This is a genomic window from Acetobacter sp. DmW_136 (assembly GCF_008690365.1).
GTDB lineage: Bacteria > Pseudomonadota > Alphaproteobacteria > Acetobacterales > Acetobacteraceae > Acetobacter > Acetobacter oryzifermentans.
This window is the reverse complement of the sequence record NZ_VHON01000006.1, coordinates 111,693-205,968: the sequence shown is the minus strand read 5'-3', so window position 1 is coordinate 205,968 and position 94,276 is coordinate 111,693. Positions and strand designations below refer to the sequence as shown.

74 protein-coding genes, 2 tRNA genes and 2 pseudogenes (1 of these 78 running past the window's edge) are annotated in these 94,276 nt (G+C 51.1%); 39 read left to right on the top strand and 39 right to left on the bottom strand.

Going from position 1 to position 94,276, the window contains the following annotated elements; all coding sequences use genetic code 11:
* Positions 1-94 (top strand): annotated as a pseudogene (locus FKW31_RS02885) (biopolymer transporter ExbD); the annotation flags it as partial.
* A gap of 12 nt (positions 95-106) precedes the next feature.
* Complete coding sequence (locus FKW31_RS02880; RefSeq protein WP_150177560.1) at positions 107-1,336, top strand: M48 family metallopeptidase; 1,230 nt, start codon at positions 107-109, stop codon at positions 1,334-1,336.
* Positions 1,337-1,430: 94 nt separating this feature from the next.
* Here FKW31_RS02880 and rodA read toward each other — a convergent pair whose 3' ends face one another.
* The 7 genes from rodA to FKW31_RS02845 form a co-directional block, all read right to left on the bottom strand.
* Complete coding sequence (rodA, locus tag FKW31_RS02875; protein WP_006116661.1) at positions 1,431-2,597, bottom strand: rod shape-determining protein RodA; 1,167 nt, start codon at positions 2,595-2,597, stop codon at positions 1,431-1,433.
* A complete protein-coding gene (gene mrdA, locus FKW31_RS02870; RefSeq protein ID WP_063353275.1) occupies positions 2,594-4,522 on the bottom strand; it encodes a penicillin-binding protein 2 in 1,929 nt (642 codons plus the stop codon). The genes rodA and mrdA overlap by 4 nt, the downstream gene beginning before the upstream one ends.
* Positions 4,523-4,541: 19 nt before the next feature.
* On the bottom strand, positions 4,542-5,105 hold the full coding sequence (locus FKW31_RS02865) for a hypothetical protein (protein WP_006116663.1): 564 nt from the start codon (positions 5,103-5,105) through the stop codon (positions 4,542-4,544).
* A gap of 4 nt (positions 5,106-5,109) precedes the next feature.
* Positions 5,110-6,024: a rod shape-determining protein MreC gene (gene mreC, locus FKW31_RS02860; RefSeq protein WP_006116664.1), complete on the bottom strand. Its 915-nt coding sequence runs from the start codon at positions 6,022-6,024 to the stop codon at positions 5,110-5,112.
* 95 nt (positions 6,025-6,119) lie between these two features.
* Positions 6,120-7,166, bottom strand: a complete 1,047-nt coding sequence (locus FKW31_RS02855) for a rod shape-determining protein (RefSeq protein WP_003629847.1) — start codon at positions 7,164-7,166, stop codon at positions 6,120-6,122.
* A 204-nt stretch (positions 7,167-7,370) separates the two neighbouring features.
* Positions 7,371-8,960, bottom strand: a complete 1,590-nt coding sequence (locus tag FKW31_RS02850) for a 2-isopropylmalate synthase (RefSeq protein WP_035353929.1) — start codon at positions 8,958-8,960, stop codon at positions 7,371-7,373.
* 294 nt (positions 8,961-9,254) lie between these two features.
* The gene (locus tag FKW31_RS02845; RefSeq protein WP_193562032.1) at positions 9,255-10,304 is read right to left on the bottom strand and encodes a COX15/CtaA family protein; all 1,050 of its coding nucleotides are present in this window, start codon (positions 10,302-10,304) and stop codon (positions 9,255-9,257) included.
* 14 nt (positions 10,305-10,318) lie between these two features.
* Here FKW31_RS02845 and FKW31_RS02840 point away from each other — a divergent pair, with 14 nt between their 5' ends.
* From FKW31_RS02840 to FKW31_RS02815, 6 genes are all read left to right on the top strand, one after another.
* Positions 10,319-11,098, top strand: coding sequence for a TVP38/TMEM64 family protein (locus FKW31_RS02840; protein WP_063353278.1), 780 nt, complete (start codon positions 10,319-10,321; stop codon positions 11,096-11,098).
* Positions 11,099-11,249: 151 nt separating this feature from the next.
* Entirely contained in the window at positions 11,250-12,512 is a 1,263-nt protein-coding gene (locus FKW31_RS02835; RefSeq protein ID WP_063354811.1) for a multidrug effflux MFS transporter, read from the top strand.
* A 103-nt stretch (positions 12,513-12,615) separates the two neighbouring features.
* Positions 12,616-14,859 (top strand): ATP-binding protein, encoded by a 2,244-nt coding sequence (locus FKW31_RS02830; protein WP_150177554.1) that lies wholly within the window; start codon positions 12,616-12,618, stop codon positions 14,857-14,859.
* Between the two features lie 161 nt (positions 14,860-15,020).
* Positions 15,021-15,554, top strand: coding sequence for an adenine phosphoribosyltransferase (locus FKW31_RS02825; protein ID WP_006116671.1), 534 nt, complete (start codon positions 15,021-15,023; stop codon positions 15,552-15,554).
* A 143-nt stretch (positions 15,555-15,697) separates the two neighbouring features.
* Positions 15,698-17,932, top strand: a complete 2,235-nt coding sequence (locus FKW31_RS02820) for an FUSC family protein (protein WP_150177552.1) — start codon at positions 15,698-15,700, stop codon at positions 17,930-17,932.
* 120 nt (positions 17,933-18,052) lie between these two features.
* Complete coding sequence (locus FKW31_RS02815; protein WP_150177580.1) at positions 18,053-19,291, top strand: glycerate kinase; 1,239 nt, start codon at positions 18,053-18,055, stop codon at positions 19,289-19,291.
* 6 nt (positions 19,292-19,297) lie between these two features.
* Here FKW31_RS02815 and FKW31_RS02810 read toward each other — a convergent pair whose 3' ends face one another.
* From FKW31_RS02810 to FKW31_RS02795, 4 genes are all read right to left on the bottom strand, one after another.
* Positions 19,298-19,939 carry a uracil-DNA glycosylase family protein gene (locus FKW31_RS02810; RefSeq protein ID WP_193562027.1) on the bottom strand — a complete coding sequence of 214 codons (642 nt, stop codon included), beginning with the start codon at positions 19,937-19,939 and terminating at the stop codon, positions 19,298-19,300.
* A 129-nt stretch (positions 19,940-20,068) separates the two neighbouring features.
* Positions 20,069-21,487 carry a cytochrome c gene (locus tag FKW31_RS02805; protein WP_035353914.1) on the bottom strand — a complete coding sequence of 473 codons (1,419 nt, stop codon included), beginning with the start codon at positions 21,485-21,487 and terminating at the stop codon, positions 20,069-20,071.
* 52 nt (positions 21,488-21,539) lie between these two features.
* On the bottom strand, positions 21,540-23,768 hold the full coding sequence (locus tag FKW31_RS02800) for a PQQ-dependent dehydrogenase, methanol/ethanol family (RefSeq protein ID WP_150177550.1): 2,229 nt from the start codon (positions 23,766-23,768) through the stop codon (positions 21,540-21,542).
* A gap of 208 nt (positions 23,769-23,976) precedes the next feature.
* Positions 23,977-24,540 (bottom strand): hypothetical protein, encoded by a 564-nt coding sequence (locus FKW31_RS02795; RefSeq protein ID WP_089178357.1) that lies wholly within the window; start codon positions 24,538-24,540, stop codon positions 23,977-23,979.
* A gap of 189 nt (positions 24,541-24,729) precedes the next feature.
* Here FKW31_RS02795 and FKW31_RS02790 point away from each other — a divergent pair, with 189 nt between their 5' ends.
* The 5 genes from FKW31_RS02790 to cyoD all read left to right on the top strand — a co-directional run bounded on the left by FKW31_RS02790 (position 24,730) and on the right by cyoD (position 29,981).
* The gene (locus tag FKW31_RS02790; protein ID WP_150177548.1) at positions 24,730-25,506 is read left to right on the top strand and encodes a Bax inhibitor-1/YccA family protein; all 777 of its coding nucleotides are present in this window, start codon (positions 24,730-24,732) and stop codon (positions 25,504-25,506) included.
* Between the two features lie 612 nt (positions 25,507-26,118).
* Positions 26,119-27,045 (top strand): ubiquinol oxidase subunit II, encoded by a 927-nt coding sequence (gene cyoA / locus FKW31_RS02785; protein ID WP_006116679.1) that lies wholly within the window; start codon positions 26,119-26,121, stop codon positions 27,043-27,045.
* A 5-nt stretch (positions 27,046-27,050) separates the two neighbouring features.
* Positions 27,051-29,042 carry a cytochrome o ubiquinol oxidase subunit I gene (cyoB, locus tag FKW31_RS02780; protein WP_006116680.1) on the top strand — a complete coding sequence of 664 codons (1,992 nt, stop codon included), beginning with the start codon at positions 27,051-27,053 and terminating at the stop codon, positions 29,040-29,042.
* 1 nt (position 29,043) lies between these two features.
* On the top strand, positions 29,044-29,649 hold the full coding sequence (cyoC, locus tag FKW31_RS02775) for a cytochrome o ubiquinol oxidase subunit III (protein WP_006116681.1): 606 nt from the start codon (positions 29,044-29,046) through the stop codon (positions 29,647-29,649).
* Positions 29,649-29,981, top strand: a complete 333-nt coding sequence (cyoD, locus tag FKW31_RS02770; RefSeq protein WP_003629825.1) for a cytochrome o ubiquinol oxidase subunit IV — start codon at positions 29,649-29,651, stop codon at positions 29,979-29,981. Before cyoC ends, cyoD begins: the two co-directional genes overlap by 1 nt.
* 257 nt (positions 29,982-30,238) lie before the next feature.
* Here the strand turns inward: cyoD and fdxA are convergent, their stop codons facing one another.
* Positions 30,239-30,571, bottom strand: coding sequence for a ferredoxin FdxA (fdxA, locus tag FKW31_RS02765; protein ID WP_035353955.1), 333 nt, complete (start codon positions 30,569-30,571; stop codon positions 30,239-30,241).
* Between the two features lie 170 nt (positions 30,572-30,741).
* Complete coding sequence (locus tag FKW31_RS02760) at positions 30,742-33,282, bottom strand: helicase-related protein (protein ID WP_193562031.1); 2,541 nt, start codon at positions 33,280-33,282, stop codon at positions 30,742-30,744.
* 9 nt (positions 33,283-33,291) lie between these two features.
* Between FKW31_RS02760 and FKW31_RS02755 the strand changes: the two genes are divergently transcribed.
* Positions 33,292-34,878 (top strand): M17 family metallopeptidase, encoded by a 1,587-nt coding sequence (locus FKW31_RS02755; RefSeq protein ID WP_150177544.1) that lies wholly within the window; start codon positions 33,292-33,294, stop codon positions 34,876-34,878.
* A 156-nt stretch (positions 34,879-35,034) separates the two neighbouring features.
* The gene (locus tag FKW31_RS02750) at positions 35,035-35,451 is read left to right on the top strand and encodes a MarR family transcriptional regulator (protein ID WP_035353907.1); all 417 of its coding nucleotides are present in this window, start codon (positions 35,035-35,037) and stop codon (positions 35,449-35,451) included.
* Here FKW31_RS02750 and FKW31_RS15965 read toward each other — a convergent pair.
* Positions 35,448-35,609, bottom strand: a complete 162-nt coding sequence (locus FKW31_RS15965) for a hypothetical protein (RefSeq protein WP_162870728.1) — start codon at positions 35,607-35,609, stop codon at positions 35,448-35,450. The two genes, FKW31_RS02750 and FKW31_RS15965, sit on opposite strands and share 4 nt — an antisense overlap.
* Between FKW31_RS15965 and FKW31_RS02745 the strand changes: the two genes are divergently transcribed.
* Positions 35,594-36,040 (top strand): hypothetical protein, encoded by a 447-nt coding sequence (locus tag FKW31_RS02745; RefSeq protein ID WP_150177542.1) that lies wholly within the window; start codon positions 35,594-35,596, stop codon positions 36,038-36,040. The two genes, FKW31_RS15965 and FKW31_RS02745, sit on opposite strands and share 16 nt — an antisense overlap.
* A gap of 10 nt (positions 36,041-36,050) precedes the next feature.
* Here FKW31_RS02745 and FKW31_RS02740 read toward each other — a convergent pair whose 3' ends face one another.
* Positions 36,051-37,148 carry a UDP-phosphate alpha-N-acetylglucosaminephosphotransferase gene (locus FKW31_RS02740; RefSeq protein ID WP_150177540.1) on the bottom strand — a complete coding sequence of 366 codons (1,098 nt, stop codon included), beginning with the start codon at positions 37,146-37,148 and terminating at the stop codon, positions 36,051-36,053.
* Between FKW31_RS02740 and FKW31_RS02735 the strand changes: the two genes are divergently transcribed.
* Genes FKW31_RS02735 through FKW31_RS02725 form a run of 3 tightly spaced genes read left to right on the top strand, consistent with a single transcriptional unit; the run spans position 37,142 to position 40,786 of the window.
* Positions 37,142-39,172 carry a nucleoside-diphosphate sugar epimerase/dehydratase gene (locus FKW31_RS02735; protein WP_035353902.1) on the top strand — a complete coding sequence of 677 codons (2,031 nt, stop codon included), beginning with the start codon at positions 37,142-37,144 and terminating at the stop codon, positions 39,170-39,172. The two genes, FKW31_RS02740 and FKW31_RS02735, sit on opposite strands and share 7 nt — an antisense overlap.
* Positions 39,169-40,305 carry a DegT/DnrJ/EryC1/StrS aminotransferase family protein gene (locus FKW31_RS02730; RefSeq protein WP_150177538.1) on the top strand — a complete coding sequence of 379 codons (1,137 nt, stop codon included), beginning with the start codon at positions 39,169-39,171 and terminating at the stop codon, positions 40,303-40,305. The genes FKW31_RS02735 and FKW31_RS02730 overlap by 4 nt, the downstream gene beginning before the upstream one ends.
* A 16-nt stretch (positions 40,306-40,321) precedes the next feature.
* Positions 40,322-40,786, top strand: coding sequence for a hypothetical protein (locus FKW31_RS02725; protein ID WP_003629813.1), 465 nt, complete (start codon positions 40,322-40,324; stop codon positions 40,784-40,786).
* Positions 40,787-40,879: 93 nt separating this feature from the next.
* Here FKW31_RS02725 and FKW31_RS02720 read toward each other — a convergent pair whose 3' ends face one another.
* The 3 genes from FKW31_RS02720 to FKW31_RS02710 are packed head-to-tail and all read right to left on the bottom strand — an operon-like array spanning position 40,880 to position 44,605.
* Entirely contained in the window at positions 40,880-42,244 is a 1,365-nt protein-coding gene (locus FKW31_RS02720) for a dihydroorotase (protein WP_150177536.1), read from the bottom strand.
* Between the two features lie 6 nt (positions 42,245-42,250).
* On the bottom strand, positions 42,251-43,648 hold the full coding sequence (gene gorA, locus FKW31_RS02715; protein ID WP_150177534.1) for a glutathione-disulfide reductase: 1,398 nt from the start codon (positions 43,646-43,648) through the stop codon (positions 42,251-42,253).
* 60 nt (positions 43,649-43,708) lie between these two features.
* Positions 43,709-44,605 (bottom strand): ferredoxin--NADP reductase, encoded by an 897-nt coding sequence (locus tag FKW31_RS02710; RefSeq protein WP_006116692.1) that lies wholly within the window; start codon positions 44,603-44,605, stop codon positions 43,709-43,711.
* A 317-nt stretch (positions 44,606-44,922) separates the two neighbouring features.
* On the opposite strand from FKW31_RS02710, the gene FKW31_RS02700 reads away from it, so the two are divergent.
* Positions 44,923-47,271, top strand: coding sequence for a helicase-related protein (locus FKW31_RS02700; protein WP_150177532.1), 2,349 nt, complete (start codon positions 44,923-44,925; stop codon positions 47,269-47,271).
* Positions 47,272-47,324: 53 nt separating this feature from the next.
* Here the strand turns inward: FKW31_RS02700 and FKW31_RS02695 are convergent, their stop codons facing one another.
* Together FKW31_RS02695 and FKW31_RS02690 are read right to left on the bottom strand one after the other, a co-directional pair.
* Positions 47,325-48,275 (bottom strand): SDR family oxidoreductase, encoded by a 951-nt coding sequence (locus tag FKW31_RS02695; RefSeq protein WP_089178365.1) that lies wholly within the window; start codon positions 48,273-48,275, stop codon positions 47,325-47,327.
* Complete coding sequence (locus FKW31_RS02690) at positions 48,272-48,934, bottom strand: DedA family protein (protein ID WP_006116695.1); 663 nt, start codon at positions 48,932-48,934, stop codon at positions 48,272-48,274. The genes FKW31_RS02695 and FKW31_RS02690 overlap by 4 nt, the downstream gene beginning before the upstream one ends.
* A gap of 110 nt (positions 48,935-49,044) precedes the next feature.
* On the opposite strand from FKW31_RS02690, the pseudogene FKW31_RS02685 reads away from it, so the two are divergent.
* A pseudogene (locus FKW31_RS02685) lies at positions 49,045-51,071 on the top strand (prolyl oligopeptidase family serine peptidase).
* A gap of 56 nt (positions 51,072-51,127) precedes the next feature.
* On the opposite strand, the gene FKW31_RS02680 reads toward FKW31_RS02685, so the two are convergent.
* The 4 genes from FKW31_RS02680 to FKW31_RS02665 all read right to left on the bottom strand — a co-directional run bounded on the left by FKW31_RS02680 (position 51,128) and on the right by FKW31_RS02665 (position 53,861).
* Positions 51,128-52,762 carry an NAD-dependent malic enzyme gene (locus FKW31_RS02680; protein ID WP_150177528.1) on the bottom strand — a complete coding sequence of 545 codons (1,635 nt, stop codon included), beginning with the start codon at positions 52,760-52,762 and terminating at the stop codon, positions 51,128-51,130.
* Between the two features lie 148 nt (positions 52,763-52,910).
* Positions 52,911-53,441, bottom strand: coding sequence for a transcription termination/antitermination protein NusG (gene nusG, locus FKW31_RS02675; protein ID WP_003629802.1), 531 nt, complete (start codon positions 53,439-53,441; stop codon positions 52,911-52,913).
* Between the two features lie 4 nt (positions 53,442-53,445).
* Positions 53,446-53,640 carry a preprotein translocase subunit SecE gene (gene secE / locus FKW31_RS02670; RefSeq protein WP_003629800.1) on the bottom strand — a complete coding sequence of 65 codons (195 nt, stop codon included), beginning with the start codon at positions 53,638-53,640 and terminating at the stop codon, positions 53,446-53,448.
* A 144-nt stretch (positions 53,641-53,784) separates the two neighbouring features.
* Positions 53,785-53,861 (bottom strand) — tRNA-Trp (locus FKW31_RS02665).
* Positions 53,862-54,085: 224 nt separating this feature from the next.
* Here FKW31_RS02665 and FKW31_RS02660 point away from each other — a divergent pair.
* The 6 genes from FKW31_RS02660 (at position 54,086) to atpC (ending at position 59,455) form a co-directional block, all read left to right on the top strand.
* Positions 54,086-54,159 (top strand) — tRNA-Gly (locus tag FKW31_RS02660).
* Positions 54,160-54,446: 287 nt separating this feature from the next.
* Positions 54,447-55,070 (top strand): ATP synthase F1 subunit delta, encoded by a 624-nt coding sequence (gene atpH, locus FKW31_RS02650; protein WP_006116700.1) that lies wholly within the window; start codon positions 54,447-54,449, stop codon positions 55,068-55,070.
* On the top strand, positions 55,070-56,605 hold the full coding sequence (gene atpA, locus FKW31_RS02645; RefSeq protein ID WP_089178368.1) for a F0F1 ATP synthase subunit alpha: 1,536 nt from the start codon (positions 55,070-55,072) through the stop codon (positions 56,603-56,605). The genes atpH and atpA overlap by 1 nt, the downstream gene beginning before the upstream one ends.
* A gap of 17 nt (positions 56,606-56,622) precedes the next feature.
* Positions 56,623-57,513 (top strand): F0F1 ATP synthase subunit gamma, encoded by an 891-nt coding sequence (locus FKW31_RS02640; protein ID WP_006116702.1) that lies wholly within the window; start codon positions 56,623-56,625, stop codon positions 57,511-57,513.
* 31 nt (positions 57,514-57,544) lie between these two features.
* Complete coding sequence (gene atpD, locus FKW31_RS02635) at positions 57,545-59,017, top strand: F0F1 ATP synthase subunit beta (protein WP_006116703.1); 1,473 nt, start codon at positions 57,545-57,547, stop codon at positions 59,015-59,017.
* Between the two features lie 27 nt (positions 59,018-59,044).
* Positions 59,045-59,455, top strand: coding sequence for an ATP synthase F1 subunit epsilon (gene atpC / locus FKW31_RS02630; protein ID WP_006116704.1), 411 nt, complete (start codon positions 59,045-59,047; stop codon positions 59,453-59,455).
* 57 nt (positions 59,456-59,512) lie between these two features.
* Here the strand turns inward: atpC and queF are convergent, their stop codons facing one another.
* Entirely contained in the window at positions 59,513-59,983 is a 471-nt protein-coding gene (queF, locus tag FKW31_RS02625; protein ID WP_035353890.1) for a preQ(1) synthase, read from the bottom strand.
* A gap of 119 nt (positions 59,984-60,102) precedes the next feature.
* Between queF and rnd the strand changes: the two genes are divergently transcribed.
* Positions 60,103-61,311 (top strand): ribonuclease D, encoded by a 1,209-nt coding sequence (gene rnd / locus FKW31_RS02620; RefSeq protein WP_035353888.1) that lies wholly within the window; start codon positions 60,103-60,105, stop codon positions 61,309-61,311.
* A gap of 30 nt (positions 61,312-61,341) precedes the next feature.
* Here rnd and FKW31_RS02615 read toward each other — a convergent pair whose 3' ends face one another.
* A complete protein-coding gene (locus FKW31_RS02615; protein WP_006116707.1) occupies positions 61,342-62,340 on the bottom strand; it encodes an adenosine kinase in 999 nt (332 codons plus the stop codon).
* A 157-nt stretch (positions 62,341-62,497) separates the two neighbouring features.
* On the opposite strand from FKW31_RS02615, the gene FKW31_RS02610 reads away from it, so the two are divergent.
* Positions 62,498-63,241 carry a polymer-forming cytoskeletal protein gene (locus tag FKW31_RS02610; protein ID WP_006116708.1) on the top strand — a complete coding sequence of 248 codons (744 nt, stop codon included), beginning with the start codon at positions 62,498-62,500 and terminating at the stop codon, positions 63,239-63,241.
* 85 nt (positions 63,242-63,326) lie between these two features.
* Here FKW31_RS02610 and FKW31_RS02605 read toward each other — a convergent pair whose 3' ends face one another.
* The 5 genes from FKW31_RS02605 to cysT all read right to left on the bottom strand — a co-directional run bounded on the left by FKW31_RS02605 (position 63,327) and on the right by cysT (position 68,420).
* Complete coding sequence (locus FKW31_RS02605) at positions 63,327-63,932, bottom strand: GcrA family cell cycle regulator (RefSeq protein WP_006116709.1); 606 nt, start codon at positions 63,930-63,932, stop codon at positions 63,327-63,329.
* A gap of 147 nt (positions 63,933-64,079) precedes the next feature.
* Positions 64,080-65,561: an amino acid permease gene (locus FKW31_RS02600; RefSeq protein WP_150177526.1), complete on the bottom strand. Its 1,482-nt coding sequence runs from the start codon at positions 65,559-65,561 to the stop codon at positions 64,080-64,082.
* Between the two features lie 170 nt (positions 65,562-65,731).
* The gene (locus FKW31_RS02595; RefSeq protein WP_150177524.1) at positions 65,732-66,769 is read right to left on the bottom strand and encodes a sulfate/molybdate ABC transporter ATP-binding protein; all 1,038 of its coding nucleotides are present in this window, start codon (positions 66,767-66,769) and stop codon (positions 65,732-65,734) included.
* The gene (gene cysW, locus FKW31_RS02590) at positions 66,766-67,584 is read right to left on the bottom strand and encodes a sulfate ABC transporter permease subunit CysW (protein ID WP_150177522.1); all 819 of its coding nucleotides are present in this window, start codon (positions 67,582-67,584) and stop codon (positions 66,766-66,768) included. Before cysW ends, FKW31_RS02595 begins: the two co-directional genes overlap by 4 nt.
* Positions 67,581-68,420, bottom strand: coding sequence for a sulfate ABC transporter permease subunit CysT (gene cysT / locus FKW31_RS02585; protein ID WP_150177576.1), 840 nt, complete (start codon positions 68,418-68,420; stop codon positions 67,581-67,583). Before cysT ends, cysW begins: the two co-directional genes overlap by 4 nt.
* Positions 68,421-68,970: 550 nt before the next feature.
* Between cysT and FKW31_RS02580 the strand changes: the two genes are divergently transcribed.
* The 3 genes from FKW31_RS02580 (at position 68,971) to FKW31_RS02570 (ending at position 72,127) form a co-directional block, all read left to right on the top strand.
* Complete coding sequence (locus FKW31_RS02580) at positions 68,971-69,180, top strand: hypothetical protein (protein ID WP_006116714.1); 210 nt, start codon at positions 68,971-68,973, stop codon at positions 69,178-69,180.
* Between the two features lie 218 nt (positions 69,181-69,398).
* On the top strand, positions 69,399-71,066 hold the full coding sequence (locus FKW31_RS02575; RefSeq protein WP_150177521.1) for an OprO/OprP family phosphate-selective porin: 1,668 nt from the start codon (positions 69,399-69,401) through the stop codon (positions 71,064-71,066).
* A gap of 26 nt (positions 71,067-71,092) precedes the next feature.
* Positions 71,093-72,127: a sulfate ABC transporter substrate-binding protein gene (locus tag FKW31_RS02570; RefSeq protein WP_063353300.1), complete on the top strand. Its 1,035-nt coding sequence runs from the start codon at positions 71,093-71,095 to the stop codon at positions 72,125-72,127.
* 29 nt (positions 72,128-72,156) lie between these two features.
* Here FKW31_RS02570 and FKW31_RS02565 read toward each other — a convergent pair whose 3' ends face one another.
* Entirely contained in the window at positions 72,157-73,302 is a 1,146-nt protein-coding gene (locus FKW31_RS02565; protein ID WP_193562030.1) for an AraC family transcriptional regulator, read from the bottom strand.
* Positions 73,303-73,394: 92 nt separating this feature from the next.
* On the opposite strand from FKW31_RS02565, the gene FKW31_RS02560 reads away from it, so the two are divergent.
* The 6 genes from FKW31_RS02560 to FKW31_RS02535 all read left to right on the top strand — a co-directional run bounded on the left by FKW31_RS02560 (position 73,395) and on the right by FKW31_RS02535 (position 83,290).
* The gene (locus tag FKW31_RS02560; protein ID WP_150177518.1) at positions 73,395-74,783 is read left to right on the top strand and encodes an ethanolamine ammonia-lyase subunit EutB; all 1,389 of its coding nucleotides are present in this window, start codon (positions 73,395-73,397) and stop codon (positions 74,781-74,783) included.
* Complete coding sequence (eutC, locus tag FKW31_RS02555; RefSeq protein ID WP_150177516.1) at positions 74,780-75,565, top strand: ethanolamine ammonia-lyase subunit EutC; 786 nt, start codon at positions 74,780-74,782, stop codon at positions 75,563-75,565. Before FKW31_RS02560 ends, eutC begins: the two co-directional genes overlap by 4 nt.
* Before the next feature lie 32 nt (positions 75,566-75,597).
* Positions 75,598-76,950 carry an ethanolamine permease gene (gene eat / locus FKW31_RS02550; protein ID WP_150177513.1) on the top strand — a complete coding sequence of 451 codons (1,353 nt, stop codon included), beginning with the start codon at positions 75,598-75,600 and terminating at the stop codon, positions 76,948-76,950.
* Between the two features lie 499 nt (positions 76,951-77,449).
* Positions 77,450-78,640: an efflux RND transporter periplasmic adaptor subunit gene (locus FKW31_RS02545; RefSeq protein ID WP_150177511.1), complete on the top strand. Its 1,191-nt coding sequence runs from the start codon at positions 77,450-77,452 to the stop codon at positions 78,638-78,640.
* Positions 78,641-78,645: 5 nt separating this feature from the next.
* Complete coding sequence (locus tag FKW31_RS02540; protein WP_006116722.1) at positions 78,646-81,801, top strand: efflux RND transporter permease subunit; 3,156 nt, start codon at positions 78,646-78,648, stop codon at positions 81,799-81,801.
* Between the two features lie 4 nt (positions 81,802-81,805).
* Positions 81,806-83,290, top strand: coding sequence for an efflux transporter outer membrane subunit (locus FKW31_RS02535; RefSeq protein WP_150177509.1), 1,485 nt, complete (start codon positions 81,806-81,808; stop codon positions 83,288-83,290).
* A gap of 79 nt (positions 83,291-83,369) precedes the next feature.
* On the opposite strand, the gene FKW31_RS02530 is transcribed toward FKW31_RS02535, so the two are convergent.
* The 7 genes from FKW31_RS02530 to FKW31_RS02500 form a co-directional block, all read right to left on the bottom strand.
* Entirely contained in the window at positions 83,370-83,576 is a 207-nt protein-coding gene (locus FKW31_RS02530) for a cold-shock protein (RefSeq protein ID WP_003623691.1), read from the bottom strand.
* Positions 83,577-83,871: 295 nt separating this feature from the next.
* Positions 83,872-85,395 carry a hypothetical protein gene (locus tag FKW31_RS02525; RefSeq protein WP_150177507.1) on the bottom strand — a complete coding sequence of 508 codons (1,524 nt, stop codon included), beginning with the start codon at positions 85,393-85,395 and terminating at the stop codon, positions 83,872-83,874.
* 43 nt (positions 85,396-85,438) lie between these two features.
* Complete coding sequence (locus tag FKW31_RS02520) at positions 85,439-87,793, bottom strand: TonB-dependent siderophore receptor (RefSeq protein ID WP_150177505.1); 2,355 nt, start codon at positions 87,791-87,793, stop codon at positions 85,439-85,441.
* 1,018 nt (positions 87,794-88,811) lie between these two features.
* On the bottom strand, positions 88,812-89,138 hold the full coding sequence (locus FKW31_RS16315; RefSeq protein ID WP_238332726.1) for a hypothetical protein: 327 nt from the start codon (positions 89,136-89,138) through the stop codon (positions 88,812-88,814).
* A 403-nt stretch (positions 89,139-89,541) separates the two neighbouring features.
* The gene (locus FKW31_RS02510) at positions 89,542-90,813 is read right to left on the bottom strand and encodes an autotransporter strand-loop-strand O-heptosyltransferase (RefSeq protein WP_150177502.1); all 1,272 of its coding nucleotides are present in this window, start codon (positions 90,811-90,813) and stop codon (positions 89,542-89,544) included.
* Between the two features lie 506 nt (positions 90,814-91,319).
* Complete coding sequence (locus FKW31_RS02505; RefSeq protein WP_006116728.1) at positions 91,320-91,796, bottom strand: hypothetical protein; 477 nt, start codon at positions 91,794-91,796, stop codon at positions 91,320-91,322.
* A gap of 34 nt (positions 91,797-91,830) precedes the next feature.
* The gene (locus FKW31_RS02500) at positions 91,831-93,033 is read right to left on the bottom strand and encodes a porin (RefSeq protein ID WP_238332725.1); all 1,203 of its coding nucleotides are present in this window, start codon (positions 93,031-93,033) and stop codon (positions 91,831-91,833) included.
* Between the two features lie 388 nt (positions 93,034-93,421).
* Between FKW31_RS02500 and FKW31_RS02495 the strand changes: the two genes are divergently transcribed.
* Positions 93,422-94,276, top strand: partial view of a formamidase gene (locus FKW31_RS02495; protein WP_150177500.1) — the 5' portion only. 153 nt of this gene lie beyond the right edge of the window; only the first 855 of its 1,008 coding nucleotides appear in the window; its start codon is at positions 93,422-93,424; its stop codon lies off the right edge, out of view.

The following is a 94,276-nucleotide window of genomic DNA, read 5'->3' as shown; positions in this document are numbered from 1 at the left end:
CAAAACCGTCATCCACGTCATGGCCGACGCACAGCGCCTCGGCGTTACAAAACTCGGAATCGTCGGACAGGAACAGTTCGTAGACGGTAAGTGAGGATTTTTGAGAATGGCTTCTCGTTTTTTACGTACCCTTTTGTGTGCAACAACAGCATGGATTGTCATGCAGCCCGTTGCACATGCGGCAGATGAACTCGGCCAACAGGTTGGGACAGAACTGGAAGCCGCGCAGTCTGCTCTGGCAGCACATAATTATGCCAAGGCGATGGATGCAGTAAATGCTGCAGATGCCGTAAAAGGCAAAACAGATTACGAAGATTACACCATTGCGCAGATGCGTGCCGCTGTGGCCACACAGGCAGGCAATCTTTCGGCGGCAACAGCGGCTTACGATAAGCTGATTGCCTCCCCCCGCACGCCGCAGGCCATGAAAAATCAGATGTTAAAGTCTGAAGCGACCATGGCTTATACTGCCAAGGATTACCCTAAGGCAGTTGCCAATATTCAGCGTTACCTGAAAACCTCTGGTTCTGATCCCCAGATGGAAACATTGCTGGCGCAATCTTACTATCTTCAGAAGGATTACCCCAATACCATCAAGGTGGTGAAGCAACAGGCGAGTGCCGCCATAAAGGCCGGCAAAACACCAACAGAATCTGAACTGCAAATGCTTGCAGCCAGTGCGACGGCACTAAAGGATTCTACTGCTACAACCCACGCATACGTTCTGCTGGCAACGTATTACCCTAAAAAGGAATACTGGGCGCTGTTGCTGCATGAACTGGTGGTAAATACCAAAATTCCGGCATCCTTACAGTTGGATGTTTATCGTATCCGTTTGGCCGTTGGGGATGTTTCCCAAGCGCGTGATTTTATGGATATGACGGAAATTGCTGTCCAGCAAAATACGCCGCAACTGGCGCTGGATCTGATGAATCAAGGTTACCAATCTGGTATTTTAGGGCAGGGGGCGGAGGCTCCCCGTCAAGCCCGTTTGAAAGCTATGGTTGAAAAAGCTGTAGCTTCCAAAAAGGCTTCCATTGCAGCAGATGAGCAGGCGGCTGCTTCTGCCAGAAATGGGGATGATTTGCTGACAGTCGGGTACAATTACGTTACTTTTGGGCAGGCTGATAAAGGCTTGCAACTTATGCAGCAGGCCATCAGCAAAGGTGTAAGTGACGTGAATATTGCGCGCCTGCACTTAGGGCTTGCAGAGCTTTATGCTGGCCATAAGGATCAGGCTCTGGCTGCTTTACGTAGTGTTGAAGGAGATAATGGTGCGCATGATATCGCGCAGCTTTGGATCTTGCACGTGATGCAGCCCGTGAGCGCTAAATAGCTTAAACTGCGAAGTTATATAAAAAAGGGCCATCCTGATATTGAGGGTGGCCCTTTTTTTATTAAGGAACGCAGGAAGCATGAGACTGATTTTATCAGATAAGATCTTTGTTGGCGTCTTCTTCTTCCCCATCGTTAACAGAATCACGATGAACCCATGTTGAAAGGAGCAACCCAAACCCCAGCATAACATTCAGCATGGCGGAGCCACCGTAAGAGACCAATGGTAGAGGCACCCCCCCTACAGGGATAGCGCCCATCACCATGGAAAGATTAACCAAGCAGTAGAAAAAGAAGTTCATGCTGATACCAAGGGCAATAAGGCGCCCAAAGCGGTTACGGCAGCGGATAGCCATGATCATGCCGCCCAGAATGATTATGAGCAGCAACCCGATAACAGCAGCAGCGCCAACAAAGCCCCATTCTTCTGCAATCATTGTAAAAATGAAGTCTGTTTGCTTTTCAGGCAGAAAGTTTAATTGCCCTTGTGATCCATGCAGATAGCCCTGCCCCCACATACCGCCAGAACCCAAGGCAATTTTAGACTGTATGATATTGTAGCCTGCTCCTAGTGGATCATTTTCCGGATGCAAAAAGGTGGTTATGCGCGCGCGTTGGTAATCATGCAGATGGTTGTATGCAAATTTGATAAGCGAAGGTACGGGAAGCAAAAGCAGCACAATTTGCCAAAGCCGCATGCCTGCTGCAAAAAACAGAGATGCGCCAATGCCGCCAATAATGACGGCAGTGCCAAGGTTAGGTTCTTTTAATACAAGGCCAACAGGCACAAGTACGATAAGCGCAGGAGGAATCAACCACAAAGGGTTGCCCATACGGGCATAGCTTATGCGAGAAAACCATGCAGAAAGTGCCAGAACCAGCGCAATTTTGGCGAATTCTGAGGGTTGAACCTGCAACCCGCCTATAATCAACCAGCGTTCTGCGCCCTTGCCCACATGGCCCATGCGTAACACGGCGACAAGCAGGATAAGCGAAAGCACATACATGGGTGCTGCCGCGTGGATAAGCATGCGTGGGGGAAGCATGGCGATGGTAATCATCATTACCAAACCCACAGCAAAGCGTGCAGCTTGTGGGGCCGCAAAAGGGTAAGGCGTGCCACCACCGGCAGAATAGAGTGTAACGTACCCAACACCAGCCAATGTGCAGATCAGTAGAATGTACAACCAACTGATACGCCATAACTTGGACATCAGGCGGAAGCTTGGTTCTGCCCGGAGCAGCCGTTTATGAAACTTCATGGATCACTTACCAGGCTGCTTGCATCAGCTACACTTTCTGGCGGCGGCGTGGTGTGTGTTACCGGATCACGCAACAAAGTATCGCGCATGATAATACGGGCCAGAGGGGCTGCGGCATCTGCACCTGCGTTTCCGTGTTCGATCACAACAGAAACAGCATAACGTGGGGAATCATAAGGGGCGAAGCAGATAAACAACGCGTGCGGCCGATACTCCCATGGCAGATTGGCAGAGTTAAAATGCCCGCTTTCACGCAATGCGCGTGAAACACGCCGTACCTGTGCAGAACCCGTTTTGCCAGCCATAGTGATGCCGGGGAGATCCAGCCGCGCTTTGGGGGCCGTTCCATGCGGTTCGTTAATAACAGCAAACATGCCAGAGCGCAGGGCTGCTAGATATCTGTCTGGCATATCAAGGGTGGGCCAATGGTCTGGCTGTACTTGCTTGCCAATTTCTCCGTTTATGGCGCGCACAAGATGGGGCTGCACGGCCCGGCCAGAGGCAATGCGGGCTGTATAGGTCGCCAGTTGTAAAGGCGTAACCTGTACAAACCCCTGCCCAATGCCGCTTACAATTGTATCTCCACCATTCCAATGGTGGTGGTGAGCCTGCCGCCATGCGGGAGTGGGAATGAGGCCGGTGCGGGTATGGGGCAACTCGATATCCAACTGCGTGCCAAGGCCGAATTTATGGGCTGTGGCTGCAATACGTTCCATGCCTATACGACGTGCGACTTCGTAAAAATAAACGTCGCAGGAATATTTAAGCGCCAGATGCAGATCAACAGACCCATGCCCCCACCGAGACCAGCAGTGAAAGCGTGTACCACCGACATCTAGGTGACCGGGGCAGAAAAAACGATCTGTGGGGGAAACAAGGCCAGATTCTAAAGCCGCCATGGCAACAGCGGGTTTAAAGGTGGAACCGGGAGGGTATACCCCAGCCACAGCTTTATTGATAAGGGGTGTGCGCTGGTTGTTTGTCCATTCAATCCACTGCGCATGGCTTACGCCACTATCAAACAATGAGGGATCAAACGAGGGTGTACTGACCATGGCAAGCACCTCGCCATTCTGGCAGTCCATCACCACGGCAGAGGCTGTTTGATCTCCGATGGCGTTCAGTACTTTTTGCTGAAGCGCGCGATCTATGGTTAGGCTGATTTCTTCACCCGGCACGCCTTCTTCGCGGTTTAGCTCAGACATCACACGCCCAACGGCGTTGACCTCCATTTCCACAGATCCGGCCGTGCCACGAAGATTGTCATCCTGACTTTGTTCAATACCCGCACGGCCTACGCGCATCCCTGGCAGGGCCAACAAAGCAGAACGGGCCACATCTTTTTCATTGGGCGGGGCTACGTAGCCGATAATATGGGCGAGTAGTTCGCCTTCCGGGTAAACGCGGCGTGTGCCCACATCAATCAACACGCCGGGGAGAGAGGGGGCGTTGAGTTCAATACGTGCCATTTCATCCCACGAGAGGAAATCTCGCAGCATGACCGGCACAAAGCGCCGTTGATGCCGCATTTCACGCGCGATTCGTGTGCGGTCACGTTCATCTAGCGGAATAATGCTGGAAAAGCGTTCAATCGTGCCTGTTACATCCGTGGTTTCTTCAGGCATCAAAAGGGCGCGCCAGTTTTCCTTGTTATTGGCAAGGGCCACGCCGTAGCGGTCTACAATACGCCCGCGTGGTGGTGCCAAAAGGCGCTTGCTGATACGGTTTTTGGCGGCCATGCGGGCATAATGGTCACCATCTTCTATCTGGATTTTATACAGGCGGCGGCCAAGCTCCCCCAACGCCACCGTTTGGACAGCCATAAACAGCAGCGCTCGGCGTGTAAAAACGCCACGGGCAGGGTCTTTCTGTTCACGAACAGGTAGAAAACGCCGGTTTTCTTTCTTGCGCCGCTTCAGCCACATAAGAAGCTTTCATGCCTGTTCATGCGGATTCCTTTTCATCCAGAATATGCAGGAACCATGAGAAAGTGGCGGAAAGCAACGGATAAACCCCTATGCACAGTAGTGCTTCAAAAAAGGCAGGAGCCGGATCAAGGCCATGCAGCCGGAACAAACATGCCAATGCCCACTGTAGGAAAGAGGCGGCTCCACCTATCAGACCGTAAAGGCACCATACTACTAAAAAATTCATACGCATGAGCCCAAATCGGGCATAGGTGCTGATTCCGTAAACCAGAAGCAGAATAAATGAGCTTACGCCCAAAGGTGTAAAGCCAACCAGATCCATAAACAGGCCCAGCAAGAAAGGCGCCAGCGCAGGCATACCGGTAGGCCGCCAAACAGACCAGAAAAATACAGAGCCGATAACAATGGCAGAAAGCAGTTCGGCAGAACCGGGAATGGCTAGGGGTGCCGAAAAAAAGATAATAACCAGAACAATAAAAGCAGATGGCAACAGATGGCGCGCTGTGCGGTCAAGCTTCTGGCCGAGCGTTAGGCGCGGTTCAAGATCTGGGTCCCATGATGGGGGTGAGGGATCGGACATCAGGTTACCCTTCCTGTCCTTGTCCCAGAAGTGTTTTGAAAGGCAGTGCTAATGGCCGATGCGGGCGGGTAAGTGGTACATGACCCGGAGCATCAGGCGGCTCAATTTCAGATTGTCCAAAATCGAACACACGCAGCATGGTCAGTTTATCCAATTGCACAAAGGGCTGTACAACTGGTTGCCCCGGGTGCAGGTAATGTACCGTGCCAATAGGCAACCCCATGGGGAAGGCGCCAGCTTGATCACTGGTTACAACACGCTCCCCTTCAATGGGGCGTGAATCCTGCGGATAATACATCAGCCTTGGCATGGGGGAGTTGTCGCCTGCCATTATGGCCGTGGCATGGCTGGATTCCAGCTCAATGGGCAGGCGGCTGGCAATATCGGTTATTAACAAGATGCGGGCCGCATGTGGGCCAACTTCGGTAACGCGTCCTGCCAGACCATTTGTTGCTAAAGCAACATTGCCAACATGCACGCCACTGGTGGTGCCAGCCACAAGCAAAACAGCGCGGGCATACATGCCACCACTATCTGCCACTACTCGGCCCGTTACAAAGGCTGGGGTAGGTTCTGGCACCCAGTGCAGTTCTGTCTTTAAGCTATCATTTTCCCGCGCAAGAGAGACTGCAACATCATACCACCGGCGCAGTTTGGCATTTTCGGTTTGGAGTTTGGCGTTTTCTTCCGCCAGATGGCGGGCATCTTTTATGCCTTGCACAAGGTGGCTAACATCTGTTTGCGTATGGGCAATAAGCCCCCACAAAGGGGCTAAAGCATCTGCCACATACATACGCGCAGTATCAGCCAGCTTTCTATCGGCTTGGCCTGCAATAATAATCCCGACAGACAACAGCAGCAGCACTGGCAAAACCAGTTTGCCAAGAGCTTGTCTTACCTGGATGGAAACCGGGATCATAAAAGCCGGGAACCCCTATCAGAGGGAAGGAAAGCGAAAGGCATGCCCATTTGCATTCTGGCGCCGGGTTACAGCCAGATAGCTGGTGCCTTGGGTTAATACATGGTTGTCAGCACGTTGCGCAGACGTTTCATTTCTTCCAACGCGCGGCCTGTACCCAAAGCCACGCAGGAAAGTGCATCTTCAGCTACTGTAACAGGCAGGCCTGTTGCAAGGCGCAGTACGTCACTCAGCCGGTAAAGCAATGCGCCACCACCGGTCAGAACAATGCCTTTATCAACAATATCGGCAGCAAGTTCCGGGGGCGTGTTTTCCAGCGCGGTTGTTACGGCATCCACAATCTGGCTTACAGGCTCCATAAGGCTTTCTGCAATTTGCGCTTGTGAAACCTGAACTTCACGCGGGACACCGTTAATCAGATCACGTCCTTTAACATCCTGCCACGGGCCATTTTCATAAGGCTCATCTGGCATCATGGCGGAGCCCAGGCTGATCTTGATACGCTCTGCTGAGCTTTCACCAATCAACAAGCTGTGGGTGCGACGAATATAAGAGATAATGGCTTCATCCATTTTATCTCCGCCCACGCGTACGGAACGTGCATACACAATGCCGCCGAGGGAGATAACGGCCACTTCTGTTGTGCCGCCGCCAATATCTACAATCATGCTGCCAGAAGGTTCTGTAACCGGCAGGCCCGCACCTATGGCAGCTGCCATGGGTTCTTCAATCAGGAACACACGCCGGGCGCCAGCGCTTTCCGCACTTTCCTGAATGGCACGGCGTTCTACCGCAGTGGAGCCAGAAGGCACACACACAATAATCTGGGGACTGGCGAAAGCGCGACGATTATGAACCTTGCGGATGAAATGTTTGATCATTTCTTCCGCCACTTCAAAATCAGCAATCACGCCATCACGCATGGGACGAATGGCCGTAATATTGCCCGGGGTACGACCAACCATCTGCTTGGCTTCTTCCCCTACGGCAAGAAGCTGCTTTTTTCCTCGTATATCTGCAATAGCCACAACAGAGGGTTCGTTCAGTACGATACCCCGTCCTTTTACGTAAACAAGGGTGTTGGCAGTACCCAGGTCAATAGCCATGTCGGCAGACATGAGACCGAGCAGACGAGAAAACATCCAGGACTCCTGGTTGAAGCGGGCACCATACAACAGAGGGCGAGAAAGCCGGACACGCTAACCCGCCCCTGCTGCTTTGGAAATATGTGAGCAGGAATTACCGGTGCGTAACGAGGCAGACAAGACCTTCCGTCAAGAAACTGACATATAATGTCAAGGTAAGGTTTGTCTGCCCGGTTTTGCAGGAGGGCCTGAAAAGTTTTTTCAGGCTGTCAGGGCTTCTGGTTCTGTCCGAGCCCGTTTAACCAGCAGCTTGTTTAGTGCATGCACGTAAGCACGCACGGCAGAAACAACCGTATCTGCATCTGCGCCTTGGCCATCTACCATCTTACCGGCTTCTTCCAGACGCACGGTTGTGCGGGCCTGCGCATCAGTGCCTTCGGTTACGGCACCAACAGAGAACAGGGCCAGACGCGCTTCATGCGGGAAGGTCTTGCGTAGCGCGTTAAAGGCGGCATCCACTGGGCCGTTGCCTGTGGCTTTGGCTTCAATGGCTTTGCCATCCACGCTCAGTTCCAGGTCAACTTCGGAAGGCTGGCCAGAAATGGATTTCAGGCTTAGCGCACCAAAGCGGATGCGGTCATGATCACGGGCTTCATCGTCCACCAGTGCGATGATGTCATCGTCGTACACAACCTTTTTGCGGTCTGCCAGATCCTTAAAGCGGGTGAAGGCTTCGTTCAGGCGTGTGTCATCCATGCCATCATAACCCAGCACCTTCAGCTTATCGCGGAATGCGGCCCGGCCGGAGTGCTTGCCCATTACGAGGGAGGAGCGTGTCCAACCCACGCTTTCGGGGGTCATGATTTCATAGGTGGCGGCATTTTTCAGCACGCCATCCTGGTGGATGCCGCTTTCATGCGCAAAGGCGTTACGGCCCACAATGGCTTTGTTAGGCTGCACGTCAAAGCTGGTGATGGTGGCCAGCATCCGAGAAACCTTCAGCAGCCCTTCAGTGTGAATGCCGGTGGTGAAGGGGTATTGGTCATGCCGTGTGCGCAGCGCCATAACAATTTCTTCCAGCGCGGCATTCCCGGCACGTTCGCCAATGCCGTTGATGGTGCATTCCACCTGCCGTGCACCACCACGGATAGAGGCCAGTGTATTGGCAACAGCCAGCCCCAGATCATTATGGTTATGGGCAGAGAAGATCACCTGATCTGCTCCCGGTACGCGCTGGCGCAGCATGGAAAAAATCTTTTCCATGTCTTCTGGCGTGGCGTACCCAACCGTATCGGGAATGTTGATGGTGGTAGCGCCAGCCTTAATAGCGGCTTCTACACAGCGGCACAGAAAATCTGGTTCTGTGCGGGAGCCATCTTCAGCAGACCATTCCACATCATCTGTCAGATTACGGGCGGCTGCGTTGCCGGAGGTAATCAGTTCCAGAACAGTTTCTGGTTCCATCCGCAGCTTGTATTTCATGTGCAGCGGAGAAGTGGAAATAAAGTTGTGGATACGCTTACGTTCTGCCGGGGCCAGAGCCTCACCCGCAGCGGCAATATCCTTGGCGCCGCCGCTGCGTGCCAGTGCGCAGATAACGGAACCCTTGGTGTGTTTGGCAATCTCGTTAACGGATTCGAAATCACCTTTGGAGGCAACAGGAAAGCCCGCTTCAATCACGTCTACACCCAGATTGGCCAGTGCTTCCGCCATACGGAGCTTTTCTGCCAGGTTCATAGAAAAACCGGGAGATTGCTCGCCATCACGCAGGGTGGTGTCAAACACAATCACGCGGTCTGGCGTCATGCGGCCAAAGGACGGATGATTGAAGCTGGTGGTATCAGCAGACATGGAATTCTTCCTGAAAAAGTCTGGTCTGGAACAAGAATAGAGGGGCTGTGCCATATTCTGCCCGTTTATGCACGGGCGCTCTTTTCGTTCTCCCCTGGGCGTGGCAGCGCTTGGCCACCTGGCTCGCTCAGGGGCAGATTAGTCGAAGGAGAAGATCCAGACGGAGGGCCACGCCGCCCGCACCCGTCAATTTACGGGTATGCAGGGAATCGGACGTGAACCACTCGGAATTCATGCGCAGCACCATACCGTCCTGTTTTTCAAACGCAACAGTAAACGTTGTTAAATGCCCCTTTAGGCCACAGCTTTTGTGCCACGCAGGCAATGCAGCACATACAGCATAACACCCAGCAACACGGCAGCGAATGTTTGATGCACCGCACCTGCCCACACAGGCACGACCAGCAACAGAGTGGTAACGCCTAGCGCGTACTGGATAACAACGGCCCACCCTAAAAGGATGAAGGCGTTATGCGCTTTAGCCCCCAGATCTGTCGCTTTCAGGCCAACAAATAGCACAGCGCCAATGCTGAGGGCTGTAAGGGTGGCCAGAAGGCGGTGGTCAAACTGCACAGCCGCTTTGTTGATGAACCAGTTCATCCAGAAAGGTGAAAGTTGGGCGTAATCTGTCGGGATCAAATGCCCATCCATCAGCGGGAAGGTGTTGAACAGGAACCCCGCATGTGTGCCAGCCGTAAACCCACCGGCAATAATCGTGGTGCACAGTAGCACAATAGTAAAGCAGGCCAACCGCTTGGCCAGGCGTGCGGCGGAGGATGAGGTATGACTTTCTGGTACAGGCCAACGGATAGAAAATGCCGTCCACAAAATGGCGCCATAAAGCAACAGGGCTGCACTCAGGTGCAGCACAAGCCGTATAGGTTCTACTGCCGTGCTGTTGGGGCGGAAGCCAGAAGCCACCATAAACCACCCAATGGCACCCTGTAGCGCACCCAGAATGAAAAAGATGAACAAACGCAGGGCCAACCGGCGCGTGATCATGCCTCTCACAACAAACCAGATCAGAGGCAGCAGAAGAACCAGCCCCATCAGGCGGCCCCAGAAGCGGTGAATCCATTCTGCCCAGAAAATTCTCTGGAACCCTTCCAGCCCAAATCCTTCGTGCTGAAGGTGATATTGCGGAATGGTTTTATAAAGTGCGAACAACCTTTCCCACTCACCATGGGAAAGAGGCGGAATAAAACCGCTTACGGGCTGCCAATCCATAATGGAAAGGCCCGAACCTGTCAGGCGCGTTACGCCACCAATGGCGATCATGCCCAGCAGCATGAAGCAAAGCAGAAACAGCCAACCTGAAATGAGTTTGCGGTGGGCGGGTGTCATGTCTGTCTGGGGGGATGATGAGGTGGGCATGGCAGCCTTTGGCGCTGTGGGTTAAATTTCTGTATCGGGTTTACAGCCAGCTTGCGGGCTGCTGCAAGAAGATGGTACCGCTAGGCTGGATGGAACAGCATATTCGTCCACCCTCCCGGTCTTCTGTATCGCTTCTGCGTCCACTGCTTATGCTGCTTGTATTGGTGGTGGGGGCGGTTGGGTTGCGGCATGTGCCAGCTCTCCACAGTATGTTGCATGGCACAGATGTGCTGCGCCAAGGCGTGTGGGGCCGCATGGTGTTTTTATCTGGCGCTGTTTTGTGGTGCGGGTTTGGGCTGCCACGTCAGGTGGCCGGATTTGCCGCCGGATTGGCTTATGGTTTGTGGGAAGGTCTTGCACTTATCACCATAGCCTCCACATTGGGGTGCTTGGCAGGGTTTTTCTGGGCCAGATGGGGCGGGCGCGCATGGGCGCGGCAGAAATTGGGGCAACGTTTTGCCCAAATGGACGCATTTCTGACACGTCAGCCGTTTTCAAGTATTCTTACCTTGCGGCTGCTGCCCGTGGGGTCTGCGTTACTGCTGAACCTTTTGGGGGGCATTTCAGGTATGGATGTGCTGCCGTTTTTTACAGCAACCCTTTTGGGGAGCATACCGCAGAACCTTGTTGCCGTTTTGTTGGGCGCGGGGGTTCAGGTAGGTACTTTTTGGCAGTATGCAGCAGGTGGCGCGTTGTTTGTGCTTTCTGGCGCTATTGGCGTGTGGCTATGGCGGCATGCACGTATAGCCCGGCAGGTTTCCTGATCCATATATGGTCTGGCTGCTGCTGAGATGTCAGGAATTAAAGGCTGATCTTACGCCCGTTGTAAAATAAAAGGCGCTGGCCTGTTGCCTGTCTTTTTGCCAGACATTTTTCTTTTTCCTTCTGTTTTTGTTTGTTTTTGGAGTGCTGCTTATGGCTTCTCCCTCTGCTGTGCGGGATGCCGGAACGTCTTTTATTGGTGGGCGCATCCCCATGTGGATGCCGGTGCTTTTAGGGTTCCTGACAGCCGTTGGACCTATTTCGACAGATATCTATCTGCCAGCTTTTCCGGCCATGGAGCAGACCTTCCATACAAGTGCGGGCAATGTGCAGTTCACATTGTCTATCTGGTTTGTTGGGTTAGCTATTGGGCAAATTACTGTAGGCCCCTTGTCCGATAGGTTTGGACGGCGCAAGCCTATGCTTATAGGCAATGCCCTGTATGCCGTGGCTTCTGCCGTATGTGCGTTTGCACCAGATATCACCACATTTTCCATTGCGCGGTTTGTGGCCTCCGTTGGGGCATCTGCCAGTCTGGTTATTCCAACAGCTTGTGTGCGCGATATGGTGCCAGACCGTAATGCCGGAGCACGCATGATGTCTCAGCTGGTTATGGTGATGGGTGTTGTGCCCATTCTGGCCCCTATGCTGGGCGGGTTGGTTGTTGAGTTTGTTTCCTGGCGGATTATTTTTTGGGCTTCTGCGGCCTATGGCGCGATATGTGTGGCGTTGATTCTGTTTATTCTACCAGAAACACTGCCATATGACCGGCGCGTGGCTCTTTCTCCTTTCACGCTGGTATCACGTTACGTCACCCTGATTCGGGATCGGGCCTTTGCCAGCCATGCGCTGATAACGGCTTTTTCTACCTTCATGTCCTTTAGCTACCTTACCGCAGCGCCTTTTGTGTTTGTGCAGTTGTTTCATTTCTCACCGCTGCATTTTTCCATGCTGTTTGGGTTCTTTGCGGTGTTCATGATCGGGGCTTCGCAGGTGAACGGGCTTTTGGTCGGGCGCATCGATTCTGGCAAACTGCTTCAGGGGGCTATCTGTCTTTCCGTTGTCGGGGGAATTTTGCTGGTAGCAGTAAGTTTGTGGAGCGCTTGGTACGCACCTCCGGCATGGCAGCCATATGAAGTGTGGTTGGTTATTGCGGCTATGCTGCTGGCACTTGCACCTACTGGCATTATTTTTCCTAATGCCATGATGGGGGCTTTGGCGGATCATCCGTCTCTTGCCGGGGCGGCATCTGCTTTGGCTGGCACCCTACAATATGTGTTTGGGGCTGTGGCTGGTGTTGTGGTTGGACAATTTCCGGCTGTTTCTGCAATTCCTATGGCAGGATGCATGTGTTGTGGTGCTATTCTGATGTTCTTGGCGGGTCTATCGCGCCCTCATCGACAGAATGTGAACTAAAAATTGCACAAAAAGCGGTTATGCCCGCTCTGCTCTTGACGGTGACAGGACTGCGGCCCAGTCCAGATGAAAAGATGGCGTTAAGGAAGGGAGCGTGCATAACATGCCACGGCATCCAGCAAGACGGGCCCACATTCTGGCGCTTATTGGCGCCGGGCTGCTGATTGTAACTTTTGGCACAATGGGGATTGAGCTGGGTAATGAAATGGCCCGGCATGGTAATCTGGATCGTCAGAGCACCGCAGCAGGCAATTACTTGCGCGGGTTGCACCATGCCACCAGTGATGCCCGCATATGCCATTACGCCTGGATGGCCGAGCATAGGCCGCAGGATGGCAGTTGTTACATTCAGGCTATTCAACAACTTTCTGATGCGCGGCGTGGGTTTGAATCCTTTCGCGTCGTTCAACTGCGAGAGGGTGGGGGCCGTGTAGAACCGCTGCAAAGCGTGTGGCAGCAGCTTGAAACCATAAGCGCCTGGCCCCATTCCCCAGAGGGGACTCCCGCCGGAGGGGCGCAGCTTCTGGCGGATCTGGATCAGAATCTTTCTATTCTAAGCCGTGCCAGTACGCTGGATCAGGCAGACCGTGTCGCCAACATGCTGCGCAACACAAGTTGGCAGCGGCGCTTGGCGTTGCTGGGTATTCTTACGGGTGTTTTCAGCCTTGTTTCTGCAGGCTGGGTGTTGGATCGTTCTTCCTTGGCGGCAGCGCGGGCAGAGGCTTCATCGCGTGATCTGGCATTGCGTTTGCGGGCAACGTTGGACAGCTTGAGCCTTGGCGTGGCTGTGTTTGGTGCTGATGGCCATTTGTGGCACTGGAACGAACAACTGGCTATGGCCTTGGGCTTGGAAAAGAGCTTTTTCAAACCCGGCCTATCTTACAATGATTTAAGTGCAGTGCTGGTGGTAGATGGTGTGCCGCTGCTTGAACCATTGGAACATGTTGAAACCAGCTTGGCCAAAGGGCAGCCCGCACCACCTGTCGTCGTGGAGTGCAAAGGCATTAACGGCGCAGATCTGGAATTGTGCCGCACCTTGTTTTTTGCCCCGGATGGTGCAGCAGAGCGGCGTGGGTTTGTGCTGACAGCCGCAGATATCACCATGCGTTTGCGCAGTGAACGTGCATTGGGTGAGGCGCAAAAGCTGCGAGCACTGGGGCAGTTTACCGCAGGTATTGCTCACGATTTCAAAAATCTTCTCACCGTCATTTTGGGAAATCTGGAGCTTGCGGCAGAGCACGATCTGCCAGATCAGGTAGAGCAACGGCAGGAATATCTGTCTGCCGCCACACATGCCGGGCATAGGTCTGAAGCCCTTACAAGCCAGCTTCTTTCCTTTATGCGCAGGCAACAAACTGGCGTGCCAGACTGTTTTGATCTGGCCGATCTGTTTTCTTTGCTGGATGGATTGTTGGCGCGTGTTATCGGCCCCAGAATTGTGGTGGAATGTGCTGATGTCTCAGGTGTATGGCCTGTGCGTGCAGATCCAGCGCAGCTTGAAAGTGCTGTGCTCAATCTGGCTATCAATGCGCGAGATGCCATGCCATCCGGTGGCCGACTGCGTATTGCCGCCCGTAATGTCACATTCTCTGTCAACGCAGATCTGATGAGCTTGCCCGTTGAGGAAGGCCGCAACATGCGCGTGGTTTCAGACCCGACTCCGCTGCCTGCCGGGGATTGGGTGCGGTTGGATGTGATTGACAGCGGCAGTGGTATGACGCGAGAGGTGTTGGACCACCTGTTTGAACCGTTTTTTACCACCAAACGGGAGGGCGCAGGCACAGGGCTTGGTATGGCCATGGTTCTGGCTTTTTCCCAACAGGTGAAGGGGCGGGTTGTGGTGGCAACAGGGAGTGGCAGCGGAACAGAGGTTTCCTTGTGGTTGCCCAAGGCTGCGGCTCTTTCTGCCGCACAGGTTTTGCAGCCAGCGGTGTTGCCTAAAATCAGCAAATCAGCGCCATCACAGGCTTTGCAAGTGCTGGTGGTGGAAGATGATGCCGCTATCCGCGATATTGTTGTGACCATTCTGAGCATGGCTGGCCATCGTGTGTTAGAAGCTGGAGATGGTGAGCAGGCTTTTGATGTGGCAGCGGCTGCGGAAGGGCCTCTTGATCTGTTGGTAACGGATATTCAACTGCCCGGCCCACTGGATGGGCTAACCCTCTCACGCGTGCTGGTGGAACGGTATCCTGAACTGGCTGTCGTTTATATGTCGGGGGATCTTACAGCGGATTCCAAACTCCCCGAAGGTGGCGTGGCCAGTGCGCGGCTTTTGGCCAAACCTTTCCGCAGAGATGGCCTGATGGAAGTGGTAACAGCAGCACTGAGTGCGCGCACTGGAGCATAAGCAGACCATAAGGGAAAAGCCGCCATACCTTGCAGAACCGGCGTATGCAGGATAGAGCGGGCGCCGGATTGCCCGAACGTGTTCTTCTTTTTTGGCAGGATACAAGGCAGAAGTAACAGAGGGCCAGCCAAGGCTGGCACGCAGGAAGGATTATTAAGGCCATGACGGCACATGAGGAAATCGACCTCAAGCGCTTTATCCGGCACGTTCCCGATTTTCCTAAACCGGGCATTCTATTTTACGATATTTCCACCCTTATGCGGAATCCGGATGCCTGGCAGTTGGCCATGGGGCGTTTGGCACGGCAGGTGGCGCCGCTTAAGCCAGATCTGCTGGCTGCCGTTGAATCCCGCGGGTTTTTAACAGCCGCACCGTTGGCGGATCGCTTGGGTTGTGGGCTGCTGATGCTGCGTAAATGTGGCAAGCTGCCGGGTGACACCATTTCTCACACCTATGATCTGGAATACGGCAGCGATACGCTGGAAATTCAGGCAGATGCCGTCCAGCCCGGTCAGCGCGTGGTGGTTATGGATGATCTGCTGGCAACCGGCGGTACTTTGGCTGCTTCTGTAGCGCTGCTGCGTAAGGCGGGAGCGAACGTGGTAGGCGCTTCTGTTATGGTGGAATTAACAAGTTTGGGTGGCCGTAATAAAGTAGATGCCCCTGTTTCCACTTTATTGACGTACAAAGAATAAGCTCTTTCAACATTCATATGTTCTGTTTGCGCATCTGGGTGCTGAACAGAACATATGAGGTGTGAATACGCTTTTCTGCCATGTTGGGGTAAGAGAAGATGTATGGCACGTTGTTTCCCCATTAGCACCTCAGGTTTGGCCGCGTGAAAAGCATGACGCTTTCCTTGGGGCAGCTTTGGCGGTCGGTCTCTATTATTGTCCGGCAGGCGCTTGTTGGTGGCGGCCCACCACGCAAGCTTGACCATTTACGTTGGTTGTTTGCGCCCAATCTACTTTCTTTTGGGTATGCGCTTCGCACCACCATTTCATCCTTAATTGCTCTTGGCATTGCCTTGTGGTGGGAACTGGGGAGCCCGCAATGGGCGGCCCTTACTGTGTGGATGGTGGCGCAAGGCACGCGCGGCAAATCCATTGCCAAGGCGCGTTGGCATATGTTTGGCATGGTGGTAGGCACAATATGTGCCATCGTGCTGGTGGCCAGCATGCCGCAATCTCCGCTGCTGTATATCTTTTTTGTGGCGGTAGGAATTGGCACTTTCTGCTTTATAGGCACGTTGCTGCCCGGCCCAGCCGCCATGACCAATTATCGTATTCACGGTATGCGGGCATCGGGTTTTACGTACGTTATTATTGCGTTGGATGGCATAGTTGCGCCCGATCATATTTTTCAGATCGCAATGGCGCGTGCCACATACATTACGCTTGGTATTGTGGTGGAAACCACAATTTCATCCCTTTTCCAGTATCAGTTAGGGTTGCGGGCCAGAACACGATTGGCAACCAACTTTGTGCAAGCCCTTAAAGGTGCCGTGCCCGCCATTTTGCGCTTGTTGCAGGGTGATAGACGGGCTGTGGCAAATTCCCCCGGTGTGTTTTCCACTCTTATTGCGCTGAGCGATCAGGTTGAGTTTGCCGAAATTGAAATGGGCAAACATCAGCATGAAGGTGATCATGCCAGAGCCGCCTTGGCAGCTATTACGGTACTATTGTCACGCGGGTTGGATTTGGGTGCGCTGCTAGAGGTACCGCACAGTCAGGGTGTGGAATATCAGGATACAGCCCAGCAAGTGAGCACTTTTTTGCAAGCTTTGCCAGACAGGCTGGATAACGATCAGCCTATTGAGCCAGTTTTGCGGGATCTCACATCTTTACGGGCAACATGTCGGCAACTTGCCGCTGGGTGTCTGGAAAAGGAAATGGAAGCGGCCACGCATCCCCCGCTTGATGAGCAGCAGGATGAAGTGCTGACTCGGCAAGGGCAATTGCTGCATAAGCTGGATACCATGCTGGAAGAGCTGTATCTGGCCATTGAGCAGTTTGAAATGAGCCGCAACCCGCAGCCGCATGACCATTTCCGCTACCCCATGAAGTCTTACAGAGACTGGCGGATGGCGTTTACCAATAGCTTGCGGGCTTCTGTCACCATCTTTCTGGCTGGTGTTCTATGGATTACCACCGCTTGGCCTGATGGGCTGACATTTATTATGTTTGTAGGCATTGTGTGTGCGCTGTTTTCCACTTTGGAGCAGCCAGCCCTTGCCACGCAGGCATTCTTGCACGGCACTGTGTGCGTGATTGGCATGAGCGCACTGCTTGATCTGTGGGTGATGGCACAGCCTACAATTTACGAAATGATGGCCATGTGTCTGGCTGTGCCCATGCTGATTGGTGGATTGGCTTTTGCATGGCCACCGCTGGTGCTTGCGGCAGTCGCTTATAATCTGTTTCTGCCTATTCTGGTGGGGCCGATCAATCAGGGGCGGATGGATGAAATCATGTATTTCAACACTGCCATGCCTCTGTTGTTGGCTATGATGTTCTGCATGTGGATGTACCGCGTGTTTCTGCCATATGATCCAGATGGTTTGCGGTGGGATATGCGTGTGAATATTCTGCGCGGTCTGCGTCGTTTGGCAGGCCAGCGCAGACCGCCCGCTGTAACGGAAATTATTGGGCGAAGTGTAGATGGGTTTGTACGCCTTTCCACCATGGCGACAGATGATGGCAATACCTATGTGCTGGAGCGGTATTTAAGCGGCGTGTTGTCTAGTATGACCATTGCGCTCAATGTGTTGCGGTTACGTACCGTTTTAGCGAAGAATATTCTGCCACCAGAGGCACAGAAAGCCGTAGAAGTGATGATGGAACGCATGCAGCGTTTTACTGGCCGATATGGTGGGCAATACGGTCGAACTGCGCGGGCAACACATATAGCTGTAGAGTATTTGTTGAACTGTGAAGAAACCGAAGCAAACCTTTCTGTGCGTGAAGAGATGCTGCGGGCATTAGCCAGTTTGCGGGTGATAGAAACAGAACTTGCAGAGAACCGAGCGTTCTTTGATGCGTCTTCTCCGTATCTGGATAAAGCATTTACCTAAACCAGATGGGTCATAAACAGGCTCTGATATTAAGGTGGAGCATTGTAGGAGAGTGTTGCATTGGCGCAGTCAGACATCACAAAAGAACAAAACAAACAGGCGCGCAACCTGTTGCGCAGTATGTTTGATGCTGCGGTTAGCGCGGCTGATCCTTTCAAGGTATTGGCAGAATATCTGCCCCAAAAACCCAAAGGCCGCTGCATTGTTGTGGGGGCAGGCAAGGCGTCTGCCGCTATGGCTGCTGCGCTGGAGGCGGCATGGTCAGATGTGCCTTTGCAAGGCGTTGTGGTCACGCGGGATGGGCATGCTGTTCCAACGCGCCACATTACAATTCTGGAAGCATCCCATCCTGTGCCAGATGCGCGGAGTGAACAGGCAGCACATGATATCTTGCAGGCCGTAAAAGGGTTGGGGCCAGATGATCTTGTTCTTGCTTTGATATCCGGTGGAGGGTCTGCGCTTCTGGCTTTGCCGGTAGCAGGCATCACGCTGGTAGAAAAACAGAACATTGGCCGCCAGCTTTTGCATTCTGGCGCAACAATTTCTGAAATGAACACAGTGCGTAAGCACTTATCTGCCATTAAAGGCGGCAAGCTGGCTGTGGCAGCGGCTCCTGCGCAAGTGGTTACGCTTGTTATTAGTGATGTGCCGGGAGATGACCCGGCAATTATTGCCAGCGGCCCCACTGTGCCAGATGCAACAACACCTCAAGATGCTTTGCGTATTCTCAATAAATACAATTTAGACGTGCCCGATACTGTTCGTCATGTTTTGGAGAACACCACCACGGCAGTTTCGTCCCAGCACTCTGCCAATGCAGATAATCGGGTTGAAATGATAGCAACTCCTTTTATGGCGTTACAGGCCGCAGCCGAAGTGGCGCGTGCAGCAGGAGTGACCCCTTTAATTTTAGGGGATGCGCTGGAAGGCGAAAGCTGTGTCATGGGTGTGGTGATGAGTGGCATTGCCCGTTCTGTTCAGGCACACGCTGTGCCTGTTCGTGCTCCGGCTGTTTTGCTAAGTGGCGGGGAAACAACGGTAAGTATTCGCGCAGGCACAAAGCCGGGAAAAGGCGGACGCAATACAGAGTTTTTGCTCTCTTGCGCGCTGGCTTTAAATGGTCAGGCAGGCATATGGGGCTTGGCGGGGGATACAGATGGTATTGATGGCACGGAAGATGCTGCTGGTGCTATATTTGCCCCGGATACATTAGCCCGTGGTCTGCAAAATGATGTAGCTGCCGAGGATTTTTTGAAACAGCATGACAGCTACAGTTTTTTTGAAAAACTCGATGACCTTATTAAAACAGGCCCAACGTTAACAAATGTGAATGACGTGCGCCTGCTTTTGGTGCTTTAGTTCTGTTTAATCATCAAGTGCACGCGCTACTTCGCGCCGAAGGGCAGGAATGATTTTTTCCTGAAACATGGGGGTTTTGCGCTCCCATGCTCCGGTGCGCCATGATGGGTGGGGCAAAGGAAAATATTGCGGCAGAAAATCCTGAAAATGCTCTGTGCGTTCGTATACTTTGCCTTTTCCCAAAACGTAATTCTGGGCATAAGACCCAACCAGAAGTGTTAGCCGAAGGTTGGGCAGCAAAGCTAGAATACGTTCTCGCCATAGGTTGGCGCATTCCGGTGGTGGTGGACGATCACCACCTTTAGGCAGTACGCCGGGGTAACAAAGCGCCATAGGTAAAATGGCTACACGGTTGGAATCATAAAAAGCATCTCGGCTCATTCCGAGCCATCCCCGTAGCCGATCTCCCGAGGCATCATTAAAGGAAATACCGGTTTCATGCACACGTGTGCCCGGGGCTTGCCCGGCAATAAGTAAACGTGCGTGAGGGGAAACATGCAAAACAGGCCGAGGGCCTAGCGGTAACTTACGCGCACAGGCTGTGCATTGCCGGATTTCTTGCACCAAACAGTCCAGTTGTGTTTCAACATCACTGCTTTCCGCAGAACTTGGCGCGTGCCATTCCAATTTTGTTTGAGTGTGGATCATTCTGTTGAAATATGTGGGGATGATCCGTTCGCTTACAATGCAAACAATATAAAAAAGCGCCGTAGTGTTGCCACTACGGCGCTTTGTAACCAGCCCATAAAAGTAGGGCCGGTTATTTAAGCAGAAGCTTTACTGTGCTTCATCCACACCAGCATGTGTCTGCGGTGCGAAGGTCCAGCCAGCGCCGTAAGGCTGCGGCATGAAGAGGCCCCATGTAGCGGATTCTTCAGTTGCATTAGCCCAACCCGGTGTTGGCAGCGGCGTATGATCCAGACGGAGTTTCTGGATATCTGCTGCTGTCGTGTTAGCCGGTGCGCGGTTACCCCATGCAGAACGGATGAAGTTTACAACATCTGCAATCTGCTGGTCAGACAGGATGTTTTTGTAATCCGGCATGGCCACAGCAGAAGGTGCCCAGTTGGTGGGGGGCAGAACGCCACCATCAACAACAATATGAGCAACAGATGTCGGGTTGTCGGAAACAACAACCGGGTTACCAGCCAGTGGCGGGAACATACGGGCTACACCACCACCATCATTACGATGGCAGATAGCGCACTGTTCCACATATGTTTTGGCGCCAGCATTGCCGGAGAAGTTGTTGGAATCCAGCATCTGAGCCGTAGAGGCATCGTAGCTGTAATCACCACGTGCAGGCGGAACCGGCGGCAGGGATTTAATGTATTTCACCATGGCGTGCAGATCTGCATCGGTGAAGTACTGGGTGCTCCAGCCAACCACGTCTGCCATGCCACCAAAGGCTGCTGAGTGATCAGTACGACCGGATTTCAGGAACAGGAACAGATCTTCATCAGACCAGCGACCAAGGCCCAGAACCGGATCGTTGCGCAGGCTTGGGGCAATCCAGTTGTCGATTACGCCACCGCCGCCAAGGAAGTCTGGCCCACCAGATGCATCCAGCGCTTTTTCCTGCATACCAAAGCCGCGCGGTGTATGACATGCACCACAGTGGCCAGGGCCGGTTACAAGGTATTCACCACGTGCTGTTTCAGCATCTGTGCCGGGTGCCGGAGTGAAATCCTTCGGAGCCGGTGCAAATACAGAGCGCCAGATGGACAGCGGCCAACGCATGGACATTGGCCAAGAAATATCAGTTGCGTGATTTTTCTGCGCAATCGGCTGCACACCATGCATGAAATATGCATACAGAGCCTTCATGTCATCCTGCGTCATGCGGGCGAAGGATGGGTACGGCATTGCTGGATACAGCGTAGCGCCATCCTTACGCACGCCATGGCGCACGGCTTCATCAAACTCTTTAAATGTGTAGGTGCCAATCCCGTAAGTAGGGTCTGGCGTGATGTTGGTGGAGTAAATTGTGCCGATGGGGGTCTTGATGGAAAGACCACCAGCATATTTCTGACCATTTAGGGATGTGTGGCAAGCCACACAATCCCCCAGACGAGCAACGTACTCGCCCTTCTTGATCAGATCTTCATCAGCGTTCTGTGCATGCGCTAGGGACGTTCCCGCAAGAAGCCCGACAGCGACTGCCCCCAGGGCAGCTTTTAGCCTGTTAATCATCATTTTTACCACTTATCGCCTGTGTGCTGAATGACGTCGTAACTCTGCCGAGGCATTAGGGGTTAATGCCAAGTGTCGGGTTTTTGGGAATGTTCTTGTCATTCTTCCGAGCATCCACTTCACGCTGATACGTGTCGTTTGCTCGTTTGATCAGATACTGACGGATAGCTTCAATTTCATCCGGCGTCATGCTGGTGTCAAAGCGATCCATCCCGTAAGCCGTCAGCGCACCGCGACCAACTACGTTGTAGAAAGCATCCTGGTGGCGGATAGCACCGGCCCAACGCAGATCAGGCAGCATACCTGCGCCTTCACCGTTATCACCATGACAGGTCTGGCAGTAGGTCTGATACTGGAAGTAACCATTATCAACGACCTTCTGGTCATACTGTGCAGGTGGTTTTACGGGCAGGAAGCCACGGTTGTTCAGAGCCGGTAGTTTGGCTTTGCCATCCAGAGAGAACGCAGCAATGTAGGAGTGGTTAACTGTCCAGCCAGAAGTACGGCCTACGCCACCCATGGAAATCGGGTAGATGCCGCCCCAGCCCACTTCAACAGCAACATACTGCTTGCCGTTGACGCTATAGGTCATAGGCGGAGCGATAATGCCGCTCTGTGCGTCAAACTTGTAAAGATCGCTACCGTTTGTGGCGTCATAGGCGTGGAATTCACCATTGGCCAAGCCCTGGAACAGAAGATCACCGCCGGTGGCCAGAACGCCGCCGTTCCACGGACCTTTGTGGTCAATCTTCCAGACCGTTTCCATCTTGACTGGATCCCATGCCAGCAGCCAGCCGTGCAGATCCTTAATATAAGCGGTACGTGCTTCTGGGGTGTCAGGCAGACCATTCTTGGTCATGTCCAGACCAACGTTCCAGGAATCCGCATGCGGCTTAAAGCCACCAACCTGGTTTTTATAACCAAACGGAATCTGATGAGCTGGGATATAGACCAGATGCGTTTTGGGGCTGTAAGCCATGCCCATAAAGTTATGTGCACCCAGTGGGCCAGGAATACCGTACCAGAACTTGCCGTTCAGGGTGTACAGACCATCTGGGTTGTAGATCGGGCGACCTGTCAGCGGGTCCAGACCGTTGGCCCAATTCTGGTAAACGTAGTTTTTGCCAGACAGGAATTCACCAGTCTTGGCATCCAGAACGTAGAAGAAGCCATTTTTAGGAGCATGCACGATCACGTGGCGCATTTCGCCATTCACTGGCATGTCCAGTGTCATGATCTGCTGAACAGAGGTGTAATCCCACTGATCCATTGGGGTTGCCTGGAAGTGCCAGACATATTCACCCGTTTCAGGCTTCAGGGCGACAATGCTGCCCAGGAACAGGTTGGAACCAATGCCTTCAGAACGGTATTTATAGTTCCAGGGGGAGCCGTTACCAACAGCCAGGTAGATCAGGTCACTGACCGGATCATAAACCAGAGAATCCCATACGGTGCCGCCGCCGCCCTGACGTACCCAAGCGCCTTTGGGGCCCCAGGTTTTGTAGGCTTTGCTCATCAGAATATTGTCTGATGCAGCGTGATCAGGTTCGTTCTTGTTGTTCGGAACGGTGTAGAAGCGCCATTTCAGCTTGCCGGTTTCGGCATCAAAAGCGGAAACAAAGCCACGGGCACCAAATTCAGCACCACCGTTACCAATCAGCACCAGGCCTTTTGCTACGCGTACCGCGCCATCCACTGTGTAGGAGCGCTGCTTGCCCAAGGAGGCATCGGCTGGGATGGTGTTAACTTCCCAAACCTTTTTACCGGTTTTTGCATCGGCAGCGACCAGACGGCCGTCAAACGTGCCCCAGAAAACCTTGCCGTTCCAATAGCCTGCACCACGGTTAACCGTATCACAGCAGCCTTTATCAGCAATGTTGCCGGGCACTTTGGGGTCATACTGCCAAAGCAGCTTACCTGTGGCAGCGTCCAGCGCTTCCATTTTAGACCAGTTGGTTGTGGCATACATAATGCCATCTACCACCAGCGGGGTTGCTTCCTGCCCGCGGTTGGTATCCAGCGTGTAGTACCAAGCCAGCTTAAGATCACCCACGTTGGAGCGGTTGATCTGATCTAGGGGGCTATAGCGCTGTTCGCTGTAAGTGCGACCATAAGAAAGCCAGTTTTCGGGGTGATCATCTGCATGGATGATAGCTTCCCCCGTATTACCCTGACCGTCAGCGCGGGCAGGGACTGCCGCGTAAGGCAAAGCAGCGGCACAGATTGTTCCGGCCGCGAGAATTCCTAGCAGTGAACGTCTCTTGGCGGAGGCGGGGCGGGTCATGCGTTCATGTCCTCGACTATTATATACGGTGAGGAAAAAGATAGCCGGCAGGCCGGTTTCTCACACAACAGCCAAGGGGAACGCTGTCTGTCAATCACGGGGAAGGAATAGCAGCTTCCATTCTGCGGGATAATTTCCCGTGCTTACAGGCCTGTAGAGCCGGAAATTATGCTCACAATCAGGTTATGAAAGGCGCTTACAAATCTTGTTATAACAAGTGTGTGGGTTCTATGCAACCTGATGTAAACGCATAATCGGCCAGAAGTTCCATATCTGTCGTTTCACGATTTTTCCAAGAACTGAACAGGGTGAATTCATAAACCTCGTCCTCTGGTGCACGTAGACTGTGGTGGATGCGCAACCAGTTATGGACGTCTTCTGGTGGAACAGTTGAGATTGTGCCTAGTGGCACGCTGAGTGGGTGGCAGATACGCTTTACCTTCAGGCCTGCTTGCTGAGTCTGACGCCTGATTTTCACGGAAAGGTGATCGCATACGGCAGATAGAATCTTGGCCGTAAGAATGATTCGCTCGCCTTGCTGCACAACGTCCAACCCGGAGTGGACAAGTGTTGCTGGAGTTGATGTCTGGATAGAGAGCAGCCCCGCATCCAGATTCTCCATGATGTCTGGATCAGAGGTTTCTCCCATGATCACCAGTGGAAGAAACAGGAAGGGTTCGGGTTCCCATTCCCGATTGGGGAAGAAGGTCTGAATTTGCTGAAAGAATTCCAGCATGGGGGCGGGAAGGCGAATTCCGGCAATCAAAAACATAGCTGGTACTTTATTCCTTGGCTTGTGATGGCCGATTTGTGGGGGAGCGCGTTATATGAAGAGATAAAAACCAGGCAGGAATAAAGCGCCCTGTTTTTGACCTGATTCTTTGTAACCCTTGACGACAGGGCAGGGCAGCCACAAGTATTAAGCAAAGCCGGCCTGTCCGGACAAGGAGAGTTAAACACCATGTCGTTTAGTCACGACTACCGATCCCCCGCTACGCCCACAGACTGGAATGCTCAGGCAGCCAATCTGGATGCTGGGCTGCGGGCCTATATGCTACGCGTTTATAACTGGATGGCATCTGGCCTGCTGCTTACCGGTATAGTGGCATATGTTATTGCCAACACAAGTTTGAGCCATCTGTTTTTTCAGGTGGTACAGGTACCGGGTGGCTTGGTGCCGCGCCCAACATTGTTGGGTGATGTGGCTATGCTTTCGCCATTGGCATTTGTGCTTGTTATGTCCTTTGGTTTGAACAAGCTTTCCCTACAGGGGGCGCAAGCGCTGTTTTGGGCGTTTTGTGCCACCATGGGCGCTAGCATGGCCAATATATTCGTTATTTATACAGATACATCTATTGTCCGGGTGTTTCTGGTAACGGCCTGCATGTTCGCTGCAACGTCTTTGTGGGGATACGTTACCAAAGCCAATCTATTGCGCTTTAGTTCTTTCCTGATGATGGGGCTGTTTGGGCTGTTGATTGCTGGCTTGGTGAACCTGTTCCTGAAGAGCCCGGCTTTGTACTATGTGTACAGCATTGTGGGTGTTTTCATCTTTACAGCGTTCAGTGCATTTGATGCGCAGCGTATTCGGATTACTTATCCGCAGCTTGCTGCGTATGAAGGCCCGGAAATGACAGCTAAGCGCAGCGTATATGATGCGTTGAGCCTGTACCTGAACTTCATCAACCTTTTTCAGTTTCTTCTACAGTTTATGGGCGTAAGAAACTCCAACGATTAATTTATACAGGAGTCGGCATGGGGCGTAAGCTCCACCGGTATGCTCGAAAAGAAAACCCAGCCTCTCAGAGGGCTGGGTTTTTTTGTATGGGAAGGTATGCCCTGAATGAATGGCGGCATGTTTGCCCGGAATGCGTACCAAAATAGGCCGTTATCTTGATTCAAGATTTTGTAACGAAAATGTGAGATAAAATATTTTCGCATAACGGCATGAAATCGAAAGCGAAATTGTATTTTCCAGAAAAATAAAGAAATATTTTGAAATATTTCGTGAAGTTGTTTGCCTCTGTTTTTATCGCACCAGAGTACCCATGCCGCACCGCCATATCAGCTAACCTGATTATGACGAAAGGCTGATGGAACTTTTCCGACATTTGAGAATCTGCGCTTTAGGAATAAAGTGCGCGCAAGGTGTTTTCGCGCTCCGTTCATTCTGTCACCAGCACGATATGCCGTGTTCCTTGTGTTTATGAAGGAAACAACGGTCTGATATGTGTTTGTGGTAGATGGGGAATGTTGAAACGCGGTTTTTCTTGCTGTTGTCAGGCTTCTATGGCAGCAGAACAAAGAGTCTTAGTGAGGCTAATTTGATGTCAGAACCAAGAGGCGTGCGATGAAAAACAAGTTACTGGCGAGAGTGGCGCGATTGGGCGGCCTATCGTCAGCATTGCTGCTTGCCGGGTGTGAACTTGATGTTCTCGACCCGAAAGGCCCGGTTGGTGAAGGGGTTAAAACCCTAATTGCCACCTCCACAGTCGCAATGCTGATTGTTGTGATTCCGACCATCCTGCTGACGCTTCTGTTTGCCTGGCAGTATCGCCAGTCTAACACGAGCGCCGAGTATCTGCCGAAGTGGTGCCACTCCAACAAAATTGAAGTGATTATTTGGGGCGTGCCTTCCCTGATTATCCTCTTCCTGGCAGTGATTACCTATCAGACCTGTCATTCTCTGGATCCGTATAAGCCACTTGAAGCAGAAGCAAATACCAAGCCTCTGCACGTTGAAGTGGTGGCTCTGGACTGGAAATGGCTGTTCATCTACCCAGAACAGGGTATTGCAACGGTCAATCAGCTGGCCATTCCGGTCAATACCCCGATTGACTTCAACATCACCTCTGATTCCGTGATGAACTCCTTCTTCATCCCGCGTCTTGGTTCCATGATCTACGCAATGGCAGGCATGCAGACCCAGCTTCATCTGCTGGCGAGCGAACCAGGCGACTATCTGGGTGAGTCTGCCAACTACAGTGGCCGTGGCTTTTCTGACATGAAATTCCACACGCTTGCTGTAAGCGGTGATGAATTCAATGCCTGGGTTGAAAAGGTGAAGTCTTCTTCCGAGCAGCTGGATAGCCAGACCTATCCGAAACTTGCTGCCCCAAGCGAAGCGAACCCCGTCGAGTATTTCGCGCATGTTGAACCCGGCATGTTCAACACGATCGTTGCCAAGTACAACAATGGCATGGTCATGGACAAAAGCACTGGCAAGATGATCCAGGTGCAGCAGTCTGCGATGTCCGACATGAATATGAAGGAATAGGATCTATGCTAGGGAGACTATCGCTCTCGGCCATCCCGTTGGATGTGCCGATCCTGGTAGGGACGTTCATCGGCGTTGTCATTGTCGGTGTCGCGGTACTGGGACTTATTACGTATTACGGTAAGTGGGGCTACCTCTGGAAAGAGTGGTTCACTTCTGTCGATCACAAGCGTCTAGCCGTGATGTACATCATCCTGGCACTGGTCGCTCTTTTCCGTGGTTTTGCTGACGCTATCATGATGCGTACTCAGCTCGCGCTGGCGTATGCAGGTAACCCAGGCTATCTACCACCACATCACTATGATCAGATCTTCTCCGCTCACGGAACGATCATGATCTTCTTCCTGGCCATGGCGTTCATGACCGGTCTGTTCAACTTCATCGTGCCTCTGCAAATTGGTGCGCGTGACGTTGCTTTCCCGTTCCTGAACAACCTGAGCTTCTGGATGACGGCTGTTGCGTTTATCCTGGTGAACGTTTCTCTGTTCATTGGTGAATTCTCGCAGTGCGGCTGGCTGGCATATCCGCCTTTGTCCGAAAATCAGTTCAGCCCTGGCGTTGGTGTTGATTACTACATCTGGGCCGTTCAGATTTCCGGTGTTGGCACGCTGCTGACCGGTGTGAACTTCTTTGTAACCATCGTGAAGATGCGCGCTCCGGGCATGACCTGGATGAAAATGCCTGTTTTCACATGGACAGCTTTTTGCGCTTCCATCCTGATCATGGTGGCCTTCCCTGTTCTGACGGTTGCTGTTGCTCTGCTGGGTCTGGATCGTTACTTCGGGATGCACTTCTTCACCAATGATGGTGGGGGCAACCAGATGCTGTACCTGAACCTGATCTGGGCTTGGGGCCATCCGGAAGTTTACATTCTTGTTATTCCTGCCTTCGGTGTGTTTTCGGAAGTTGTTCCTGCATTTTCCGGCAAGCCGCTGTTTGGTTACAGCACCATGGTTTATGCAACCTGCTCCATCATGGTTCTGTCCTTCCTGGTATGGGTTCATCACTTCTTCACAATGGGCGCTGGTCCGGACGTGAATGCCTTCTTTGGTATCGCGACCATGATCATCTCCATTCCTACTGGTGTTAAGCTGTTTAACTGGCTGTTCACCATGTATAAGGGCCGCATCCAGTTCCATGCCTGCATGTACTGGGCTGTTGGCTTCATGATCACCTTCACCATCGGTGGTATGACTGGCGTTATGCTGGCTATCCCGGGTGCTGACTTTGTTCTGCATAACTCCCTGTTCCTGATTGCTCACTTCCATAATACCATTATTGGTGGTGTGTATTTCGGTTACATCTGTGGCATGAACTTCTGGTTCCCGAAGGTGATGGGCTTCAAGCTGGATGAAACCTGGGGCAAGCGCGCTTTCTGGTTCTGGTTTGTTGGCTTCTATTGTGCATTCGTACCGCTCTACATTGTGGGTTTCGAAGGCATGACCCGTCGTTTGAACCACTACGACAATCCGGCATGGCATCCGTGGCTGCTGGTTGCTGAAGTTGGTGCAGTGCTGGTTATGCTTGGTATCGCTTGCCAGCTTACACAGCTGTATGTTTCCATCCGTGACCGTAACCTGCCGCAGAACCGCGACGTGACAGGTGACCCATGGAATGGCCGTACGCTGGAATGGTCCACGTCTTCCCCGCCGCCGGTATACAACTTTGCTATCGTTCCTCATGTGCACGAACTCGATGCGTTCATGCATGATAAGGAAAATGGTATTGATACCCGTCAGGCTGGTGCTCAGTACGAAGCAATCCACATGCCCAAGAACACCTCTTTGGGGCTGGCTTGTGGTATCTTCTCCCTGATCTTCGGTTTTGCTGCGGTTTGGTACATCTGGTGGCTGGCTGCTATTGGTCTTGTTGGTGTTATCGGTTCGGTAATTGCCCGCAGCGCTGATAAGGATATCGACTACTATATCCCTGCCGATGAGGTTGCCCGGATTGAAAACGAGCACACCCGTAAACTGATGGCACAGGCAGCTGAATAATATGGCACAGAACACAACTGTTCAGACCGCAGGCCACGACGAACATCACCACGAATCTCCGGTGGTGTTCGGGTTCTGGGTCTATCTGATGACGGACTGCATCATCTTCGGCACGCTTTTTGCCGTGTTTGCAGTTCTGCGTAACCAGTTTAACGGTGGCCCAACCGGCCACGAACTGTTCGAATTTGGTGGGCTTGGGCTGGAAACAGCCCTCCTGCTGGTTTCGTCCATCACTTATGGGTTCGGCATGATTGCCGCCCATAAAAGCCAGGTTTCCAAGGTTATCCTTTGGCTTGGCGTTACCTTCCTGCTGGGCCTTGGCTTTGTGGGGCTGGAACTGCGTGAATTTGCGCACATGATCGCAGAAGGCGCCGGTCCGGATCGCAGTGCATTCCTGTCTGCGTTCTTTACGCTGGTGTCTACTCACGGTCTGCATGTCACGTGTGGTCTGATCTGGATTGTTACCCTGATCGTTCAGCTGATGGGTACGACTGAAATTCCGGAACGTATGATGAATAAGCTCACCTGCTTGAGCCTGTTCTGGCACTTTCTGGATATCGTCTGGATCTGCGTTTTCACCTATGTCTATCTGGCGAGCATGATCTGATGAGCAATCCGCATACATCCTCCTCAGGCGAGAGCCACGGTAGCGTATCTTCTTACATTATCGGGTTTGTTCTTGCCGTCGTTCTAACGGTGCTGTCGTTTGGTGTGGTGATGAGCCATAGCCTCTCGCCAGCAGGCACTCTGGCTGCTGTTTCAGCTCTCGCTCTGGTTCAGGTTCTGGTGCATCTGCACTACTTCCTGCACATGGGCGGAGATTCCGAACAGCGCTGGAACAACATGTGCTTTGTTTTCACCGTTGCTTTTGTGGCCATCCTGATTGTTGGTTCGGTGTTCATCATGAACAACACCGCACTGCACATGATGTCCCGCTAATATGGTGATGTTTCTACCGCCGCGTTAAGTGGCGGTAGAGAGCAAGCTGAAAAAAGCCCCTGTAGCTATTATGGCTACAGGGGCTTTTTTATTGGGTATTTTCTTGGCAGGGCATGCGGGGCATCTCGCGCCAGCACATTATGCAGTCTCTGGGGAAAGCAGAGGCAACCCAAGGTGAGGTGTAGGGGCTGGGTACAAAAAAATGGTGCCAGCCTCAGGCTAACACCATTTCTCCAAACCTTAGTAAATAAAGGTTCTCAGTCTTTCTGCGGATCGGGGGAAAGCAGCTCTGTTTTGTTAGGCTTGTCTTTCCATTCTTCCGCATCAGCCGGGGGCGTGCCTTTGCGCGTAATGTTTGGCCACTGGGTAGCATATTTTGCGTTGATTTCTGCCCACGCTGCTGCACGGTCGTCGCTATCAGGGAAAATGGCTTCGGCGGGGCATTCAGGCTCACACACGCCGCAGTCAATGCATTCATCTGGGTTGATGACCAGAAAGTTTTCACCAGCGTAGAAGCAGTCAACGGGGCAGACTTCCACACAGTCCATGAATTTGCAGCGGATGCAGTTTTCAGTGACCACGTAGGTCATTGCCATCTCCGAAAATATCTGGCGGTGGAGGAGGGGCTCTCACCGCGTGGGGTCAGATGGCAGTACCTTTATATAGAAGCCTGCCACCAAGGATGGCGCAGATATGAGGTGCTTTTGCCCTAATGGCAACCCGCCTGTGTAAGGAGGGCAGCTTTCTTTTTACAACAAGGCTAAGGTTGATAGTGTTGCCGAAGCGTTGCCAGCACAGCAAAGGGGCTGTTGTGATTATATTTTTCTGGCTGAACTCTACCTGTACGCTTTTTTGAGTGTTTCCGATTTTTTACAGTTTTCTGGGGGATAATCAGAAAAGGAGCAGGTGGGCCAGCATGTGTATCCGGTAAAATCTGGGGTTTTTGTACATGCAGCCCAAGGCTACGCAAAATGCCCGGAAGAATAGCCTTTTTCACACCTAGCCGAGAGGCAAAGAAATTCGGAATCTGCCGTGATCCGTGTGAAATCAGAGCTATAGATTCAGCATATAGTGCAGCAGCAATATCGAGTCGGATCAAGGTGCCCCCAGAAATAATCCATCCAAGCTGCATCAGGAGAGATTTCTGCGGCGGTGTGAGCAAAGCGGGTAAAGGGGCCGAAACAGCACCTGTGCGGGGTAGTTCTGGTAAAACAATGCCAGAATGTAAGCTTAACAAAAGGGCCCGCAAAGCCATGGAGCTAGGGCGCATTATTTTACTACAAAAAACAGTGTTTTTTTGTTGGGCAATATGAAGGCGCTTTAGCATGTGTCTGGCACGTACTGGCAAAGCGGAAAGGTGCGACACCTCGGCCACACCTCCGTTTTCGACCAGCATATGCACCATACCGCGGAGCAATGGCTGATCAGCCACTACTTTTTCTGCATGAAATAAGGGTGCCAACTCTTTGCGGATATGTGCATCAACAAAGGCAGCCAGTCGTTGCCGGATTTTTTCTTTCTGTCCAGGTTCCAGAAATTCTGCCTCACGCACTTCAATAACTGGGTGCAGCACATCTGCTCCGGCTTGCAAGCGCGCAATGGCATCTTTCTGCCAGCTGAGTACGCCATTTTGCAGGCTCAGCGTTATTTCCGTGTCTGGTGCCTGCAAAAACTGGGAAACACGATAGGGTATCTGGTTACGTGCCGCCCGACGTGCCGCTTTGAGAATAAGTTTCTGGTCAGACTGTGCGGCTTCAGGGTCTGGGGTAAAGCTAAAGCCCCGCATATGGCCTACTGCATGCCCTTCTACACTTACTTCACCCGTGTGAGTAATGGCAGAAAGCAAAGGGGTGGTGTCTGCTTCTTCCAAGCGCCGTGCCAAACTAGCGGCACGTTTATCTACAAAGCGTGTGGTCAGGCGTTCATGTAATGCGTCGGAAAGAGCATCTTCCAGCCTTAGGGTATGGTTTCGCCAGTGCGCAGCGTTTTCGACCCAATCTGGTCTGGCCGAAACGTAGGACCACGTGCGAATACCCATAAGACGCTGCATCAGGACATCAATATCCCCCTCCAGCTGTTCCAGATTGGCAAGGCGAGATTTCATCCATGCGGAAGGCAGGTGTCCTTTTTGGGCAAGCAGGATGAAAATCTGCTCACACAGCCGGATATGGCTGTCTTCCCCCAGTTTGCGAAAATCCGGAATCTGGCACACCTCCCACAACAACTGGGTGCGGGCAGGCGTATGGGCTAATTTTTGCACTGTAGCATTCTGCATCAGTGCAGACAGCGCCAGTAAATCGGATGCCGGGGCGGCAGATTTCAGGCATCGGTCAGGAGGTTTTTGGCATAAGCTGGCGTAAAGCGTGCTGGGAGAGGTAAAATTGAGCTTGCTGTTACGCCACCACAAAAACGGCAGCGGCTCGAAATGGTGGGTTTCAATGGCCTCTACCATTCCTTCCGGAAAAGGTGGACATTCTCCGGTTGTGCCAAAAGTGCCATCCTGTGTGCCTCGGCCTGCGCGGCCCGCAATTTGGGCCGCTTCTGCTGGGGTTAGCAGTCGGTTTCTGTATCCATCAAACTTGCAGATATTGGCAAAGGCAATGTGCCGGATATCCATGTTTAGCCCCATGCCGATAGCATCGGTTGCAACCAGATAATCCACTTCCCGGTTCTGGTAGAGGGCAACCTGCGCATTGCGGGTGCGGGGTGAAAGCTGGCCCATTACCACAGCACATCCCCCGCGTTTACGGCGGATAAGTTCTGCAATGGCGTAAACTTCAGCTATGGAAAAAGCCACAATGGCCGTGCGCGCTGGCAGGCGGGACAGGCGCATGTGCCCCGTATATGTCAGGTTGGAAAGGCGGGGGCGTGTGTCTATTTCTATGTCACGAATCAAGGTTTTGAGCAGAGGTGCGATGGTTTCTGCACCCAAAAAAAGGGTCTCAGATCGCCCGCGCGCATTTAAAAGCCGATCTGTAAAAACATGGCCGCGTTCGGGGTCAGCACATAGCTGAATTTCATCTACGGCTACAAACTCTACCTTACGGTCAGATGGCATGGCCTCTACCGTGCAGGAAAACCAGCGTGCCTGAGGTGGGATAATTTTTTCTTCACCGGTAATCAGCCCAACGGAGCGCACGCCTTTAAGTTTAACCATGCGTTCGTAATTTTCACGCGCCAGCAAACGGAGCGGAAAACCGATCATGCCAGAGGAATGGGCTAGCATGCGTTCTAGCGCCAGATGTGTTTTTCCGGTGTTGGTGGGGCCCAAAATGGCCCGCACGGGCGCATCGTCCGGCATAGATGCGTGATGAGCGGCAGCAGCCATACGGCGGGAAGAAACCATCATACAAACATCGTCTGCTGCTGCGTGTGGAAAAGCAAGCCATCAGATGCCATTATCCTTGCAGAAGGAAATATGCTGACGGGTAATTCGCCTGAAAGCGAAGGGAGAAATGTCATGCCTGTTCGTGAAGCCGATTGTCTGGTTGTGTCTCGCCGAGGAAGTAAGGTGCGCACTGTTCATGCTGTTCGCCCATCGGAGCAGGCAGTTTTAGAGACATGGGTAGGGGAACAGGCAGCGGCTTTTGCAGAAAGTTGTGGCTTTAAAGCTCTTCCCGGCCAACTGGTTATGGTGCCGGATACAAACGGGGTGCCAACAGCGCTATTTGGCGTGCCAGAAAAGGGTGTGGTTGACCCATTTATTTTTGGGGCTTTGGCGCAAGAATTGCCGGACGGAGACTGGCGGGTGGAAGCGCCGGATGACATTGCGCGGCATGATGTGATTTTAGGCTTCTGCCTTGGAGCATATCAGTATGGTTTGAAATCTGCATCCGCCAAAAAACCAACAACACGATTGGTGGTCACGGCGCAGGAACGTGCAAGCGTGGCATCGGAAATGGCACGTTCCATCTGGCTTGCGCGTGATCTGATTAATACACCAGCCAATCTGTTGGGCCCGTCTGATCTGGCACGAGCAGCCAAAACAGTGCTTAAGGAATTTGGTGCTGATGTGGATGTTATAAAAGGAGCTGCGCTGGATAAAGCCTACCCTTTGCTGGCGCATGTGGGCAATGGGTCAGATCGCGGCCCACGTGTGGTGGTAGCGCAATGGCATGGCAGCACGGCAGATAAAAAAGCACCGCTGATTTCTTTGGTCGGTAAAGGTGTGTGTTTTGATAGCGGCGGGTACGATCTTAAACCCTCCAGCGGTATGCTGCGCATGAAAAAGGATATGGGTGGGGCCGCAACAGTTCTGGCGCTTGCCCGCCTGATTATGACGCAGGATTTGCCTGTAAGGCTGGAATTGCGGCTTGGCTGTGTGGAAAACAGCGTTTCCGGGCATGCCATGCGCCCGTTGGATGTGGTGCGTAGCCGTTCTGGCCTTACAGTAGAGATTGGCAATACAGATGCAGAAGGCCGTCTGGTTTTGTGTGATTTGCTGCATGAAGCAGGAGAGCAGAACCCCGATCTGCTGTTGGATGTTGCAACCTTAACAGGGGCTGCCCGTGTGGCTCTGGGGCCAGACCTGCCCGCCTTGTTCTGTAATGATGAGGCCATTTCTAAGGTATTTTTGGAAGCAGGGCAGCAGGAAGCAGACCCCATGTGGCGCTTGCCTTTGTGGCAAGGGTACCGGGAATGGTTGGGAAGTTCTGTTGCAGATATCAGTAATATTTCATCAAGACCTACGGCGGGCGCGATTACTGCCGGATTATTTCTTGAACGATTTGTAAATCCAGATCAGCGTTGGGTGCATATCGACAGTTATGCATGGAATGACAGTTCCCGCCCCGGACGGCCAAAAGGTGGCGATTCTCCTGGGGTTCGGGCCGTTTTTAAAGCTATTACGCAGCTTTTTTGTGAAGAGCAGGATACCGCTGCCATAAAGCTGTCATAAAAGAAGGGAGAATGTGTTCTTATTAATACTTTAAAAGAGTCGTTTCGCCTCCTATATGAAATCTCAAGGGGATTCGTTCCGTAACAGGAAGCGGGAATATGTCGCTTTATCTTGAGAGACCAAGATAAGGCGTGCAGCAAAAGGAAAGTGAAGCTTATGCCTCAGGCAGCAGAAAAAACAGAGGATCTGGCCAAAACCCTGCGGGATACGATTGTATCCTTGGTGCGTGGAGATGCTCCAGATCTGTCCGCTCGCCAACTGGCAGTGTTTTTGACATGTTATCTGGATGAAACCGGCCATACCGTACGTGGTCTAGCTGCCAGCCTGAATGTTTCCAAACCGGCTATTACCCGCGCTTTGGATCGGTTGAGTGAACTGGATCTGGCCCGCCGTAAGGTAGATCCGTTGGATCGTCGTTCCGTACTGGTGCAGCGTACGCCTAAAGGTGCTGCTTACCTAAAGGAAATTCGCACCATTATGGGCGAAACTGTAGAAAATGCAGCACGCAAGGCTCAACGTTCCGCAGAGCGTGAGCCAGCAGCTCGGCGTGTGCGCCGTGTGATGGCTGCCTAAGTTTTTGCTGGTTCAACCAGTTTGAAACTTTTGTAGGAAGTAAGCGTTTTTTCTTCACGGTTTTCTGAAAAGCCTGCTGTTTTGTATTCTAAAGCAGCAGGCTGATTTTTCGGCCAGACCAACAAGAAGAAAGGAACGTTCCATGCGGTTTTCTTCATTTTTTGCCGCAGCTGTGCTTGCGGCATCGGCCAGTTTTATTCCTGTCGCCCATGCTGAAGATGCCATGGGGTCACCCACTGCTACGGTTACTATTACAGCGCGGTCAGCCGATCTGGGAGTAGGCTATACATGGGGTGGCGGCAGACTGCGTTACGGCGGTAAAACGTACAAGTTTTCTATTACCGGCGGCACAATTGCGGCTGTTGGTTATTCTAAAATTGAAGGAAAAGGCACCGTTTATAATCTGCATCGTTTGTCAGATTTTAATGGTACTTATGGCGCTGCTCATGGTGAAGCAACGCTGGGGCAAGGCTTGGGTGGCGCTGTTCTGGAAAACAAGAATGGCGTGCGTATCAAGATTGAAACCATTTCTCAGGGCGCACGGCTTGCAGGTTCTGCACAGGGGCTGACCTTGACGCTGGAAAAATAAAAGATTGCAGTTACCACGCGCCAACAGGGTGTTGGCGCGTGCGTAAAATTGCAAAGCCTGTCCATATAAGTTGCGGCACGCATACAAGTATAAAAGCCGTTATGCTTCCTGCTGTTACAGGCATAGGGGCCACAAAACAGGCTACCATTATCCCCCAAAGTGTGAAGGCCCATTCCATGCAAGAAATGGCGGCGGCATATATGCCGCTTCGGTGGAGCACCTGATACAAATGCCCACGATGCGCCTGTACCAAGGAATGTCCGGCCAGTTTGCGGCGAATCAGCGTGAAAATAACATCATAAATCAACGGAAACAGCAGCGCAGGTCCCACAATCCACCCAGAGGGAAGTGCAGAATGTGCTGCGGCATACAGGGCGGCAGCACCAGCCAGTAGTCCACATCCTTGGCTTCCTACGTCTCCCAGAAAAATGCGGGCATTGGGGAAATTAAAAGGCAGAAAACCTGCCAAACAAAAAGCCATAAGCAATGCTGGCCAACGTAAAGTTGGTACGCCCAGATAAGTAGCTGCGCCGGCTATACATAGTGCTGCAAGACATAAACAGCCAGAAATCAGCCCGTTTAATCCATCCATGAAATTAACGGCGTTCGTTATAAATATCAGCCATAATACGGAAAGAATGGCCCCAAAAAGCGGTGTGGGCCAAGGCAGAGTAATGCCTCCGACCACAATGATGCAGGCAGCGGCGCATTGCGCTGCAAACTTAATGGTGGGGGGCCACTGATAAATGTCATCAAGCCATGAAACGGCACATAGCAAAAGGGTAGCCGTAGCCAGCGCGCAGGCGGGGAGGGAAAGAAACCGCTGGCCGGTAACATACATAAGCACCGGTAAAACAGCCGCAAAAGCAAGCATTACACCTATGCCGCCTCCTTTGGGGGTGGGGGTATCGTGGGCACTGCGATGCCCCGGCGTATCCATAACGGCAAGCCCGATCATGCCCCGCACAATGAAGGCGGAAAGAATGCAGGCACCTAAAAGGCAGAAAATTGCCACACAGGAAAAAGAAAAAGACATGAAAAGACAGTCGTCCGGTTGAGCCGCTTCTAGGATGGCAGGTGCTACGCTATAGGTGCAAGATAATGGCATCACAACACTCTCAGCCCCTACACCGTAATCCGCGTCTGCGCCCTGTAAACAGGATAGCCGTAAATATCGTGCTGGATGGCGTATTGGCGGCACTTGCTGCACCTCTGGCGCGGTGGCTGGCGGCCCCGCAAGATGGATTGCTGCATCCACTCTGGTTTCTGGCTGGGGGGGCTATCACGCTGCTTGTCAGCGGGTTGCCATTCCGTATGCCACAGCAATATTGGCGGTTTTCCGGTGTTTCAGACCTTCTAGGTATTGCTGGAGCCTCCATTGCCAGTTCCGTGCTGTTTTCATGCGGGCTTGTGGCAGTGGGCTTTCCGTTACCTAGCCTGACCTTTCCCATTATTTATGCGTTGGTTCTGCTGGTTATGCTGGGCGGGTTGCGTGTGGGGTATCGTCTGGCGCACAGAATAGCCCTTCGCCGGGCCAACCTACGGCGAGTGGTGTTGATAGGGGCAGATACGGTTGCAGATCTGTATCTGCGTGCGCTGGAGCGTAACCCAGAGGCAGGGATTCGTGTTGTAGGGCTTGTGGCCTTGGGCACGCATCAAGCAGGCCGACGCATCCACAACGTTCCCATTCTGGGGCATGTGGAAGATATTGGTGCCGTTTTAGATCGGTTGGCCAAAAACAATATGCTGCCCGAATCCTTGGTGGTGACAGATCCTTCCTTCCGAGGTCGTGCTCTTACCAATGTGCTGGATGCGGCAGCGGTGCATGGTATCTCAGTATTGCGCACGCCCGCTTTAACAGATCTTACCCCCGCAGAGCGTGTGCAACTACGGCCTGTACCATTGGAAGACTTGCTCAACCGCCCCCAGGTGCCACTGGATCGGGAAGGTATGGAACGGCTGGTGGGCAACCGCACCGTTCTGGTTACGGGGGCAGGGGGCACTATTGGTTCTGAACTGGTGCGGCAGATTGCTCTGCTTGGCCCTAAACGCCTGATTCTGCTTGACCATGGCGAGTTCGAGCTGTGGCAGATAGATGTGGAACTTGCAGATTGTGCCCCTCATGTGCCGCGAGAAGTGGTGGTGGCCGATGTGCGGGATGAAGCGCGGCTTGATGATGTGATGGCGCGTTTCCGTCCGGAATTGGTGTTTCATGCCGCAGCGCTGAAGCATGTGCCTATTGTAGAGGCAAACCCGGCTGAAGGATTGTTAACCAATGTGCATGGTACGCGTGTTGTAGCCGATACGGCATCTCGCCACGGGGCGCAGGCCATGGTGGTGATTTCAACAGACAAGGCGGTGAATCCCTCCAGCCTGATGGGCGCATCCAAGCGAGCGGCAGAAATGTACTGTCAGGCGTTGGACGTGCGTGCCCGTGCATCGGGCAAGGCAAATGCCATGCGGTGTGTTACCGTGCGCTTTGGGAATGTTTTAGGGTCTACTGGTTCTGTTGTACCATTGTTCCGCCGCCAGTTGGAACGTGGTGGCCCACTTACCGTCACACACCCTGAAATGCGCCGATATTTCATGACAGTGCCAGAAGCGGTGGGGCTTGTGCTGCAAGCCAGTGTGCGCGGCATGCGTCATACAGATGGCTCTGGCACCGATGACTTACTGCGGCATGGCGGTATTTTTGTGCTGGATATGGGAGAACCTGTCCGCATTGTAGATCTGGCCCGGCAGATGATCCGTATGGCCGGTTTGCGCCCTGATGAAGATGTAACCATCCGTTTTACGGGCTTAAGGCCCGGTGAAAAACTGTATGAGGAACTGTTTCATGGCCGGGAAGCCCCAGTGCCAACCGATGAACCCGGCCTGCTAATGGCAACGCCCCGGCTGGTTGATCTGGAGCAGATACGCCAAGAGGTGGATCAGATTACGGCCTATGCGCGAGAAGGTGATGTGCAGGCTGCTTTGCGTATTCTGGCATTGCTGGTGCCGGAATTCGATCATAACCCAGCAGGAGAGGTGCGTGCCCTGGCGCCAGAATCTGCGGCGTCTGGTGCTATGGCGGCGGGTGTTGTACACAGCGGACAGGCGCAGGCCGATGGCAATGAGCAGGTGGCATTATGAACGGTTCACAAAACAGGCCTATCGCTTTTCTTGATCTCGCAGCCCAGCAAAAACGGCTGGAACCCGCATTGCGGCAACGGTTGGAAGCCGTTCTGGCGCATTGTCGCTTTGTAATGGGGCCAGAGGTTCTGGAGCTGGAGCAGCGCTTGGCCCAGTGGTGTGGCGCGCAAGAGTGCGTGGGTGTTTCCTCTGGCACAGATGCTTTGCAGATTGTGATGATGGGGGAACAGATTGGCCGGGATGACGCTGTGTTCCTGCCCGCGTTTACCTATACCGCCACGGCGGAAGTGCCATTGGTGTTGGGTGCCACGCCTGTTTTTGTGGATGTTGACCCACAGACCTTCCAGATTGACCCAGAGCACCTGCGCAAGCGCATTCGTGCCGTGCGGGAAGCTGGCAAACTGAAACCACGCGCCATTGTTGGGGTGGATCTGTTTGGCCAGCCTGCGCCGTGGGCAGAGTTACGGGCCATTGCGCAGGAAGAAGACCTTTTCTTGCTGGCTGATTGTGCACAATCCTTTGGAGCAAAGCTGAATGGTGCGCCCTTGGGGCGGGAAGCCACAGCAACAACGCTATCCTTTTTTCCATCCAAGCCTTTGGGTGGTTATGGGGATGGCGGTGCTATTCTGACGGATGACCCGGAGCGCGCAGCCCTTTATCGTTCCTTGCGTACACATGGCGAAGGCACAACCCGGTATGAGGTGTTGCGCACCGGTATGAACGGACGGCTGGATACTCTGCAAGCCGCTGTACTGCTCGCCAAGTTGGATGACTTTGCGCGAGAACTGACGCGGCGTGAGGAAATTGCCTGCCAGTATGATGCAGGCCTGAAAGATGTGGTGCAGGTGCCTGCGCGCGTGCCAGATAGCCAGAGCGCATGGGCCATTTATTCCGTGTTGCTGAAAAACAGCGCCGAGCGTGAGCAGATGCAGGCCCGCCTGAAAGAACAGGGGGTGCCATCAGCAATTTACTACCCGCTGCCGCTGCATAAACAACCAGCCTACCGGGATCATCATGATGGTACGGCGTTGCCTGTTTCAGAAGATTTGGCACAACGCATTCTGGCGTTGCCAATCCATCCGGAACTGACAGATGAAGAAGTAGCCCGCGTTATTGCTGCGGTGCGCGGGTAAGAGAAAGATACAGATAATGCGGAAAGAGACGGCTTTTATTATTGGCTTTTTTATTTTTACGCTCAGTACGGCAGCCCTGATCTGGAAAGTGGCTCTGCCTAACCTCAAGCCGGTTTCCTTTCCGCAAGTGGCAAGTGGTACTTTGGATGTTGGCCCCATGCACCGCACACGTGCTTTAAGCCCGGATGAAGTAAAGGCGGTGAATGACTGGTTTAAGGATAACAAAGGTGGCTGGGGGCCGTTAACGCGTACGCCGCCATCATCAGGCGATGCCCGCATGGTGCTGAATGATGCTCAGGGTAAAGAAGCCTTGGTGCTTACGCTCTGGACAGGTATTAGTGCCGCAGATTGGAACTCCACCGTGTTTGTTGAAAACCCGGATGGCTCACAGGTGCATTATAGATCATTTTCCAACAAGGAATTTGCACCTCTGCGGATGATGGTTGATCGTTACCCCTATAAACGGTCCAGCTTTCCCTGATTTTTAGAAGCGTAGAGTGCTACAAAAACAAACCCCTTCCACCCATACGGTGGAAGGGGTTTTTGCTATGAGCTGAATAGCTGTGCCGGAGGGCTAGCCAGCAGGTCTGTCTGTTGCATCAAAACGGAAAGGCTCGCCAATGGCTTTGTCTGCCAGAGTGCCTTTCCACATAACCTGATGACCACGGATAATGGTGCCAACAGGGCGGCCTGTAATGGTGTTGCCGGTAAAAGGAGACCACCCGCAGCGTGAAGCCAGCCATTCTTCCTTGATCGTCCACTGGGCTTTCAGATCTACAATTGTAAAGTCTGCATCATATCCAACGGCAATGCGCCCTTTACGCACCAAACCGAACAAACGCTGTGGCCCTGCGGATGTAAGATCTACCAAGCGGCGCAGTGTCAGCCGGTGGTGCGCAACGTGGTTGAGCATTAAAGGCAGAAGTGTTTGCACGCCCGGCATGCCGGAGGGAGAAGCAGGATAGGTACGGGCCTTTGCTTCCTTGCTGTGGGGAGCGTGGTCAGACCCAATGACATCTGGCAAGCCCTGAGAAACCCAATACCACAGGCCGTCACGGTGTGCGCCGGAGCGGATAGGTGGGTTCATCTGCGCGAATGTGCCAAGGCGGGCGTAAGCGTCTTCCCCCGCAAGTGTGAGATGCTGAGGGGTGAGTTCACAGCTTGCTACATCGCGGTGCTGGGCAATCAGGGCCAGTTCTGCCGGGGTGGTAATATGCAGCACATGCACACGCCGCCCGGTTTTGCGCGCTAGATGCAGCACACGGGTGGTGGCCCGTAGGGCTGTTTCATCATCCCGCCAAACAGGGTGGGATGATGGGTCGCCTTCAACCCGTTCTCCCATACGTTCTTTTAGGCGGGTTTCATCTTCGGCATGAATTGCAACGCGGCGGCGTCCAGATTTCAGCACACGTTCCAACATACTGTCTTCTGAAACCAGCAGGCTGCCGGTGGAAGAGCCCATAAACACCTTAATACCAGCCGTGCCCGGCAATTTTTCAAGCTCACCACATTGGTCGGCATTATCAACCGTGGCCCCTACGTAAAAGGCATGTTCGCACCACATGCGGCCTTTTGCGCGGGCCAGCTTGTCTGCCACAGCTTCTGGCGTAGAGGTGGTGGGTTTTGTGTTGGGCATTTCAAACACGCCCGTTACCCCACCCAGCACGGCTGCACGGCTGCCGGATTCGAGGTTTTCATTTTCCTCGGCGCCGGGTTCACGGAAATGAACCTGCGTATCTATTACGCCGGGCAGAATGGTTAGGCCCGTGCAGTCTATGGTGCGGGCGGCATCAGCTTGTCCGCCAATGGCGGCAATGGTGCCACCTTTAACGTAAACCGTGGTTTCCACTGTGCCATCAGGCAGCACAACGGAGCCACCCTTCAGTGCCAGATCAAAAGGGCCGCGCTGGTCGCCAATAAAAGGGGCAGAAGGTGCCATAGGGAATTATCCTTCAGCTTTCGGGGTTTCCCGCGTGCGGGTACGCATGGTCACCAGCTCTTCAGCCGATGTGGGGTGAATACCAATTGTGCGGTCAAAATCTGTTTTTGTCAGTTCGGCCGTTACAGCAATGGCTACACCTTGCAGCATTTCTGGTGCGTCATCCCCTAGAATATGCACCCCCACAACCTTTTGGCTTTTTTGGTCCACAACCAGTTTCATCACTGTTTTACGTGTGCGGCCGGTCAGGGTGTGCCGCATGGGGGTAAAGCGAGTGAAATAAATGTCCACCGCGCCATTACGGGCGGCTTCCTGCTCTGTCAGCCCAACGGTTGCCAATGGGGGAGAAAAGAAAACAGCTTTGGGGGTTGTGGCGTAGCACCATTGGCGGGCAGGGCCTTTGCCAAACAGGTGGTCAGCCAGATGATGGCCTTCTGCAATGGCAACGGGGGTCAGGTTGATGCGGTCTGTTACATCGCCAATAGCGTAAACATCCGGCTGGGCTGTTTCACTATTGGTATCAACTTTGATGCGCCCATTATCTGCTGTGGTGATGGCTGTATTTTCCAGTCCCAGCGCATCAATTTTGGGCCGACGGCCTGTTGCCATAAAAACGCAATCTGCGCGCAGGTGCTGGCCATTATCCAGCGTAACCACAAGGTCTGTGCCATCTTTGGTAATAGCGGTGGGGCAGGTGTGGCGGTGCTGGGTAATGCCGCGTGCATCAATGGCTTCTGCCATGGCGCTGCGCATTTCTTCATCAAAACAGCGCAAGGGCAAATCACGCCGGTACACCAGATCTACCTGAGAACCCAAGCCTGCAAAGATACCGGCAAATTCAATCCCGATATATCCACTGCCAATAATAACCACTCGTTCTGGCCGCTGAGGCAGGTGGAAAGCCTCATCAGAGGTAATTGCCAGTTCCTTGCCGGGGATATCAGGTTTTACGGGGGTGGAACCAGTGGCAATAACAATGCGTTCTGCCGTAACAGTGCGGGGGGCTTCGTCCGGCGCAAGGGAAGAAGGTTCAATGCAGATGGTATGTCCATCTACAAACCGGGCATGGCCGGTTAAGAGCGTAATACCGGCTTTTTCCAGCATAGAGACGTAAATGCCGTTCAGGCGGGTAATTTCCCGATCCTTGGCGGCCATGAGCTTGCCCCAGTCATGCGTGCCGCGGGTGGATGTCCAGCCAAAACCGTGGCTGTCCTCTACCATATCGCCGTATTCACTGGCCTGCACCATCAGCTTTTTGGGCACGCAGCCCACATTTACACAGGTGCCGCCCCAGTGTCGGCTTTCTGCAATGGCAACGCGCGCACCGTGGCTGGCTGCAATGCGCGCGCACCGTACGCCGCCGGAGCCCGCCCCAATAACCAGAAGATCAAAATCATAGCTCATGGGGAGCGCTCCTTTAATAATGTGTTTTAAGCGGCGGTATTGGGCATAAAAACGTGTGCCTTATCTTTCAGCAAACGCTTTTTCCACCACGTATGCACCTGGGGTGGACATGTTACCTTCATCAAACCCACGCGCACGCAGCAGGGCTTCTGTATCAGCCAGCATTTCTGGGGAACCGCAGATCATGACGCGGTCATGTTCCGGGTCAAGCTCAGGAATGTTCAGATCCGTGAAGATCTTGCCCGATTCAATCAGCTTGGTGATGCGTTCTGTTACGGCAAAGTCTTCACGCGTAACGGCTGGATAATATAGCAGCTTTTCCTTGATATCTTCTCCAAGGAACTCGTGCTGTGGCAGTTCGTGGCGGATATGGTTGGAATATGCCAGCTCACCAGACAGACGTACAGTGTGTGTCAGAATAACGTGGTCATACCGTTCGTAGCATTCCGGATCCTTGATCAGGCTCATGAACGGGGCCAGCCCTGTGCCTGTAGAAAGGAAATACAGGTTACGGCCGGGGCGCAGGTTATCTAGCAGCAATGTGCCGGTTGGTTTGCGGCCGATCAGCACCGTATCACCCACCTTTACGTGGCGCAGGCGGGATGTCAGCGGGCCGTTGGGCACAGCAATGGAAAGAAATTCCATTTCATCCGCATAATTGGGGGATGCAATGGAATAGGCACGCAGCAGGGGCTTGCCGTCTACTTCAATCCCGATCATGGCAAACTGGCCGTTTTCAAAGCGCAGGCCGGGGTCACGGGTGGTGGTGAAGCTGAACAGGCGGTCCGTCCAGTGATGAACGGTCAGAACCTTGGCAGGGTAAAGGTGCCCGTATTCTTTGGTTGGCGGGGCGAGATGCCACACGCCTTCCTGTCCATCAACAGGCAGCAGGCCGCTGGGCACTTCAGAGGCGGACATCCGTGGCAGGATATCGTTTTCAAGCATGGTTTCAGACATGGACCGCTATGTACTCCGCTTGTAGCAGATCAGAACAATGTGCTTTTGCGTAGTAGATACAAAAGCACCGTGAATTTCTTGCTGGCGGCGTTTTTAGAAGGGTGAGGCGTCTAATGCCAGTGTAAATTCATCACACAACGTGTTCGCGCAACACGTAACTGGCTGAAAACCGCCTGCCGCTTCTGTCTGCTGGGTGGTTGGGGGCGCCACAATGGCCAAATCAGGCCATGGGGGCAAGGCAGATTTTTGATTTATTTTGTATGAAGTATGCCGCCAAGGCATTGTTCCGGCCCGCAGGATGACGCAAGAGAGAAGGCATGACGTCAGACAGCTCTGCTTCTCCAGCCCGTCAGGCTCTTGCCTACGCTGTAGCCCACACCACCATTGCCCCAGAGGCCAAGGAAGAACACGAAGTTCTTCGTCGCCTTGCCCGCAATCTTGAGCCGGGTGCTCATGAGGTGCCGAATGAAACCTACCTGCAGGTTTTGTGCCAAGTGCGGCGCAAGCGCTGGATTTCCCGCTTGCTGGATAAAACACGCCGCAGTGGGCGAATATGGATTAGTCGGGAAGAAATAGAAGAAGCGGTTTCTGGTATTACAGACCCGCAGGCCGATGATAAGGCACTAGAGCGTGCGCTTGCGCCCGTGGCCGAATCTCGCCTACGTGGGTATGCCCCAACACCCAGAGCAGTATTTGAAACGGTGCAGGCTGATCTGGTGGATACAGGGCGCGTGCTCTCTCCAGATCAGACAGATTTGCTGCTTATGGCTATTGCCGTGGCATTTGGCCTGCCAGAGGGAGACCCGTTTCTTGAAACGGCCCGGCGGGATGAAGCCCGCAGGCAGCAGGCCGCCAGTAAAATAGAACAGACAGCCCGCCAAAAGCGCAACAAGGAAGAAGCGCAGCTGCGGGAATGGGAAGAAAGTCTTGTTCCGTTTGCTGAAGTGCCACGCCTGCTGCGCTGCTCCCAACGTGAGGCTTTGCGCTGGATTGCAGAAAACCGGTTGCCGGTTGCAAGAAAGGTGCGCGAATCCGGCGGGCGTGAACGGTGGGAGTTTGATCCGGCTGCTTTGGTGGCCTTGCGTGGTAAGGTGGGAGAGTGGCGGAAAGATAATGGCCGTGGGGCAGAAATTGGTGGTTCCAAAACGGCACCGGATATGGGCCGCAAGGTGGCCAATTCCGTTATTGCCCGCGTGGCGGCGTTAGACCGCTATGCCGCGCATTTTCGTACAGCACGTGCGCTCAACCGGCAGATTACGCTTGTTACAGGGCCAACCAATAGCGGTAAATCCTACACGGCTTTGAACGCATTGGCACAGGCCGAAAGTGGTCTGGCCTTAGCCCCGTTGCGATTGTTGGCGCATGAATTTCGTGAAGCGCTGGCTTCTAGAGGTGTTGAGGCGTCTCTTTCCACGGGTGAAGAACGGATTGTGGTGCCGGGCAGCAAGCATCTGGCTGCAACCGTAGAAATGTGCCCGTTTTACAGCCCCGTAGATGTAGCTGTTATTGATGAAGCCCAGATGCTGTTTGATACAGACCGCGGTGCAGCATGGACAGCCGCCATTATGGGGGCACCCGCGCGTCATCTCTATGTATTGGGGGCACCAGATTGTATTCCCATGGTGCGGCGTATTGCCGAACTGTGCGGTGATCCGCTGGATGAAATTTCTCTGGAGCGCAAAAGCCCGCTGCGTGCGGCATCGCACCCTGTGCGATTGGCGGATCTGGGGGCAGGGGATGCGCTGATTGCATTTTCCCGCCGTGAAGTTCTGGATTTACGCGCAGCCCTGCTTCAGCACGGCAAACGTGTGGCCGTGGTGTATGGAGCGTTAAGCCCAGAGGTGCGGCGTGCCGAAGCACAGCGTTTTAATGATGGAGAGGCCGATATTCTGGTGGCCACAGATGCCATTGGCATGGGGCTTAATCTTTCTATCAAGCGTGTGGTATTTGCGGCCCTGAAAAAATACGATGGCCGCCAGACGCGAGATTTAACCGTGCAGGAAGTAAAGCAGATTGGCGGGCGTGCGGGCCGTTTTGGCAAGCATGAAACCGGTGTTGTTGCGGTTCTTGCTGGTGCGGGCAGCCCAACCTTTATTCGGCGGCAGTTGGAAGCAGACCCAGAACAGCCCGATGATTTGAGACCATATGTACAGCCCGATGCTGATATTGTGAAAGCTGTGGCAACGGAAATTGGCTCTCAAAGCTTGTATGGCGTTCTCTCACGGATTCACCGTGCCGTGTTGCGTAAAGATGATCCGAATTATCGCTTGTCAGATATGGAACAGGCTTTTGCCATTGCATCTGTTCTGGAAGGGGTAGAAGGGCTGGATCTGACAACGCGCTGGTCTTACGCCATGTGCCCGGTGGATGACCGAGATAATGGTATTCGCCGTTTGGTGGGTTGGGCGGCAGATCATGCGGCAGGGCGGCGCGTATTGCCACCGGGCACAGGCCGTTTACCCCCAAGTGAGCGGGCAGGGCGTGAAGAGCTGGAACGGGCCGAAAAACGGCACAAGCGTTTGGTGGCATGGCGTTGGTTGGCGCTACGATTCCCCGAAATCTACCCAGATCGGGAAGAAGCGGAGGATACCACGCGCAGGCTGAATGATTGGATTGAAAGCGTATTACGGCAGCAGAGCCGCACACGCCGTTCGACCCGATTTTGAATACAAAAAGGGTGGTGTCTGGTTTCATGAGACACCACCCTTTTTGTAAGATATTACCAGCTTGTGCCGGTCAGCCTTTCAGAAACGTCCCATAGGCGTGCGGCTGTGCTGCCTTTGCGCGCAGTGGGAGGAATATGGGCCGGGCCGGGTGGACCGCGTCTTTCCTGATATCCTTGTGGGCCGTAATAATCTCCATCTCGCGCAGTGGGGGACAGTGCTGCGTACAAAATAGGCTCAGCCCCATGCGCAGCGGATTGCCCCATAGCGCGCAGAACGATGCTGCCCAGAAATTGTTCAATACGACCGAGAGGGGCGGGCAGACTAGCCGCTTGCCCATTAGCAATAATGGATGTGCTGGCCCAGCCAGGATGTGCTGCGCGGGCATGCACATTCCACCCTTGCTCACCTGCTCGGCGTGCCAATTCCATGGCAAAAAGTAGGTTGGCCAGCTTGCTTTGCTGATATGCCCCAAAAGGGCTGTAGCGATAACGGGATTGCAGATCATCAAAGCGAATGTGGCCTTTGCAGGCTGCCAAACTGGCAACACTTACAACAACACCTCCGCCCGGAGCACTTTCCAACAAATGTCGCAAATGGGCTGTCAGGGCAAAATGTCCTAAATGATTCACTCCAAACTGAAGCTCAAACCCGTTTTTGGTTTCCCTACGGCGTGTTGGGGCCATAACGCCCGCATTGTTGACCAGCAGGTTCAGCCTATCCGTATATTTTGTAACAGCGGCTGCACATTCTGCGACAGACTGGAGCGAAGAAAGATCCAGAGACAATGGGATAATCTGTGCATTTGGACATTCCGCTTTGATGCGGGATATGGCCTCACGCCCACGCTCTGCATGCCTTACAGGCAACAATAAACGTGCGCCCCTATGCGCGAGCCCCAAAGCAACCTGAAACCCCAGCCCACTATTGCCACCGGTTACAAGAGCAACCTGCCCTTTTAGGTCAGGCTGGCTGTGGTTAACGCGCCATGCTCTGCGCCCTGTCATGAGGGAAGAACTTTCAGGCGTTCATCCTGCTCGGCTGCTTTCATGGCTTCCTCCGTCAGACGTTTTTCATTGCGCTTGATGAATATGAACAAAGACCCAATCACAATACAGGCCACCGCTCCAAAGGCGATAGCCAGAGGGCCAGAAAGCCGGAGGATCTCATTGCCCAGCAGATAGGCAACAAGCGTGTAGCCTCCCGCCCAGAATATGCCACCAAGTGCGTTATGGAGCAGAAACGTATGCCACGGCATATGGTTCGCCCCAGCCAACAGGGCCACAAACATACGTAGCACGGCAATAAACCGCCCAAAAAATACAACCGGGCCGCCATGTTTAAGAAAAACGTAGCGCCCTAGCAAAAGGCGCTGAGATGTGAGGCCAATTTTAGGCCCGTATTTTTGTAACACTCTTAGCCCAACAAGATGGCCAATCAGATAGCCAAAATTGTCGCCCATAATGGCGCCCAGCACTCCGGCCAGTGCTACGCCCTCAATATGCAGTTTGTGCGTTGTGGCACAAAACAGCGCTCCGGTAATAAGCAGGCTTTCTGCTGGCAGCGGAAAGCCCATGCTTTCTAGCATTACCACAACCCCTACCACCCCATAACCGTAATGGGCGAAAAGGCTGCTTAGGTAATCTACCGAAAAGAAATTGTGCAAAGAGTGTAACAGAACAGAACATCCAATTTAGACAGAGCACGAGACTGCTCACGGCAGAAACCGTTCAGGTTCTGTTATGTCAAGCATTCTGCGTAAGAGTGTATGTCGGAATGCTTAACACGTGCAGTGTCTGGGCGCATGTTTTTCTGGATGCAACAGTCGGAATGGTAAAAATATCTGCATGAATAACACACCTCCTTTTTCTTCTTCTGTACAGCCAATGCCGTGCGGCACATGGCCTTCTCCTGTTACGCCGGATCTGGTGGCAGGAAAGACACTGTCCTTTTCCGAGGTTCGGGCCGTAGAAAATACAGTTTTCTGGCTGGAACGGCGCCCTGCAGAGGCAGGTCGCTCTGTGCTGATGCGGTGGACTCAGGCAGAAGGGGCCTCTGAGGCACTGGCGCCAGATACAGATGTAGCAACCCGCGTGCACGAGTATGGTGGCGGAGCTTATGCAGTTAAAAGCGGGAGCATTGCCTATTCTGATAAACGCACAGGAAATGTGTGGCTGCGTAGGGAAGCAGAAACCGAAGCGGTTTTTATGGCCGGAGAGGCAGGGCTTCGGTTTGCAGATCTGCGGTTTGATGTGAATTCTGAAGCAGTGCTGGCCGTGCGGGAAGATCACCAAAAAGCGGGAGAAGCCAAAACGGCACTGGTGGCGTTACACGTGCAGGGCAACAAAGCCGGTGTCGTGCTTAAAGCTGGAGCAGATTTTTATGCGGCCCCGGCTTTTTCAGCAGATGGGAAATGGTTGACGTGGGTTGAGTGGGATCACCCCAACATGCCGTGGGATGCTACGCGCCTGTGTCTTGCCCGTGTTCAGCGAAATGCTTCAGGCGAAATCTGCGGCATTGCAGATGCCCGTGTGTTGGTAGGTGAACAAATAAGCGAATCGCTTATAGAGCCGCGATGGACATCTGATGGGCGATTACTGGTTCTGTCTGATCGTTCAGGAAGCTGGACTATATGGAACGTCCATTGGCAGGAAAACAACCCAACTTTATCCCGCTATCATGCCCCAGAAGGAGAGATAGGGCAGCCTGCATGGGTATTTGGGCAGAGTAGTTATCAACTGCTTAAAAATGAGGGCTGTCTGATTTTGGCAGTTACGCAGGGGCAGGCAACATGCTGGATAAAACCGGATCGAGCCTCTGATTACCGCATCTTCCATGCCAAACCGGATCAATGCCCCGTTCCCTTGGCAGATGGTCGTTTTGCCTGGTTGCAAGCGCCGCCAGATGCGCTGCCTTCTGTTGTGGTGGGTATGCCAGAGAATGGGGCAGAGATTATTTTGCAGCGTTCATCAACAGAACGGCTGGATGCGGCAGATATTTCCATTCCCGAATCGATTCGTTTTTCGGTGGACGGAGAAAATGGCCTATGTGGCCATGCCTTCTTTTACCCTCCTACCAACCAGCATGCATCTGTGCCAAAGGATGAGTTACCCCCCATGGTTGTGCAGGTGCACGGAGGCCCCACAGCTCGGGCGCAGGAAGGACTATCTTTTAAAATCCAGTGGTGGACGTCTCGCGGCTTTGCTGTGTTAGATGTGAATTATGGTGGCTCTACCGGATTCGGGCGCGCATGGCGGAATCGTCTGAAAGGCCAGTGGGGTGTGGTGGATGTGGCAGATTGTCTGTCTGCTTGCCGTGCCGTTGTGGAATCGGGGCGAGTAGATCCGAATCGCATAGCTATTCGTGGTTCCAGTGCAGGGGGCATGACCGTACTGGTAGCGTTGGCTGTTTCAGATATATTTGCAGCAGGTGTGAGTCTGTATGGCGTAACCGATCTGCGAGCCTTGGCGCAGGAAACACATAAATTTGAAGCACGCTACCTAGATGGTCTGATTGGCCCGTGGCCAGAAGCTGAGGCACTTTATCTACAGCGCTCTCCAATCTCCGTTGCCGATCAGATTCGTGCACCGGTGCTGCTGTTGCAGGGTATGGACGATAAAGTGGTGCCGCCAGAACAGGCCTATTCTATGGCGGATGCCTTAAAAGCAGCAGGCACTCCGGTAACTTTACGAGAATTTGAAGGAGAAGGGCATGGCTTCCGTAAGGAGGCGACTATTCGTGCCGCTTTTGCGGAAGAGTTGGCTTTTTATGCCCGTGTGTTTGGATTTGCTACGCAAAACTAACCTGTAGAAATGGAAAATGGCTGAAGGACGGTTGTTCCTTCAGCCATTGTTCGTGGTCAGTCTGTATAGCGTGGCTTGTAAGTCAGATTTTCAATCCACGCCCGAATGTCTGTGGGGCGTTCAACGGTTGCGGCATCTTTATCAAAAATAAACTCCGCAATACGTGTGGCGGAGGTGATGGACACTTCCAGAATATCGCTTTGTGGCGGGAACAAACGGCCCCGTTCACGCGCTGCCGGATCTACCTGATCTGCCAGAGCCTGTGCGGCTTCAATCACCATTTCATCTGTAATCAGCTTGGGGCGCGTAGCATATACGGCCAGCCCTAAAGCCGGAAAGATGTAGAAATTATTAGCCTGGCCCGGATAGAACGTACGATCATTATACGTCACTTCCGGATACTGTAGGCCTGCTGCAAAAAGTGCGCGGCCTTTAGACCATTCATAGGCTTGCTCAGCCGTGCATTCCCCATTTTTTTGCGGCAGAGAAAGCGGGAAAATAATGGGGCGTTCATTCAGTTTGCTCATTTCTTCCACCACCTCTTGGGTGAAAGAACCGCCAGCAGTGGAAACACCAATCAGCACTGTGGGTTTAACAGTTTTGATCGTGCCCAGCAGATCACGTGATGGCGGAAGATTTTTGGCAAAACGTTTCTGCTCAGGCAGCAGATCAGAGCGGGATGTTTCTAAAAGACCGTTCACATCCATCAATGTAATGCGGTCAATGGCTTCCTGTTCAGATAGCCCTTCCTGTTTCAAGGCGGAAACCAGCATATCGGCAGTGCCGATGCCGGAGGAACCCGCTCCCAAGAACAAGAAGCGTTGTTGGGCCAGCGATTCGTTCTTGATTTTCAGGGCTGTAATCAGGCCTGCCAGCGTAACGGCAGCTGTGCCCTGAATATCATCATTATAGCACAGCACACGATCATGATATTTTTTGAGGTAGCGTAGGGCATCTGTGCCCTTCCAATCCTCAAAATGGATACAGCTTTGCGGGAAAACTTCCTGCACGGCCTGAATGAATTCTTCCACAAAAGAATCCAGCTCTTCTATCGGGGGTGGTTCACGCCGTAGGCCCAGATACAGAGGATCGGCTCTTAGGGCGCTGTTTGTGGTACCAATATCAAGCTGCACAGGCAAAAGCGAATCGGGAGGGACTGCACCGCAAGCCGTATACAGATCCAGCTTACCAATGGGGATACCCATGCCGTTTACGCCAATATCTCCAAGCCCCAGAATACGGCCACCTGTGGTCACGCACATAAAGCGAACATTTTCCATAGGCCAGTTGCGCAGCACGTCTTTAATGCGGCCACGCATATCCAAGCTGATATACATGCCGCGCGGACGGCGATAGATATGGCTGAACTGTTGGCATACGGCGGCCAGCGTGGGTGCGTACACAATTGGTACGAATCGGGCCGGGTTAGACATTAAAACCTTGTAAAACAGGGTTTCGTTTTGGTCGCGCAGGCCACTCAGATAGATGTAGCGTTCCAGATTGCTGGGTTTGGCCTCAAGGTGGCGGTGGATACGCTCTACCTGCCTGTCTAGGTTTTCAACTTGTGTGGGTAACAGTCCTTCCAGCCCATAAAGGCGGCGCTCTTCCTCGGTAAACGCCGTGCCCTTGTTCAGGTGCGCATTATTAAGAAGGGCCATTCCTCGCAGTTGGGGCGTGGAAGCAGATGGCATGATAACTCCATGAATTGTGAGGCCAAGGGCAAGATTACAGCGGTTTTTTATGCAGAGGGGAAGGGTGCAAAACAGCAGGTCTGGGTTAAGACAATAAAAAAGGCGGCACCAAGGCCGCCTTGAGTTCTTGCAAATGGGAAAGCTGATTTTACAGCTTTTCCACCTGATTGTATTCCAGATCCACTGGTGTGGAGCGCCCGAAAATGGAGACACTTACTTTCAAGCGGCCTTTTTCTTCGTCTACTTCCTCAATTACACCATTGAAGGATGTGAACGGACCATCTGCCACACGAATCTGCTCACCCACTTCAAACGATACGGCAGAACGAGGATGCTGCACACCTTCTTCTGTCTGCTTGATAATGCGTTCAGCTTCAGCCGCAGAAATAGGGGTAGGGCGATTTCTGGTTCCCAGAAAGCCCGTAACCTTTGGCGTGTCTTTTACCAGGTGCCACGTTTCGTCAGTCATTTCCATTTTGACGAGCACATAGCCGGGGAAGAACTTGCGTTCAGTATTCACCTTCTGGCCACGACGCACTTCAATGACTTCCTCGGAAGGCACCAGAATTTCATCAATATGGTCGCTCAGGCCCTTCTGTTCCGCTTCTTCGCGAATGTGCTGGGCAATTTTCTTTTCGAAGCCCGAATAGACGTGAACCACATACCAGCGCTTGGCCATGTCGTTAGCCTCCCAGCCCGAAAAGTTGACGCACACCGAGACCAATCAGCTGGTCAACAAAAAAGAAGAAAATGGATGCCATGCCTGCCATGGCCAGAACGGCGCCCGTGGTAACCAAGGTAGCACGGCGGGTGGGCCATGTGACCCGTTCCGCCTCGGCACGCACATCATGCAGGAACTTACCGGGACTGAACGACACGAACCACCCTTTCTACACTGCACGGAAACCGGATATTTTTCCGGTGGCAGTCCTGAATACACCACACATTCCACACAGGATTTCCGCGTTGAAACTTAGAAAAACGAGGCGGAAACTACGGCGCAGAACCTGCAATCTTAAACCTGGCAGGGGTGGAGGGTCTCGAACCCACAACCTCCGGTTTTGGAGACCGGCGCTCTAGCCAATTGAGCTACACCCCTACAGCCTGTCTGCCGTAGCTGGATCAAAGCTATAACGGATAACCGCCAGCCTGACCAGCCACTTAACAGCAGCCTTTGCAGGTGGCGGAAGAAAATATGTTGTGGGCTTAAAGTCAAGAGGGAAACAACAAGTGCCCGCTCTTTTTTAGCGTGTGATCAAAAATTTTCTCTTCAAACTTGCAAAATGTTGTCTTTGGGGTTAGTGGCAAAAACACAAGAAATATGCGGGCATAGCATAGTGGTAATGCAGTAGCCTTCCAAGCTACTGAGGAGGGTTCGATTCCCTCTGTCCGCTCCATCTTACATTTCCCAAAAATTTGGCAGTTCAAAAATTCTCGCCGTGGCATCTCGTAGATGTTGAGGGTGAGTTTTTTATTACGTGTCTGGCGTCTTTTTGTGTTTCGTGGTTTGTGGTGGTTTATAGCCTGTTTTTGCACGCTTTTGGTGGTGTAAACAGGTGCGGAAATAAAAATGGCGCGTCAGGGATGTTGCGTGGGGCTGATGAGCATGCTAGAGGCCGCGCCGATGGTTGCGTGCTGTAAGGCCTTTAACGGATAAGCTGCGGCACCGTCAGAGTTTGTTAGTGTGGAATGCCGGCGCGCACAGAAGGAAAGAACCAAAAGAGTGGTGGCCTCGGGCGTAACGACAGCACAACCGGTTGCTTTTGCTTCCAATGGTCTTGAAGGCCGTTATGCAACGGCGCTTTATGATCTTGCAGCCGAACAGCGCCAGTTGGATGCAGTGCTTGATGAAGGTGCCGCACTTGCGCGCCTGATTGATGAAAGTGCGCCTTTGCGCACAGTCCTGGAAGACAGGCGTCTTGATGTCCTTGTATCTCGCAAAGCCGTTTTGGCTGTGCTTGAGGCGCAGGGGTTCGGGCAGACTCTTCGTAATTTTGTAGGCGTTGTGGCTGATAACCGCCGCCTGCCTGTTTTGCGCCGGATTCTGGCTGCGCTTGATGCGTTGGCTGTTTCCCGCCGGGGTGAAGTGGTGGCAGAAGTTGCCAGCGCTTATCCGCTTACGCCTGAGCAGCGTGCCCAAGTGCAGGCACGGCTGGCAGAAGCCGGATACTCCCGTATTAATATTCGCGAGCGTGTCGATTCCTCCCTCCTCGGCGGTTTGGTCGTGCGGGTGGGGGCAAAGCTTTATGACGCCAGCCTTAAGACTCGCCTGTTTCGTTTGCATTACGCCATGAAGGGAGCCGCGTGATGGAAATCCGTCCCGCAGAGATTTCGGATATCCTCAAGCAGCAGATTGCCTCGTTCGACAAGGAATCTGATGTTGTCGAAACCGGCACGATTCTGTCTGTTGGAGACGGTATTGCCCGTGTGTTCGGCCTGCAGAATGTAATGTCAGGCGAACTGGTGGACTTTCCGACCGCCGGTCAGAAGGGCATGGCCCTGAACCTGGAAAGCGATAACGTCGGTATCGTTATTTTTGGTGATGACACCAACATCCGTGAAGGTGATACGGTCACACGTTCCGGTATGGTGGTGAGCGTCCCTGTCGGTAAGGGGCTTCTTGGCCGTGTTGTTGATGGTCTGGGTAACCCGATCGACGGCAAAGGCCCGCTGACGGACGTTGAGTTGCGCCGCGCTGAAGTAAAAGCGCCGGGTATTATGCCGCGTCAGTCCGTGCATGAACCTATGCAGACCGGTATTAAGGCTATTGATGCCCTCGTGCCAGTTGGCCGCGGTCAGCGTGAACTGGTGATTGGTGACCGTCAGACTGGTAAAACCACCATTCTGACAGACACTATTCTTGCCCAGAAAACAGTGAATGATGAAGGTGACGATAAAAAGTCACTGTACTGCATTTACGTTGCCATCGGCCAGAAGCGTTCCACAGTTGCGCAGCTTGTGCGTCTGTTGGAAGAAAAAGGCGCGATGAAATATTCCATCGTCGTTGCGGCTACCGCATCTGACCCGGCTCCGTTGCAGTATCTGGCGCCTTATGCTGCTTGCGCAATGGGTGAATACTTCCGTGACAACGGTATGCACGCCCTGATCTGCTACGATGATCTTTCTAAGCAGGCTGTGGCTTATCGTCAGATGTCCCTGCTGCTGCGTCGTCCGCCAGGCCGTGAAGCTTATCCGGGTGACGTGTTCTTCCTGCATTCCCGTTTGCTGGAACGCGCTGCGAAGATGTCTGACGAATATGGCGCTGGTTCTCTTACGGCTCTGCCTGTTATTGAAACGCAGGCTGGTGACGTTTCTGCCTATATTCCGACAAACGTTATTTCCATTACAGATGGTCAGATCTTCCTTGAAACCGACCTGTTCTATCGCGGCATTCGTCCTGCGGTAAACGTGGGTGGCTCAGTGTCTCGTGTGGGTTCTGCTGCACAGATCAAGGCCATGAAGCAGGTTGCGGGTAAGATTAAGCTAGAACTGGCGCAGTATCGTGAAATGGCTGCGTTCTCTCAGTTTGCATCTGATCTTGATCCGGCAACTCAGAAGATGCTGGCACGTGGTGCCCGTCTGGTTGAGTTGCTGAAGCAGAGTCAGTCTTCTCCGCTTACTGTTGAAGAACAGGTTGTTGTGCTCTTTGCCGGCACCCGTGGTTTTGTTGATGGTATTGCTGTCGATAAGGTTGTGGGTTGGGAGCGTGCGCTGCTGAACGATGTGCGTAGTGCAGGTAAAGATATTCTGGATACCATTAAAAAGGAAAAGGCCATTTCCAAAGATCTGGAAGCGCGCCTGACAGAATACCTGACAACCTTCAACCGCAACTTTGCCGGCTAAGAGGGTAGAATCGTCCAATGGCTTCCCTGAAGGAACTCCGCGCGCGTATCGGAAGTATCAAATCGACACGGAAGATCACGAGCGCCATGAAAATGGTGGCGGCTGCTAAGCTGCGGCGGGCTCAGGCCAGTGCGGAAGCCGCAGCTCCCTATGCAGCGGCCATGCGCCGTATGCTAGGTGAGCTTGCTGCCGCTACAAAAGGTGAGGACGGTGGTCCACGTCTTTTGGCAGGCACAGGTCAGGATAAGGTGCATTTGTTAGTGCCTCTGACCAGTGATCGTGGGCTTTGTGGCGGTTTTAATTCCAATGTACATCGCTTAACAGTGCAAACAATCCGTCGCCTTCAGTCTGAAGGTAAAACGGTTAAACTGCTCCCTGTTGGCCGTCGTGCATTTAACTTCTTCTCGCGTGATTATGCTGATCTTATCATTGATAAGGTTATAGGTGTCAGCGGTAAGGAAGTACCTTTTTCTGCTGCTAGCAATCTGGGTGAAAAAATCAACACCCTGCTGGAAGCAGGAGAAATTGATGTTTGTACTCTAGTGTTCAACAAGTTTAAAAACGCGATGACACAGGTGCCGACATGTCAGCAGCTGGTGCCCATGGTTATGGATGAGGCAGAAGAAAAACCTGCTGCGGCATCTAATGATGTGGCTCTGTATGAATTTGAACCAGATGAAGCAACGCTGCTGGAAATGCTGCTGCCGCGTAATCTGCAGGTTCAAATTTATGCTTCGCTGCTTGAAACCGCAGCGGGCGAGAACGGTGCCCGTATGACGGCAATGGATAACGCTACGCGTAATGCTGGTCGTTCCATTGATAGTCTGAGCAAGGTTTATAACAGAACCCGCCAGACAAATATTACTAACGAATTGATCGAAATCATTTCGGGCGCACAGGCTGTCTGAGCCCGCTCGTTTGCCCCGCAGGAGCTGACCCATGTCGGATACCACAACCCAGACCCAGGCCCCTGCGGCCACGAAGACCAATGCAGTTGGCCGCATTACCGAGATTAAGGGCCCGGTTGTTGACGTGCAGTTCGAAGGTGAACTGCCTAAAATTCTGAATGCCTTGCACGTCAAGCTGGGTGATCAGACACTGGTGCTGGAAGTTGCTCAGGAAATTGGTGAGCACGAAGTGCGCTGCATTGCCATGGACAGCACAGACGGTTTGGTCCGTGGTGCAGAAGTGGCTGATACAGGCGCACAGATTACTGTGCCGGTTGGCCCAGAAACACTCGGCCGTATCCTGAACGTTATTGGTGAGCCGATTGACGAAAAAGGTCCTATCCCGACCTCTCGTCGTGCGCCTATTCACCGTCAGGCACCTTCTTTCGAAGATCAGGCTGCCGCATCAGAAATTCTGATGACCGGTATTAAGGTTGTTGATCTGCTCTGCCCTTACCTGAAAGGTGGTAAGATTGGCCTGTTCGGTGGTGCCGGTGTGGGCAAAACCGTTATTATTCAGGAACTGATCAATAACATCGCAAAGGCGCATGGTGGTGTGTCCGTATTTGCTGGTGTTGGTGAACGTACCCGTGAAGGGAACGACCTGTATTACGAAATGCAGGATGCTGGCGTTATCAAGCTGGGTGAAAACGGTTCTACCGAAGGCTCCAAAGTGGCGCTTGTATTCGGGCAGATGAACGAACCGCCGGGTGCCCGTGCCCGTGTTGCTCTTACCGGTCTGACACTGGCTGAATACTTCCGTGACGAAGAAAATCAGGACGTTCTGTTCTTCGTTGATAACATCTTCCGCTTCACACAGGCTGGTTCGGAAGTGTCCGCTCTGCTGGGCCGTATTCCTTCTGCTGTGGGTTATCAGCCTACGCTGGCTACAGAAATGGGCGCCCTGCAGGAACGTATTACGTCCACCAAAAAGGGCTCTATTACATCTGTGCAGGCTGTGTACGTGCCAGCGGATGACTTGACTGACCCTGCTCCGGCCGCGACCTTTGCCCACTTGGACGCAACCACGGTTCTTAACCGTTCAATTGCAGAAATGGGTATTTACCCAGCAGTGGATCCGCTGGATTCTACATCACGTGCTCTGGATCCGCAGATTGTTGGTCAGGAACATTATGATGTGGCCTGTGAAGTGCAGCGTATTCTGCAGACCTATAAATCTTTGCAGGACATCATCGCCATTCTGGGTATGGATGAACTGTCTGAAGACGATAAACTGATTGTGGCACGTGCCCGTCGTATTCAGCGCTTCCTGTCTCAGCCGTTCCATGTGGCAGAAGTGTTTACGGGTGCGCCGGGTAAGCTGGTTTCCGTGGCTGATACCGTACGTTCCTTTAAAGCCATCTGTGCTGGCGAATATGACGATCTGCCAGAAGCCGCCTTCTACATGGTGGGTTCTATTGAAGATGTTATTGCCAAGGCCGAAAAACTGAGGGAGTCGGCCTAACAGCCGGCTTCGGGAAGGAGCGCATTCATGCCGATCCAGATTGAGATAATCAGTCCTGAAAAGGTTCTGGTGTCGCGTGAAGTAGATATGGCTGTCCTGCCTGGCATGGAAGGTGATATTGCCGCCATGCCAGAACGGGCACCCATGATGCTTCTTCTGCGTGGTGGTATTGTTGCCCTGTATGACGGGGATACAGTGAAGGATCGCTACTTTGTTGGCGGTGGCTTTGCAGACATTACCCCAACACGTTGTACCGTACTGGCTGATAAGGCTGTGCCGGTAAGCGAAATTTCTATCGATAATGCAACAGCTCAGCTAGAAGCATTGTCTGAAGCTTGGGATCAGGCAGATAAGACGGATACAACCCGCCTTAGCGTTCTGCAGGATCAGATTCAGGCCGTACGTGCTGAAATCGAAGCCGGCTCTCCAGCTAACTGAGGTTGGTGCAAGTATCATAAAAAAAAGCCACCTATATGGTGGCTTTTTTTATGCCTTTTAGCCGCGGCCTCGATAAGTAGGTACATCTTGTGCAGGTACCCATACACCAGCGGGTGGTTCACCCGTTTGCCAGAATACATCAATGGGAATACCGCCGCGGGGGTACCAGTAGGCACCTATTCTCAGCCAGCGTGGTGCTAACCTTTCAACAAGGGTATTCGCAATCTGGATTGAGCAGGCTTCATGGAAAGCACCATGGTTACGAAAGCTGGTTAGGTATAGTTTGAGTGATTTGCTTTCTACAATCCATTGATCCGGCACATAATCAATCACAATGTGTGCAAAATCAGGCTGGCCGGTAATGGGGCAAAGCGAAGTGAATTCTGGTGCAGTGAATCGCACCAGATAGTGTTTGTCTGGATAAGGAGCTGGCACACGTTCCAGAATGGCTTCTTCTGGACTTTGTGGGGCAGCAACTTGTTTTCCAAGTTGGGTTAGCTGGTTGCGGCCATCGTCTGGTGGGTTCATTTTGTGCTCCTGCACATGTGGTTTTTTGCAGATGTTCCGTGAGTCGGCTCTTTCGTCAAGTTTCACGTGTAACGTTTGGTCACTTCTTTTTCTAACGGTCTGGATGTATGAAGAAAAACATGGCCAGATCAGCAACACCTGCATTTCCTCCCGCGCGTCTTATTTCCTCTACTCAGGAGTTAGAGGCGGCTCTTGCACCTTTCCATAATGAAAGCTTCGTAACGGTTGATACGGAGTTTATGCGGGAGCAGACATACTGGCCGGAACTCTGCCTGGTTCAGATTGGCGCAACTCATGATATCGTGCTGATAGATGCGCTGGCTGAAGGTATTGACCTTACCCCGCTGAAAAATCTTTTTGCAGATACAGCGGTGCTCAAGGTGTTTCATGCTGCCCGGCAGGATCTGGAAATTTTTCTGCATCTGTTTGATGCCTTACCGACTCCGCTTTTTGATACGCAAGTGGCTGCAATGGTGGCCGGGTTTGGAGATCAGGTTGGGTATGACAGTCTGGTTGGCTCTCTTACTGGGCATATGATTGATAAAAGCCACCGTTTTACAGATTGGTCTGTACGCCCCCTGTCTCCTGCTCAGCTTACATATGCTGCAGGCGATGTAACGTGGCTGCGCTTGGTTTATGAACGGCTTGTTAAAAAACTGGAGCAGGAACAGCGTTTGGATTGGGTTGCGGCAGAAATGGCCGAACTGGAAGATCCAGCCACATTTCGTCCCGATCCTGAAAAACAGTGGGAGCGTTTACGCGCCCGCACCAATAACCGGCGTATGCTTGCTGTTTTGCGTGCCATTGCAGCTTTGCGTGAGCGGGAAGCGCAACGGGTAAATGTTCCGCGCCAACGGCTTGTGAAAGATGAGAGTCTGCTGGAAATTGCTGCAACGACTCCTTCAACTCCCGAAGCTTTAACCCGTGTTCGGGGTGTTTCTCGCGGGTTGGCAGAAGGGCGTACAGGGCACGCCTTGTTGCAAGCTATCAAGCAGGCACAGGCTTTGCCAGACTCGGAGCTGCCGCGTTCTCCGCGTGGCAAAAGCAAAGATACGCCACGGCCTTCTGCATCGTTGGTGGCATTGTTGAAGGTGCTTTTAACATCTTGCTGTGAAAAGCACGATGTCGCCCCGCGTTTGGTGGCCTCTGCTGATGATCTGGACGCCTTGGCGTTAGATCCTTCTCAGCCTCATGCCGTGTTGGCCGGGTGGCGGCGCAAGGTGTTTGGTGAAACAGCGCAGGCTTTGTGCGAAGGGAAAATAGCCTTATGCGTAAAGTCTGGCCGCGTTGTGGCTATTCCGCAGAATATGGATGTGCCTTCCGCTTAAATAAAAGCAGAAGGCACAAAGCTGTTAGGCTTAGAAGCCCATTTCTTCCCACAGGTTGGAAAGTGGGCGCGCGCCGTAGTGTGAGATAATTTCAGAAGCAGCAACGGAAGCCAGACGGCCACATTCAGGCAATGTGCGGCCAGATGTCAGACCCGCCATAAAGCCAGCGGCGTAAGCATCTCCAGCACCTGTTGTATCCACAACCTGGGTTGGCACGGGGGCAACTTTGGTCATCTGTCCATCGTGCAGCACAACACTTCCTAAGCCGGAACGTGTGAGTGCTGCAAAGGTTGTGTCTTGCGCGGTATGGCGTGCGGCAACGTCAAAGTTTTCTGTTTCGTACAGAGCGCAGATTTCATCCTCATTTGCAAAAAGAATGTCTACATGGCCCTTCACAAGATCCAGAAAAGCCTGACGGTGACGGCCAACGCAGAACGGGTCTGAAAGAGAAAGAGCCACTTTGCGCCCGGCTGCGTGCGCCAGAGCTGCGGCGCGGCGGAATGCTTCCTGCGCATGCGGTGGGTCAAACAGATACCCTTCCAGATACACAATGCTGGAATCTGCAATCATGTCTGGCAGCACATCTTCTGGCGTAAAGCAGGTGCATGCACCCAGATAGGTTGCCATTGTGCGCTGCCCATCTGGCGTAACCATAACAATGCAACGTGCTGTTGGCAGGTTATCAAAAACCTGGGTGTTCAACGGCGCAGATGGAAAGGTAATGCCATTGCCACGCATATCTTCGGTAAACTGCTTACCGGCATCATCCCGCGCAACTTTACCCAGATAAGCAACGCGCGCGCCAAATTGGGCTGCTACAACGCAGCTATTTGCCACGGAACCGCCGCCCATAATTTGCTCTGGAGTAAGGAGAGCCTGCAATGTATTGGCCCGGTCTGCATCAATCAGCGTCATGCTGCCAGGGGTTAGGCCTTGTTTTTGTAGAAAAGTGGGTTCTACGCGGGCAAGAATATCCGTAATGGCATTACCAATGCCGAGGATGTCATATTTTACATCTGAAACAGTCATGATAGCGGAAGATTTTCCTGAAAAATTTCACATACCAACTGTTTCGCTACAGTGCTGCCATAAAAAGGGCAACACTAGGGCGTATGGAATGCTTGCCGCAGAACCGCTTGGCTGTATAAGAAAATGAGCACATGGCGAGACGGTTTGATGCGGGCGGGTGCCTGAGCAGTGGGGCCCGTCCAATAGTGAACAGCCAGCAAGGCGGGGGATTTTCTTGTTTAAAAGACGTAAGCCCGAAGATAATCGGCCATCTGAGCAGTCCGGTTCCGCCAGTCAGGCGGGCGCCCAGCGTTCCGCTGGCGGGTTTGGTTCCATTTTTTCTTCTAATCCAGCGGGAACGCCAGCAAAACCTGCGCCCCGCCCTGATACAGTAAAGGAGACCTCATCCATGGGTCGTGCGCCTCTTCCTTCCGGTTCCCCTCTTCCTTCCGGTGCGGGCTTGCCGCCATTTCCTGGTGCGGCCGCAGCGCGTGGTATGCCGCAGCAACCTCAGCAGCCTAAAAAGGATGAGCCGGAACAGCGCACCTTGGTGGTTGGGCGTGGCATTAGCGTGCAGGGAACCGTGCAGGATGCAGAACGCCTTGTGGTTGAAGGCACTGTTGAATCCAGCATGATTACAGCCAAGGAACTGGTGGTTAAGCCCGGTGGCTTGTTCCGCGGTGGTGTGGAAGTGGAAAATGCAGAAATTGCAGGCACCGTTGATGGCACGCTGACGGCGCGTGGTAGCCTGACATTGCAGGGTAGTGGCCGTTTGTTGGGTAAGGCTGCCTGCCATCGTCTGAAGGTTGAAGATGGTGGCCAGATTACTGGTCAGCTGGAAATGCTGAGCGGTGATTCCGCTTCCAAGCCAGCTTCTGCAACGCCGGCTCCAGAAAAGCCCGCAGCAGCAGCCGAAGGCTGATATTACAACGCCCCTGACTTGCCCCTGAAGGTCGGTTGTATAAGGCCTTCAGGGGATAGGGTTTATTATTTTAGAAAAACAAGGTTTAGGCGACGTTATCGCGCCTGTCACGCAGCCTTACATAGGCAATTTGCGCATGTTCCTCACAATACGGTTTGCCCGGTATTGGGGTGGCGCCACAAAAATGGAAGCCCGGCGTGCCGGGGTCTCCGATCGGCCAGCAGCAAGATGGGCCGCGGCGCTTTTGGGGTTCTGGATCAGAAATGCTGCGCAAAGGGGCCTTGGGCTTGCTTTTGCTGGAAGCCGCAGACTTTTCCTTTTTTGCAGGTTTTTCTTCTGCCACAGGGGCGGCAGTTGCAGCAGGTGGAGTTGAACGGGCAGGCGTAGGCGGTGTGGCTGTCTGTTTTTCTGTTTCACCTACCGGGGCTGCTTCGGCCTGTTTTACAGGCTGGGCAGGCGTTGCCGTTTGTGCCGTAGCAGGAGTGGCTGCTGCCGGGGTTTCAGCTTTCTCTGCTGTTTTGGGTTTGGCATTGCGCCGAATGGGGGATGGCCGTGGTGGCAATCCCAAACGGTGCGCCTTTCCGACAACCGCATTTTTGGTGATGGAAAGACGCCTACCAATTTCTGCCGTTGAAAGACCTTCCGCCCATAATGCCTTGAGCTGGGCGATAATTTCTTCGGTCCACTCCATTTACGGCCACCTTACTATAAATATTGCATCGTTCGCGGGTAAAATACCACGCTTTCAGTCGCGGATATATTACGGTGATGCCCGTTTCATCTCAAGAAGAAAGCCTGCAAGACAGGATACACCACAAGAATAAGTTGGGTATGGGGGTTAATCCGGCTTGCTTGGGGTATCTGATGTTCCCAGTAAATCATCTGTCAGTGTGATGGAAGATTGTGTGGGTGGAACAGGATGAATGGGTTTATGGCTAAAAGTTTTCCAGCCCACAAACAGGATGATGGCCAAGATAGGAATACAGGCTACAGAGAATGATCCTGTTGGGTAATCAAACGCCATAAGCACAATGATGCTACAAAAAAACAAAATGGTTGCCCAAGATGTAAAGGGTGCGCCTGGCATGGCAAATCCGGTGGGGGCAATACGGCCAGCATTAATGGCTTGCCGCAGCTTGATCTGGCTAAGCAGGATAAAGCACCAGGTGCTGATAATACCCAGAGAGGCCAGATTAAGAACAATTTCAAAGATTTGCGAAGGCAGCAGATAGTTCAGAAAAACGCCAACAAGGTAAATGCCCACGGTTGTCAAAATGGCGGCCGAAGGAACGGATTGCTTGCTCATATGCGTCAGATAACGCGGGGCTGAGCCATTAAGTGCCAGAGCGCGTAAAACGCGGCCCGTAGAATACAAGCCAGAGTTCAAGCTGGAAAGTGCTGCCGTAAGCACCACAATATTCATAATGGTATCCACGCCCGATATACCCAGATGTGAGAAAAATGTTACAAATGGGCTGGTGCCAGCCTGATAGGCAGACCAAGGCAGCAGAAGAACCAGCAGAGTAACAGTGCCAACATAAAAAATGGCAATGCGCCACATTACGTTATTGATGGCGGTGGGTAGAACGGTGCGTACATCTTGGCATTCACCAGCGGCAGTGCCGATCATTTCTATGCCTGAATAGGCAAAAATCACCCCTTGCGTGAGTGCTAACGCAGGCAGAATGCCATGGGGAAACCAGCCGCCATGCTGTGTAATCAGGTTCAAGCCTGTTGTGTGGTGATCTACTGGCACACGTAGGCCCAAAATGGCACTTCCGATCACAAGAAAGAGAACCAGAGCGACAATTTTGATAAGGGAAAACCAGAACTCCATTTCCCCAAACCATTTCACACCAATCAGGTTCATGCCGGTTATGAGCAAGAGCGCCAGCATGGCAAATACCCATTGGGGCATGTGCGCAAAAGTTCCCCAGAAATGCATGTAAAGTGCTACGGCGGTGATATCGACAATGCCTGTCATGGCCCAGTTGAAAAAAGACATGGCGCCAGCAATGTAAGACGCCTTTGGGCCCAGGAATTCTAAAGTATAGGAAACAAAGCTACCGCTAGTGGGGCGATACATAACCAACTCACCCAAAGCGCGCAGCATCAGAAAACAAAAAATCCCGCACACCAGATAAATAAGAGCTAATGAAGGTCCCACAGCCTGCAAGCGCCCACCTGCGCCTAAAAACAGGCCAGTACCAATAGCGCCACCAATGGAGATCATCTGGATCTGCCGTTTGTTAAGGGCGCGGTGATAACCTTCTGATGTATGTGATGGTGTTGCGTGCGGAGTAGATGTTTTGTCTGGCATACAAACATTCCATGCAGATAGAAATTCTGTATTTTCACAATAAATTGAAAATACAGAATCAATTTATACAGAAATGCAAAAGGTTATCTAAGTTCTTGCATATCAACCGTTATTTTAACGCAACATATAAAATAAGTGCTGTCAATCCAGCTTGTGGGTAGAGCTTGATCTTACAGAAGGTTTGAGAAGATTTTGCCGTGTGAAATGTCCAACCCGAACTGTTCACCTTCAGAAATTTCTGTTGGCATTGGTGTTGTAATATCAAGTGTTCTTTCGGTGGTCTGCACGGTATAATGATACAGCCCATTGGGGTTGCGGCTACGAGAAAGGATGCGCGCAGCACCTTGGCCGCTTATAAACTGCACATCGCAGGGGCGGATAAATGCGGTTGTTTTTCCGTTTTTTGCAGTTACCGGAAATGGCAGAGCATCTGTATCTTCAGGGATAAACTCTCCCTTTCGTATTTCTCCTGCAAATTCGAGTGTTTCCCCCAGAAACTGCATGACAAACGGTGTTTGCGGAGAGGTATTCAGGGTGTCAGCGTCAGCATCTTGCACAATACGGCCATCCTGCATAACCACAAGCCTATCAGCGATATCCAAGGCCTCTTCATGATCATGAGTAACCAGAATAGTTGTAAGCCCCAGCTTATCATGGAGTTCTCGTAACCATCGGCGGATGGTACGGCGTACAATCGGGTCTAACGCTCCAAAGGGTTCATCTAACAAAAGCAGCTTGGGTTCTGTTGCAAGGGCGCGCGCCAGAGCAACACGTTGCCGCTGTCCACCAGAAAGTTGATCTGGGCGCGCATCCGCCAAATGCGGAAGCTGTATAAGTTCAAGCAAGTCTTGCACGCGGGCCGCAATAGCTGTGCGATCTGGGCGCTGCTTACGTGGCAGAACATCAAGCCCAAAAGAAATATTGCGCGCCACGCTCATATGCCTGAACAACGCATAGTTCTGGAAAACAAAGCCAGTTTTGCGTTTTGGAAGATCAGAATGACCAATGGGGAGGTTATCAATTAGCAACTGCCCTTCATATACCGGAGCCAGGCCACCAATAGCGCGTAGTAAAGATGTTTTGCCTGCGCCAGAAGGGCCAACCAATGCAATAAAGGCGCCGTCTTCAACTGTCAGATTGATATTATCCAAAATCTTACGGGTGGAACCAGGAGCATATTGAGTAAAAGAGTGCAGGTTAACGCTCATGAAGGCTGTTTCCTAAAAGAATGCTCAAATATTGTGCGAAGCAAAACTGTGCTCATGGCACACAAGGCCAGAAGTGCCGCCATGCTGAAGGCGGCTACGGTTTGATATCCATTGTAAAGTGTTTCGATATGTAAGGGCATGGTTTCTGTAACACCTGGGATATGGCCTGAAACAACGGAAACAGCACCAAATTCACCAATGGCGCGGGCGGTAGTAAGCAGGATGCCAGAAAGCAGGGCCCAGCGTGCATCTGGCAGGGTGACTTGCCACAAGGTTTGCCAGAAATTTGCACCCAGCAAAAATGCGGCTTCTTCTGCATCGCGGCCTTGCTGTTCCATATAGGGCATAAGAGTACGCGTGACGTAAGGAAACGTTACAAACAGGGTGGCCAGCACGATGCCGGGCACGGCAAAGGCAATTTGCATATTATGGGCAGCTAACCAATTACCCCACCAACCTTCCTGCCCAAACAACAATAGCCATATGAGACCGGCAATGACGGGGGATACACTGATAGGAAGTTCTATCAACATGATGAGAAAGCGTTTGCCTACAAAAGAATATTTTGTCAGGCACCAAGCCGCCGCAATGCCGCCAAGTGTGTTTGTTACGGTCACAATTACGGTAACAAACGCGGTTAACCGAATAGCAGAGAGGGCATCCGGTTCCAGCAAGGCAGACAGGGCGGCATGAAACCCTTGCCTGAGTGCTTCTGTAAAAATGAGCACAAGTGGCAGCAGAAGCATCAGCAGCACAACAGCGTAACTGCACCCGCAAAGAATAAAGCGGTTTATGGAAAAGCGTGCGGTTGTCATTTTACCTCTTCCATAACAAGTCCGCGTGAAACACGTAGGCGTAAGAAACTCACACCTCCCAAGCAAACCAAAGCGGTGAGTAGAAGCAGAACAGCAATAGTTGTTGCGCCAGAATAATCGAATTCCTGTAGACGCATTACAATGAGCAGAGGGGCGATTTCACTGCGGAAAGGTTGATTGCCTGCAATAAAGATAACGGAGCCATATTCACCAATACAGCGCGCAAAGGCCAACCCAAAACCGCTTAATGTTGCAGGAAGAATGGCGGGCAGAATAACACGATAAAATTTCTGAAAAGGCGTTGCCCCAAGCAAGAAGGCTGCTTCTTCTATCTCTGATGGAAAATTTTGTAATACGGGTTCAATGGTGCGTACCAAAAATGGTAGGCCCACAAACATCAGGGCAATAACAATACCAGTTGGTGTAAAAGCCACTTGTAAACCAGCATGTGCTAGCAGCTTTCCCATCCAGCCATTAGGCCCGTACAAAGTTGCAAGAGTAATGCCAGTTACAGCTGTGGGGATAGCAAAAGGCAGATCAATGCAGGCGTTGATAATTTTATAACATGGCGGACGAAGCCGCACCAATGTCCACGCCAACAGAATGCCTAACGGTAAATCAAGCAAAGCTGCAAAAAGCGCACAACCAAAGCTAACACGAAAGGCGGCAAATACCCGGGTATCATGCAGGGTTTGCAAGATAGCCGTTGTACCATCCTGCCACGGGCGTACTATAAGGGCCAACAAGGGCAGAATAACAAGCAATCCTACCCATAAAAGCGTGATGCCAAAGGTAAGCGGAAAGCCGGGTAGAGTATGGCGGCGCAGAAAAAACATGGGCAAGCAGATAAATCCATCGTGGAGGCGCGTTATACATATGATTTGTTTTGAAAATGGAATATGCCATGCAGCATACTCTAGGGGTCAAACCATGCTGGGTCTTCAGAGCCTTTCCTTACGCTGAATGTTATTAAAACCTATCCTATCGCAGGAAATAACAAAATACGAAAAATATACGTGCTAAGGGTTTTCCGCGATTCTTTAGGGGGATGATCAGTGAGCTAAAAATTTTTCTAAGCGGAGAAATTTTATTAATGCATTGATTAAAAAGAAAAAATTAACATGCAAAAAATTTTGTTGTTAAAAAAAATAACCATTTTTTATGGTTTATTATTGCGTAGTTGTGTGTTTGCACATAATGTCTTTTCAAGCTACAACGCGGCAGAATCACAAAGGGTGATATGCATGTATCCGGTTTGTTTACGAATGTGCTGTGCGGTTCGATGTCGTGCAGCCAAGGTGTCTGAAGATACACCTGTTTTCTTTTTCTGATCTGGCCGGATAATCAGTTTGCCGGCTGGGTGTTTCTTTATCCAGAGGCATTAAAATGCTGGAATCTCAGATTGTCGAAGTAAACGGTACTTTTTTGGGTACTGTTATTTTAGAAGCAGACCGTTCTACGCGTCGTTTTTATGCGGCGCATGAAAGCGTAAAATCTTTACATAACAGCAGATTTACGCAGGCAGATAATCCAATATTGTCTGTTACATGTGTGTTTCGCCGTGTAGGCCAAGGGCGGGGTGGAATGCGCGCCTAAAAACAGGTTTTCGTGTATTGCAACAGCCAAGCCTATCTATTGTGTGTATGCAGAAATAAAAACCTTTCCAAACAGTGTTTTATGTTTTGACAGGAAGGGATACTGCAAGCTAAATAGTTTTTGGTTCGAAATAATATACGTAAAATTGTATTCAAGTAAAGCAACAAGTATTTCCCGTGTGGGATAAAAACAACCAAAAAGGTTGTTGGGGGCGCTTAATGACTGGTTCCGTTCGCTCTGGTTTTTTGCTGACAACAGCCATATCTGGTCTGTTTTTTCCATGCGTATTGCATGCAGAAACATCGGAGTCTGAAGTTGCAGCCTTGCGGCGTGAAATGGCCATGATGCGCCGTGATATGCAGGGTGAAATTCATCGCTTGCAAATGCGTGTTGCGCGCTATGAGCATGTTGCGCAGGGTAAGGGAAATACCGCCAAGGTGGCATCTGGTGCTTCGCATCCACATCTTGTGGCGGCTGGGCCAGAAGAGCCCCAGCCAGTATTTGCAGAAGAACCTTCTCATCCTGTGCATCATGGCCCCCGCACAGGTTCGGAAGCGCATCCTGCTTTGCCGGAAGGCCCAGTTGCTTCTTGGGCAGAGTTTAAGGCTGCTTCTGCAAAGGAAGAAACGGTCCATATTGGTGGCATTCAAGTTGGTTTTCCAAAAGGACGCCCAACTATTGCTTCGGATGATAAAGCCTACGCATTTTCCATTGGCTTGTTAGCTCAGGAAGATGTGGGTGGGTTTTTTGGAATGTCTCCACGAAATGGAGAAACCAAAGGGAATTTCAATTCATTAACACAAAATGCGCGTCGTCTGCGGCTCTATCTTTCATGGCGGTATAAAGACTGGGTTGTGAACGTAACGCCAGATTTTGGGTCCAGCAGTGTTGATGGAACAGTGGGCTTGTTTGAAGCAAACCTAAACTACACAGGATTGCGGAACACAACGCTTACAGTTGGGTATTTTCAGCCGCGTATGGAAGAAGAAAGTGCGGAGCGTTCAGGCGCTTTCGAATTTTTGGAACGCCCAACTATTGTGGATCTGGTGCGTAACCTTGCTGGTGGTGTGGCACGCTTTAGTGTTGGTGGTGAGCATTACGAAAAACGCTGGCTTGTTTCCGGCTATTTCACGGGGCAGAAGTTTGGGGATCGCTCCAAGGATACCACAATTGTTGATAGTCAGACAGGCGCAGTTATCCGTGCAGCGGGTCGTCCTTATGTCTCAAAGGATATAGATGTGCATGTGGGAGCTGGAGCAACTTCTGTATTCAAGGTTAATGAAAACAGTAGTGGACGCCAGTTGAAATTGTCAGACAACATGGAAGTGCCTTTGGGGGAAACCAGTTTGCTAACATCAGGAGCCCTTACGGATGTTGCGCAAATCTGGGCCGCTGGGCCACAGTTGGCTTTGCGTTGGAAACGCTTTTTGCTGAAAGGTGAATATTATCATATTGGCGTACAGCGTGACCATCAGGCGCAAACTGTTCATTTACCGTCTTTGGGTTTTGATGGTTGGTATGTGGCGGCAAACTATACAATTTTGGGAACACCAAGATCTTATAGTGAGAAAACGGCAGCATTTACTACACCCGGCGTAACGTATGACTTTGATCCGGCAACCGGCCACTGGGGTGCGCTGGAAGTTAGCGGGCGTTGGAGTGTAACAGACTTGTACGGTACGGAAAACCAAGGTGGAGCAGGTATTAACGGAAACCAGCAAACAGTCTGGCAGGGTGGATTTAACTGGTATCCTAATAGGCATATCAAGGTGATGTTGGATTACGCACACTTTATTGTATCACGCTCCAAGGGCGTATCTGGTGGCGTTAATCTGTTTGGGCGCGATGGAAATGCAGTTGTTGGCCGCGTGCAGGCGGCATTCTGAAAAACTGGTTTGAAGGTCTCATAATCATGAAAAATACAACCTTTTCTTTTTCTCGTCGTCACTTGCTTGTTGGGGCTGCTGCTTTAGGGGGTGGTGCCTTCTTGGGTGTACATGCAAAACAGGCGCAGGCTGCTTCTTTTAACCTTCTGAATGTATCCTACGATCCAACGCGTGAATTATATGCTGAAGTGGACAAGGCTTTTGCAAATACATGGCATCAGACACATCCAGAAGATAATGTAACTGTAAAAACAGCACATGGGGGATCTGGCGCGCAGGCGCGTTCTGTTCTGGAAGGTGTGCCAGCAGATGTGGTCACATTAGGTTTAGCTTATGATATTGATTTGCTTGCACAAAAAGGCCTGATTGCTACAGATTGGCAAACACGTTTGCCGCATAATTCTACGCCTTATACCAGCACAATTGTTTTTCTTGTGCGCAAGGGAAATCCGAAAAACATTAAGGATTGGCCAGATCTTGTGCGTGATGGTGTGCAGGTTATTACCCCCAACCCTAAAACTTCTGGGGGAGCACGTTGGAATTATTTGGCTGCGTGGGGATGGGCGTTGCATCAGAATAATGGTTCAGAAGATGCAGCAAAAACTTATCTCAAAAGCTTATTCAAGCATGTTCCCGTTTTGGATACTGGAGCACGTGGCGCAACAAACAGTTTCGTACAACGCCATTTAGGTGATGTTTTGCTGGCGTGGGAAGATGAAGCGTTGATGGCAGCACGTGATATCGGGCCAGATCAGTTTGATATTGTCGTACCCTCACAAACTATTCTTGCAGAACCTCCTGTTTCTTTGGTGGATAAAAATGTGAAGGCACATGGTACAGAAGCTGTTGCCAAAGCATATTTAGAGTTTTTGTTTAGTCCGGAAGGACAAAAAATTGGTGCCAAACATTATTTTCGTCCGGTAGATCCGGCAGTGTTGGCGGACTATGGGCAGGTGTTTCCAAAGGTCGAAACATTTGATGTCGCTAGTCTGGGGGGATGGACAAAGCTACAAAAAGACCATTTCTCAAACGGTGGTATTTTTGACAGCCTTTATAGATAGATATCTATCTATAAAGTATTTTTTTGATATTAGATGAAAGATGGCGCTGGCATGTATTGCTGGCGCCATGTTCGTGGGGAAACACCGCTCCATTTGCGGAATGCTCTGCTGAACGCACTCGTTTCTGAATATCCCAGTAGTCTGGCAATTTGGCTGATATCATTTTCTGGTTGTTGTAGAAACACACATGCCTGTTTATAGCGCGTGGTTTCTACCAGATCAGAATAAGATATTCCAAGATATGCAAGTCTTCTCTGCAAAGTCCAAACCGGCATGTTCAAGCGCGCAGATAATTGGGTTAGATGGCCGCCTTCTGGTAAAATTTCTTCAAGTGCTAACAAAACATGCTCTTTAAAAGATATGTGCGGATGAGGTGTGCTGTATCCGTTGCGAGAGAGTGAGATCAGAGACGCTTTTACAATTTCCAGCGTATGCGGTTGTGCGTCTGGCATCGCGCATTCCAAACCAACATCACGGAAAATAAGAGCATTGGTCGGGCGGTCAAAGTGGATAGCAGCTTGAAAGGCATCTTGGTGCTCGTGCGCCTGCTCTGGTTGCGCATGTGCAAAATGCACTTCTTCTGGTTGCCACGTAGGCCCTAAAGCATAGCGTAGCACATTACAAAACATGCCTAGTGTAAGTTCTGCATCTTGCCGTCGTTCTGTAATGGTTGGGTCTGTAATAGCGTATTCAAGCTGCAATAGGTTGCCTTGGCGCACAAGGCGTGTGTGCGTGCAGCTTTGATGGTAAATGAAATGCGTTGCAAGGTTATGAATGGCGTCTTTTACCGTGGGTGAAAGAAGCGCCACAAACCCGATTAACCCCAATGTTTGTGGTTGAAACTGCTGCCCAAACCATAGCCCCAGATTACCGTTCTGGGTTTCCTTCGCGGCTTCAGTAAACAGGCGGCAATACGCGTTCAGGTTTAGCATATCCGTGGGCAAGGCTAATTTGCCCGGAGCCAACCCAGCGCGGCCAGCAATGCGGTCAATATCCCCCCCATGGCTTGTAATAAAGCCTTCTGCGCCAGAAGCAGCGGCGGCCATAACACCAGAGGCAGAAAAGGCGGGCAGGGGAGACATTGCTATCCTTTGTTTAAAGCGAGAGTGTGATCTGCAGCCTGCTTTGTTATGAAATGTTAAAAATATGTAGCGAGCAGTCAAGTCGCAAATCATTTCCATATGATATCATTCCGAAGTAGATATGATTTTAATGCATGCAGAAAGTGAGTCCTATCTCTTTCGTGTGTAGCTAAGGAGTTCCTTCAATGGTGTATCGTTGCATTCTGGGAGGTGAGACATACAGCTTCGATGATCTGAAAACGTTGCTGGCAGTTGCATCATCCGAACGCTCGGGAGACCAGTTGGCCGGTGTTGCGGCGCAGTCGGATGTACAGCGCATAGCTGCACGTTATGCCTTGGCGGATCTACCATTGCAGACATTTTTGGACGTTGCGCTCGTTCCGTATGAGGAAGATGAGGTAACGCGCCTTATTATGGATACGCATGATAAGGCCGCCTTTGCACCGCTTGCACATATGACAGTCGGTCAGTTTCGGGATTGGCTGCTCTCGCACGAAGCTGATACCGCAACACTTGCTGCTGTTGCACTGGGTATCACGCCAGAAATGGCTGCGGCAGTTAGCAAGTTGATGCGTAATCAGGATTTAATGAGCGTAACGCGCAAAATTCGTGTGATCACGGGTTTTAGAAATACCATTGGTTTAGAAGGATGTTTGTCCTCTCGCTTGCAACCTAATCACCCTACGGATGATCTTAAGGGAATTGCTGCGTCAACACTGGATGGTTTGTTGTACGGTATGGGTGATGCTGTTATTGGCATTAACCCAGCTACAGATAGTGTAGCAAATGGCATGGCTTTACTGGATATGTTGGATCATGCGCGCCAGCGCTATGATATTCCGACACAGACCTGTGTGCTCACGCATGTAACCAATACATTGGAAATCATGAATAAGGGCGGAGCAGTAGATCTGGTTTTTCAATCTATTGCAGGTACACAAAAGGCCAATGAAGGATTTGGAATTAACCTTTCTATTCTGGCAGAAGCGCAAGATGCTGCGCTAGGGCTTAAACGTGGCACGGTTGGCCAGAATGTCATGTATTTTGAGACGGGCCAAGGGGCGGCTCTTTCAGCCAATGCGCATCATGGTATGGATCAGCAAACAGCAGAGGCGCGGGCTTATGCTGTTGCGCGTGCGTATAATCCCTTACTGGTAAACACAGTTGTTGGATTTATTGGCCCTGAATATCTGTATGATGGTAAGCAGATTATCCGTGCCGGTTTGGAAGACCATTTCTGTGCCAAGCTGTTAGGTGTGCCAATGGGGTGTGATGCCTGTTACACTAACCATGCTGAGGCGGATCAGGATGATATGGATAACCTGATGGTGCTGCTTGGCGCAGCGGGTATTACCTTTCTGATAGGTGTGCCAGGCGCTGATGATGTGATGCTGAATTATCAGAGTCTTTCGTTTCATGACATTCTGACATTACGCAACTTGCTAGGGCTAAAGCCCGCTCCAGAATTTGCGACATGGTTGGAGCAAATGGAACTGTATAACGGCAAGCACAACCGCATGCGGGAACTAGCGCCGGGGCAAACCCGCCTTGGGCAGTTGGTTGGTGCAGTATGATAGATAAAAAACTGCTTTCTACGGGACCATCCATGCCAGAAAAACGTGATGACTGGCAAGATTTACGCCAGTTTACGCGGGCTAGAATTGGCTTGAGTCGTTCAGGAAATGCACAATGCACAAAAGATGTTTTGGCGTTTCAGGAATCGCATTCCAAGGCTCGGGATGCTGTGCATATTCCTTTGGATATTGCCTATTTACAGGCAGAAATGGGAGATGCGCCAATTATCTGCGTTTCCAGCCAAGCGCCAGATCGGCAAACTTATTTGCGCCGTCCAGATCTGGGGCGCAAGCTGAATGGTGCATCACTTGAGGTTTTGCCTCATGCAGACTGGGATGTTGTCTTTGTTGCAGCGGATGGACTGTCTTCTATTGCAATACAGAAAGAAGCCCTGCCGCTGTATCGGGCGATGTGCAAACGGTTGCTGGGGTGGCGTATTGCACCTTTGGTTGTGTCAACGCAAAGCAGAGTAGCTTTGGGTGATGAAATTGCCCAGACAATGGGCGCAAAAATTGTTGTCATGATGATTGGGGAGCGCCCCGGCTTAAGTGTTGCCGACAGTATGGGGGTGTATCTGACATATGCGCCTTATGTAGGCTGCCCAGATTCTTCCAGAAACTGTCTCTCAAATATTCATACATATGGCCTTTCTACGTCTGCTGCGGCTGACAAACTCACCTGGTTGATGCAGGAAGCCATGCGTTTGAAAGAAACAGGAATTGGTTTGAAAGATTCTTCCCCAGAGAATGGAATAATCGAAAATACACCGAAGATTTCTTGATAATTCTCTGACACAAAAGGATGTACTGAAGCATGGGTGAGGGTTCAACGCATCTCAACAAATCTCTAAGCACGTTCCATCTATGGGGTATTGCTGTTGGTCTGGTTATTTCCGGGGAGTATTTTGGCTGGAGCTATGGCTGGGGTACCGCTGGAACTTTAGGGTTTTTGGTAGCCACAGTTTTTGTGGCGATTATGTACACGGCTTTTATCTTCAGTTTTACAGAACTTACCTGTGCCATCCCGCATGCTGGTGGCCCATTTGCTTATAGTTTTCGTGCATTGGGGCGTTGGGGTGGTTTGTTAGCAGGGCTTGCCACGCTGGTTGAATTTATTTTTGCCCCCCCAGCCATTGCGTTGGCTATTGGCGCGTACCTGAATGTGCAGTTTCCAAACCTTTCCCCTAAAGTTGCGGCGTTGGGAGCGTATTTGGTGTTCATGACACTAAATATTGTGGGGGTGCATATTGCTGCTACATTTGAACTGTTTGTAACAATAGCTGCCATTATAGAGCTTCTTGTGTTTATGGGGGTCGTGGCACCAGCCTTTTCATGGCATAACTTTCTGCAGAATGGCTGGGGCGTTGCACCGCATTTTGGCTGGACAGCTCTGGGCGGTATTTTTGCAGCCATTCCATTTGCTATCTGGTTTTTTCTGGCCATTGAAGGCGTGGCTATGGCAGCAGAAGAAGCAAAAGATCCGCGCCGTTCCATTCCCATCGCTTATATTGCAGGTGTGCTTACGCTTGTTTCATTGGCATTTGGTGTCATGCTTTTTGCTGGTGGTGTGGGGGATTGGCATACGCTTGCCAATTTGAATGATCCTTTGCCACAAGCCATGAAGGCCGTTGTGGGCAGCAACAGCGGATGGTTGCACATGTTGGTGTGGCTGGGGCTGTTTGGTTTGGTTGCCTCCTTGCATGGTATTATCATGGGGTATGGTCGGCAGATATTTGCATTGGCGCGTGCAGGGTTCTTGCCTGCTGTGTTGGGCAAGTTGCATCCACGTTTCAAAACGCCTTATACGGCCACGCTGGCTGGTGGCAGTATCGGGATTGCAGCTATCTTTTCGGATGACATTATCTCTATCAATGGGCAGTCTTTAACGGCCACATTGGTTACGATGTCTGTGTTTGGCGCTTTGACTATGTATCTGCTGAGTATGATCAGCTTGTTTCGTTTGCGCCTGAAAGAACCTGCTTTGTCTCGCCCCTATCGGGCGCCGTTGTATCCGGTTTTGCCAGCTATCGCGTTGCTTGGTGCCATTATTTCACTTGTAGCGGTTATTTATTATAATCTTACGATATTTTTCATATATGTTGGGTTTATCGCGGTTATTACATGTCTTTTCATGGCGTTTTCCCGCAAATCACAATCAGATATTTAATGCTGCTAGAGATTATATAATAAAGCATTGCTGGATTAGATTTTATTAGCCTTTTACTATTGTGTTATAACGTTTGAGTATGCTCAGGCGTTATAACACATTTTATTTTTAATCACTTTATCCTTGCGTAAATTGAGAATGTAAATGCATCTCAAGCCTTGTATGTGGTGTCATGCAAAGGCATATAATCACGCAAAAGTGATCATAACACGACAAGATACAGACTGCTATGCCGGAAGTTCCTAGACCTCGGTAGGATTGTTGCGTTTCAGGCAAGCCAGATATGAATATAGTGTTTGACAAGCCGCAAATTTGTGCAAGAAACAGGACTAAAATGATCTTGTTTATGCGGTTTTGAATTGCATTCTGAATGGCTTGCATTGTTCAGGTAAAATATGTGGTTTTTTGCAGGTACAGGGTGAGTAAGATGTTATTTTAAAACAGTATCTGCAGATGTTGGAGCAACGATTATTTCAAAATTTCTTAAAAGGATTCCCTGATGAAGCGGGAAGTCAGTAGTCTAACCCATGCTGCTGTTGTGGGTGTGCTTATAGGGCTGTCAGGATGCGATCAAAAGGCATCTGCCCCTGAAATGCCGCCGCAAAGTGTGCAGATTCAGGTTATGAAAAAGCAGTCTGTTGCGGTGCATACCTCTCTTCCCGGTCGTACGGATGCTTTTGAAATTGCACAGGTTCGCCCGCAGGTTACAGGTGTTATTGAAAAACGGTTGTTCCGCGAAGGTGCGGATGTTGTTGCAGGCCAACAGCTGTACCAGATTGATCCTTCACGTTATAAAGCGGTGTATGACACAGCTCGTGGGCAGTTGGCAGAAGCTCAGGCTGCCGAGGTTACAGCGCGCGCCAAGCTGAACCGCTACCGTGGGCTTGTGCAGTCTCATGCTATTAGCCAGCAGGACTATGATGATGCCCTGGCAGCGGAAAAGGAAGCCCAAGGGCGTATCCTAAACGCGCAGGGGCAGGTAGAAAGCGCACAGGTAAATCTGGGCTATACAAAAATGTATGCGCCTATTTCTGGCCGGATCAGCCGTACGCTGATAACCGTTGGTGCGTTGGTTACCGCAAACCAGACAGATAATACGGCCATTATCACGCGGCTGGATCCCATATATGTTGACGTTAATCTGCCTGCCATCACGCTGTTGCGCCTTAAGCGTGAACTGGCGGAAGGGCGTATTCAACGGCAGGAAGATGGTAAGGTTCCGGTACAGGTTACGCTAGAAGATGGCTCTGTATATGAACACACAGGCCAGATGGCGCTTTCTGAAGTAAACGTGGATACGGCTACGGCCACTGTTATCGTACGCGCTATTATGCCCAACCCAGATAAGCTGTTGCTCCCCGGTATGTACGTACACGCCCAGTTGGATGAGGGTGTGGACCCCGGAGCGCTTGTTGTGCCGCAAGATGCCGTAACCCGTAATACACATGGGGACCCGCAGGTGTGGGTGGTGAAACCCGATAACACGGTCGATTTACGCCAGATCACCACGGGGCAAACCGTTGGCACCAATTGGATTGTGACATCCGGGCTAAAGGAAGGCGAACGGATTGTTGTGGAAGGGCTGCAGAAAGTAACGCCCGGAGCCAAGGTTGATCCGCATGAAGATGCATCTCAGCCCGCAGCCAAAGCCACCAGCCCCGTAGATCAGAACTCTCAAAAGAGCCAGTAACCAGCATGAGCCTTTCACGCTTCTTTATTGATCGGCCAATTTTTGCGTGGGTGATCAGTCTTATTATTATGCTGGTTGGGGGGCTGTCTATTTTTCGGCTGCCTATTTCCCAGTACCCCAGCATTGCGCCGCCGCAAATTGCCATCAGTGTAACGTATCCGGGTGCTTCGGCCGATACGGTGAATGATACTGTTGTGCGCCCGATCTTGCAGCAGATGTTCGGGCTGGATCATCTGGAATATATTTCTGCGCAGTCTTACGCATCGGGCCAGATGGAAATTGATCTGACCTTTGCGCAGGGGACAGATCCAGACATTGCTCAGGTGCAGGTTCAGAACAAGCTCCAGCTTGCCCAGCCAAAACTGCCAACAGAAGTGACTGCTCAGGGTTTGAGCATTACCAAGGCGGTTAAGAACTTCATGCTTGTGGTGGCCTTTATTTCCACCGATGGCAGCATGAATGGTGGCGATATTGCAGATTATGTGGCGTCTAATATTTCCGACCCGCTCAGCCGTGTTTCCGGTGTGGGTGATCATACGCTGTTTGGGTCTGAATACTCCATGCGTATCTGGATGGATCCGGCCAAGCTGTTCAACTATGGCCTGACCGTAAGAGATGTTGAAACCGCCATTCAGAACCAAAATATCCAGCTTTCATCGGGTGAGCTTGGTGGTTTGCCTGCAACCAAAGGTATTCGGCTGGATGCCACTATTATTGGTCCGCAGCGTCTGACATCTCCAGAAGAGTTTGAAAGAATTCTGCTGAAAGTGCAGCCCGATGGTTCTCAGGTGCGTATCCGGGATATTGCCAAGGTTGAACTTGGGCCGCAGACCTACAACACCAACTCCTATTATAATAACATGCCGGCTTCTGGCATGGCGCTTAAGCTGGCACCGGGTGCAAACCAGATTGCAACAGAAGCCGCAGTGCGTGCCCAGTTGCATGAGCTGGAACAGTTTTTCCCGCCGGGTTTGAAAACCGTTTACCCGCTGGATACCGAGCCGTTTATTACCCTTTCTATTGGGGAGGTGGTTGAAACGCTGCTGGAAGCCATTGGCCTTGTCTTTTTGGTTATGCTGGTGTTTTTGCAGAACTTCCGCGCCACGCTTATTCCCACCATTGCGGTGCCTGTTGTGCTGCTGGGTACGTTCGGGCTGCTGAATCTTTTGGGCTATTCCATCAACACACTTACCATGCTGGCCATGGTGCTGGCTGTTGGCCTGCTGGTGGATGATGCCATTGTGGTGGTGGAAAACGTTGAACGTGTGATGACGGAAAAGCAGCTTTCCCCGCGTGAGGCTGCCCGTGTTTCCATGGATGAAATCTCTGGCGCGCTTGTAGGTATTGTGCTGGTTCTGTCGGCTGTTTTCCTGCCTATGGCTGCATTTTCTGGTTCTGTCGGGGTTATTTATCGGCAGTTTTCTATCACCATTGTTGCGGCCATGTGGCTTTCTGTGCTGGTGGCGATGGTGCTTACGCCAGCCCTGTGCGCCACTATGCTCAAACCCGGTCAGCATGAAAAAACTAAAGGTCTGGCTGGGTGGTTTAATCGCCATTTTACAAGGCTGACCAATGGTTATCTTGGGGGGGTAAACTACCTTCTGCGGCATTTTATGCTCACAATGGGGGCTTTTGTTCTTATTACAGCGGCTGTGGTTGTTCTGTTTCTCCGGGTTCCCGGTGGCTTTTTGCCGGATGAAGATCAGGGGCTCATTTTTGGGCAGATCACCATGCCGCCCAATGCCCCCATGGAAAAAACAGCCGAGATCAATCATGCTGTTGCAGACTATATTCTTAAGACGGAAGCAGATTCTGTTGAATCCGTTTATTCTGTAAACGGGTTTAACTTTGCCGGGCAGGGCCAGAACTCTGGCGCGTTCTTTATCCGTTTGAAGGATTGGTCTGTCCGCCCGAAAGCATCCCAATCTTCTGCTGCAATTGCCATGCGGATTATGATGCACTTTTGGGGCAGCCCTAAAGCACAGATTCTGGCCTTTAACCCGCCAGCGGTTCTGGAATTGGGGAACGCAACAGGCTTTGACCTTGAGTTGGAAGACCGTGCGCATCTAGGCCACCAAAAATTGCTGGAAGCCCGTAACATGGTGCTGGGCCTGGCTGCCCAGGACCCCAGCCTGTTGGCTGTGCGCCCGAATGGTATGGAAGATGCAGGCCAGTACCATCTGGATATTGACCGGGAAAAAGCAAACGCTCTTGGTGTGACTATTGATGATATCAATACCACTATTGAAGGGGCACTGGGCTCTATTTACGTCAACCAGTTTACGCGCAATGACCGTGTAAAGCAGGTATATATCCAAGGTGTTGCCAGTTCCCGCATGCAGCCGCAGGATCTGGACAAATGGTATATCCGAAACTTCACGAACACGTTGGTGCCGCTGAATGCTTTTGTAAGCGCCCACTGGATTTCTGGTCCGCAGAAGGTTGAAAATTATAATAGCTTCAACGCTTTTGAAATTCTGGGCCAACCGGCTGCGGGTTATAGCTCTGGCCAGGCGCTGGCGACAATTACCAATATCCTGAAAAAACTGCCCGCAGGCATCGGGTATGAATGGACGGGTCTATCTTTTGAGCAGAATGCGTCTGGGTCTTCTACAGGGCCACTTTATGCTCTGGCCATGATCGTTATTCTGCTGTGTCTGGCAGCATTGTACGAAAGTTGGGCCATTCCGCTGGCGGTTCTGCTGGTTATTCCGCTGGGGGTTGTTGGCGCAATTATTGCAACATTAATGCGCGGCTTAGCGAACGACGTCTATTTCCAGGTGGGGCTGCTCACAACAGTTGGGCTGGCAGTTAAGAACGCTATTCTGATTGTTGAATTTGCCAAAATGGGCTTTGAGCAAGGCAAAACCTTGGAAGAGGCTGTTCTAACGGCTGCGCGGGAACGCTTGCGCCCCATTTTGATGACATCCATTGCCTTTGTGGTGGGGGTATTTCCACTGGCTATCGCATCAGGGGCAGGGTCTGCCGCGCGTGTTGCTATTGGCACGGCTGTAGTGGGTGGTATGGCTTCGGCAACGTTGCTGGCTGTTTATTTTGTGCCTGTGTTCTTTGTGGTTGTTCTTCGGCTTTTCAAGGTGAAGCGCATCAACGAACGCACAGATCCGCATGCCCAGATTATGAATTCTGACGGACACGAGTAAAATTATGACGCATTTTTCCGCATCCCGTCAGTCGCGCCTGTATCGTCAAGTTGCATGTTTTGCGGTGGCTGTCGGGCTTTTGGGTGGCTGCACTATGATACCCAAATACAAGCGGCCACAACCGCCGCTTGCACAAACATGGGCAGATTATCAGCACACAGATAATGCCATGCTGCAAAAGGCCGCATCTGATATTGGCTGGCGAGACTTCTTTATAGACCCGCGTTTGCAGCAGTTGATTACCATTGCCCTGCGTGAAAACAGAGATATCCGGCAGGCGGCGGCCAGCATTGTAGAAGCGCAGGGGCGTTATGATATCCAGCATGCAGGCTTGTTTCCCAGCATTGGGGCAACTGGTGGGCCAATGTATCAGGCTCCATCTGATGCCGCGGGTTTGAGCTTTGCGCCTGGTTTGGATTCAGCCCAAACAGGTACGGGTATGGCGCGTAATCCGTTCCGTTTTTATCAGGGTGGTATTGGGTTTTCGGCTTATGAAATTGATATTTTTGGCCGCATCCGTTCCCTTAGCCGAGAAGCGGCAGAAGAAACACTGGCCCAGCAGGAAAACTTTAGGGGGGTGACCATCAGCATTATTGCGCAGGTTGCCAACGCATATATTGCGTGGTTGGGTGATAAGCAGGATGTTATACTTGCGCAAAATACGTTGGGAAGCCAGCAAGGCACATTGCAGCTTATCCAAGATAAATATAACCACGGAGAAGCCGATCTGCTGACTGTCAGGCAGGCAGAAACGCAGGTTGCACAAAGTGCTGGCCTGTTGGCTGATTCTCAAAGAAAGGTGGAGCAGGATGAAAACCTTATCAGCTTGCTGATAGGGGCGCCCATTCCTGCTGATTTGCCGCCGCCTTCCAATTTGGGGCAGCAAACTGTTCTGGCGGATGTGCCTGCTGGTTTACCATCAGATTTGCTGAACCGCCGACCTGATATTGTGCAGGCTGAACATGATCTGTTGTCTGCGCAGGCAGATATTGGTGCAGCGCGTGCCGCGTTTTTCCCGCGTATTACACTTACGGCCAGTGATGGTATTTCCAGCTTGCAGTTTCATAAACTGTTTACATCTGCGGCAACCACTTGGGGGGTGAACCCAAACATTCAAATTCCTTTGTGGACGTGGGGGCAGAATTCAGGGAACCTGAAAGCCTCTAAAGCGCGCCGGGATAGCAAAATTACAGCCTACGAAAAAACAGTGCAGACAGCATTCCGAGAAGTTGCTGATGCGCTGGCTGGAAGAAAGGCGTATCTGGATGAGCAGAAGGAAGTAGATGCTTTGGTAAATGCTTCTGGGGATGCGTATCGTCTTGCAAAGATGCGTTATGAAGCAGGGATCGATTCCTACTTAACAACGCTGGAATCGCAGCGAGCCTATTTGCAAGCACAGCAAAATCAAATTTCGGTAGATGTATCCAGATATCAGAATCTGGTCACGCTTTATCGTTCACTTGGTGGTGGCTGGAAAGAAAAAGGGTAATTGGATATTTGCAAAAATGGCAAATAAAAAGCCGCCCCAAAGGGCGGCTTTTTACAGCATCAAATGCAGCTTAAAGCAATTAGATTGCTTTAATGCTTACTGCAGATGTCTTGCCGTTACGGCCGGCTTCGAGCTCGTAAGAGACCTGCTGGCCTTCGGTAAGGGTATGCATACCGGCGCGCTCAAGCTCAGAGATATGAACGAACGCGTCCTGTCCCCCATTGTCCGGCTGAATGAAACCAAAACCCTTTGTAGGGTTAAACCATTTTACGGTGCCTGTTGCCATAACAAGGCTCCTTTTTCACAACAGCGGTCGTGTACAAAATACACACGAAATCATAACTTTTAAGGAGAAAAACTGACGCAACATGCGCCGATGACTCAGATAAAAGCATCCGCTTGCGCTATCAATGTGCGTAAACCAAAAAGAATGCAAGGATAAACTGATGAGCATCAAAAATTAAATCATTATTTCCATGCCAACACACTGTAGAATAACACTTTTCAGTATTTTTATTTTTAAATTTATAAAGTTAAACAAAGCCGCTGCATAAAAATTAAGGTGATGATTATTTATTGTTTCAGGATGGTAGATGGGGCAGGCGGTCATTCCTGATATAAACGGAAGATCCCGCAGGCACTTGCGTATAGTCTGTGCGCAGAATATCAACCACGCAGGGCATGAACTTTTTGGGGTCATGCACGCCCCAGATAACCCAGCTATCAAAATAAATGGCTGGAGGCTTATCTTTAGGTAAATCAGTACATAAATCACGGTCATACCCGTGCCACGGGTGGGCGGCGTAATCGGCTTCCCACGGGAGATACGCATGATATTTCTTTATGGGTAACCTGTGGGCCAGAAGATACGCATCAGGATTATAAGGGACAGCCAAAATTCTCTCATCGGGACGTGTATAAGCACGAATGGTTTTGGCAAAATCAACAGAGTCATCTTGCGTCAGATGCCACTCAGTGGCACGCCTTTGTGCCAATGTTTGCCCCCAAGGGGAGGAAAGGGCGTGTTGGGAGGAGAAGAATATTCCGCCAATGCTACCGAATGCCAAGAACGATAAAATATTAGGACGGTTTTTTAAACAGGCTGTGGCCATTAAGCTTGCCAAACCAAACGCAGCCATAAGAAAAGCCCCGTTTTGAAACCCATCCATTCCCCGGATCTGAAGCGTCATCAGACCACAAATAGCCAGAAGGGCACAAACCTTATAGGTGCTTTTCCAAACAAGAAGAAAACTACCAAAACCCATGGTGATGACAGCCAGTGTTTCTATAATGCGGTCAGGCGCAAAGGAAAGTGCCATGCCGTGTAGAAAGGCATTCATGCCAAAGGGAATGTAATGTGCATACCATCTCTGATTGGCGATAATATGAAAAGCAATCATGCCACCTATATCGCCATAGACGGCGAGCCATAATGTCATGACCAAACAGGCACAAAGGCACCCCAGAGTGACCCATTTTAGAGTTTCTTTGTAAGCTGAGCGATTAAATGCCCAGATCAGGCACGGGGTGGCGTAAAATAAAACAGCGAGTGGGCCAAACGCATAGGCTGCGAAGGGTAAAAGTGCCGTGGCAAAGCCTCCGCAAAAAGCCTGAGGCTCAGATACAGGTTTATTCTGGCAAAGTGGCACTACAAAAGTAGCCATGCTGATAACAGTTAATGCACCGCCAATGGGCCAATAACTATCCAGATGCAGGCCTTGCACGGTCCAGACAGACGCAATGCCTCCCACCCACATGGCGGTTGCCAGATAACGCTGCCAATTAAAAGTAAAAAGAGGCGTACAAAAAATGGCCAGCCCGGCAAGGCTGGCCATTAGTGTAGAAACAAGCCGGAAAACCCAAAGGTGCGAAACACCAGCAACAGGCCCCAGTATCCATGAGAGCATGAAAACCAGAGGTCCATGCGCATCAATATAGTCCCGATAAAGCCGGTCACCATGTTGCATGGCGAGAACACCCAGAAAGTGCCCAGATTCATCGCTGAAAGGCAGGCCGCCAAAGCCCTCTATATTTCTGAATATGAAAAAACTGATACATATGGAAAATAGAACCAGCGGAGCTATCAGTCTTTTGGTAACACGCATGTTGGTTCTATTTTCCGTGCGTTTGATTGTACGGAAAAGAGTATCAGAACTCCGCAGAGAAAGTGAAGTGATAAACACGTGGCAGGCCAGCATACAAGCTGGATGCTGCGCCAGATGTGCCACTTGGTGCGCCGGTATAAACCGAGGCCCAGTAGCGTTCATTAGTAGCGTTACTCACCCCAAAACGTACAACCCATGGAAATTGTGCCACATGAAATGCATAGCGCGTACCCAGATCCAACGTGGTGTAGGACCCGGTATGGAGTGTGTTGGTAACGTTAGCTGCGCGATTGCCCATGTAATGCACATTGGCATTGAAGGCCCAGCCAGAGGCAAATGACCCCATGGAAGCCGGCAAGCGATAATCCAGCAACATGTTAGCCTGCAAAGGTGCTGCGCCAACAATTTCCTTATTATTAAGTGAGGAAGATGCTGCGTGCACTAGTTCTGCATCCAGCCAGGTCATGCCAGCAAGTACAGAAAGGTTAGGCAGCACTTCGCCAGAAATCTGGGCTTCCACACCATAGTTGCGCTGTGTGCCGCCGTATTGATAGGTCTGGCAATTTGTCATGGCTGCGCAACCTGCATCCGGGTTTTTTGCGGCCACATACATTGCGTATGGTGATGTCATACGGAAACCGGCAACGTTAAACTGCATTGTTTTGTAACGCAATTTGTAGCCCACTTCATATTCTTCAGAATGGGCAATGGGCAGCGCCATGTTTGTGTTGGTGTAGCTTGCACTATTAGGGGTAACAGGCCCTGCTTCAACAGAACGACCATAAGTAAAATAGATGGTCTGGTTATCTGTTGGTTTGTACATCACGCTGGCTGTGGGGATAAAAGCTGCTGATGTATCAAAAGTTTTTCTGAGAGGGCTTTTGGAGTTAAGCGCACTTTCCTGATTGATCCAGCTCCAGGCAAGTGTGCCCATAACAGACCAATGTTTGTTGATGCGCATGGTGTCACCCACAATAAAAGACTGGCTAGTGACACTGCTGGATTTATAACGCTCATGATAATAAGGCTGTGTGCCGCTGGAAGGGGAGGGGCCGGAGAGATTATATACCCCTAAGTTCTGTGCGCTTGTAACTGCACCTGTGGGGTTATAATTCCCCATCATGTAACCGTTGGTGCCAATCACCAGATCATGCTGCAAGGGCCCGGTGTGAACACGGCCGTTAAAATAGGCCATGTTACTGCCAACACGGAAATCATTCGCCGTGGTTGTGGCAGTTGCTTTGGAACTGAACCAGCCATTGCTACCAGTTAGGCCACCGCAGGTTTTGCTGCCATCACACAATGTATCAGCCACACCAAAGGATTGTCTGGCGGCATCCTGATACAAACCACCCAGTGTGAAGCTCCAATCTTTGTTGATCTGGTGCTTGATTTTGGCAAGAAACGTATTGGTTTCCATATTGTAGCCGCTCCATTCAGGAGCCAGACGTTTGCTCAGATCCGGTGCTTCGGGCAGTTTATCTCCGCCCACTCCGGTTGCTAGAATACCAAAACCGGGAGCAGTACCGCGCTGGTCAAAAGTGTAGTGGCTGGCATCAATTTCGATAACCGTCTTGTCATCAAGGTGGATATCAAAATCACCGCTGACCATTTCGCGGCGAACCATGCTGCCTTGCGTATAAGCGGTGCCGTTGGCATGCAGCATGTTCAGGCGGTAACCAAACCACCCATTCCGCCCCAAACGACCAGAAATGTCACCATTAACTGTTGGTGTGCCGATGGAATCTACACCAACAGAAAGGCGTTCTGTACGCCGATCTGTTGGGCGTTTGAGGGTATATTCAAAAACACCGGCTGGGTTTTCTGGCCCATACATTGCGCCTGCCAAGCCGTTCAGAACTTGCAGGTTGTCTACCCATTCTGCCGCATAAGGTGTGGTGGCAACAACGTTTAGCCCATCAAGACGAGAGTTGGAGATGACATCGGCCTCAAACCCACGAGATTGTGGGCGAGATGTGTTGGGATCACCACGAACTTCCAACTGCACGGAAGGGAGATATTGCGCCATGTCATTTAGGTTGCGGATCTGTTGGTTCACCACAACATCGTGCGGAACACCCATGACAGAATAAGGCGTATCCAAAGTATCTCGGTTACCTAATGGGCCAAGATAAACAATCTTGTTCATATATTTGGCGGCAGTGCCATCTGCGGCATGATGGCCATGAACATTCACAGTCTCACCATTGGAGCCATCCAGTATCCCTGCAATAGGGGCTGCGGTGGCTTGTTTTTTGGGTGCTGCTGTTTTTATAGCAGCTTGTTTGCTGCTTGCATGCGGCTTTGTAGGATCAAGCGTTGCAGCCAGTGCCGAGGTTGTCAACAAAAGGGCGCTAAACGTTCCAGCGGCGCAAAAAGTATGAAAACGATCGTGCATAGATTCTGGCAGGTCCGGGTTTAAAGTAAAAAACAAGGGGTGAGTTTCTTTTGCCGGGCCGGATGTCAGCTTGTCTATATATATTGGTACATAAATCTGTATATGAATGAATATGGATGGAGAGTGATGCTAAAATAATACAGTTATGCTGAATGGACTGCAGAGCGATAAGATGTGCTGTGAGTGCCAAAAGATAATTGAGTAACGCTAGAAAAAAGGCTCTACCTACAAAAGGTAGAGCCTGCTTAAAATAAGTATTGTATTGACGTATTAGGCACAATGTTTGGTATCTGCTTTATTCTGATGATTAACTAAAAAAGGTTCTTCTGCGCGAATATTTATGGACAGAATGCCAATAGTGCAGTGGGATAAGTTACCTTGCCAGAGGCAGTGCAGCGTTACCATTGATCTATGCGCAATCAGTCCAATTTGTATCGTGCCAGCCTTCTGGTTTTTGGGCCTGAAGGTGAGAAGTGATTTTATGCTGATGTTTGGTAGAAAGGAAATGTACATTTCCCACAGCAATACCCATTAAACGACGGTTATTTACAACGGTTCAAAACATCTCCATTTTTTATACCGTCCAGCACAATCCCATCTGAATTGCCAGCAGATGCGCCGTTAAAACCAGAAATGACCAAACCCGTATTTGTATGACCATCCATAATAATGGTGCTGCCAGCATCGGAATAGATGGATGCTTTGCTACCAGTTAACAAAGTTACGGTGCTGCTTAACTGGCTGTCACTTCCAATGCTTAATGATGCATCGTTTTGAATGGTGATTGTCCTACCGTTTTTAGCGGTTGGGTTAGTGATTGTAGCGCCCGCATTGGCATATTCATGACCACCATCACTTATAGTGGCACTAATAGAGCTTCTTCCTGCAGAAACAGCTTCAAAGGCAGTGGTGCTGCTTACAATGGTATTGGTTGTGGTGTTTGCCAGAGATGTATTGAAAGAAAAGTCATAACCGCTGTTATTAAATGTAATATTCTGAAGTGTACCGCCTGAAACGTTTACACCACTATTCCCGTTTGTAAGGTTGTTTCCGGTGCTAGTAATATCTGTGGCAGAACCCCATCATAGAGATTAATAAACCCGCGTGTATTGAGGTGAAGGCCAGAAATGCTGCCGCCAGAAACAGTTATGATGTCACTTTGTATGGAACTGCTAAAGACTTTTCCATCATCGTAAACTATCGTATAACCGCTTATAATTTTAGTATCGGCAGCAATATAACCACCAGCAGAAATATGAACATATCCATCATTTTCTAGCGTTGCGGAGGTTAAGTTGCCGCCATCATCAACAATAAGCCCACCACTGCCATGTGTTGCATTCACAACCGTGACATTGCCGCCAGACAGGGTAATGAGACCGCTCTAGGTTGTTGTATCAGTCAGTTCACTGTCTGTATGAACATCAACAGCACCGGCAGAAAGAGTTGTATCCGAAGCAGACCCAGAAAGATTCATGGTAACGTAAGGTTCTTTTAAAGTGGCAGATATACTTGTGCCACCAGAGGAGACGAGAATATTCTCACCTGTTGTTGCTGATGTAAACGAGGTTGATCCAACAGTTTCAAGCGTGCCGCCAGATATGAGTGCGCTAATGGCGGCCCCATTACTATAAACATATTATATCCCTCGGCCTCAGCAGTAACACCGCTGGCAGTGCTGCCGTTCTGCTCAGTGTTGCTGCTGTCACCATCAATGGTAGTAATTTGAGAAATATATGAAATGATCGTTATTTTTTATGAACAATGGGTTTTATTGTTTCAATAACTTGTTTCGCCGTAATAAGGCGCGTGCATTCAAACTGGCGCGGCGTGTTGGCATGCCGTGGGCACCATAAAAAATCATGGTGATCAAAACGCTCTTTCGGGTCATTCCAGCAAGAATTACAGGTGTGCCAGTTGATGATACGGAAAGGCGTTTCAAATTCGGTTGTCGGGTGGCTAAAGCCAGCAATCATGACCACAGGGGTTCCGGTAGACCATGCCAGCCAAGATAAGCCAGAGCCAAGCCCGATAAAAAACTCTGCATGTTTCAGCCAGCGCGCACGTTCTGTAAGAGGGCGGCTACCGGTTTGGTCTTCTGCTTCATACGGAATATGGTTCCAGACAATACCAGTACCATGTACGGTTTTCTGATCAATACAGATCACCCGGTATCCTTGGGCTTTCAGCCATTTAATAACTTCATCCCATCCCGTCGGATTGTTCCAGTATTTGCATTGAGATGATGCTTGAGCGGCAATACAAACATAAGGTTCCTCAATAGGGCGTCCTTCATCTGGAAAGCTGATTTTTGCAGGTTCTTCTTTGGGGCTAACCCCAAGAATATAGGCTGCCGTTTTATGTAGTCCCACCAAACGGAAGTCGGAAGGTTGCCAGTCACAAGTGGCATCATCAAAAAAGAGGCCTAGATAATAAGTTGCGTAAGCCTGCTCTGTAAGTTTTTTTGTTCGTACATCATCATGCGTAACAAAATTGATGTGTGGGTAGGCATTTTGAAATAATGGAATCAGGAGTTCGGACATGGCGCATGTTACCTGCGCTTGCTGCGTTTCTGCAAAACGTGCGGCATAGGGTACCCATGCCAACGTATCTCCCAATGTTCCGACAGGGAATATGATAAGAACCTGCTTATTTTTTGAATCGTAAGCGTGGGAAAAAACCTGCGTGCTGGTAACTTTTCCGTCTTCTGCTGTAACATCCTGCCAGACAGTGATGCCAAACCGCACGTACCAGCGCTTGGATGAACGAACGAGCGCTTGGCTCAAGCCCGTCTGTGCAAACAAAATATTTCCGGTATCCAGATCTGCGAGTTCAATACGCCAAGTCCCTTCCGTTTCTCCCAACAAAGGGAGGTGAACGCGGCACCCCTCGTTAAAATCAAACCGAATATTCTTTGGCGCTTGCTGTGTGGGAAGCGCGGCAGCTGTGGGGTATGGGGCCCCTTGTATTGTCTTGGACTGATTAGCTTGAGTGCTGGCTGCCGTTGTCTGATCAGTCATGTTTTATACCACCAATAAAGAATGTTTGACTATCTTTGTCTTGGAAATGTGTATGTGTTTTCATTTTCTCAACCATCGAATTGCGCGAGGATAAAACCCTGCCTATTGAGTTGTTAACTAATTACGGGACAAACTTATAACATTTATTTATGTTAGCGCAATCGAAACATAAATATTCATGAAAATTTTGCGCAATTGATAGGGGTTAAACAAAGAACTCCCATGTATTTTTAAGCTCAGGACTCATTCTTTGATAGGGAATGATAAAACTTGTTGCGAGTGGATGCCAGACAAGAATGTATAAACTCAGTGATCATATCGTGTTGCGACATGTTGCTAGTTTTTCAGCTTTGCGAATATGCTTTTGGTATTAAGGTTGCATGCTGACTCAGAAAGCACGCGCCAGAAAGATGGCGCGTGCAATTTTTTCAACGTGTATTAATGCATATAGAAAAATATATTTTATTATATATAAGTATTTGAAAATATTACATTTAATTTTGAATTTACTGGACGCTACGTACTTGATCATCAAGGATGGTTGTACGCTTTTGAGGGGAGATTCCTATTTCAGGACACATCTTACGCTGTTCTATACTGCGTACGGATGCCAGGCGTGTTTGTAAAGTGTTTAGTCCCATTTCGGTAGAATCTTCTCGAAGAGGCTTACCTGCTGGGGTTAAGGTCATACCTTTCATAACACCTATACCTGGTATTGGATCAAGTTTTACAAAAAATCCTTTGTCTTCTTCTGCATTTCCGTTTTCTATATCGGTTTCTTCCTTGTGCTGTAGCGCATCAACTTTGTCTGAAAGTTTGACATCTTCTACAAAGAGGTGTCGACAATCTAGACTTTCCAACGCAGGCTCTACGGCCCATGCAGTATTCCCAATGATACTGATAGTTAGAGCAGCAGCAGCGCTTACTACTCGTTGCTTTAGGTTTAGCATTTTCCTATCTCCCAGAAGTTCATTTTGAACCATCTATTATATAATTTACCTTTATTAGGCGCAGTGATTAGTACTGAAATTGCATTCCCAGTAAGAAAGCATTGGAAGCGTGCGTACCCATGGGTTTGTACCTGACATAATCAAAGGTAAAACGAAGGTTGTGGCCATCCAGAACATAGTTTGCGCCAGCATCAAATTGGGTGGTTTTAGGATGGCCAGGGCCGTACATATCTTTTTTATAGCGAAATTGCTGGTATCTTACCAAAGGCTGTAATCGGCCCCAGCCTAGTGTGTAAGGAATAAGGTAAGCGGTGCTGGCCAGAAAAGCCGTACCATTGTTGATACCTCCAACATTCCCATAATCTGCAGAACGTTGGTGATAACCTGCGGCAATATCTTTTACGCCATCCGTATAATACTGATAGTAGGCGCCTTCTAAAGTATAAACACCATAGCGCGCATCGGGGCCAATTCGTTTTTCAAATAGGCCATCAATATTCCAGGCTTTATAATCGCCTTTTTGTTGTGCTGTACCTACACCATCCGTTTCGTACTGGCCTGCTAGGCCAATAGCAAGGATATCAGCTTTTCCATAATAAGTACTGGCTGTGTAGTAGGCGGGTGATGGTTCGGGATCAAGGAAGTTGTATTCTAAGCGACTGGCAAACAAAGGATGCTCACCATAGTTGGAGGCATCGCGCTGCCAGTTATGACCGCGATAGACACCGGCCACATAGCGAAAATGATTTTTTAGAAGTCTGCCCCAAACGGCCAGCCCATCATCACGGCCAGACCAGGCTCCAGGGTATTGAGCAACAATGGGAAAGGCATATGTACTAAGGAAGTATGGTCCATCAAGGTTGGAGCGATCACTTGGGGTGAGCATGCGACCGCCCCAAACATTGAATGCTGTCCAGGGTTCAATCTGCAAAGTACCATCAAGAACGTTCCAGTTTCCGTCACGCAATCGTTCAAGATTGACGGTTGTTTTAACATATTTATGGAACTGTGCTCCCATATAAATACGTAAGTTGCTTGCGCTGGCGGCACTTGAATTGCTTGGTGTTGCATTCGGATCTTTTGATAGGTACTGCGCTTTGACGCCAACTCCAAGCGTAAAAAACTGATCCTTGCCAAAATTTACCGTGACTGCAGCATGTGCATATTGTGAGGTTATGGCTCCCAAAATGAAGCAGGTAGAAAGGATGCGACTAGAGCGAGAAAGATGTATCGTCCAATTTTTCGAAAACCTTGAACTGACCGTAATCATGCGTTCCCTCCTTTATCCGAGGTTCACTGTTGGGTTACATTTATAACATTACGATAACGAACCTAAATTTTTGCATGCGTGAAATGACTTATTCCAATGAAGTAAATCAGTTTTGAAAATTTTCTGGAAAACGGACAGTAAAGTAATAAAATTTAAAAATTCCTTATAAAACAAAATACAATCAATATTTTTGTTAAATTTATTTTGCAAAAATTTTGTATGTTTTGTTTTTAAATATAAAATTTTCATTTTCTGTACGTCAAACAACGTATGGGCCAAAAGCCATATTATATCGGACGATCATGAAGCGGGTTTGAGGAATATATGCCTCCAAACCACATACCACCGAACCTAAATAGGTTTTCGACACAAAGTATGGGAGAGATTCATGGGAAGCACCGGCAGTGTGAGTGCGTGGGAAGAAGCCCTTCTTGTTGCATTGATTCAATATCCGGTCCCGGTCATTAAAGGTCCTGAAGATATTCAGACACAGGTTGACCAGATCTGTCGTGCGGTTGATTCAACCAAGGCAGGATATCCGGATCTCGACCTTATTGTTTTTCCTGAGTATTCAACGCAGGGTCTCAATACGGCAATCTGGACTTATGATGAGATGTTGCTAACCCTCGAAAGTGAGGAAATTACTCGTTTTAAAGAGGCATGCCGTAGGAACGCTGTATGGGGTGTATTTTCTCTGATGGAGAAAAACGAGAATCCTTCATTACCCCCATATAATACAGCCATTATTATTGATGCTGAGGGTGAAATTGCCTTACATTATCGTAAGCTACAACCATGGGTACCAATCGAGCCTTGGTCTCCAGGTAATTTGGGAATGCCTGTGTGTGAAGGCCCTAAAGGATCGCGGTTGGCTGTATGCATCTGTCACGATGGTATGTTTCCAGAACTAGCGCGTGAAGCTGCTTATAAAGGAGCTAATGTTTATATCCGTATTTCTGGATATTCGACACAGGTCAATGATCAGTGGATTTGGACTAATAAAACAAATGCCTGGCAGAATCTTATGTACACCATGTCTGTCAATTTGGCCGGGTATGACAACGTATTTTATTATTTTGGTGAAGGCACAATCTGTAATTATGATGGCAATGTGATCCAACAAGGGCATCGTAACCCATGGGAAATTGTCACGGCGGAATTGTTCCCTCATTTGGTAGATAAAGCACGTGAAAACTGGGCACTAGAAAACAATATATTTAATCTTGGATGTCGTGCTTATGTT

What these genes read in the sequence shown, in the direction of transcription:
- FKW31_RS02640 (WP_006116702.1), top strand. Translation starts at nt 56,623, where the DNA reads ATGGCTTCCCTGAAGGAACTCCGCGCGCGTATCGGAAGTATCAAATCG.
- FKW31_RS02695 (WP_089178365.1), bottom strand. Translation starts at nt 48,275, where the DNA reads ATGACAGGGCGCAGAGCATGGCGCGTTAACCACAGCCAGCCTGACCTA.
- eutC (WP_150177516.1), top strand. Translation starts at nt 74,780, where the DNA reads ATGATAGATAAAAAACTGCTTTCTACGGGACCATCCATGCCAGAAAAA.
- FKW31_RS02745 (WP_150177542.1), top strand. Translation starts at nt 35,594, where the DNA reads ATGCGGTTTTCTTCATTTTTTGCCGCAGCTGTGCTTGCGGCATCGGCC.
- FKW31_RS02600 (WP_150177526.1), bottom strand. Translation starts at nt 65,561, where the DNA reads ATGCCAGACAAAACATCTACTCCGCACGCAACACCATCACATACATCA.
- rnd (WP_035353888.1), top strand. Translation starts at nt 60,103, where the DNA reads ATGGCCAGATCAGCAACACCTGCATTTCCTCCCGCGCGTCTTATTTCC.
- FKW31_RS02720 (WP_150177536.1), bottom strand. Translation starts at nt 42,244, where the DNA reads ATGGCACCTTCTGCCCCTTTTATTGGCGACCAGCGCGGCCCTTTTGAT.
- FKW31_RS02505 (WP_006116728.1), bottom strand. Translation starts at nt 91,796, where the DNA reads ATGGTTCAAAATGAACTTCTGGGAGATAGGAAAATGCTAAACCTAAAG.
- cysW (WP_150177522.1), bottom strand. Translation starts at nt 67,584, where the DNA reads ATGACAACCGCACGCTTTTCCATAAACCGCTTTATTCTTTGCGGGTGC.
- FKW31_RS02575 (WP_150177521.1), top strand. Translation starts at nt 69,399, where the DNA reads ATGACTGGTTCCGTTCGCTCTGGTTTTTTGCTGACAACAGCCATATCT.
- FKW31_RS02510 (WP_150177502.1), bottom strand. Translation starts at nt 90,813, where the DNA reads ATGACTGATCAGACAACGGCAGCCAGCACTCAAGCTAATCAGTCCAAG.
- mreC (WP_006116664.1), bottom strand. Translation starts at nt 6,024, where the DNA reads ATGATCCCGGTTTCCATCCAGGTAAGACAAGCTCTTGGCAAACTGGTT.
- cyoB (WP_006116680.1), top strand. Translation starts at nt 27,051, where the DNA reads ATGCTAGGGAGACTATCGCTCTCGGCCATCCCGTTGGATGTGCCGATC.
- FKW31_RS02835 (WP_063354811.1), top strand. Translation starts at nt 11,250, where the DNA reads ATGGCTTCTCCCTCTGCTGTGCGGGATGCCGGAACGTCTTTTATTGGT.
- FKW31_RS02815 (WP_150177580.1), top strand. Translation starts at nt 18,053, where the DNA reads ATGTTTGATGCTGCGGTTAGCGCGGCTGATCCTTTCAAGGTATTGGCA.
- FKW31_RS02700 (WP_150177532.1), top strand. Translation starts at nt 44,923, where the DNA reads ATGACGTCAGACAGCTCTGCTTCTCCAGCCCGTCAGGCTCTTGCCTAC.
- FKW31_RS02530 (WP_003623691.1), bottom strand. Translation starts at nt 83,576, where the DNA reads ATGGCAACAGGCACCGTAAAATGGTTTAACCCTACAAAGGGTTTTGGT.
- FKW31_RS02615 (WP_006116707.1), bottom strand. Translation starts at nt 62,340, where the DNA reads ATGACTGTTTCAGATGTAAAATATGACATCCTCGGCATTGGTAATGCC.
- FKW31_RS02540 (WP_006116722.1), top strand. Translation starts at nt 78,646, where the DNA reads ATGAGCCTTTCACGCTTCTTTATTGATCGGCCAATTTTTGCGTGGGTG.
- FKW31_RS02570 (WP_063353300.1), top strand. Translation starts at nt 71,093, where the DNA reads ATGAAAAATACAACCTTTTCTTTTTCTCGTCGTCACTTGCTTGTTGGG.
- FKW31_RS02500 (WP_238332725.1), bottom strand. Translation starts at nt 93,033, where the DNA reads ATGATTACGGTCAGTTCAAGGTTTTCGAAAAATTGGACGATACATCTT.
- cyoA (WP_006116679.1), top strand. Translation starts at nt 26,119, where the DNA reads ATGAAAAACAAGTTACTGGCGAGAGTGGCGCGATTGGGCGGCCTATCG.
- FKW31_RS02560 (WP_150177518.1), top strand. Translation starts at nt 73,395, where the DNA reads ATGGTGTATCGTTGCATTCTGGGAGGTGAGACATACAGCTTCGATGAT.
- FKW31_RS02580 (WP_006116714.1), top strand. Translation starts at nt 68,971, where the DNA reads ATGCTGGAATCTCAGATTGTCGAAGTAAACGGTACTTTTTTGGGTACT.
- cysT (WP_150177576.1), bottom strand. Translation starts at nt 68,420, where the DNA reads ATGTTTTTTCTGCGCCGCCATACTCTACCCGGCTTTCCGCTTACCTTT.
- FKW31_RS02825 (WP_006116671.1), top strand. Translation starts at nt 15,021, where the DNA reads ATGACGGCACATGAGGAAATCGACCTCAAGCGCTTTATCCGGCACGTT.
- mrdA (WP_063353275.1), bottom strand. Translation starts at nt 4,522, where the DNA reads ATGTGGCTGAAGCGGCGCAAGAAAGAAAACCGGCGTTTTCTACCTGTT.
- FKW31_RS02790 (WP_150177548.1), top strand. Translation starts at nt 24,730, where the DNA reads ATGTCGTTTAGTCACGACTACCGATCCCCCGCTACGCCCACAGACTGG.
- FKW31_RS02710 (WP_006116692.1), bottom strand. Translation starts at nt 44,605, where the DNA reads ATGTCTGAAACCATGCTTGAAAACGATATCCTGCCACGGATGTCCGCC.
- FKW31_RS02850 (WP_035353929.1), bottom strand. Translation starts at nt 8,960, where the DNA reads ATGTCTGCTGATACCACCAGCTTCAATCATCCGTCCTTTGGCCGCATG.
- FKW31_RS02680 (WP_150177528.1), bottom strand. Translation starts at nt 52,762, where the DNA reads ATGCCATCTGCTTCCACGCCCCAACTGCGAGGAATGGCCCTTCTTAAT.
- FKW31_RS02755 (WP_150177544.1), top strand. Translation starts at nt 33,292, where the DNA reads ATGAGCGGCAGCAGCCATACGGCGGGAAGAAACCATCATACAAACATC.
- FKW31_RS02750 (WP_035353907.1), top strand. Translation starts at nt 35,035, where the DNA reads ATGCCTCAGGCAGCAGAAAAAACAGAGGATCTGGCCAAAACCCTGCGG.
- FKW31_RS02760 (WP_193562031.1), bottom strand. Translation starts at nt 33,282, where the DNA reads ATGCCGGACGATGCGCCCGTGCGGGCCATTTTGGGCCCCACCAACACC.
- FKW31_RS02725 (WP_003629813.1), top strand. Translation starts at nt 40,322, where the DNA reads ATGCGGAAAGAGACGGCTTTTATTATTGGCTTTTTTATTTTTACGCTC.
- FKW31_RS02855 (WP_003629847.1), bottom strand. Translation starts at nt 7,166, where the DNA reads ATGTTTTCTCGTCTGCTCGGTCTCATGTCTGCCGACATGGCTATTGAC.
- FKW31_RS02605 (WP_006116709.1), bottom strand. Translation starts at nt 63,932, where the DNA reads ATGGAGTGGACCGAAGAAATTATCGCCCAGCTCAAGGCATTATGGGCG.
- FKW31_RS02545 (WP_150177511.1), top strand. Translation starts at nt 77,450, where the DNA reads ATGAAGCGGGAAGTCAGTAGTCTAACCCATGCTGCTGTTGTGGGTGTG.
- cyoD (WP_003629825.1), top strand. Translation starts at nt 29,649, where the DNA reads ATGAGCAATCCGCATACATCCTCCTCAGGCGAGAGCCACGGTAGCGTA.
- cyoC (WP_006116681.1), top strand. Translation starts at nt 29,044, where the DNA reads ATGGCACAGAACACAACTGTTCAGACCGCAGGCCACGACGAACATCAC.
- FKW31_RS02865 (WP_006116663.1), bottom strand. Translation starts at nt 5,105, where the DNA reads ATGTCCGATCCCTCACCCCCATCATGGGACCCAGATCTTGAACCGCGC.
- FKW31_RS02595 (WP_150177524.1), bottom strand. Translation starts at nt 66,769, where the DNA reads ATGAGCGTTAACCTGCACTCTTTTACTCAATATGCTCCTGGTTCCACC.
- gorA (WP_150177534.1), bottom strand. Translation starts at nt 43,648, where the DNA reads ATGAGCTATGATTTTGATCTTCTGGTTATTGGGGCGGGCTCCGGCGGC.
- FKW31_RS02525 (WP_150177507.1), bottom strand. Translation starts at nt 85,395, where the DNA reads ATGCGTGTTACCAAAAGACTGATAGCTCCGCTGGTTCTATTTTCCATA.
- FKW31_RS02730 (WP_150177538.1), top strand. Translation starts at nt 39,169, where the DNA reads ATGAACGGTTCACAAAACAGGCCTATCGCTTTTCTTGATCTCGCAGCC.
- rodA (WP_006116661.1), bottom strand. Translation starts at nt 2,597, where the DNA reads ATGAAGTTTCATAAACGGCTGCTCCGGGCAGAACCAAGCTTCCGCCTG.
- FKW31_RS02805 (WP_035353914.1), bottom strand. Translation starts at nt 21,487, where the DNA reads ATGATGATTAACAGGCTAAAAGCTGCCCTGGGGGCAGTCGCTGTCGGG.
- FKW31_RS02800 (WP_150177550.1), bottom strand. Translation starts at nt 23,768, where the DNA reads ATGACCCGCCCCGCCTCCGCCAAGAGACGTTCACTGCTAGGAATTCTC.
- FKW31_RS02735 (WP_035353902.1), top strand. Translation starts at nt 37,142, where the DNA reads ATGGCATCACAACACTCTCAGCCCCTACACCGTAATCCGCGTCTGCGC.
- FKW31_RS02840 (WP_063353278.1), top strand. Translation starts at nt 10,319, where the DNA reads ATGATGAGGTGGGCATGGCAGCCTTTGGCGCTGTGGGTTAAATTTCTG.
- nusG (WP_003629802.1), bottom strand. Translation starts at nt 53,441, where the DNA reads ATGGCCAAGCGCTGGTATGTGGTTCACGTCTATTCGGGCTTCGAAAAG.
- fdxA (WP_035353955.1), bottom strand. Translation starts at nt 30,571, where the DNA reads ATGACCTACGTGGTCACTGAAAACTGCATCCGCTGCAAATTCATGGAC.
- FKW31_RS02845 (WP_193562032.1), bottom strand. Translation starts at nt 10,304, where the DNA reads ATGACACCCGCCCACCGCAAACTCATTTCAGGTTGGCTGTTTCTGCTT.
- FKW31_RS02535 (WP_150177509.1), top strand. Translation starts at nt 81,806, where the DNA reads ATGACGCATTTTTCCGCATCCCGTCAGTCGCGCCTGTATCGTCAAGTT.
- FKW31_RS15965 (WP_162870728.1), bottom strand. Translation starts at nt 35,609, where the DNA reads ATGAAGAAAACCGCATGGAACGTTCCTTTCTTCTTGTTGGTCTGGCCG.
- FKW31_RS02520 (WP_150177505.1), bottom strand. Translation starts at nt 87,793, where the DNA reads ATGCACGATCGTTTTCATACTTTTTGCGCCGCTGGAACGTTTAGCGCC.
- queF (WP_035353890.1), bottom strand. Translation starts at nt 59,983, where the DNA reads ATGAACCCACCAGACGATGGCCGCAACCAGCTAACCCAACTTGGAAAA.
- FKW31_RS02795 (WP_089178357.1), bottom strand. Translation starts at nt 24,540, where the DNA reads ATGTTTTTGATTGCCGGAATTCGCCTTCCCGCCCCCATGCTGGAATTC.
- eat (WP_150177513.1), top strand. Translation starts at nt 75,598, where the DNA reads ATGGGTGAGGGTTCAACGCATCTCAACAAATCTCTAAGCACGTTCCAT.
- atpD (WP_006116703.1), top strand. Translation starts at nt 57,545, where the DNA reads ATGTCGGATACCACAACCCAGACCCAGGCCCCTGCGGCCACGAAGACC.
- atpC (WP_006116704.1), top strand. Translation starts at nt 59,045, where the DNA reads ATGCCGATCCAGATTGAGATAATCAGTCCTGAAAAGGTTCTGGTGTCG.
- atpA (WP_089178368.1), top strand. Translation starts at nt 55,070, where the DNA reads ATGGAAATCCGTCCCGCAGAGATTTCGGATATCCTCAAGCAGCAGATT.
- FKW31_RS02830 (WP_150177554.1), top strand. Translation starts at nt 12,616, where the DNA reads ATGCCACGGCATCCAGCAAGACGGGCCCACATTCTGGCGCTTATTGGC.
- FKW31_RS02810 (WP_193562027.1), bottom strand. Translation starts at nt 19,939, where the DNA reads ATGATCCACACTCAAACAAAATTGGAATGGCACGCGCCAAGTTCTGCG.
- FKW31_RS02740 (WP_150177540.1), bottom strand. Translation starts at nt 37,148, where the DNA reads ATGCCATTATCTTGCACCTATAGCGTAGCACCTGCCATCCTAGAAGCG.
- FKW31_RS02565 (WP_193562030.1), bottom strand. Translation starts at nt 73,302, where the DNA reads ATGATTTGCGACTTGACTGCTCGCTACATATTTTTAACATTTCATAAC.
- FKW31_RS02880 (WP_150177560.1), top strand. Translation starts at nt 107, where the DNA reads ATGGCTTCTCGTTTTTTACGTACCCTTTTGTGTGCAACAACAGCATGG.